Genomic DNA, 115,343 nt, shown 5'->3' with positions numbered 1-115,343 from the left:
TTCCCAAGGATGCTCTGCAGCACGAAGTAGCTACTGGTCCCGATCTCGAAGGGGACTAAGGAGAGGTAGGCGGTGGCTTCGATCCCGCTCAAGTCGCCGTTCTTGACGTAGCTGTTGTAGTAGGCCGTCATCGTGGAGTCGAGCGTGCCCGTGGAACTGCCCGAAGCCGATCCCGAGGTAGGGTGCAGGAAGCCGTTGGCGCCGTTATGGACGTTGCCGGTATGACAGTTCCGGCACCAGTCAGACATCCCGGAGCCGTAAGCCACGCGGGTCTGGGATGTCGCTTCTGAGCGGTTGGCGTTCAGCGGCGCCAGCGCCACCGGCGGAGGATAGATGAAGGCTAAGGCGCCGCCGACACCTTTCGGGGCGTATCCGGAACCGCCCAACATGCGATAGGAGCCGACCGAAGTCTGGGCGTCAGGCGCGGGGCTCACGTCGAACGACCCGGAGGCCTTTATGGGATGTCCATCCGTGGTGACGCTCCCGTCCAGGTTCCGGCGGTACTTCCCGTGCGGATCGTGGCAACTGATGCAGGAGAGCGACTGGGATGGGTACCCCCCGCCGGGAGCGGTGAGGTGGGTACCGTCCGGCTGGTATCCGAAGTCCAGCGAAACCACGTTGTGGCCGTGGCGTTCGCCGGGGCTGGTTTTGAGCGGTGACACCATGTCCGGATACCAGGTGAAGGTCTTCTTGAGCCAGGCGAAGTCACCTCCGGGGCTTAGCTGTTTGGGCGGGCTCCCCGCCAGGATCTCGCCGTCGGGGGTGCTGACGTGGAAGGTAGTAGGGCCGGGGAGGTTGCTAGCCTGGTGGCATAGAAGACATGTGGAGGTCGCATCGCTTCCCTTGAGCAGCGCAGCGCCGCCGGCACCTACGTTGGTCCCTTCCTTGGAGTTGTGCATGGTATGGCACCCTTCGCACTCACCCACCCCGCCGGAATGAAACCCCAGAGCCGGGTGGGAAGACATAAGAGCGCCGCAGACCGCACCGAAGAGAAACAAGGCGGAAAGTTTGGATATCCTCAAGAGTGACCTCAGGTTGAAAAGCATGGATCAAGCCTCCCCACGCAACAGCCTTACGTCTTTTGACGGCATGTCGCTCCGCCGCCTCCGCCATAAGACCAAGGTCGCATGAGGGAATGGTGAGATGCCGCTCCAGGTGGCTCCCCAGCCCCCCTTGCCGCAACACGGGAAAGTAGCGATTTTGCGATTTTTGCAAGGCAGCCAGGGCTGAAAAGAAAGACCAGCTGACCCGGCCGGCCGGCAAAGGTGCGGCGCGGCGACTTGGGGGAGTGTTTACCGTTTTGCAATTAGCATTCCATCTGCACAAACAGTCCATTTGCCGTCACCGACAGGCGGACCGAAACCAAGACGCGGCGCCATGTTAGCGGCAACGCGCCACAAAGTCAAAGGATTATGGTAAAGAAAAGACAAAAAAAGGGCCGGCATTAAGCCGGCCCTTCATGACATGACACAGTATCAGGCTGTCGTACTAGTCTTTAGCGTGGCACTTGTTGCAGTAGTCACGTGCGTACGGTCCGAAGAGGGAAGCCGGACGACCGTTGTAAGCGTTCTGCTGCTGGGTGACGCTGTAGCCGGTGTTGATCTTGTTCTCGGTGGTGCTGGAGTCGTAAGCGGCTGCGTTGCTTGCGTCAGCTACGGTCATGAACTCGTTGCCCAGGTAGTAGCGGGCCATGCTCTCAAAGCCGGAAGCGTGAGCGCGGTGGCAGGAGAGGCAGAGCACGTTGTTGCTGGTGCTGGCGGCAGCCGGAGCAGCCTGGAAGGTTTTGATGGCGGCGTAGTCGCCAGAACCGAGTTCGAACGGAGCCAGGGCGCTGTAGCCGTTGGAAGCCGGGGTGCCGTTGATGCCGGAGGAAACATAGGCGTTGTAGTTGCCGGCGATGGCGCCGGTCAGCTTGCCGCCGTTACCTGCCGGGTGAACCAGGCTTTTGGTGCCGGAGGTGTAGGTGTCATTGTGCATTGCGGTGTGGCAGTTAGCACACCACTCGGACATACCCTGGCCGTAAGCAACGCGGTCTTTACCGCCTGCGATGGTGTCGTTGAGACCGTTGTAGCTGGCCGGAGCAACTGCGTCCGGAGACGGGTTAGCGAAGGCGTAGGAGCCGGTAAGGGACTTCGGCTGGTAGCCCACGCCTGCGAGGAGGCGGTACACGCCGACGGCGGAAACACTGGCGATCGGGTCTTTGCTGTTGACGTAGGAACCGGAGTTGAAAATCGGCAGACCGGTAGTGGCCTTGGTGCCGTCGGCAAGACGACGGTACTTGCCATGGGGATCGTGGCAGGAGGAGCAGGCCAGGTTGGCTGCCGGGTAGGTGCCACCAGGGGCAGCAGTCAGAACCTTGTCCTGGGTGTAGCCGAAGTCGACAGCGATCACGTTGTGGCCGTGACGATCGCCTTCCCAAGAGGTAGCCGTGCCGCGGATGGAGCCGCTCATGGTCTTCTTGAGCCAAGCGAAGTCGCCGCCCGGGGTCAGCTCGACCGGGGTGGTGCTGTCAGCTGCAACAACGTTTGCGGTGGAGATGTGGTAGCCATTGTCCTTACCGGTAACGGGGCCCGGGGTGGTGTCGGCAGCCTGGTGGCAGTTGAGGCAAGCACCGGACTGGTCCTGAGCTTTCAGGAGGTACGGGCCGGACTGATACTGGGCCATGCCGGTCACATTGGCTGCACCTTCATACGAGTTGTGCATGGAGTGGCAACCTTCGCACTCGGCGACGCCGCCGGAGTGGAAAGCAAGGGCGCTACCAGCGGTAGCAAGACTGAGGACTGCGGTTGTTGCGAGAATCTTGGTCAGTTTCATTTGTTCTCTCCTTTTTAGTTTGTACTGCCAGTGGATTTCAACTGCATTACACGGTGCTACTCGAAATTTTGCTACTTGACCGTTCTTGTCATCCATATAGCACGTCACATGCCAAGCGCAAAAAAAAATGGCATTCCGTTTGTTTTCGACCACTTACGACGATGAAGCATTTCCTCCTCCCAGTTAGCCCCGCGTTTTACCCGTGCTTTGGCCGGAAGTCACCAGCTATTTCGCCGAACCCCTGTCATACCACCGGGCAGCGCCCCACGCCGCCGGGACGGAACCGACCGAGGCCATCCCCAAACAGAAAAAGCCCCGCCTTCTGGGGCGGGGCTTTTCCGTGTTGAAGCGGCGAAAAGTCCGGGATATCAGTCGCTGTAGCTCAACTGGTATATATTCACGCCACGGCGCCGCATTTGGCTCACGTAGACTCGGTTGCGCAGAGGGTCCACGCTGATCTCGTTGGGCACGATCACGTTGCCGGGCCTGGTGCCGCGGAAACCGAACTCTTTGATGAACCTGAAATCCTTGTCGTAGATCATGGTCACGCCACGCAGCTTGTCGGTTATGAGGAGGTTGCCGTTCCGGTCCGAGGCAATCCCGCCGGGCACGCCGAACTTGCCCGCGGAACTCCCCCTCCTGCCAAACGCAGAGATCACGCCGTCCATGGTGCCCCGGTATGCCTTGCCGAAGGAAGAAGAGACGAAGAGCATGTGCCCCTCACGGTCGATAGTGAACCCCTCCACTCCTGCATCGGCCCGGTGGTCGTCGGAAACCAGCATCAATGCCCCAAGGTCGTACGCCCGGACGAACTCCCCGTCTGTATTCACGACGACGACCAACATGCCACCCTGGTCTATGAGGTAGATTTCACCGTGGCGCACGATCATCCGACCGGGGCGCACCTCGGTAAACTCAGGCGGAACATGCCGCAAGGCCACTGAAGAAAGGGGTTCGCCGCGGTAATTGCAGGTTACGATGCCATAGTCCCCTTTCTTGTTGGTCAGCAGCAGGATGTTGCCACTGTCGTCGACTGCGGCATCATACACCCCACCAAGTTCGCGGTCATAGTCGACGTGGAAGGTCAGCATGCCGCTGGGGTTGTAGATATCCAGCCCGCCGCTGGTGGCGACGTAGACCTCGCCCCGCACCTCATCCACAAAAGTCCTGGCGGCGTTGTAAGGGATGATCCCGTCGAAGTCGGACAGGTTGAAAAGATAGGAGGCGTTTATGTCTCCAGCCATTGACGGCGCTGCGCCAAGTAATAGCAGTGACACCGCCGTCCTTAAGGACCGTGCTAAACGAGATATTGTGTAATCCATAACCGTTCCCTTTTCAGGTGAAATCTCCGCGCACTGATGCGGAGTCTAAGCCGACATCCTCCCCTGTGTCAATCACAGAGCTGTCTTAGCCCAACTATTACTTCCTGCCGATCTTCTCCAGCCAGTTGCGGGCCGCTACGGTATCGGGTCGGATGGCGAGAACACGGTTGAATTCCAGGGCCGCCTCGTCAGGACGGCCCAACCCCGCCAGGGCGACCCCTCTGTTGAAATGGGCCTCCACCGAGGCCGGATCGATGGCGACGGCACGGGTGAATGAATCGAGCGCCTCCGCCAGGCGTCCCTGTTTCGCGAGCGCCACTCCCAGGTTGATCGCCGTCTGGGGCGAAAGGGGCTCCAACTGCCGGGCAGCCTCCTCGTGCTCCAGCGCCTCTTCCGGCCTGCCTGCCTTGGTAAGCTCGGTGGCGAGCGCCAGGTGGACCTCGGGAAGCCTCGGGTCGACGGCAAGGGCCTGCCTGAACTTGGTAATGGCCTCTTCGCCGCGGCCAAGCCCAGCCAGGGCCTTTCCCATCCCTTCCAGGGCGACGGCGCTGTTGGGTGTGATGCCCAGGGCTTTGTCGTAATACATCAGTCCGTTCTCGTACTGCCCCCAGCGGATGCTGAGCGCACCCAGGTTGCTGTAGGCAATGGTGGAGCGAGGATTGATGCGCAGGGTTTCCTGGAACTGCCGGTAGGCCCCGGCGAGATCCCCCCTCGCATCCAGGGCAATGCCGTAGTTGTTGGTGATGAGGTAGTTGTCATGGGTGACCGCGAGGGCATGACGGCAGATGGCAATGCTGTCCTTCCAGTAGTCCAGTTGCCGAATGGTCACCGTGGTCAGCGCGGTGAGGGACACGGCTCCAACGGCGAAAAGAAACGTTCGCTGCGCGTGCCACCCTTTAGTCAGGTCGGCGACGAGACAGCAGATGGCGAGGAAAATCCCGATCAGTGGGATGTAGGTGTACCGGTCCGCCGTGGACTGTCCACCGACCTGGATCAGGCCGATTACGGGGAGCAGGGTCACCAAGTACCACAGCCAGCCGGTGACTAGGTAGGGGTAGCGGCGGCGCAAAATGAAAACGGCCGCGGTGAGCACCGCAAGGATGAGTACCGCTGCGGCCGGCTGCCACAATGGTACCGACTGCGGGAAGGGGTACAGGATGGCGAGCCCCCGGGGCCAGAGCATGAGCCCGAGGTACTTCGCGTAGGCGACCAGCGAATTCTCCACGCGCAGGTAAATGGGCGCCTTGGCCAGGGTCGCCATCGCCCCGCCATGTTGCTGCCCGTAGATGGTGATGATGGAGGAGAGCGCGGAGAAAAGGAAAAAGGGGATCTTCTCCTTCATCAGCACAAAAAGCGGGGTCGCCCTTGCGCTGCCGACGCCCGCCCCGCCCGCATCCACCTCGGAGAAGAGGCGGCGAAAGGGCCAGTAGTCGAGCAGAAGGAGCACCACGGGAAGGGTCACCAGCATCGGCTTCGCCATCAGCCCCGCCACGAAGGCGAGCAGGGCGCCGAGGTACGGACGCGGCCCCGGTCTTTTCACGTAGCTCACCCAAAAATGAAGCGACACAAGCATGAGGAGGCAGCTCAGCACGTCCTTGCGCTCGGCGACCCATGCGACCGACTCCACGTGAAGCGGATGGAGGGCGAAGAGCGCGGCAACGGAGAAGCCGAGCCAGACCCCTCCGACGGTCCGGACCAGGAACAGGAACAAAAGGAGCGCCGCCGCGGCATGGATCACGACGTTCATCAGGTGATGCCCGGCGGGGTGCAAGCCGAAAAGTTGCACGTCGAGCATGTGGGACAGCCAGGTCAAAGGGTGCCAGTTCGACATGGCGGTAGCGGTGAACGCCCAGGAGATGCCGGCGGCGCTGAGCCCTTGCTGCACCACAGGGTTCTTGGTGACGTAGCCCGGGTCGTCGAAGTTTATGAAATCGTTGCCGGCGGTCTTGGCGAAGACCGCGAGGGTGACGACGACGAGGATAAATGCCAGAAGGATCTTTTTGTTCGCATCGTTTTTCAGCATAGGTGCGTCTCCATCAGGGAGCGAGAGTCCGCTTGATCCATGTGCGGTAGGGTTTAAGACTCGTGTAAAGGCCGATATCTTCGCAAATGCCGTATTCGAATCGGCCGTCGGCTGCACGCTGGACCGCCTGGGACTGAACGCCCATGACCAGGTAGCGTTCTTTTCCCGAAGCATCCGGCGTGGTCTTGAAGAGAGGGCTCCCCGAGTCGCCGCTGCAGGGGCCTGCTCCCAGGTGCTGCAGCTCAATCACCCGCCCGTCTTCCTTTAAGACGAGTTTCGCCCAGGGGAGCACCAGTTTGCGCAGCACCCCCGGGTCGTTGCGAAGAAACTTCGAGACCCCGTAGCCCGCGGCTAGGAAGCTGTCCCCTTCGGAAATGGCGAAGTCGCTTTCTTCTGCGAACTCCGCGGGGAGGTAACCCGGAGGGGCGGGTTCCGCGAGCCGCACGATGGCAATGTCGAAGTTACTCTGCTCCCGGTTCAGCTCGGGGACGTACTGCTCAGGAATCTTGATTGAGGAAACGTGCAAGACGCGGTCGCCGTGTCCGGGCAGCAGGTTTGTGCCGAAAACCGCAAGGTACTTTTCGGGGTTACGGGAACCGTCGAAGCAGTGGGCGGCGGTGAGGACCGCATCCTTGCGCACGAGGATGCCAGTACAGACCCCATCGGCGGCCGGATTCACGATGCCGACCATGCTTTTCCGGAAGGGCTCGTCGCTGCCGACGAGAGTCCCCCCCACTATGGCGTGGCAGGCACCCGGCCGGATGAGGGCCAGCGCCGCCAATGATGCTATGAGGATCGCTGCACGCTTCATGTGCTTCACCCTGCTGCTTATAGAGATTCGATGTCGGGACCGACCGCCGACCCCGGCGGTCTAGGGCCGGGGCCGACCGCCGCGATTAGCTTTGCTCCAGAAGCTTGATCCTGCGTTCGGTATCGCCTTTGTACTCCATATAGGTAACGGGAACTGTCTTCATGAACAGTCGGTAGTGCTGCAGCGCCTGCTTCAGGTCGCCCCGTTTCTCGCAGATTTTGCCCAGATTCAGGTGGGCCATGGATTTGTTCGGGTCGGTCTGGCCTGGAGGCGTCTGCAGGGCGGCCCGGTAGTAGGCCTCGGCGGTGCGGAGGTCCCCGCCGGTGGCAGCCAGCGTCCCCATCTGCATCATCGCCTCGCCATGCCTGGCGTTGAGCGCGAGGGTCCGCTCCCATTCGCGCCGGGCGGCGGCCAGGTCGCCGTTCTCCATGTAGGCGGTCCCAAGGTTGTAGTGGGCGCCCGGGGACTCGGGATCGTTGCGCACGCCGCTGGTGAAAAGCGACAGGGCGTTGCGCCAGTCGAGATTGCGGTGCACGGTGACCGCCGAGGCGGCGACGAGGAGAACCACGACCGCCGCCTTGGCAAAGCGCAGATTGGTCCGCGCCAAAATCCAGGAGAGCACGGCGCCGAGACCGAAGAAAAACCCGACGGCGGGCATATATAGATACCGCTCGGTGATCTGGTCGCTCGGGATGGGTACGATATTGGAGATGGGAGCGTAGTTGATCACGAACCAGACAAGTCCGAAAAGCGCAACCCGGTTGCGGCTGCTAAGCGCGAGCCAGACCATCCAGGTCAGGAAAAGCACCGCGGCGAGGTGCCAGGGAGGGGAGAAAAGCCCGCCCTGCGGCACCTTGTGGAACAGGGTGAGATCCGCCGGGTAGAGAAGCAGGGCCAGATACTGCGGGATGATGTGGTAATTCTGGGCCACTCTCTCCAGCAACCCCGAAGCCGGGACCGGGGTGCCTACGACCCCCTGCAGTGAATAAAAGCGCATCCCGAAGTACACCAAGGTGAGGATGAAGTACGGGGAAAGCAGGATGATGCGGTCCTTCCAGGAAAGTCGCGCCTCCCCCTCCTGCATGGGGAAAAAGGTGAGCACGAAGAACACGGCGGACATCATGAGCCCCGTCTCCTTGCTGAGCAGACCGCAGAAGTAAAGCAAAGGGGAGACGACCAGCAGCGTCTTCCCCTTCATCCTCCCCTCCAGGTAGGCCAAGAGGGAAGCGAGGCTGAAGAAGAGCGCCATGAGGGTGTTGCGTGCGGAGACCCAGTTCACCGCCTCGCTGTTGGCGGGGTGCACCGCGAAGAGCAGCCCCACAGCCAGGGCTGCCCAGCGGTCCGACAAAAGGCGTCGGCAGATCAGATAAAGAAGCAGCGCGTTGCCGAGGTGTATGACGATGTTCACGCCGTGATACCAGGCGGGGTTCATACCGGCGACCTGGTAGTCGAACAGGTAGGTGGCCCGGTTCAGCGGACGATAGTAGGGCTTGATCAGGTCGGGCGCGAACAGCACGTCGGGTACATTGCTCAGGCTGAGCGTCTGCGGGTTGTTCACGATGATCATCTCGTCGTCGAGAACGAAACCGTTGAAGAAGCTGACTGAGTAGACCAGCAGCGTCGCCGCCGCCAAGATCAGGATAGGGAGCCAAAACCGCCTGCTTGGACGGCGGGTGCCGACAGTTGCCTCGGTCATTTTGTTTGTTCCTGTGGTGATGGGGTCCGGCCGGCTACTACGATCAAGGTGCCGCCGCGCCCGAGCATTGTGCTCACGGCAAGAGCCGGAAGAGACAAGAAGGTGAGGACGATGCCGGCGGCCATGGCAAAGAAGCGGCTCCCCGGTCCCGCGTCGCACCGCTTGCCGGTGAGCAGGTAAAAGAAGAGGTTTGGTTGCTTCTGCAGCCGGTTCAGCGCGCTCTGCGACCATCCGAGCAGGTCGTACTCGAACTCCTGGTGACGCCAGACGTGCGGAGTCAGGCCGGCAACGGTAAGGCTGTACTCCAGCGCCTTTCGGTTGAAATGGTAGAGGTGCCTCGGGACGTCGGCATGGAGCCAGGCAGGACCGAAGAGCCGGGCCTGCAGTCCCCCGAAATCGGGAACCGCGACGATCAGTCGTCCTTTGGGTTTGAGCAGTCCCGCCACCTGCGCCAGCATGGAGGGAATGTCGCGCATGTGCTCCAGCGTGTGCCACATGGTTATGCAGTCAAACTGCGCGGCGCCGCCGTACTCCTCAACCGCTTCGCGTACATCGAGCCCGGCGGCGCGGGCGGGAGTCGGGTTGAGCTCGGTGCCGGCCACCTGCCAGCCGGCGGCACGGGCCGCCACCAGAAAAGAGCCGTCGCCGCAGCCGATATCCAGCAGTATGCCAGGGCTGCCGGGAATGGCCTCCCGTACGAGCCTCAGACGGCGCGCCGTGCAATAGCCGCCGGAAGCCCCGTGCCTTTTGCCGTAATACTGCGCTGTGTAATAGGGAGCCAAGTCCTGGGGTTGCGGCAGGGTATGCCCCAGTTCGCAGCGGGGACAGGTCGCGATGGCAAACCGTTCACCGGTCATCGGATCCGGCACTTGGGGCATCAGGGGATGCAGAGTTTCGCCGCAGGCATTGCATGTGTCCGGCATGTTCATCTCGCTTTTCCTAAAAAGTCATCTCATCGGCGGCAGCGCTCACAAGAGGGGCAGAAACATCTGGCAATGTACCTCAAGACGCCAGAAACAGGCAAGTGTTTACAGCCTCTGGAACCAGCCGGGCTCCAATGAAAAGTGCTTCCCTTGCTGGACGCTTATGCAGTATGATGCATCCCGCGCCGGCCGCGCCACCTATTAGACACTTCCAAACCCGCATCCACGAGGCGCAACCGGACATAAACCAGCAAGGAGCCTTTCGCATGAAACTGTCGGTCGTCATTCCGATTTACAACGAAAAGGAAACCATCAGAGCCATTCATGCCGCCGTACAGGCTGTGCCTATAGACAAGGAGATCATCCTTGTAGACGACTATTCAACCGACGGCACCCGCGAAATCCTGAACGAACTCGCCAGCCCCTCCACCCGGGTGCTGCTGCACGAGCGGAATATGGGGAAGGGAGCGGCGCTCAGGACCGGATTCGGGAATGTGCTCGGAGACATCGTGATAATCCAGGATGCGGACCTGGAATACGACCCCCAGGAATACGCCAAGCTGACACGGCCGATACTGGAGGGGAAAGCCGACGTCGTGTACGGTTCCAGGTTCGTCACTGGCGAGTACCGCAGAGTCCTGTTCTTCTGGCACATGCTGGGCAACAAGTTCCTCACCCTTCTCTCCAACATGATGACCAATATGAACCTCACCGACATGGAAACCTGCTACAAGGTGTTCCGGCGAGAGGTCTTGGAAAACATCACTATCGAGGAAAATCGTTTCGGCTTTGAGCCGGAAATCACCGCGAAGATCGCCAAGATGAACGTGCGCATCTACGAAGTCGGCATCTCCTACTCCGGCAGAACCTACAAGGAAGGGAAGAAAATCGGTTGGAAGGACGGGGTTGCCGCTCTCAAATGCATCCTGAAGTACAACCTGCTGCGCTAACGGCTCGCGTTAGCCTGCTCCGACCGCTGCGCCATTCCCGAAAAAGCAGCGCGAACATAGCCGCCCAAGCCGCAAAAAAAAGAGCGCTCCCCCCAACCTCACTTCGGGAGGCGAACCGCCTCCCCCCCCTTTTTAAGCTAAGCCAAAGGCGCCCCGTCGCATGCATCGGTTGCAGATCTCTGGGTTTAGGGTTCGACGTCCAGGACTTCGACGTCAAAGACCAACGTGGCTTTTGGTGGGATCTTGCTGCCGCTCCCCTTGTCTCCGTAGGCGAGCACCGGGGGGATGATGAGCCTGCGCTTGCCGCCCGCCCTCATCGTCTTTATGCCCTCATCCCAGCCGCGGATCACCTCCCCCTTGCCGAGCGTGAAGGTGATGGGTTTGTTGCGGTCCAGGGAACTGTCGAACTTGGTGCCGTCTTGAAGCCACCCGGTATACTGCACCAGGACTTTTTTGCCGTTTACGACCTTCGCCCCGTGCCCCTCCTTCAGATCCTGGTAGGAAAGGCCCGAAGCCGTCTTGACCGTCCTGATCGTCTTGCTGCTGCGCATCTCCGCGAGGAAGGCCTCTTTTTCCTTTGTCTTGCCGGTGTCGTTGAAGGCCTTGAAATCGATGGTCGTCTTGTCGAGGATGCGATACAGCAACGAGGACGGGAGGATTTTTTTCCGCGAGAGCTCTGTCTTCGCGCTGTAAGGCCGCCCATCGATGATCTTGCCGGCCTCCTCCTCGCCGATCCCAGGAAGGGTCATCAACTGCTCCTTGCTCGCCAGGTTGAGATCAACCAGCCCGGATGCGGCAGCAGCAGCCGGCGCAGTGCCCGCAGTCGACGCCCAAACGGCCCCGCAGGAAAGACAAACAGCTATAATTGCAACGATACATGCTCTCTTCATCAATTCCCCCGTCAAATTACTTAAGCTTCACCAAAGCCTCGCGCGCCTCGGGAACTCCGTTGGCAGCGGCTTTTTCCATGAACTCCAGCCCCATGTTCCGATCGGTGCGGCCTAACTCCCCATTCAGGTACATGACCGCGATGTTGTACTGTGCTTGGCCGTTTCCGCCACGAGCCGCGGCAAGATACCACATGGCGGCAGCGAACTTGTCACGCGGAACGCACCAGCCGTTGTCGTAAAGAAAGCCCAGCAAACCTTGAGCGGCCGAATCTCCGCGCCGCGCCGTGAAGTCGAACAAGCGCGCGGCTTTGCAGTAATCCTGGCCGACCCCGTCGCCGTGGTAGTACATGACGCCTAGACTGTAGGCGGCATTGACGTCTCCCTGCGCCGCAGCCCTTGTATAGAGCCTTGCCGCCTCGGCCTTGTCCTGAGTGACTCCTTCGCCCCTGTAGTTCAGGACGGCGAGGGTGGTCAGGGCCCTCACATAGTCGCCGTCGGCAGCCCGGTGCAGCCAGGACAGCGCCAGGCCGGGGTCCTTCTCCCCCCCGACCCCGTTGGAGTAAAACTCATACAGACTGCACTGGGCTGGAGCATAATCGTTCTGTGCAGCCTCCAGCAGCCACTGTTCCGCCTGTTGGGCGTCCTTTTTGACTCCATCTCCCTCAAGGTACATTTCAGCAATCCGGGCCTGGCTCGATGCGTCACCCCGCTCAGCGGCGGATAGGTACCACCGAAACTTCACCCCTTGGCTCCCGGAAACGGTAAAGCCTCCGCCCCTGGCGATGCCGTAGTAGCGAGCCGCCAGGTCCGGGTCCCGTGGCCCCCCCTGTCCCAGATCGAAGATACGGCCGAGGTAGAAGGAAGCCTCGGGGCTGTCGTCCGCGGCGAACTCACGCCGCGCCGCTTCGAAGTCCCCCCTGTCGTACGCCGCCACGCCTGCTTCAAAGTCGGCCGCCGCCGGCGACACCCCATAAAGCGGGAAGGTGAGTAAAAAGAGGAGCCACACAGGCAGAACAAGGCCCCACGCGGCTCCCCCACTTCTCATTTTCCCACCTCTTTCAATGCAGCCACCGCTGTCGGCTCTCCCTGTGCCGCGGCTTTTCGCAGCCACAGGACGGCCTCCTCACTGTCGCGTCGCACTCCAATCCCCTGCAGCAAGCATCGGCCCATCTGGTACTGGGCTTCCCGATGACCGGAGGAGGCGGCTTTTCGCAGCCAGGCGACTCCTTCAGCCGAAGCGTTTTGCACGCCGTCTCCTTGCAACAGCATGAGCCCCAGCATGTACTGCGCCGGAACGTTCCCCTGCTCCGCAGCCTTCAGGTACCACTTCGCCGCCTCGCGCTTGTCCTGAGGCACTTCTTCGCCATGATAGTAGGCGTCGGCAAGGTTATACTGGGCCGTGACATGACCGAGTAGGGCATCCCTGCGGTACCAGCGGATCCTTCTCGGCTCACTCTCCGCGCGCAGACGGTCAAAATCGTGCTGGGCGTCGGGGTCCCCGCCAGCGGCAGCTTTGCCGTACCACTTCATAGCTTCCGCAAGGTCCATGGTGACGCCATCGCCGGTTTCGTACAGTTGGCCGAGATTGGCCTGGGCTTCCGCACTCCCCAGATCCGCCGCCCGGCGAAACCAATGCAGCGCCTCACTGACATTCCTGCCGACGCCGAGGCCATTGTAGTAAAGCACGCCTAGTTTGTTAAACGACTCTGGTGTCTTATCGGCCCGGTATAAGGCGAGAGCGGAGGGGTAATCACCCTTGTCGAATGCCCTCTCGGCCTCCTGAAAATCCGCGTAGCACGAGCCGCTCCAGCAGACCAATAATGCGATGATGATTGCCGGTAATCGTCTTTTCATTGGCAGCTCCCGTTTTATTTACCGACGCTTCCCCGCAGGGGTTCGGGCGCCAAATCTTACGCCATAAGCGGAACTTTTACAATTCAAACTTTATATGATACATTGGGCGCCCTGTCGGCCCTTGGCTGATTTCGTCTCAGCTAACAACCACTTCCTCACGACAAAGGTACCTACCAGCATGACGTACACGCGCTCTACCCAAAAGCACCTCCTGGTGTTTCTGATTTTGGCCCTCGTGGGCCTCGCGGCCTACGGCAATACCTTCTCCGTCCCGTTCCAGTTCGACGACGACGCCTACATCGTTAACAACCCCGCCATCAAGGATTTCAACGCCTTCATATCACCGGGCACCGTCACTGGAGGAGCAGAGCTCTCACCGACCGCCATCCCGCCTGCACTGCGGGTCGCTTTCATGACGCGCATCGTGGGTTACCTTTCGCTCGCAGTCGACTACCACATACACGGCCTGCAGGTCGCCGGGTACCATATCGTCAATCTTGCACTGCATATCATTAACGCATGGCTCGTGTACCTGGTGCTGGGGCACCTGTTCGGGGTCAGGGGGAAGGACGAGCTCGAAGAAGGGTCCGCCGGGATAAGGCCACTGCCACTGATCGGGGCACTACTGTTTCTTTGCCATCCGATCCAAACCCACGCGGTCACCTACGTCACGTCGCGCTTCGTCCTCCTGGCCTCATTCTTCTCATTGCTCGCCTTGACCTCCTACCTCGGCTTTCGCGAGGCCCACAATGGCTCCCGAGCGAAGTTCTACCTCGCCCTTTGCGTCGTCTCCGCCTCGCTGGGCATGCTGACCAAGGAATTCACCTTCACCCTCCCCTTCGTCATCGCGCTTTACGAGTTCTCCTTCTTCCCCGGCACCTTTCGCGACCATCTGCGGAAGGTCTGGCCGGTTGCGCTTGCCGTTCCCATCATCCCCGGTCTCATCTTCCTCCAGAAAGGGCAACTCACCGCCCTCGGCGGCACCATGCGCACCCTCACCGCCGCGGACTCGTCCGGCATCGGAAGGCTCGACTACCTGCTGACCCAGTTCAACGTGGTGGCAGGCTACCTGCGCTTGCTGCTCTTCCCTTTGGGGCAGAACGTCGACCACGACTTCGCGGTGCAGCACAACCTTGCCGCTCCAGCCGTCCTCCTCCCGCTTTTGCTGCTGCTATGCCTGTTCGGCTGGGCTGCCGTCGGGTACGTCCGTTCCCTGCGCGCCGGGGACGCCGCAGCGAGGGTGATCCCTTTCGGCATCCTCTGGTTTTTCATGACCTTATCGGTCGAGTCAAGCATCATCCCTCTCGGAGAGTTGTCCGCGGAGTACCGGCTTTACCTCCCCTCCCTTGGGGTAATCATCGTGCTGTGTTGGCTCGCTGACCGGGCATGCCTGCGTCTGTCGGCGGGAAGAAGGGCTCGGTTCGCGGCTGCCCTTGTCGTCATCGGGATGCTCGGTACGCTGACCATCCTGCGCAACAGCGTGTGGCAAAGCGAAATTTCATTGTGGCGGGACGCGGTGAAAAAGAGTCCGGCGAAGCTGAGGCCCCATCAAAACCTGGCGCTCTATTACGGGAAGGCAGGACGGTTGGAAGAAGCGAGACAGGAACTGCAGCAGGCGATCGCCATCAAACCGGACGACTTCGAACTGCACAACAACCTGGGCATCGTCTATCGGCAACAGGGGAACCTCGATGCCGCGATCCTGGAGTACGAGCGCGCCCTGCAGCTCGAACCCGCCGATGCGATGGCGCGCTACAACCTTGGCAACGCCTACCTGGGACGGGGAAGGTACCAGGAGGCGCTTGAACAGTACCAGTCATGCCTCAAACTGATCCCGGATTACGACGATCTCCACAACAACATGGGCATCGTCTACAACAAAGCCGGACAAAGCGACGCCGCGATCAAGGAGTTCCAGGAGGCCCTGCGCCTCAATCCGGCAAACGCACATGCCAGGAGGAACCTGGAAAGCAGCATGAACCGGGCGACGAGGTGAAGCGGGCCTGGCCGCTTGGGGAGATACCCCATTGAGCGGCCGGCTGCACATCGTTGTCCTTGCCGTCCGCGTTACCGGAAAATCCCGCTCTTCACGAGCCCAATTTTCTGCAGCCGAAATTGGAGCGAGGTCTTCAGGACGCCTAGGCCGTAAGTCACGCTGCGGCGGAAATTGATTGACGACGCATCCTCGAAATACTTGGTGGGACAGGTCAGTTCACCGATACGGTAGCCGTACCAGATGATCTGTGCCAGCATCTGGTTGTCGAAAACGAAGTCGTCGGAGTTTTCGTCAAGCGGCAATTGCGCGAGGATGTCCTTGGAGAAGGCACGATAGCCGGTGTGGTACTCGGAGAGCTTGTGCCCCAGCATCAAGTTTTCAAAGAGGGTGAGAAAACGGTTGGCGACGTACTTGTACAGCGGCATGCCCCCCTTCAGCGCCCCGATCCCTAGAATGCGGGAGGCAAGGACTGCGTCGAACTCGTCATAGGCTATGAGTGAGGCCATGGCGGGGATGAGCTTGGGGGTGTACTGGTAATCGGGATGGACCATGATGACGATGTCGGCGCCGAGCCCGAGGGCCGCGCGGTAACAGCTCTTCTGGTTTCCCCCGTACCCCTTGTTGTCGGTGTGAACTATGGTGTGGATGCCGAGACGCTTAGCTACGTCCGAGGTCCGGTCGCGACTTGCATCATCGACGAGCACCACTTCGTCCACGATCTCGAAGGGGATCTCGTTGTAGGTCATCTCGAGGGTTTTTTCGGCGTTGTACGCCGGCATCACAACGACAATTTTTTTTCCATTTAACATATCAAGTCCTCGTCAGCATTGGTATGACCAGCCGTAGCAAGCTGCGGGCGATGATAGCAAGATCAGCCCTTGAATGCATAGTAAAAAGATCAACATGTTTCTTCCCAACTCCGGGTCGCGCCGGGGCTCAACAATATCGTTGAAATAGCAGCGCGCCGAGGCTATAGCACCTCGACACTTTATCCTTATGCCACCGAGGGGTTTGCGATGACCACTTTGACGCGAAACGTGATCTTCTTTCTCATCACCTGCTTCCTGCTGGGCCCGTTCACCGCCTGGGCGGCGGAGCCCCACAAAGAGATTCCGCCCATCGTAGACATGCTTCAGGGGGGAGGCGCCAAACTCAGCTCCGACAAGAAGTACATCGTCAACGACAAAGGGGAGATCATCGCGAAGGAAACTGCGAACAGTTACAAGAAGGAGAGCGCCTCCGAGACGGCGGTGACGCTCGCTTCCGAGCCGGGAAAGGAAGGCGTACCGGCCGCACCCAAGGTGGTTTTCTGTAATAAGAAATGCGGCCTGATTCAAAAGCGCTGCTACACGGACAACGACGGCAACATCGTCTGCATCAACAACTGCGAGAAAGAGCTGATGATCTGCGATTGACGTATCCCCCCTCCAGTGCCCGACCGGTTTTTGGGCGATCAAACATAACAGAAGGAGAAATGCATGAATGCTTACGTGAAAATTCTGGTTGCGGTCCTTGCCCTTTCACTCCCAGCCGTCGGCCAATGCGCCGACAAAGGCGCAGCAAACGACAAAGCGGCCGCAGGCAAGGTATATCGCGTCAGTGATGTATTCAAGAACAAGGCGCAGCTGAACAAGCAGTCCGTCACCGTTAAAGGGAAGATCGTCAAGATCTCCGCCGGTATCATGGGCAAAACCTGGATTCACCTGCAAGACGGCAGCGGCAGCGCAGCCGCCAAGGACAACGACCTGACCGTAACCACAACGCAGGACGCGCCGTCGACAGGTAAGACCATTACCGTCACGGGCACCGTGGCGAAGGACAAGGACTTCGGCAGCGGGTACTTCTACCCCGTCATCCTCGAAAACGCCACCATCAAGTAACACTCATCACCGTTGCCCCGAGCCCCCTGCCCCGCAGGGGGCTTTTTCATGTCGCAAAGGCGATAAGCAAAAGTAGGCTTCGTTTACTTCCGCGTTCGATTTCGGATCAACTGCCGCAAGTAGTTACGGCCTGGCACCAAATGATCGGCTCCCCTGGTTTCTCTACGCAGTTGCGATCTCAAGCGGCCCGGATGCGCCGTGCCGATGTCATGGGGCGGCGGCTGCGAGTTTGCGCGCGAAGACGGCAGGCCCGGCAGGTTGCTCACGAGCTAACCATCAGACAAAGCTAACGATGTTCTTGACAAAGAAAGTTTCGTTGGGTTATAGATTTAAGCCATTCTTTTCGCCGTGCGGCATGTTATCGGGAACCCTGTTATGTCTTTTATGCGTATTCCAATGCTGGTTATTGCTGTGGTAATGCTCTGGGCTGCTGCGCAAGCCTCCGATGTGTTCGATATCGTGTTCAAGCCGCGCTACGGCGGCGAAGTCGTCTTCAGCCACGACATCCACACCAGCAACCCCAAAATCGCGGACAACTGTCCGACCTGCCACGAGAAAACCTACAAGACCAAGAGCAAGAAACCGGTCACCATGGCGCAGATGGAGAAGGGAAAGTCCTGCGGCGCCTGCCATGGCCGGATCGCCTTTCCTCTCGCAGCCTGCGGGCGGTGTCACGGTATCAGGACCATAACCTTCGACGTGCCCTACGTGGGTAATGTCAACTTCCTCCATAAGCCGCACACCGACAAGTTCCCGTGCGGCGAATGCCACAACAAACTGTTTTTTCCGGGCAGAAATCCCCATGCCACAATGGCCGAGATGGAAAAGGGAAAGTCATGCGGTGCATGCCACCGCGGCAAAAAGGCCTTCGCCCTCAGGGATTGCTCCCGGTGTCATTTGGCGGGAAACCTACTCATGAAGTGTGTAAACGCCGGCCCCGTGACCTTCAGCCACGGCTATCACACCAAGCTCTACCGCTGTACCGATTGCCATCAAAAGATTTTCCCTCTCGACTACAGCACTCCGAGGGTGAGCATGCATGAGATGGAAAGTGGGAAGTCATGCGGAGCATGTCACGACGACTACACGGCATTCACCATCAGGGAAAACTGCGTCAGATGTCATGACATGTGAGCCGTCGGCGGAGCTTGACCGACGCCCTTGTAACCGGAGATACCCTTGAAATACCGTAACGCAGCTCCAGCCCTTATCATCCTGGCGGCCCTATCGGCAGTAGGCGCCGCAGCACAGGACAATGCCTGTTCATCCCTGGAGGGGATGGGGTTGGCAGATCTGCGCAAATCGAAGATAGTCGACGAAGCCCATCCGGCCGGCGCACCCCAAAACGACCGTTTCTTCTCAGAGCTGGCCGGGGACGGAAACGCCGCCGTCACCAACAACACCGGTGTCGACCGCGCCACAGGCAACAACATAGAGAGAAACGTTGCCGAAGCGTTGAACTGCTTCTCCATTTCGGCACGGCAATCCCAACTGGAGGCTGCTTACAACCTGGGGGTCATGTACGCATCCGGTCTGGGCGGAAAGCGTGATTACGCACAGGCAGCGGCATGGTTCAAGGAGGCTGCCGATCAAGGCGACTCCCAATCCCAGTACTTCCTGGGGAACATGTATCGTGAAGGATGCGGCGCACCACGCAGCATCGCCGAGGCACTGAAATGGTACCGGCTCGCGGCAGAGAAATGGCACATTGGGGCACAGGAAGGTATCGCCCAGATCTACCTCGCCGAAAATAGCCTTCCGGACTCCGGGCAGAAGTGGCACGCTCTTGCCGGCGTGCCCCCTGCCGAGGCGGCCTACCAAGTGGCGCTGCACTGCGGCAAAGGCCCCGGAAACGCGTGCCGGCCGGCCGATATTGCCGTTTGGCTGCGCATTGCAGCGAATAGCGGCAACATTGCGGCAGCTCACGACCTAGCGCAACTATACGAGCAACATGCCGCGAAGTTCGCCACAGGCTCCGAGGCGGTGAAATGGTACCTCGTCGCGGCCACGCACGGCCATGCGAACTCCCAGTTGCATGTAGGCCTTTCGTACAACACTCAGGGGCCCTCCCGCGACATGGTTCAGGCCTGGGTGTGGCTAGATTTCGCGGCCCGGCAGGGCGTGGAAAAGGCTGCCGAAGTAAGGGATGCCTTGGTAGGGGAAATGACACGTAGGGAGTTTTACGCCGCACAAAGGCTTAGAAGGGACATGGAGCAGGTTGCGGGGATCCTTCCCCGCGAGTCGCGCTAGTAGTGCCCAATTACCTTAGTAACTATAACTACTTTCCTTTGAAATTGCGTGGCTTCAACTGCTCACTTTGGAGCAAAAAGTGAGTGTTCAAGTTGCCGGCCCCAGTTCATGGAGCATTCCCAGTAGCTAGCTTACTCCGTATACATGGGCCGTTTGCCCATAGCACATTTCATAATTTTTCAGATACAGCCTAAAACACACCAGCAAGCAACTTTTGTAGTAGGTTTATAATGGAAGAAGGGCAGCCCGGAAAAGGCTGCCCTTCTTTGTTTCAAGACGGGACGGCGTGAGTTTTTAATGGCAACCGAAGCACCACGTTTTGAAGGTTGCCTGCACCTGGACCGAGCCGTTCGCATGGAGGCTGGGGTTGGTGATAGTGTCGCCGATACCGTTGCCCGGACTGGACGCGTCCGGGTGGCAGAACTGGCATTGGTTAGCCTCTCCTGTTGGCCCTTGGTTGGCATGCTTGCCGCTATGCCAGATATTGCTCCCATTGGAGCCGTTACGAGGAGGGTCGTCGTGGCAGGCGGAGCAACCGGCGGGACCGGTCGTGTACCAGGAGGGGGTGGCTCGCGGCACCCCGCCGCCGTAAGTCAAGGTGCTGAGGACCACAGCATCCATACCCCAGTCATAGGTGTAGTAGCTGAAGGTACCGGATATGTTGTGGCACGCCACGTTGAGGCAGGTCTTAGCGCTGGCGTCAAAAGTTGGAGCAGGCTTGCCCGCCGCATAGGCAGGCCCATTTTTATCGAAGACAAGCCGGCCGCCGACCTTGTGGCACACAGCGCAGTCAAATGTGTAATGACCAGCTACTGCCATGCCTGGCGCACCGTGGGCACCGGTCGGTGTACATGAAGGATCCCCGTCCACGCAGACTTCATCCTGCGTCATCAGGGCAGCAGTCTTAGACAGGGTAATGCCTTTCTTCACGTAATAGCTTTCGACGGTGCTGTCATGTGGCACCCACATCTTGCCGTCGTAGATGAACTCCTTCCCGATCGTGGTATCGAAATAAGTCATGCCGAACACAGCAACCGGGGGGGGAGCAGAAAGCCTCTGTCGCGCTTGCATGGGAAGCTTACTGACATCCACGGTGGAGGCAGCCGATATCGTCTGTTTACTTTCGGATGCGCCGGTTTGGGACGCCTCCTGGGTAACAGTGGAGACGTCGCCGCAGCCGGACACCAGTAACAGCACCAACGCAAAAGCATACCGGCTAAAATCCAGGCTCTTCAGGTTTATATATCTCCCAGCAGACATGAGTCCTCCTTTTGCAGAGAATTCTGCAGGATACGGCTGCCACGTCGAGGGATCGCCCCTCATTGCACTCCAAGCAGGTCCTACTACAGATCCACGGCAGTTGTTCCGCGATCAATTCCAAGTTCACCTGTCGTTGTGATCAAAGCAATCTCAATGACAGCCGTAGCAGGCAGATGTGAAGACAGCAGACACATTGGCCGTCCCGTTTGCGTGCAAAGCCTTGTTGGTAATGGTGTCACCGATGCCGTTCCCGGGGCTGGAAGCATCAGGGTGGCAGAGCTGGCATTGGTTGAGCGCACCGGTTGGCCCTTGGCCGCCATGGTTGCCGCTATGCCAGACGTTGCTTCCGGTAGAACCGTTGCGAGGCGGATCATCGTGGCAGGCGGTGCATCCGGCAGCCCCGGTGGAAAACCACGACGCCGTGGGGCGGGGCGTCGAGCTACCGTAGGTAATCGTTGTCAGGACCGTAGTGTCGAGCCCCCAATCGTAGGTGTAGTAACTAAACGAGCCGCTCACGACGTGACACGCCACATTGGAACAGGTCTGAGTGGTAGTGTTGTAGGTGGGAGCCGCGAGCCCAGACGCATATGCCGGACCGGTTTTTAAAAAGGACACACGCCCGCCAACCTTGTGGCAGACCGCGCACCCATAGGCGTAATGTCCAGCAGGAGTTGAGCCGGGACCTCCGTGGGCACCGGAAGGGGTGGCGGCAGGGTCTCCATCGGTGTAAACGTCAGACTGGACCATGGATGCCGTGGTTTTCGCACCAGTCTTTGCAGCGCTTTCCGCCTTGCGCGCGGCATAGAAACTGTCCACGGTATTGTCGTGTGGAACCCAGGAATTGCCATCAAAGATGTATTCCTTGCCTGTGTTGGCCTCGATGTAAATCATCCCGAAAACAGCTACGGCGGGAGAAGCGGAAAGCTTCTGTTTCCCGCGGGCGGGAAGGGCGCTCACTTCAGCGCTTGTGGCCACCCTGGTGGTCACTTTGCCTAACGTGGTTGCAGATTGACCGTCAGCCGGTCCGGCAGAAGATGAAGTATCCTGGTTGCATCCAGCGACCAGTAGCACAGGCAAAGCAAAAGTGCCAAAAACAAGCCCCAAGTGAAGACGCCTGACGGACATGATGTCACTCCTTTGCATATCAACGATATTTGTTCATTTTTAGGCGAACAGTTCACCCTGTCGCACACTTGAAACAGGAGTTCCACTATACCACTACGTCACTTACTGACTGTAACGTTGATGCACCCAAGATAAAAAAAGCTAGTCAGCCTATACCATAGCCGCACTTAGGTGTCAAAAAACATTTGGAATTTTATAAATTAATTTTAAAACATTAGCAATAAAAAATTTAATTAGAGCGCAACCGACTACTGAGCTTGTTTGTTAGGGCTTTTAATGGTGAGAGCCTTATTGAATCCGTCCTGTTATCCCGATAGGGTAAAGGGAAGGTTCAGTAGGGAAGATGTTGAAGCCCGGATGCAGGCGGGGCAGGAGCTATGTTGGGACACATGCAGACTGAGCGGGTAGGAGGCGGGGTTCCCCCCGCCATCTTCCCATTCCGGTGCAGCCACCGGTAGAGTCCCTCAAACCGGCCTATTTGACAGCCCTTCGGCCGCCGAGCGGCATATAGATGACCCGATAACCTAAGAAGCCTATTCCTTTCATTTATCACTAGTCACTAACGCTAACTGGTTCGTCTCCAACAGTTCCAACTTTTTTGCACGGCGTAAAAAGCCCACCGACTCTTCTTTATTTTGAGCTACCCCCCACCCCATTCCGTACATAAGACTAAGGTAAAAGTTGGCTTTCGCGCTATCACACTTTTTGAATTCTGCGGCTGCCTCGGCATAGCGCTGCTGACGGAAGGCGTTCAAGGCAGAATCGAAATCAGCCAGAACCGGTTGAATAGAAGTCAATAAAAGAAATATCGCTAGGAAGAGCCTGCACAGTCCTTTCATAGTTACCCTCCAACTCAAATTTCACTTCGTTGTTGCATGCTCTGGAGTTCAGCAACGGGCGTGCCAAGACATGCCTCAGCATAACCGCCTGATTTACCGTCGATTGGCGTGCTATCCCCCGGGAGCGGCAGTACATCAACAATTGAACACCTGGACGAGCATTCAATGGAAAGCACCGGTTTAACTGAAGAAAAATTCGAACAGGAGGGGTGAGCAGAACTAGAACAGCAGAAGTAAAATCACTTCCCCGGCCATTCGGAAAGGGCGAGGAAGGTGTCCTTAAGTCAGAAGGAGAAGATGGAGAACATACACGCAAGGTGAAGGTACTCCCCCCGACTGAATACGGAAAGAGATCTTCCACCGTTCTGGCGGAAACATGGCGAGGGGTGTGGATGGACGTGCGAGGCGAGGAGGGCTGTGCGTTATCCCTCCGGATAGTCGGAAAGCGCCAGGAAGGTTTCCTTCAGTTCAAAGGAGAATATGGAGAACATCCTCTCGGCGAGGCGAGTGGTGAGAAGGGGGGGGAACAGCGGAACGGCCAGCCGGTAGATCAGGTCCAGCATGCCGTCGTGGGGGTTTTCCTCGAGGAACAGCGCGCCGTACTGCAGGACCGGCGCGAACAAAAGCGCCTCTTCCATGACCGCGTCGTCCTCACTGAAGTAAGGGAGGATCATTTCCAGGGAAAAGCAAAGGCCGGAACCGCCCGCATCCTCTGAGATGCTGAGCAGCAGCTCGTCCTGCGGCGAACCGAACTCCAGTGATTCAGGGGAAACGTTGCCGGCGGGAAGCACCAGTACCTTGCCGTGGATGGGATCGATCCCGTAGGGCGCACCCCTTCCGGCCAGGAAACGCTCCAATGTCTGGTATCCCTTGGTCTGCAGTCTCCCCATACCGCGGTAGAAAGCGGGCCGGAACAGGTCGCGATTGGCGATCAGTTCCTCCAGCGGCACGAATTCCTGCTCGGCAGCGGAAGGTCTGGCGCTCCTGATCTCCTGGTTGTTCACTACGAGCTTGAGGTGAGACCTCTTGCGTTCGTCTTTGTCCTTGGTCATCGATTCTCCCCTGGTGCTGCTCGCCTATGTTTAATACACCGCGGGAAGGACGGGTGTCAAGAAATGCCTCGAAAGGGATGCCGACGGCGCAAAGGAGGGGAAAGGATGGCGGGTGGGGAGGTAATTGCTCCCCCCCAACCGGCGGTGGCCGGAGCGGAGGGGGCAATTGCCAAGCATGTGGAAGGCTCTTAGAAGAAGCGGGCCCCGGCCTTGAGGTCGTCAACCGTGATGCTGACGTTGGCCGCGTCTATCTTCGCCGGGAGATGGGATGGGTTGCAACCGCCGCTGCTGGCCGCGCCGATGCGTACCGACGCGAACTTCATGCCGCAGTTCTTGCAGACCATCTTGTCCCCAAGTTGCTCATACCCTTTTTTCTCGCGATAGCAGACGTCGCAGGCGTCAAAGGCGGTGTGGAGTATTCCGTCGCTCCCCTTCACTACGAAGAAGTTGATCTCCTTCCCTCCTTCTACGATCTTGAAAAAATGGGCCTTGCCGTCGCTTACCTTGGATACCGGGATGGTTACGCTGCCGTTTACCGGCTTCACCTTGTCGTATTTCCCCATTCCGGGGAGGTTGAAGGCGAAGGCAACCGTGGCCGCCAGGAGCAGCGACAGGGATACGAGCAAGAGGTACTTGAGGCCTGTTCTGCATTTACAAACCATGAATTACTCCTTTTCACCCGGTCGAGCCGGGGCTTTTGTGCTGAAGCACTCTCAGCAAGGCTCTACCAAAAGTAGCTACCGGCGGATCACTGAGCGCTGCCGCAACCGCGCGGACCGCAGCAGCCTCCCGCGGCCTGCCCCCCCAGGTCCCGCCCAACAATCGACTTGAACTGTTGAGGGGTCAGCACCTGTGCGACCTCGGATTTGAACCCCGCTGCGGCGACGGTCCGCGCCAAACTATCGGGCGCCACCTGCTTGGAATCGTAACCGGCGAGGACCAGCCCGCCGGCCAGATCGATCTCGGTGGCGGCCACTCCGCGCTGGGACTGCAGCACTTTGGTTATCTTGCTGACGCAACTGCTGCAGGTCATCCCGGAGGTGCGCAGCACCACCACCTGGTCGGCGGTCGCGCCAACCCGCACGTAAAAGGCCGAGACAACGAGGATGACCACCACGGCAACAACCAGCGAGCAGTTGACGGCTGTGAACTTTATGTTTTTCATGCGATTGCTCCATTCGCCCGGGCACCCGAAAGGGTGCGTGACCACAGTGAACGGTCAAGGCAAATACAAGGAGCGTGCCACCCTAGGTGCGGATCGCAACTGCAAGGTATCATTAGCGGCGCTAGCGGCCTCGTCGGCAGCTGACGGCGCAGCCTGTAGAATATCCAACAACCCCGTAGAATTTTCCACAGCCCGCCACTTAGGTTTCCGTCGGCAGCCGGGCCCGGAAGCAGGCCCCCTCGCCCGGCGTGCTTTCCACTTCCAGCGTCCCGCCGTGTCCCTCCAGTATCTTTTTGGTGATGGAGAGCCCGAGGCCGGTGCCGCTTCCCTTGGTGGTGAAGAAGGGTTCGAAGATCTTGCCGATCGCCTCGCGCGCGATGCCGGGGCCGTTGTCGCTGAAGCGGATCTCGATGCTGCGACTTTGGCGGTCGTAGCTCGTCGTCACCAGGACCCGCCCCCCTGGAGCGGAAGCCTGGATCCCGTTGAGGATGACGTTCATGAATGCTTGGCGCAGCTTTTCCGGATCGGCGGAAAGCGTCGGAACCTCCCCGGGAGTAAACCGCAGTTCCACCTCCTCGCCTCGGGCCTGGGCAGAGAGGAGCGTTACCATGTTGGCAAGCTCGTAGTTGATGTCGCACTCTTTCTTGATCGCCGGCTCGGAGCGCGCCATGCGCAGGAAATCCTCCACCACGTGGTTCAGGCGGTCAGATTCCTTCACCAGTATCCCCAGGAACTCGTCGCGGTTGGCGGCCGCCCCATCCTCCCTGAGGATCTCGGCGGTACCGCGTATCGAGGCCAGCGGGTTGCGTATCTCGTGGGCCAGGATGGCGGAAAGCTCACCAAGAGCCGACAGGCGCTCCGCCCGGCGCAACTGCTCCTCAATCCTGATGATGAGTTCGGACTGGGTCCTCAACTGCCGGTAGGAATCTTCCAGCCCCTTCGCCGTCTCCTCAAGCTGCTCCCTGCGGGACCGTTCCTGCTGCGAGAGCATCCCGGTGATCCCCCCTACCACGTTGTAGAGGATCACCTCGAGGTACTTCTCCATTTCCATGGCGATGTGCCCCCCCCACTGGAACAGGATGTGCGGGGCGTAACAGAAGGTGACCAGCAGGGCGCAGCCGATGCCGCCGCGAAAGCCGAACCAGTAGGCGGCGAGGATGATGGGAATGTAGTAGAGGCGCTGGAAGATGTCGTGCAGCATGGCAAGCCGCAGCGGGGTGAGGTAATGCAAAAGGCTGATCCCTATGACGCAGGCAACGAGCACCGTACCTCGGGCAAGGTCAGTTCTCTTCATGGCGCTCCCCGTCATTCCACCCACACGATGCAGGAGACCGGGCAGAGCTCCACGGCCTGCGACTGGATGGTCTCGGTATCCGCTCCTTCCGGGTCGTAGCACTCTGACTTGCCGTGCGAGTCGAAGCGGAATACCTGCGGCAGGTTGCCGATGCAGATACCGCAGCTTATGCATTGATCCTTGTCCACCCATGGTTTGCCTGCCACCGTATCCCCCTTCAACCCCTTGTTACTGCAGGATCTTACGCCTGACAGCGGACACTATATATCAGAAGCCAGCCATCTCCCAATGAAAAATCGCGCTTGACTTTTAATCGCGGCCCAAGAGAATAAATTGGTGTTTTCTAATCGACCATAAAAAAGGGGCCGCGGATGCAGCTGGAAGCAGAAAGGAGCGTCAACCTCGGATGTCTCACATCCTGAGAGGTTTCGTACGGGGGTGCCTATGAACAGACATGGATGCACAGTAGTCGCCGCCTTGCTGGTTCTCTCCAGCAGCGGCCCGGCCCGGGGGGCCTTCTATACCTATTACCCTTACCAGATGTACGAGGAATACCACCGGCGCTACACCGAGCCCCGCCAGCCGGAGCCGCAGGTAAACGGCCGCAGGGATGCAGAGGGGGTAAAGCAGCCGCAGCCGGTGAAGCCGGCGGCGAAGCCTGCGCCGGAGTTCCTGTTTCCGGAGCGGCTGGGGGTCGGGGTCGCGGTGGGGGTGCCGCAGGACTTGTTCTACCTGCCCCAGGGATACTACCTGTGGCGCCAGGGAGGCTGGTACCACTCCAGCTCCTACGACGGCCCCTGGGGGATGGTCCGGAAGGGGGAGGTTCCCGCGCAGCTAGTGAAATACGACTTGGCCACTATGAGGGAACTCAGAAACCAGGAGTACCGGCGCTACTGGGAGGAGAGGGAAAAGTATCGGGGAAAACGGTTCCGGCCGGCCAGGAAGCCGTCGCTATTATCCAAGGAGCCGGGGAAGCGGCCTAACTAGGCCACGATATTCCCCCCTCAGGTGAAGCCGGCGCCTACGGTGCAGGCGAAACAATGGTCGGCGGTCGGGATCATCGTCCCCGGCGCCGGCAGCTCGGCGAGCGTCGAGATATGGGTCTCCTCCCCCCCGTACCACCCCCCCTGCGCCAGATGGAAATCACAATCGAAAAGCCTGCCGCGCCAGTCGACGGAGAGCTGGTAGCGGCACATGAGCCCGGCGACGCTGCAGGGGTTGAAACCGTCGGCAAGCTGCGCCAGGTAACCCTCCAGATTCCCTGAACGCTCAAGAAAAGAGCGGAATCGCCCCAGCGGCACGTTGGCGAAGGTGTAAAGGGAGTTGAAGCTGATGCCGTGCCTGCGGGAAAGGTCGCTTCTGAACTTCTGCTCGGCCTGCTGCTGGGGGGGAGGAAGAAAGGCCCCGGAAGGGTTTGAGACCAGGTCGAGCCTAAGTGGGCTATCCGGCATCCCGTAACCCAGCGTGTTCAGCCTCTTCAGGGCGTCGACGCTCCGCCCCCAGACCCCTTCACCGCGCTGCGCCTCGGTCTGCGCGGCGTTACTGGCCGGCAGGGAAGCCACCAAAGCTACGCCGAGTTCGCGGTAGAGCTCACACAAGGCAGATCCCTCTCCGCTATTCAGCGCCACCAGGTTGGTCCGGACCATGAGCCGGTCGGTAAGCGGGGCGAGCGAGCGGACCAGGCGGTCGAGGTCCGGGACCAGCTCAGGAGCTCCGCCGGTCAGGTCAATACTCTGGAACCGGAAGCGGCGGGCACAGTCGATCACCGCGTCCATGGTGTCTCGGTCCATCATCTCGACCCGCTGCGGCCCCGCCTCCAGATGGCAGTGGCGGCAGCTTAGGTCGCAGGCAAGTCCCACATTCACCTGCAGCACGCGGGTCTCCTCGCGGGTCAACTGCAGGCCGTGCTTCGCCAGCGCCTCGCCAAAGCTTCCTCCTCCCAACGGATTTGCAGCCATCGGCATCCCCTCTCCTCTACAGCGAGAGCTTCTCGGCGATCTTGCGCATCTGCACCGCATGCACCAGGGATGCTCCCCCCCTGATGGCAGTCGCCACATGGACCGCCTCGGTCATCTCGCCCAGATGGGACCCCTTCTCCAGGCAGGCTCGGGTGTAGGCGTCAATGCAGTAAGGGCACTGGACGGTGTGGGCTACGGCGAGCGCTATCAGTGCCTTCTCCCGCTCGGTCAGCTCCCCCTCGGTGAAGACCTCGTTGTAGTAGGCGAAGAACTTCCCGGCCAGTTCCGGCGCGTCCTTTCCTATTTCGGCGAAATTCCCGAGATCCTTTGGGGCGTAATAGGTTTCCATCCTCTCTCCTTTTTCTTTCGCGTCGCTTGTCGACACCGGGCGTCCGGCGGCGCGAGCCGCGAAAGAATACCCAAATTTCGGCACCCGGTAAAGCACAATCCAGCAATCCCCCCGGCCGCAGAGAGGCATCAGATTCATTTTCATTAGAAATGTCGCAACCTTCTGTCCCCCGTCACCCACGCGTGGCGCGACTCCAACGGGTCAAAGCCGGAGGTGAGACTGTGGCAAAAGCCATTTTCATGAACCTTACGCACTTGAAATGGCAGGGGCAGTCATTATACTTGAGCCGGGCCAGAAAAGGCCGACCGGGGGAGGGTGCATGGATAGTGACGGCAGGAGGAAGTTTCTAGGGGTATGTCTGGCCGGGACAGCGGCGGCGGCAGCAGTTGCCGCGGGCTACCCGGTCTTTCGGTTTATGGCTCCGAGGTCCGGCGCGACCGGGCTGCAGAAGCTGGTCATCTCCGCCGCGGATCTGCAGGAGGGTGAGGCAAAGTTTTTCGAGTACGGCGGATCTTCCGCGGTACTGGTAAAAACCAAGGGGGGGAAATGATCGCCCTTTCCGCGGTCTGCACCCACCTAGGCTGCATCGTGCAGTGGGTAAAGGAGCAGCAGCACTTCCTCTGCCCCTGCCATGGCGGGCAGTTCGCCACCGACGGAACCGTTCTCGGCGGCCCCCCTCCCAGGCCGCTGGCGAAAATCCCCGTGACGGTCACCGGCGGGAACATCACCATAGGGTAGTCCTTTGCCGCACATGGAGGTGCAATGTCCTTGTTTAAACGTCTGTACCGTTGGGTCGACCTGCGGGTAGGCATCGGCGAGATCGCGGATAAGGAGCTCACGGGCTACCTGCTCCCCCGCAACATAAACGCGTGGTATTCCCTGGGAAGCGTACTCATGGTCGCCTTCGCCATCCAGGTGGTGACCGGGATGCTGCTCCTGGTCTACTACGTGCCGGACGCGGAGAAGGCCTTCAAGAGCGTCAACTTCATCATGAACGAGGTTCCCTTCGGCTGGCTGATCCGGCTCTGCCATGCGGTCGGGTCCAACACCATGATCGCCGCGCTCATCTTGCACATGCTCTCCACCCTGGTGATGGGAAGCTACAAGAGCCCCCGGGAGCTGAACTGGCTCAGCGGTTTCCTGCTCTTCACCCTGGTGCAGGGGATCTCGCTCACAGGCTATCTCGCCCCCTGGAGCCAGCTCTCCTTCTGGGCCACCACCGTCGCCACGAACTCGGTGAGCGCACTTCCGGTGGCGGGCCCCGGCATGGTGGAATTCCTGCGCGGCGGGAAGCTGGTCGGGCCTGCGACCCTGGGGCGCTTCTTCGCGCTGCACGTAGCCTTCCTGCCGCTGGTGATCAGCGTCGTGATCGTGGTGCACATCTTCCTCCTGAAGCGCACCGGCATCTCGGCCCCGCCATTTGGCAGAAGCGACACCAAAACGCCCTGGCAGGCCGAGCGCTACCGCTACCAAAGCCACCCGGGCGGCATCCCCTTTTTCCCCAACTACATGCTGGAGGACACCACCTCGATCTGCATCTACCTCGCCATTTTCCTGGGCGTTGTCTTCTTCTGGCCCTCGATGCCTTTCACCCCGGACGCCTTCGTACCGGCGGACCCCTTCAAGACGCCGGCGCACATCAAGCCTGAGTGGTACTTCCTGGCCAACTACCAGACCCTGAAGATCTTCCCCAACGAGCTTCTGGGGCTCACCGTGCAGGGAGCGGCCATGACCCTTTTGGCCCTGCTCCCCTTTGCCGACCGCTCACCGGAGCGGCACCCCCTGAAGCGCCCGCTTTTCCTGGCGCTGGTGGTCGGTGGAATCCTGCTCTGGATCGCTCTTTCCGTATGGGGGCACCTGTCATGACCCGGACTTTAACAAGCCTCCTCATCCTGATTCCCCTGGCCCTCGTCCTCGCCTCATCCGCCTGGAGCGCGGAGGCGCCGGAGAGCGTCTGCCTGCAGTGCCACGCCTCCCTCCCGGACCGGCTGGGTGCGCCGGTGAACCTCTGGCAAAAGAGCGTCCACGCCCAAAACGGCATTTCCTGCAACAGCTGCCATGGCGGCGATCCGAAGGACGCCCCCACAGCCATGACCCCCGCCAAGGGTTTCCTGGGAGCGCCGAAGGAGGGGGCCATCCCCGCCTTTTGCGGTCGCTGCCATCCCGGCGTGCTCAAGGATTACCTCTCCAGCGCCCATGGCAGGGCTCTGGGCAAGGGAGGGCCCACCTGTGTCACCTGCCATGGCAACCACGAGGTGCTCAAGGCCTCACTCACGCTTATAAACGAGAAGAGCTGCAGCCGCTGCCACAGCTTCGAGAGGGCGAGGATCATCAGGGACGGCATGCAGCAGACCGAGGCGCACATCCAGGGTATCGAGCTTAGGCTCGGCGGATACGGCTCCATCGGGGTGGACACCGAAAGGCTCGGTAAGGAGCTCTTCTCGGTCCGCAACAGCTTCCACTCGCTCTTTCACGAGGTGAACACGGCGCGGGTGAAGTCGGAATCGGGGAGGATCAACGCGGAACTGTCCAAGCTGGACAGGGAACTGCAGCTCATTGATGAAGAGCAGGTAAGGCGGAGGATCATGGGGGGGATCGCCGTAGCGGCCCTGCTGTCGATAGCGCTTCTGGCCTACCTATTGAGGAGAACCTTCCGGGACTAGAGTTTTTTGAGGCCGAAGACGAACCGGTCGTAGTCTACCCGCCCGTCACTGGTGAGAGGATGGGTGATGCGTGCCAGCGGCGCGGCAGGGGTGTGTCCAAAGAGGACCCCCGGGGGGACCGACTTGGTCACCACGCTCCCCGCCACGACCACCGATCCAGCTCCGATGGTGACGCCGTTGAGGATAGTGCAGTTGGGGCCGATAAAGGCGTCCTGCTCTATCACCACCCTCCCCGTCCCGGTGTCCAGCGACCGCTCGCCCAGGTAGAAATGGGCGAAAATGGTGCACCTAAGGCCGATGGTAACGTTGTCCCCGATGGTTATCTGCTCGGGGTGTATCTCGTCGATGTAAACCAACTGGCTGATCCAGACGTTTTTGCCGATCTGGACGCCCCGCATCCTGTGCAGCCATGGCCTCAGGGAGAACCCCCCTGGGGCCACCATGGCCATTTTGCCCAACATTCTTTGCAGCGTTTTCCTGACCATCGTCCGCTCCCGCTCAGACCGCGCCGTCGGCGCCGCCTACCGCCACCTCGAGCTCTTCGCCCACGAAAGCCGCCATCTTCATCTTGTTCTCGATGAAAGCCGCCACCTTGCTCACCGAATCGAGGTTCTCCGGGATAAGCTCCTCGTCCTCCACAACCACCCGGTACTGTTCCTGAATGAACGCCACCAGTTGCAGTATGCCGGTGGAATCCACGATCCCTTCTTTGATGAAGGAGCTGTCGTTGTTAAGCGTTCCGGCGTCCCCGAAGAGGAAATTGTCGACGATGAAGCTTCTGATATCTTCTTGCAGGCTCATGTGCGTCTCCTTTTTGGTCTCGATATGCCGGCCTCACTGCCAGTCGACCGCCTCCACCAGCAAGGGAGGCAGGTGCAGGTACCGGGTGCTGCTCCTTTTTACTTCGATGTCCTGGAATACCAGCCGGACCTGCTCTGGGGTGAGCCCGAGGGCTGCCGCCACGCTTTCTGGCGCGACTCCATTGTTTTTGGCGAAAAGGCAGAGATCCATCTCCGGGTAGGGAAGCGAGAAGTAGAACTCGTCCTGCCCTTGCGCCAGGGAATAGGTGTCCGTGGTGGGCGTTCTGCGGCGGATCTCCTCAGGCACCCCCAGGTATTCGGCCAACTGGTACACCTGCGACTTGTACAGGTGCGCGATCGGCTTGATGTCGGCCGCTCCGTCCCCGAGTTTCACAAAAAACCCCTGGTCGTACTCCAGTCGGTTGGGGGTGCCTGCCACGGCGAAGTTGAGCCGATCGGCGTGGTAGTACTCCAGCATCTTGCGGATGCGCTGTTTGAAGTTGGTGGCGGCAACGATCTGCAGGTAGGGCTTGAAGGGGAGGCGGACCCGGGTGGTGCCCTGGGCCCCGTCCTGGGCCACCAGGTAAAAGGAGGTGAAGCCGGGATGCTCCATGTTGTTGGAGATCACGATCTTGGACTTCCACCCCTCCCCGTAGCCGGGGACGACCATCCTGACCGCCTCATCGTACTTGCGATAGCACCCCACCGCTTCCAGGGCTGCAGAGATCTCCTCCAGGACCGTCTCGATGCCGAGGGCGGCGGCCAGCTTGCCGCTTAGCTTCTGGCTCTCGCCGGACGAGTGCCGCTCGGGCATCTCGAGGCCGATCACCCGCTCCTTACCGATCGCCCGCACTGCCAGGGCCGCAGTAACGCTGCTGTCGATCCCTCCCGAAAGCGCCACCACCAACCCGCGCCGCTTTACCTGGGTCAGCATCAGCTCTTTCACCCTGGCGCAAATACGCTCCACTTCCCGTTCCGGGTCCAGGCGGAGCACTTCTTTGGAAAATATCCCACCATTCATATGTTCACCCTTTTCACCCTTTCTTCAGTCTCCCTGGCGGCCGCTACAACATGGGCCGGCCAGGGGTGGCGCCTCTAAACAGGCGGCGCGGTCAATCTTGCCGCTGGCGTATTTGGGCAGCGCCGCGACGAACCTGATCTCGGAGGGGATCTTGTGCCGTGGGAGCCTGGACAGACAGCGGGAGAGGAGCACCTTGTCGCTTGGGTTTTCCTGGAGCGACACCGCGATCGCCACGAGTTTTTTCCCCAACAGGTGGTCGTCCACGCCCAGTACCGCCACCTCAAGGAGCTCCCCCGTCGCCATCAGCGCGTCCTCAATCTCCTGGGGGTCGAGGCGGTGCCCTCCCACCTTGAGCAGATGGTCCTTTCTGCCGGTCACGTAGAGGTAGCCGTCCCCGTCGCGGTACCCCATGTCGCCGGTGTGGTAGCCGTTGGCGTCAAGAACCCTCCCGGTGGCAATCTCGTCCCTCCAGTACCCCAGCATGATGTTCGCCCCGGAGGCCACCAGTTCGCCGATCTCCCCCTCGGCGACTTCTTCCCCCTTCTCGTCCAGGACCCGGACGGTTACTCCTGGAATAGCCCTGCCGATGGAATCGATTTTCTCAACAAGCATTTCCGGCTCGACATAGGTGAGCCGGGCAGCCGCCTCGGTGGCGCCGTACATGATGTAGAGCCTTGTGTGCGGCGGGAGCACCTCCATAAGCCTCTGCTTGATCTCACGCGCCATGTGCCCTCCGGCCTGGGTGCAGTAGCGCAGCGCCGGAAGCTTGTCCCGGAAAGCCGCCAATGGCGACCGGTGCAACAGGTAAGCGTAGGTGGAAGGGACCCCCGAAAAGCCGGTGACTCCCTCCTGCGCCATCTGCCTTATCACCGGCGCGCTGTAGGCGAACGCGTTGTTGACGACCACGGTTCCGCCCACCGCCACGTGCGTGTTCAGAAGCGATTTCCCCATCACGTAGAAAAAGGGGAGCACCACCATCTGGACGTCGTTCTCGTTCAACCCGAGGTACTGGATGATGGAGCAGGTGTTGCTCACGATGTTGCGGTGGGAGAGCATGACCCCTTTCGGGGCGCCGGTCGACCCGGAGGTGTAGATGATCCCGGCGAGGGCGGAGGCGTTGGTGGCTAGGCCGTGATCGGGAAGATCGGCGTCGGTCACTACCTCGTCCCAGGCAAACACCCTGGCGCCTCGGGGTGTACGGGAGCCGCTCGCGTCCTTGATCAGCAGGAGGCGAATCCCGAAGAGGTCGCTGTCGATCCCATTCAAGAGTTGTTCGCCTTCACTGCCGCAGATCACGGCTACGGCGTGCAGGTCGGCCAGGAGCTCACGAAGCGCATCAACCCGCAGATCGCAGTTGAGCGGCACCGCGACTGCCCCTGCCTTGAGAATCCCGTAGTAACCCGCAAGGTACTCGATGCCGTTTTTAAGCAGCAGCACCACTCGCTCGCCGGGAAGTACACCTTCATCTATGAGCCAGCCGGCAACCCGGTTGGCACGGGTGTTCGCCTGGCGGTAGGTTATGCGCAGGTCCCCTTGCACCAGTGCGACCTTGTCGGGGCGAATTCTTGCGCTGTTTTCCAAGAGGTTGTGTACCGCGGGCTCCATAACAGACTCCTTTTTCAGAGGCTCCCGTACCGTACCAAGTCCGGTTGCAGCAAGGAGCTCCGCCGCAAGGGAAACCCGGCAATGAACTGCCGATGCAGTATCTCGGTTGAAAGTGCGCCGATGAGCGCCATGTTCTCGAATTCGCCGATGGCGCCGGGTTGCGCACCCTTGACCTTCAAGTAGAGGCGGCCGATCTTTTCAGCATTGAAATAACCGCTTTGCTTCAGGCTCTGCTGCGACAGCAACTCGTCCACGTAATCGAGAGGAACCGTGCCTTGGAAGAGCTCGCTGATCGGGGCCCGGTACGGGTGCTTCGCCCTGCTGGCGATTCCTTCTGGCAACATTCCCCGGAAGGCGTGCCTTAGCAGGAACTTCTCAGTCAGGCCCCGCACCTTCCATTTGGCCGGCAGACGGAAAGCGAAATCCACCACCCGGTAATCCAGAAAGGGGTGACGCATCTCGACCGAGTGGGCCATGGCGACCCGGTCTCCTTGTGAGGAGAGAAGGAAGTTGGAGAGAAAGATCTCCATCTCCAGCACTTGGGCCCGGGACAAAAGGTCCCGGTGCAGGAAATTGTCCGGGAGCCACCGGGCCAGTTCCTCCATGGGCCGGTATTGCGACAGGGCGGCCAGGCAGTCCGGCGCCAAGAACGCGAGGTTGCGCTCCCCGGCGTGCCAACGCACCGCATGGGAAAAAAACGGGTCGTGCATCTGCTCCCGCGACACAGCGAAAAACCCCTGCAGGAAGCTACGGCCGCGCCCGGGGTTCCTGAAGATGTAAGGGTAGAGCCTCTCCAAAAGCAGCGGGCGCCGGGAAGAGTCCGGGCATTTCGCCCAGTACTGGCGGATTTTCGCTTCCTTGAAGATGTTGTACCCCCCGAGGATCTCGTCCGCCCCCTCGCCGGAGAGCACCACCTTGTAACCCTCCTCACGCACCAGCCTCGACAGCAGGAACATAGGCACCGGCGAGGTTCGCAGCGTCGGCTTTTCACAGTGCCATACCGTCTCCGGAAAGAAGCGGCGGATGTCGCCGTTCTCCACCATAACCTGCCGGTTGTCGCTCCCCAGGAAACGCACCATCTCCCGCTGCGCAGCGCTCTCGTCAAAAATGCCGTCCTGGAAGGCAAGCGAGAAGGTCTTGAGATGGCTGTCGCAATGGCGCTGAATGAGCGTTGTAATCACGGAAGAATCGAGCCCGCCGCTTAGGTACGCCCCCACCGGGACGTCTGAGCGCAGCCTGAGGCGCACCGCGTCGCTGAGAAGCTCCCGCAGCGCTTCAGCCGTCTCCGCAAGGCCGAAAGCGCAGCACTCCTCGGGAGCATGGAACGGAATGCGCCAGTAGGGGCGCGGCACCGACTCACCTTTGCCGACGACAAGGTAATGCCCCGGGGGAACTTCCTGAATCCCCCGGAAGAAGGTCCTTCCCGGCAGCGTGGTCCAGAAGACGAAGAGCTGTCCAAGAGCCTCGAGGTCCAACTCCCGGCTACCGTCTACTGCCAAAATGGCTTTCACCTCAGAGGCGAACAAGAAGCTCCCTTCGCGAGACCAACCGTAGTAAAGGGGCCTGATGCCGACCCGGTCCCTGGCGAGGAAGAGTTCCTCTTTCGCGCTGTCCCATATGGCGAGTGCGAACTGGCCGTTGATCCTGGACAGGAAGTCGGCGCCATACTCTTCGTAGAGGTGCAGCAGCACTTCAGTGTCGGTCCGGGTGGTGAAGCGATGCCCTTTCGCCTCCAGCTCTTCCCGAAGTTCCAGGTAGTTGTATGCTTCGCCGTTGTAGACGATCCAGAGCTTGCCCGTTTCATTGCCGATGGGCTGGATCCCGCCGTCTATGCCGATAATGCTCAGGCGCAGGTGCCCCAGCGCGGCGCGGCGGTCCAGATAGACACCGGACTCGTCCGGGCCGCGATAACGCAACGGCGAGATCATGGCGACGATCCGCTCCAGGTCCGGTGCCGCTTTACCCGCCCCAGCAACAATTCCGGCGATACCGCACAAAATCGACCTCCGAAGCTGCCGGGAGCAGCGAACAGCAGGCGAATCCTGCCAGGGAAATCAGCAACTTCCGTCTCCCGAAAAAACGAACGTTAAACTATACCAATGCAGATTCCAGAATCAACCCGAAGCTGCATTTATCACCCTGCGGTATCCTGCCCCTCTCGGTGACCTGCACGCGGTAACCTCCGCTACTGTGACGGACGTCACAAAGCTTTCGCAACCGCTGTGTTACCGTCTCCCAGACAGAACGAATAGCGATACACGACAATACTAAAACTTTCGCGAGAAAGTGACGGAAAGCCTATTGGGTCTCACGAAGACAGCCGGGTCGCCGAAATATCGAAACCAACGATATCGGACCCGGCTTTTTTGCGTCCTGCCGGGATGAGCGCATGGCTAGGCACGCTCCTGAAAGCGTTGAAGGCTTTGGGAGCAGAACAAACCAAGAAGGCGTCGGCAAGAAGGCAAAACGCGGAAAGGACGCGTTAACCGGAAGCGGCAGCAGATGGCGCCCAAATCAAGGAGGCAGCAAAGCTTTATGAAGATAAGACCCTGTAGCAGCATTTTTACCCGCATCGCGCTCGGCGCGCTGCTCGTCATGACCGTCATGGCGTCGGCGCAGTTGGCACCGAGCGCGGCCCAGGCAGCCCAGGCGACTCTGACTTGGTCAGCCCCCACCACCTACACGGACGGCAGCAGCCTGACCAGCCTCAACGGCTACACCGTTCACACCGGGACCGCCCCCGGCAGTTACACGCAGCACTTCACCGTCGGCAACCTGACCTCGTACACGGTGAGCAACCTCAACGACGCGACCAAGTACTACTTCTCTGTGTCGGCAAACGATGTGGCTGGCAACGCCAGCGCCCCCTCCAACGAAGTCGCCTTCACGACGCCGGCGCCCCCGCCGCCCGCAGCACTTTACACCCTCACGGCCTCTGCCGGCACCGGGGGAACCATCAGCCCCACCGGTTCCATCGTCGTATCCCAGGGAACCAGCCAGACCTTCAAGATCGCCCCTGCCACTGGGTACCAGATCGCCGCCGTGACGGTTGACGGCGTCTCGGTCGGGGCCGTCGCCAGCTACACCTTCAATAACGTCGCGGCCAACCACAAAATCGCCGCAACTTTCGCTGCGGCACCGGCACCGGCACCGGCACCGACACCAGGCACCACCACTGCAACCTGGCAGAATCAGACGATCGCGCCCCAGACAGGCAGCTTCTCAGCGATCTTCGACCTCACCCCGAGCGTCCTCAACATCAACGCGATCGCCGGCTTCTCAGCGGTACAGGCCGCGGGCTACACCGACGTCGCCGCGCTGGTCCGCTTCAACCCGACGGGCACCATCGACGTGCGCAACGGGAGCACCTATACGGCCAAAGTCGCGCTCCCTTATTCCGCAGGAAAGAGTTACCGGCTCAGGATGCAGGTCGATGTCCCGAACCACCGCTACGACGTCTACGTAACCCCGGCCGGCGGGACCGAGACCCAGATCGCAGCAGCCTACGCCTTCAGGACGGAACAGGCGGCGGTGACGGCGCTCAATACCTTCACCCGGAACACCAGCACCGGGACGCTGCAACTGCAGAACCTATCCGTAACCTCCGCCAGCGCCCCGATGATGAGTTCCGCGCTCTGGCAGAACCGGGCGATCGCTCCCAAGACCGGGACCTTCACCGCGACCTTCGACACCATCCCCAACGCCGCGAAGATCGACGCCATAACCGGGTTCTCCGCAGTGGCCGCAACCAGCTACTCCGACGTAGCCGCCGTGGTCCGCTTCAACAACAGCGGTACCATCGACGTTCGTAACGGGAGCACCTATGCCGCCAAGGTAGCTCTCCCCTACTCTGCCGGCAAGAGTTACCGCGTGCGGATGGTGATCAACATCCCCTACCACCGCTACGACGTCTACGTCACCCCTGCAGGCGGGACCGAGACTCAGATCGCCGCTGGCTACGCCTTTAGGACCGAGCAGGCAGCCGCCACCGCGCTGAACAACATCAGCCTCTTCGCCGGCACCGGCAGCCATCAGGTGTTGAACCTGTCACTGCTGTAACCACTGGTCCCCCGGCTGTGACAGGGGGGGCCGTAGCGCCGCAGGCGCAGCAAGAGCGCGCCTCGCTGAAAGATACCTAAGCAGCACGGCAACCACCGCGACGTCTCAACATGCGGAGGGCCGACTGCGCAATCAACCTGCTTATCCGGGCGAAGTTACGCTATATTGTTTAACGGAAGGCAGAGGAATGAGGACCATACATGACTCAAGCAAAGCTTACCGATAACCTGTTCAAACACCTGACCACCAGCCTGGCCCTCGTGCTGGCAGTGGCAGGGTTCACACAGGTGGCACACGCCACCTACGCCATCCCGGCCAACCGCGCCATCACCTGGGCGGGAAACGCGGGCGTGCAGGGGGACATACCTGTGCGCAGCACCGTTTACACGACTTTAAAGCCCTCGGGCGGAGACGATGCAGCCGCCATCAAGACCGCCCTTGCGAACTGCCCGGCCGGCCAAGTAGTGCAGTTAGGCGCGGGCACATTCAACGTAAGCAGCCCGATCATGGTTAAATCCAACGTCACCCTGAGGGGGAACGGGATGGGGAGCACAATCATCAAGGGGATGACCGGGATGTCCGGGAACACTGTGGCCGGCATCGGGGCACGCCCCAGCGTCGGGGCCGGGATTGGGCTCACCGGGGGCCTCAGCAAAGGCTCCACGACCATCACCACGGCGACAGCCCACGGCTGGACCCCTGGGACCGTGATCCTTATCGACCAACTTAACAACGGCAGCGACGACCCTCCGGTTACTAACGTCGGCAACAACGGTTCCTGCACCTGGTGCGGCAGAGCATCAGGGACGAGGTCCCTCGGGCAGACAGCGAAGGTGATAGCAGTCCCCTCTCCCACCACGGCGACACTGGAGATCCCCCTCTACTGGAGCTACGACCCTTCCCTCTCTCCCCAGGCGGTCAAGCTGGGCGGCATGACCACCATGGCAGGCATCGAGAAACTCACCGTCGACAACAGCCTGAGTGGTGGCAGCGCGCAGAAAAGCAGCGGTACCCTCGTCCTGCTGGGCTCCTCCAACTGCTGGGTCCAAGACACCGAGGTCATCGGCGCCTACGAAGCGATATTACTGGTAAACTACGGCGCCTACCGCAATACCATCCGGGGGAACAAACTGCACGAAGGGTTCCCCACCACGGCAGGAGACGGCACCGCGTCGTTTGCCACCAGCCGCGCCTACGGCATCAACGCGCAGATGTACTCATCCGCGAATCTCTTCGAGAACAACCAGATCTACCACCTCTCGACCGGTTTGATAACGGCAGGACCTTTCTCCGGCAACGTATTCGCCTACAACTACATCACGTCGCTGTACCTGAACGTCCTCAATTTCAACCCCTATGCGATCTCGTTCCATGGTAGCCACGCTTTCATGAACCTGATAGAGGGTAACTACATCGACAGCAGGGTCGCCTCCGACTTCGTTTGGGGGACCAAGAGCCACAACACCTTCTTCCGCAACAAGATCGCGCTGGCCCCCAACCGGACCAGCGGCGCCTGGGACGTGGATCTGCAGTACCAAAGCCGTTACTACAACGTCATCGGCAACGTACTGGGGAGAAGCACCGAAAGCCTGTACACCCTGGAAGCGATGAACGCCGCGACTTCCGCAATCTACCGACTGGGCTACAACGGCGACGGCGACAACAGCGCGTCCGGCAACGACATCAATGTCGGCAACACGGCGGTGCGCCACGGCAACTGGGACACCTACAGCAACGCGGTGACATGGAACCGCACCGACGATCAGACACTCCCCCAGTCTCTCTACCTGACCGCGAAGCCGGTCTGGTGGGGCGGGCTGCAGTGGCCCTGTATCGGCCCTGACGTGTCGCCGAAGTATCCGACGGCACCCGGCGCCGGCAAGGGGACCCCGTGGGCCAACGGCACGGTAAAGGTGGTTTCCTCCCCTTACCTGAGCTCAATCAAGTAATTCACAAAGAAAACACTGTACAAAGAAAGCCCTGCAGTAACACCTGCAGGGCTTTCTTTGTACCCAGAAGCTGACGGCGCCATTAACTACCGGCAGATGGGCGGCTACTTTTCCTGGTTCGCAAGCGCCACTGATTGGCAAGAACGGAGCTTCCATACGGCCGCTCCCCAAATAATGACCGCGTAAAGCCCGTCGGAAATCAGGCTGGCCCAGGCTGACCCTTTCCATGAGTAAATTGGAATCAGCCAGAGGTTGAGACATATGTTGAAAAGCGCAGTGCCCACGAGCAGGGAACTCCTGAGCCCCTGGAATCCGGCACCGGTCAGGGCATTGGCAGGAAAGTAGTGAAGCACCTTAAGGAAAGGGAGGAGCGATAACCAGCGCAGAGCGACGGTCGCCTCCTTAAAGTCAGCGCCGAAGACGTAGGGCAGCAACGGCGCACAGATATATAGCAGTAACGACGAGGCAAGGCCGTAGCCTGCGGCATAAGGTATGAGCTTCCCGACCAGTCCCAAAGTGCCCCGTATTCCCTGCTCTCCGCTGCGAAAAAAACGTGCATAAGAGGCGGCTATCAGGGAACGCACCGGTATGAAGGCGACATCGACCAAGCGGTATGCAGCGGCATAGATGCCGGCAGCCTGCAGCGTTGCCAGACGGGTCAGCATGGTCTTGTCAATGTCGTTGAATATGCTGTGGGAGCAAAGGGCAACCGAGAAATACAGCCCCTCCCTGACCTCGCCGTCGAACAACCTCCCGTTGTAAACCGGCTTGCCGAGTTCCCGCGATACCAGGTAGCCACCGATCATAAATGCAGCCCCGGTGCTCACCAGATAAAGGTAACCCAGGTCGAGCGGTGTAGGCTTTTTCAGCAGGATCAGGAGCACCAAGGCAATTAGACGCGTGGCATTGGGCAGGATTAGTAAGAACGACGTCATGGACAGGCGCTCGACCCCCTGGAACGCCTGCGCGCAAACATTCAGGATGGAGAGAAAGAGCAGATCCGCTATTGATACGGTGACCACCAGCATCAACGGGATGCTCTTTGGCAAGATGAAGTGCGAAAGGACCACGGTAGCCAAGGTGAGCACTATGCCGCTGAACCAGGTGAGAAGCAGGGTCCTCCCCCAATACCGGGAAAATTCAGATCGGTCTCGGGCCACATGCTTGATGAGAATGTTGCCGAACCCCATGCTGGCGAAGGGTGCAAGAATGCTGACCAACGACGTCACGCCGATGAAGGCGCCGTAGCCTTCAGCACCGAGCCATCTGGCAATGAGGATGAAATAGACCGCACGGATCGGAAGCTGCGCCCCATACCCGATCAGCATCCAGAGCGTATCCCGCGAAAGCTCGCTTTTTTTGATCTTGGCCCAGAACACTTGCCTCTCCTCGTGGAAGAGCGGTGACTATCCCGCCTGTTGCAGGTCTGCTTCGGCGGGGTGGTATAACGCGGCTACGCTCAATAGGATCCAGATCAGATTTGGCCCTACGAACCGCGATTCCGTAAAATTGTAGAATAACGACGCGACCCAGAAGGAAAAGAGGAGCACGGTGAACCTGTTGCCGGCGAGGAGCCCAGTCTTCAAGCGCTTTCCTATCGAGGCGATGAGTGCGAGTAGCAGGAGCAGGCCAAGCAACCCGCCGTTCAGGTAGGTTTCCAGGTAGCCGTTGTGGGATTGCCGCGGGTGGAAAAGATAACGCTCCCAGAGGTCGTCGGCGCGTGCCCCGAGCCAGAAACTCTGGTAGCCAGTCCCAAGCAGGGGGTTGATAGGTTCTCTAAGGACGTCCCCCCATAACTCCGTGCGACCGGTGAAGGTGAGATCCCGCCCCACCGCCCCCGTCATTATCTCCAGCGTTCCTTGGAGAGAGAAGAGTCCCAACAAGAGCAGGGCGCCAAGCAGTGTGTAGGTCCCCAGATGGCGGACCTGCCTCTGGGCTAAAGTGAGTTTCATCAGCAGCAGAACAGCGGACCCCATCGCCAGACAGATAAGGGCGGTAGAACTGCTGGAGATAACAAGGAGCCACACGGCCATCCCCCATAGGGCGGCCAATGGGGCTAGATCTGAAACCTTGGTGTCCTTCCCGTCAGGCACGTAGAGTAACTCCCAGGCGAGATAGACCCCAGAGATGAACATGATGCTGCCGAGCATGTTCTTATAGGTCGCAACGCCACAGTAGGAGATACCCTCAAGATCGCTGTAGTAGGTGCCGAGGGCGGGAAAGTAGAGTATCAGGACCGCAGAAAGCGGGATGACTAGATAAGCGAACCTTGCCAACAATGCACGGGTGGTCTTGCCTGCATCATCCTGGGTGAGGATTACCAGGACCATCACTACATTACCGAGCTCCCGGACCCATCTTTTGAAACTGACAAAGGGGTAATCGGACCAGACAACGCTGACAGCGCAGTAGGCGATGAAGGCCATGAACCAGAAGTTGCTACGAAGGACCCCAAACCATTGCGGTCGCTTGCGCAGCAGGACCACGCATGCGATCAGGATCAACGCCATCAAAGAGTATCGGTCCAGCGGACTTCCCTCCAGGAAAGCGTCAGCGGAATCCTCCTCCTGGACCGAAAACCAGGCGGAGAGCGGTCTGGTCCCGACGATCACGAACCACGCAAAGGGTAGCCACGACTCGGGGGAGGGCATCGGGCGCACCCGCTGATCCCGAACAAAGAGCCAAGTGACTAAGGCAAAACAGGCAAGTAATGCCAACATCCCTAACATCGCGGTGCCCCCTTTCCTTGACGGCAGTCTGAGCCGTCAAAGGAGCTACTGGTCGTCCTTTAGAGCTATCTGAACGTGACCGAAAAACCCCGAAAGCCATGCCAAGTGATAAGCCGTTTTCACCAAGCATTTGATGCAGAAGTGCTTTCCAGCCAGGACGGCGAAGGGCAAGGTTGTGGCATAGACGCAGAAAGCTGCGAGAGCGAAAGCAAGGTGCCGAAAGGAGAATCCCCTTTTCCTGATCACGGAGCCGCTCACCCCCCCCTTCCGTACCGCCCTTCGTAGATAAAAGGATGCACTCCAGCGCTCGTGTGGGACAGTTTCATAGACCAAGGCCTCGTTGCTCCAGAGGAAAGTATGCCCCTTCTGCATAACGTACTCGAAGAATCTGACATCCTCGCCGCCACTTCTGCCAAAGGCAGGATCGAACCTGTTACGCGTATCTTTGAAGATCTCCCTGCTGATCAGAACGTTTCCTGTGCGGGTATCGGCGGAACGCATAATGGTTCCGGTGGCGTGGCTTTTCCGATCACACAGGCCGCTCTTGATGATCCACTTGGGACACCCCTTTTCAAAATGGGGGCGCACCGGCCCCAGCACCCCGGCTGCACCGGATCCCTCTAAGATATTCACCATCTGCAGCAGCCACCGGTTTTCCGGGAACTCGTCATCGTCTATGAAGGCGATGAAGTCACCAGTCGCATTATCGACTGCCTTATTCCTGGCGCGGGCGATGTTCTGCTCCGGTTCCACCAGGTAGGTCACTGGCAGGGTGTGATACTTCTGGAACAGCGCAATAGTTTCCAACGCTGAGCGGTTGGCATCATTATCGACGACCACCGCCGAATAGCTGAACTTCCCGTCGGTTTGCTGCCCCTCAAGCGTGATCAGCAGGCGCTGCAACATTTCTGGTCTCTTGAAGGTGCAAATACAGACGGTTATGTGCATGGGCGATAGACTCATCCCGCGTTCTCCTTGTGAACCTCCATTGGGGGGCGTTACGACGATTCCTGCCAAATGACTTTTTTTCAGGGCCTACGGTTCGCTGGCGGGAAGGAGTTTGCGACGAGCAATCTGCTTTAAACGTTCCATCTGTTCCTTGCGCCGAAATGCTACCAACTGGTCCGAAATCGGGCGCTTCGTGCCGCTCAACCACCCCCATACGTACCCGCTGAGTAGAAATGCTCCACCTACCAGGTACGGCTCCTTTGTCATCTGGTATAAACCGCGGAAGATTTCCCAAACGGGGTGCCCTCCGAGGTAGTAGTCCTGTTTGCCGAACCTGAAACGGGAGCCAAGCACGCTCCCCTTCCCTGTCCCCATCGTCCGATGGTGGAGGAAGCTGTTTTCGGGGAAGGTCCTGGTCTGCCACCCCATCATGCGTGCAGTGGTCACAGCGGTCCAGTCGATCCCGCCCCCCTTGATGCTTTGATACCCGCCGATCTGCTCATAGCAGCTACGCCGAAAGAGTTGACACGCCCCGGAGACGTGCTCAACGTTGACGATATCGTAATCGTAGACAACGGACCCTTTTTCCATAAGAGCGGCACCGGCAACACCCAACTTTGGGTTGTCGGCGAACTTGCCTAATAAGAATTCGAAGAGATCGGGACTGAAAGAGATGTCGGCGTCTAGGTTACCGACGAACTCAAAGGGAAGGGACCTGACGCTTTCATAGCCGGCGTTAAAGGCTCGCACCTTCCCTCCGAAATTACGGCTCTCCCTTTCCGGTGTTCGGATCAGTTCCATCCATGGGTGCTCAGGCAGGTACTTTCCTGCTATTTCATCCGTCCTGTCGGTGGATCCGTCGCTCACGATAACCCATTTCATCGGCCTAACGGTCTGGCGAATCATGGACTGGATCGTCAATTCGATGTACTTCTCCTCATTGCGGGCAGGCGTGATGAGAACATAGCGGCAGCGACTGTCAGGCTTCAAGGTATCCGATAGCGGCAGTTGAGTATTCCGTTTCATTAGACACCTCTTTTCAGTTCACTCCTGAACGTGCTCGGCAAAAGTAGCAAGAGCCAAGAGCATCCAAGCCTGGGACCACCTCATGTAAGAGATCTTGTTTTTGAACAACGGATAGAGTTGGTAATAGAAGTACCCGTTGTCATCCCACATATTATCCAGCGCCCAGGTGAGGACCGACCGGGCCTGGGGAAGGTTCTGCTCACTCAGTTCCTTCAACTCGAGCATGGTGATGATGCTCTGGGCCACGCTATGGATGTCGATTGGATAGATCCTATTATGGTAGTACTTCGGGGCGCCGTCCTGCCTGAAAAAGTTTTTCCGGTAAAAATCGAAGCCTAGCCGCAGTACCCCCTGGAACTCCCCGGTTTCCGCGCAGTGGCCGATGGTGTGAAGCGCGCAGAGATTGTACCCGGTGTGGAAGTTGTCGACCCAGCCCTGGCTGGGTGATTCGCCGTACCCCCAGGCCCCGTCCGGTTGCTGCCTGGCGGCCGAGTACCGCGCCACCTTCAGGGCCGAATCGCGGTATCTCTTGCCACCACAGTATTTCGCCAACCGGCACAGCAAGGCAGCCCCCATAAAGTTGGCGTTGTGGATGGGAACGTGCGTAGTGGGAAGGGGATAGCTGAAGCAGGCTAGTTCCCCCCCTTGGGTCCAATACAGTTCGTCCAGAAGATAGTCAGCCGCGCTGCCGGCCATCTCGATGCAGCGGGGATCGCTGGTCAAGTAGAAGGCATCTAGAAGTGCGTTGGCGACGAACACGGTGCACACAAGATTGGCACCCCCCTGCGGCACCAACTCTCCCCGCGTCTGCCAAGGAAAGCTGTATCCCCAGTTCCAGTACCGGTTTCCCGGCGAGCGCAGAGCCGCCAGAAGTTCTGTCATCGCCTGAATGAGTCCTTCATCCTTCAGCAAGCCTAGCTTAGACAACTTCACGAACGCGCTCAGGAAAAGGGCAAGGGCCTTGGGATTCTGTAGGCGTGGCACCATTAGTAGCGGTCTAAGGTTCACCGGCAGGCGTTTCAGTGCCTGGATCAGCGCAATCCTGCAGAGCTTGCTGTTTTTGAGAGGTGTAGCCTGATATACAAGACTGTTCAGCCCATCGTAGGGGTCGAACCCCGCCCAGTCGTTCTCCTTGCAGTAGCGGAAAAGTTCGTCAAGGGGCCCCTTCAGTATCGCCATCAGATCGGCGCCTTTCTTGGTGTCATCCATCATGACTCCCTCCGGCTCCAGGTGGCAGTGAGGCAGAACCTCTCTTCCGGAGTCAGCAGTTGAAATGTGTTGTTGCAAAAGTTACCCACCGGAAACAACGGGGAAGTGAGGCAGGTCAGCGACAGCGAAGAAGATTGGTGCAGCTTATGTCGCCTTTTCTCGGCGCACGGACTTACTGTCCAAGCAGTGGTCTCCTGGCGGCGCGCCGTCTTTTAAACCTGGTTCAGGATGACGTGCAGGATGTCGACAATCTGTTTCAACGCAGGGCGGTTCGGCGGTTGGTAAGCCTGCGAGCGCTTTCTTTTCTTGAGTTCCACCTTGGTCCGCAGTTCCTCAGCGCTCCCGATCATGGTCAAGCGCCCGGTATCGGATAGGTGCCTGTCGATGGAACCTATTTCTCCTCGGAAGATACTGTAGACCGGCACCCCCAACGCCGCTGCCTCACGGTTCATGGTACCCCCGCCGCTTATCACCAGATCCGAGTACCAGATCAGGTTGAGCCCGGGGATCACCTGATCGGGGATTTTCACCTTCCCGCTCTGCAGCAGTTGCGGCCATTTACTTGTAACGAAGTCCGCCTGCCCGCTGTTGCGCGGCAGTAGGATGACGCTCACCTGTTCCACTGTCCCGAGCCAGGACATTGCCTCCTCGAACAGTCGCAGGCTTTCCTCCTTGAAATAATGCGCCTCTGTGGCAGGAGGGCGAACAATAACGATGACTTTGGTCGGGTCAAGGCGCAGTTGGTCCAGGACTCCCTGCTCGGGCTGGAACCCCGGCACGTAGACATCCTCCTTCAACCCGGAGTAGCGCAGGATTTTGCCGGGGCGGTCGCACACACTGCTGTCCGGGATCATCTCCGGAATGATCAGCCAGTCAGGGCGAAAAAAGGGAATACTCTTGGCATATTCATAGTCTGTCATCATCACGGTGGGAATGTGCAGCACCGAGGAAAGGATCATCTGCGAGCGCGACCCGTGGGAAAGTGCAAGGTCCGGACTCCTTTTTAAAACGTATGAAGCAAGCTGCGCCGACCTCAGCAGCAGCCCAATCCCCTTCATGATCTTGTTCTTGCCGTAGTGGACTCCGACTTTTCGGTAATCCATCTTGTATAAGTCGGCCAATTTACAGACCTGGAAGCAATCCCGAGCCGTCAACATCACCTCGTACCCCCGTGCCTCGAGTTCGCCGATGATCGGCCTGAAGAAAGGTACATGCGGCGAATTATCCATGTCTATCCAGATGGTCTTTTTATCCTTTCGCATTGCGACCTCTTACTGTGTAATTCTCATGGGGGCATCCAGGAAGCTCCTGCCGCCCAGCGGAGTAGTTAAAGCTTTTTGTAGATGAAGTCCGGAATGTAGTACTGCCTCTTGTTGAATACTGCACCAAGGATCACACCACCGGCGGCCTGTATCTTTTTCTTCACACCTTCGGCGCTTTCACGGCGCGTTTTGCCAGCTTCAAGGACCAGGATGATCCCGTCCACATTGTGAAAGGAATCCACTGCCTCCTGTCTTTTGGGACCGGAGGAAGAATCGATTAGGATGAGATCGAACCTCTCCCTGAGCTTCGCCCAAAGGTCCAGGTTCCTGTCTATGTTTTTGGAAGGGGCCACCAACGAGGCATGAACGGATATGGGCGCGAAGTAGAGATTGGAGTCGCCGAACCGGAAAAAAGCCTTGTCGGGGAGTTCGTCCTTGTCCGTATCGAACCAGCCGAATTCGCAGGTGACGTTGAAATTTATCCTCCGCTCCAGTTCCTGGCATGAGGGATCAAGGATGAGCACGGATTTCCCGTAGTGGTTAACGGCCGCCGAGGCAAACTCGCGCACTATAGTGGAGACACCCGCACGATGGCTGCAGCCAACGAACTGAAGCACTTTATAGGAGCCGTCAGCCAATATGAGTCCAATCTGGTGGTGCAGTTTGGACATTTCATCCGCTAAAGAGAAACCACGGACCACTTGGGCCTCTAAGGCTATTTGCGAGGATACTGTGGAGCAGCTCTTCTCTCGGCGCGCCTGCTCCAAAGCTTCATGAATATTGCTCATGGCACTCCCCTGTCACGTGAGTCTGTGGATCAGCGGTTGCGGTATGGGAATGAGATAATTCCCCCTTCCACGATTACGTTTTCATCCACAATGCTCGGGTTGGCTTCTTTAACTCGCCTGATTTTGTCAGCGTCGACCTCGCCGTAAACCTCTTTTATCATCTTCGCCAAAGTGTCTCCCCGTTGGACCACCCTCCTGAGTGCCCGTTTGTCCCCGGCAGTTCGTTCAGAAATAGGCACCAATCGGGCCTGCGGAGCCGCCGTCGTCGCTTGCGCGCCAACAGGAGCTTTCGCAGCCATCAAGGACGTCATTTGACGCATTCCGAAGAAAGCTGCGGCCATGAGCAGCAGCATCATCAAAAAGACGCCACACCTGAAATACAGAGGATTCTCCAGCCCGAAATCCCGGGTAATCTCCCGCACGATGCCGCTGCCCACCCTCTTCTTGCCGTAACCGAAGGCGGTAATCAGGCTGTTGTCGCAGAGTACGTTGATGACCCGGGGAATTCCGCGCGAGGCCTGCACGATCTGGTTCAAAGCTCCGTTGGTGAAAATGATGCAATCCTTGTCGCCAGCCGTTTTCAACCGATGATGGATGTAGGTGATACCTTCCTCCCTGGTGAGAGGGGAGATGGTAGCCTTCACCGCGATGCGTTGCTTGAGTTGCTTCAGTTCCCCCAAACTCAGAGTCTTCTCGAATTCCGATTGCGCGCAGAACACGATCTGGATGAGCTTGTCCGTATCCGTCTCGAAGTTCGATAACATGCGGAGGTTTTCGAGTGTGTCGACGGGCATGTTCTGGGCCTCGTCTATGACCAGCAGGATGTTGCGCCCTTCACGGTAGTAGTAGAGTAGCCTCTGGTGCAGTTGGTTCACCAAGTCGGAAACTTCGTTGGATTGGGGCGTCATGTTGAGCTCAGCGAAAATGTACTTCAGCAGGTTAAGGTAGGAGATGTTCGCGTTAAACAAGTAGATGGTCTTGAGATGTTGGGCCTCGGCCTTTTCCAGATAAGCCCTTAGAATGGTTGTCTTCCCCACTCCTACCGCACCCGTAATCAGTATGAACCCCTTTCTTTTTTCGACTCCGTAGATGATGGAAGCAAGCGCCTCCTTATGCACGCTGCTCAGGTACAGGAACGCGGGGTCCGGAGTTATCTGGAAAGGTTCTTTATCGAGGTTGTAGAAGTTGAGATACATGGCTTAATCCTTTTTTAGCGGGACTGTCACGAGAACCGGCAGTTCGAGGTACTTTTCCACACCTTTGGGATCCGTGAATGTCTGGCTGAGTCTTTCCGCAGCATAGGCATACAGGAGTCCCGCGGCCATACCGAAGACCATACCCAAGGCAAGTGTCAATGATATATTGGGCTTGATCGGCTTTGCCGGTGCCACTGCCTGCTGGATTACGCTGATATTCGACAACTTCAGACGGTTCATCGCATCCGAGATGCGTGCATCCTCGTTCCTCTCCATGTAAGCCATGTAATTTTTTTCGTTCAACACTATCTGCCGCTTCAGGTCCTGAATCTGGTTCTGGCTCCGATCAAGTGTAGCTATTTCCCCATCAAGCTGCCTCAACTGGGACTTAAGCGCGTCGGCCCTTGCCGTTTGCGACTTCAGGTCAGCCTGCACGCGGAACAGGTCCGTCTCCATGCTCTGGTAAACCGGATTCGCCGTCTTCACCTTCCCTATGATGATCTCTTCCTGGTCCTTCAGGAACTTGCTGACAACCTCCAACTCCTTCCTTGTGTCGGCAAGCAGCTTGTTTTTGTCGGTGTACTTCATCTTGAGCTCTTGTTCCTTGAGCTGCAGTTCTAATAACTTTGATTTTGCCTCGATGATGATACGGTCCCTTTCGGTTTGGGTGTACCTGTCCTTGTTATCGGTGATGTACTTCATCTGCAGCTTCAAGGAAGCAATCTTGTCCTGGTTTTCCCGAACGTTCGTGACCGCCTGCCGGTAGGCTGAGTCCAATTCGGTGTGCTGCCTCAACAGTAGGGTTTTTTGCTCGTCGATCGAATAGACCCCAGTTCGTTGCTGGTAATCCTGCAATTGCTTCTCCGATTCCTTAAGCTTCACCTCAAATGAGGCCAATTGGCTCGCAATGAAAGATGATTGCGGGTCGCTGTGCACAGCAAGATGCTTCTCCTTAAAGGCCTCGATCAACAGGTTCACAGCCTTGGCGGCCATTTCGGGGTCGTTGTGCTGAAAAGAGACAGCGATTACGTTGGATTTCCTGACCCCCTGCACTTGCAGGCTCTGGGCAAAGGTTTGCACGGCCTGGTCCATACGGGCGGCCGGCAGCAGTTCCCCTGAGGCAAGGTGGGGATAGATTCCCTCCATCTTCAGCGTCCCTATCACCTTTTCCGCCAATTCACGACCGGTCAGGATCTGTATCTCCGCATTGACAACCTCGTCTTGGCTCACTATACGAGGCAGGTTGTTCGCGTCAGCTTCCATCCCAGGTCTGGAAGGGTCCTCACGAAACATCTTCACTAAGATGCTGGCTTTGGCTTCATAGGTCGGATCCTGGGCCAGCGTATAAGCCGCGGCAGAGGCAAAAAGCAGCAGAAAAATCCCGATGATTGCTTTTTTCCGCTTGAACAGCAGTGTCAATATCTCTAGCAGACTCATGTTAAGTCACCCGAATGTTCTCTGTGTGTTACCTACTTAGGTCGTACCCTATGCCAACCGGCAGCGGGACGTTCTTCCTGATGTACATGTCGATCCAGGTGTTGATGTTAGCGATGGTGGATTTGGGAACATACACAATATCGTTAGAGCGCAGCAGAATGTCCTGCGACGCAACTCCCTCCCTAAGCTTTTTGACGTCAAGCCGCATCACCTGTGTCGAGTTATCTGCCGCCTTGCGGACCAGAAGCACCTCACCGGACTTGGCAGAGTCCTTCATGCCGCCGGCCTGGGAGATAGCCTGCAGCACCGTCGTCGGGCCTACCAAATTAACTAGGCCCGCCTTGAACACTTCACCGTCAACAAAAACCCGCTCCAGCACAGAGGTCTTCACGATGACCGCGATCCTGGGGCTGGTGAGTTCCGGGGCGTAAGCTTTGGTCAGGTTCATCGTGAGTTCGGCAGGCGTTAGCCCCGCAGCCACGACATCATTTACCAACTGCAGCGTAATGCGGCCATCCGGGCGAACGGTGAGGGATTCGTTGAGCTCTGGGTTGTAGAAAAACTTCACGTCCAGCAGGTCCCCTGGCTGAATACGATATTCGCTCATGGCATATGCAGGCGGCTGCGGGGTCACTGCAGGGACCGCTGTCCGGGAAACGCAGCCGGTGGTTATGGTCAAGATAGCAAAAAAGGCAATCGTTACCGCTCTCATTAGTACCCCCCCTCTTTCTCCCAGCATGGGAGTCCTGCCAGCTCTCAGCCAAGATGGCGGTAAGCCAGCGTCCCGAGTGCCCGGAGCAGTGGCACGGGCAACTTCCTGAGCAACTGCCGGTACGGCTCCAGGTTCGTTACTTCACCGGCTACGAATGAGCCGGAAGTGAAATCGTACCGGTAGTAATTGAGATCGCTCATGTTCCCGCCCCAGCCGTTTTTGAAGTTCAACAGCCCTTCGTTTTTGGGATCGGTCCTGCCCAGGCTCAGGAAACGGAAACCGTCGCGACCGCACTTCTTGATCAACTCCCAAAACAGCAGGTTGTTGGCGCGCAATTGCTGCTGCTCGATGTCGGAGGCGCCGTATTTATAAATGGCGTTCATACCGAAGTGGAGGCAGACAACACCCGCCACCGTGGCGTCACCTTGCCGGGCAATAGCAGTGAATCCGAGCCCTCTCCCGATAAGGTGGTGGTGCAGGTTAACAAAGAACCGCCTAGGCTGCGGCGGGAGCCCCTGGCGCCTGCGGGTCAGGCAATGCAGCCGGTAGTATTCTAGTGTTTCCTGGAGCGAGGTTCCGATAGCGACAGTGACCCCCTCTTTGACCGCCTTGTGAATGCTCCTCGCAGTGCTTTTTCTCAGCCGCGACAACATCAGCTCCTCATCCGGCGAGAGTTCAATCAGGTGGTGCGCATACACCTCGCTCGCCCTCTCGTTTACCAGGCGCGCCTCTCCCCTGAACTCGGCGTAGCGCCATCTCCTGGAGCGGCCGTAATCCAGTACCGCTTGCAGCAGCAGCGCAAAATCGTCCACGCCCTCCACAATGGCGCCACAGTAGTCGGCAAAACTAAGGCAGACGCCGCGCTTGCCGGTGAATACACTGTCGACCTCCATCACGGGGAGACAGCCACGGCAGGTACCCGAGTCGTACAACATAAAGTAGAGGGGATGATAACCATAGCTGTCGACCATAAGCCTGGCCCAGCTGGCACTGTGAAAGATCGTCGTCTCCCGGCAGCGTTCCAGCCAGTGGCTCACCCCCGCATCCTTCAGGGGGTCTATCAGCTTCACTGTGAGATTGGCCATATGAACTAGTGGAACCGCTTGATTTGGTCACAGATGTAGCTGACCTGCTCCGTCGTTAACTCCGGGAACATTGGGAGAGACAGTAGCTCCTTCGCGACGCGTTCAGCCACGGGAAAGCTTCCCTCGCCTTCGCCGCGGCCGGCATAAGCCTGCTGAAGGTGGATCGGAACGGGATAATGCACCCCGCACTCAACACCGCTGGCGTTAAGCGCCTGTTTCAGCCCCTCCCTGTCCGGCGAGCGCACCGCGAATACATGGTAGACATGCTTGGCATAAGGCATCTCCTTGGGAATCCTTAGCGCCCGAACTTCGGCCAGCGCCTCCTGATAGAAAGAGGCATGCGTGCGCCGGAACGCATTCCAGGAATCGAGGTATTTCAACTTCGCGCTGAGGACCGCGCCTTGGATGCCGTCCATACGACCATTGATCCCCACCAGTTGGTGATAGTACTTTTGGGACTGTCCGTGATCGCGCAGCATCCTTAGCTTCTTAGCCAGGTCCTCGTCCTTAGTGACCACACAGCCGGCTTCGCCGTAGGCGCCCAGGTTTTTGCCGGGGTAAAAGCTGAAGCACCCTGCAATCCCCATCGAGCCAGCCCTGCGCCCCTTGTACTCCGCTCCGTGAGCCTGGCAGGCGTCCTCCACAACAGGGATGCCATGCCTGTCGGCGATCGCAAGAATGGCATCCATGTCCGCCGCCTGCCCGTAGAGGTGCACCGGGATGATGGCCCGGGTGCGCGGTGAGATCGCCTGCTCCAGAAGGGCCGGATTCATGGTGAAGCTATCCTCGCCAACATCTATGAAGACCGGTTGCGCGCCGCAAAGGGAGATCGCCTCCGCTGTCGCTATGAAGCTGTTGGGGACGGTTATGACTTCGTCACCAGGTTGCACCCCCAATCCCAGCAGGGCGAGCCAAAGCGCGTCGGTCCCGCTGCCTACCCCGACCGCCCACTTACATCCGCAAAAGGAAGCGAACTCCTCCTCGAACTTCTGCACGTAGGGTCCGCCGGAAAAGGCACAGGTGGAGAGCACCTCCCGGATCGACTGTTCCACCTCATGTGCTATGGAGTCATATTGTGCTTTGAGGTTGAGAAATGGCACTTTCATCATCAGTCTCCTTGGGGATGGTACGCAGCAGTCTTGCGGGATTGCCAGCCACGATGCTGTAGGGTTGAACGTCCTTGGTGACGACGCTTCCGGCACCGACAATGGCGTGTTCGCCGACAGTGACACCGCAAAGGATGGTGGAACTGGAGCCTATGGAGGCATTTCTCTTTATGGTGGTCCTGATGCAGGCCCAGTCCGCCTCAACCTGCAGTTCGCCGGAGGAGGTGGTGGCCCTCGGATACAGGTCGTTGATGAAGGTCACGTTGTGACCGACGAAGACATTGTCTTCGATCACCACACCATCACAGATGAAGCTGTGACTGGAGATCTTGCAGTTCTTCCCGATCTCCGCATTCTTCTGGATTTCTACGAAGGGGCCGATCTTGGTGTGGTCACCAATACTGCACCCGTACAGGTTGATGAATTTCCCTAGTTTTACGTTCGCCCCGAGCTTCACGTCGTCGGCAACAGCAACAAGATTCTCGTTCATTCCTTTCTCCTTTTCCCCTCTCAGTTCAGGCGGACTAGTGCTCCTCCCTTGGCCAGAGACTTCTTGATCGCCTCCAGTATCCTGACCACCCTTAGTCCCGCGCTACCGTCGTTTTTCGGGGTGATGTTGTTGTTGATGCAATCGATGAAGTAGGCCGTTTCCCCCTGAAGCGCCTCGACCTGGTTGACCCTCGGGGCCCACATGTCCCCGCTACGGTAACTCAACCTCAGTCCGTATGCCTTTTCCTTGGAGTCGGTACCCAGGCAGTCCAGTCCCTCGACCCCCTTGTCGTAGACACGTATCTTTTCATCGCTTACTAGGTCGTTCCAGACCAGCATCTTTTTCTGTCCTCCGATCAGGGTGGTCCTTATCTTGACCGGAGAGAGCCAGTTGACATTCAGGTGAGCGATGACGTTGCCTGGGAAATAAATGGTGATGTAGGCGACGTCCTCGAGCTGGTTTTGGAAGTGCGCCACTCCCGTTGCCATGACCGCAGAAGGCTCCAGGCGCAGCAGATGGTCCATGATGGAGAGATCGTGCGGCGCCAGGTCCCAAACCACGTTCACGTCTTTTTGGAACAAGCCTAGGTTGACCCTGATCGAGTCGAAATAGTAAAGATCCCCCAACGTCCCGTCGTCGATCAGTTCCTTTATCTTCTTGACCGCGCCGGTGAAGAGGAAGGTGTGATCGACCATGATCTTAAGCTTCTTGCGATCGGCCAGCTCGATCAGTTGCTCCGCCTGGGAGGTGGACGCCGTGAATGGTTTCTCGATGAAGATGTGCTTCCCATTGGAGAGCGCCATATGGGCGATCTCGAAATGCGAAGAGACCGGCGTGACGATGGCGACCACGTCGACATCCGGCGCGGTCAGCAGTTCCCGGAAGTCCTTCACCATCCTCACCCCGGGATAGCTCTGGGCAGCGCGCGCCAGCGACCGGTCGTCCGCGTCACTGACGGCTACCACCCTGGCACCCGGGGTAGTGTGGAAGTTTCTGGCGACGTTGGGTCCCCAGTAGCCGAACCCGACAATACCGACGTTGATCATAATTTCACCTTAGCGCCCGATACTCAGTAGGCGCCCTTGCACTTGAGAACGGCCAGCGGTGTCTTCAGCAGGATCTTGAAGTCCAGCGCGAGGCTCCACCCCTTCAAATACCTGAGGTCGAGCCGTACCATTTCGTCAAAGGTCGTGCTGCTGCGACCGCTCACCTGCCACGCACCGGTTATGCCGGGCCTTTTGCCGATCAGCCGGTTGCGCTGCCACCCGCTGTAATGCTCCAGTTCATAGCTGATCGGGGGTCGCGGTCCCACCAGGGCCATCTCCCCTTTCAGCACGTTGAAAAGCTGCGGCAGCTCATCCAGGCTGTACTTCCTCAACACCTTCCCGATCGGGGTAACCCTGGGGTCCACGGTGATCTTGAAGACCCCTCCCTGCTCCTCGGCGACCTTACCCTGGATCAGCAGCTTGACGTAGTCACGGTGGATCTGGTCATCGTTGCCGATATACATGGTGCGGAACTTCAAAAGCTTGAACTTCCTGCCGTTGCAACCGATCCGTTGCTGTTGGAAAAAGACCGGCCCGTCTGAGGTTAACTTGATGGCCGATGCGATCAGTGCGAAAGCGGGGGCGAGCAGCACCAGCCCCGTTGCGCTCCCAAGGAGGTCCAGCCCACGCTTGGCTATTTCACCTGCCGTCCCTTCGATACTCTTCTCCACCTGCTCGGGATAAAAGATCATGTCGAAGGCGCCGCTTTTGCCACCGCTTTCCGGATAGATGCGGAAACTGATGGTTACGCGCCGCGCTACCTCGTCTTCGAATAGCTGGCTCAGCTTCTCCCGCGCCTTTCTGGCCACCGCTTTCTTCACCTTGTCGAGGTCGTCAACCCAGATCTCCGTCAGGATCACCCCAACCAGGGCTCCGTCGTTAAGCACTCCACAGATATCCGTTTCGCGCAGGCAGCTTTGGAGCCCCCTCCCCACGCAGCCGACAACCGAATCCGCTTCCCCGCGGGCTGCGACACAGTCAGGGTTGACGAGCATGACCAAAAGCGGCTTGTTCGCCCTCTCGGCCCGCTTCCGCTCCTGGATGAGTTGCTGCCGGAAGCGGGTTTCCGGTTGCAACCCCTTTGGCAACGTTTCCCTTGCCTTTCTGCGCCATGGCAAGAAACGCCACAACACCTGTTGTATCCATCTTTCACGAGCCATGCTTTGCCTCGCTCGGGCATCTAAATGCCGGTCCGCTTCGTCTGTTTTACTCTCTTGAACGATTTTGTCAGGATTGCGACCGGCGACATATGGATGAACTAAGACGGCAATTGTCTTAGTTTTTTTTAACAATCGAAAGTATAATTACCCCCCTGGCCATGTCAAGGCACAGCAGTTGTGACTTCAATCACCGAACTGGCAGTATTCCGCCCAACTAAAGCAGCTGCGCTTTCTGCCTGAATCCCGGTTTGAGTAGAATGGTTCGGTTCTGCAGCATCTCCAGATCGCCTTCCAGGACCATCCGGTGCAACAGCCTGGTCACTGTCTCCCGCGAAACCGAGGTGTATCCCGCGAGTTCCTTGTGAGTGAGCCTCAAGGCGATCACAATCCCTCGGGCATCACGCACCCCGTGCAACTGGCTCAAATGGTTCAGAATCGAGCGCAGCCTTTGTTCCGCATCGGGTAGGGTGATCGCTTTGAGCACTAGTTGGGCCTCTCTTAGCCTGCGGCAAAGGATCGCGACCAGTTGCAACAGCACCCTATGATTGCCGAGGAAGAAGGTATCGAAGGTTTCCTTGGAAAGGAGCCCGATTTCGGCGTCCTCCATGGCGATGACCGTTGCCGGGGCCGTCTTGGCATCGAGCAGCGCCATCTCGCCAAAGACGTCCCCGCGTTTATGGACGGCAAGGATCCTCTCGCTCCCCTCGCTTCCCAGGTGAACTACACGGACCTTGCCTCCATAAACTATGTACATGTAGTTTGCAGTGTCCTCCTCGAGAAGCACAACCTGGTTCTTGTGAAAGCGCTTCTCCATTATCCTGCGCTGGACCTCCGAGAACTCCAGTGGGTCCAGGCAAGAAAAGAGCGGGATCGCCCGCAAAAGCCTTGTTCGGCCGGATTCCTCTATGCCCTTTTCGCCCTCTGCTTGCACACGCCCCCCCGCCGGTGCAGCCTCGCCGCACCTTGCTTCCTCGCCAGCTTACTGCTCGATGCTCACGGTCATGCCGTTGGCGATCTTTTCCAGGCACAGCTCCAACTGCTGCAGGTCGGTCGCTGCGCAGTACGAGCCGGTTGGTTCTTCCTTTTCGTGGGCTCCGGAGTCCCTGCTGTTGGCGAGCCGCTTCATGTTCTCGCCTCCGCTCCGACCGTTAGCGGCCCCGGCCGGTGTGCTTGCCTTCAGGGATCCCGCGATTTCCACCGCATGGATGAATACCTTCTCCTTGCGAGCCGTAGCGGCGGTCTCTTCTTTAATGTTGCTTGCAGCTACATCGCTTGCCAAAAGCACTATCGCCCTCTTCTTCGCCCGCAGGTCGCTCCTCAGGCCGTCCAGTTGGGCCTGCGCCTGCTTCATCGCATCCTCGGGGGCCGCTGCGGCGGCAGCCATCTGCGGACTCAGCTCCAGAAAGGCTTTGGCGAAATTGCTTTTCTGATACCCACTGCCGCAGTTGAAAGTTCCCGCTCCGGGGCGGTCTTTTGCGGGGTTATAGACGCCGCAGATGGAAATTACCGGGTCGGCTCCCGCGGCAAAAGTCACCAGCGACATCCGGTCATCGTGTTGGCTGAAGCGGTCGCTGAAGGTGGCAACCCGCTGCTTCACCTGGGGGAACGAGTCCCTAAGCGCGTCCGAGGACTCCAGCACCAGCACCACGTCGGCATCTTTCCTGACCGCGCGCGACCGGGCGGGAAGATCGATGCTTTTCCAGCCGAGGATCCCGGCAAAGATGTTTGGGAGCCTCGCTGTGGCGGAAACGGAGAGGGCGCGCATCTTTTGTTCAGACTTCCGTTCGCTCAGCTCCAATTCCGGTCCGCTGCACTGCGCTCCGAAATAGTCAGATGGGAAGTTCGCCCTGAAGTAGTCGAACGCAGCCTCGCTCGCCTTTTCCTTCATGTCGTCCTCATCTTCCCCCTGTGCCAGGGCCTTGGCCGCCTCATAGCTTGCGGCGTCGACCGCAGCATGGAGCTTCGCCTTCACCCCGTATGCCCTGCCGGCATCGACTGCCAAGGCGGCGAGGAGCAGTATCTGCCCCTTGGGTTGCCCCTGAAGGATCTTCATTTCCCGCCCCTGCTAAAAGATGGTTTGTGAGTGAAGCACCGGCGCAAATCCACCGGCGCCCGACTTGAAGAAGCTGTCATACCGGTACAGCACCTCGAAGACCAAAACCTTTTGCCCGGGTTCCAGTTCGATGCCGCTCAAAGCGTCGGCGACCGAGTGGCCATTAATCCGGCTCCGCAAGCCGCTCCCCCCCTTCCACCCCAGCTGCGACCTGATGGTAGTGGAGCCGGAAACCTCTTCCACCTCGGTCAGGTACATCATCCCCTGTTTATCGAGCGCCAGCGGGAGAGCGCCTGCCGCCAGCGTGTTCATGATGGTCGCTGCATCCATGGTGGTGCGCGCAGCGAGGTTGGCCCCCTCCCTGCTCAGGTTGACGATGGCGCTGTAGGCGTGAATGGCGCGGGATAGGTCGGCGACGCCGAGGATGAACAGAATCAAAAGCGGCAGCACGAAAGCCAGTTCCACCACGCTCTGGCCCGCCTGGTTTCGCCTGGCGTCGGCACGCAGTTCCATGTCTGCTCCTAGGGTTCCTTCTTCATGGTGCAGCGTACGGTGAACTCGTAAGCGCCCCCGGGGAAAAAGGATCTGAACAAAGGGGTAAGCAGCGGCCTGGAATACTTAAGCGAAACGGTAATCAGCTCTCCCGGCTCCCCGGTATCCGCGGCTGTGACTCCGGCAGGAGGCTCCGTAGCCGAAGGCGTTACCACCGTCACTATCGGCTTCTGGTCCGCGAGGGCGTTTTTTTCATAGAGCCCGTTCGAGTCCTCCTGGATATCGCGGATCAGTTCCTCCTTGCTATAACCTTCGTGAGTCACTGCCAGCCGCGTCGCCTGCCGGACCGCGTGTTGCATGGTGAGGTTCACGTAGAGCATCACGCTCAAGTCGACCAGCACGATGAGCAGGAACAACAAAATCCCTGCCGTCAATGCGAACTCAACCGTGCTCTGCCCTTTCCTGTCCATGCCGCCACCTTATTAAAATTTACTAATTGAGGAAGTATATGGGGGCACCTGCAAATGTCAATTGGAACCGATGTCGGAAACGATTATTAGAAATGACACGGACGGCACCTCCCTGTGGCACCAGTCGGGACTGATGGCAAGCGACATCCTACCTGGGGCGGAGCGGTCTCCTAACATGTTAATTTCACGAAGAGACACCGACAATCTTCGCCAATGGTTTTGCAGTAGTGGCAATAAAAAAATGTGCTTGCAGATTCCATGCGGCACCGTAGTACTGCAAATCGATAAATTAGTTATCTTGCATTAATTAGTTTTTGGCCGGTTTCCGGAGTCCCCAAGAGGGCCGCATTTTAATGCTAGAAGAGGTTCTTTTGGTCCAGGTGGCACAGGTAAGCGGTGGCAAGCGCGGGTGAAAACATCCAGCTGTCGGCAGGAAGAAGCAGTTGTCCATCAACCCAAAAAGGAGGTCCCAACATGTCGAGAAAACTACAAAGGATGTGCAGCAAGGCGAAACAGGTCCTGAAGAATACCAACGGTCAGGGGTTGGTCGAGTACGCTTTGATACTCGTTCTAATGTCGATAGTGGTCATAGCGGCGCTAAAAAACCTTGGTGACGAAACCAACAAGGTGTTCTGCAATGTCAGCGACCGCCTAGAGTCTGGCAAATAGGCTCCAGTTCGTAACACATCATCATCTGCAAGGGGAGGGTAACCTCCCTTGCAGATGATCTTTTTCCACCCATGTCACAAACGGGAGCAGAAGCGATGAGACCGCCTGTTCCCCATAGCTTGTCCCTCACGAGAAAAAGTCTTTCAGTGGCAACTGCCACGGAAATTTCCATACGACGTCATGAAGGATCTGCCCCGGGGGCCCGGAAATGCGTGCCGCGCACCCACGCTGCCGCTCCGGGCACCCTTTCGCTGCATGTAAAGAGGAGAAAAGGACATGACTCGCCCTAAAGCGGTAATTCTCGTCTCGGTGTTCGCGCTGTTCTTCGCGGCGATGGCCGCTTGGCTTGCCTACAGTTTCCTGCAGCAGGAGGTCAAAAGCGCCAAGGCGGCCCAGCCCCAAAGGATAGTGGTCGCCGCAGTCGACATCCCCATCGGGACCGCGATCACCCCAGCGCAGCTCAAGGTCGCCTCCTGGCCCAAGGACAGCATCCCCCCGGGGAGCGCCCGGGGTATCGAAGCGGTGGCGAACCGCGTTGCCATCCGCCCCATAACCGGCGGCGACGCGGTCACCGAGGCAAAGCTAAAGCCCAGGTCCGGCGCACCGGGAGCCGGCTTCATGACCTACGTCGTGCCGCAGGGGCACCGTGCGGTGACGGTGGCAGTGAACGAGGTGGCGGGAGTGGCAGGTTTTCTAACCCCGAGCGACCGCGTGGATGTGATCGTTACCACGCCGGTTCCAGGCAACGAGAAGGAGAACATCAGCAAGATCGTACTGGAAAACGTCCCCATCCTGGCCACCGGGCAGGTGACGGACCAGAAGGAGGGAAAACCGGTCGTGGTCCCGACGGTCACCCTCGACCTCGTCCCGGACGATGCGGAAAAGCTGGTCCTCTCCGCCAGCAAGGGTTCGCTGCAGCTTTTGCTGCGCAACATTTCCGACAGCTCCCATGTCGACTCCAAGGGAGCCACCATAGGAAAGGTGCTCTACGGCAGCGCGCTTCCCGTGAAGGTCGCCACGCTGCACCCCCCTCCCCCGGCAAAGAGGGAGCCCAGGTCCGCCGCCGCGATGAGGACTCCCCCGCCGCGCCCAAGCTACACCCTGGACATCGTCCGGGGAACCGAGAAGGTTTCCAAGCAGTACGCCGAATAATCCCGATGCCCAAACAATCCCGCAGCGAGCGAGGTAGCCCATGAGATGCATCCCCTCAAAACCGTGCCTGGCCTTCCTGCTTTTCTGCCTCGGCCTTCTCGTCGAGGCGGCGACCGCAACAGCCGGCGTCCCGACCACCGTGATCGTCAACCGGGGGGTGGTTCTCAACCTGAAGAACCCGGCCCGCTACGTCAACATTACCGACAAGGACGTGATCGACGTCCCCGATCCCCTGCGCCGCAACCAGCTTCTCATCAACGGCAAGAAAATCGGCTCCACCAACCTGATCGTGTGGGAGGAGAACAACGACAAGCCCACCTTTTTCGATGTCCGGGTGGTGGGGGACCGGGAGGCGATCGAGTCCCAGATCAGGGACTACGCACCCAAAGACGACATCAGCGTCCAGTACGCCCAGGACACGGTGATCCTCTCCGGCAAGGTCGCCAACGAGATGACCGGCAAGAAGGCCGAGGAGATCGCCAAGGCGTACTCCGCGAAGGTGTTGAACCACATCACCGTCGACGAGCCGCAACAGGTGCTGCTGCAGGTCAAGGTGGCGCAGGTGGACCGGACCTCGCTGAAAAGGCTCGGCCTCAGCGCCATCGTGAAGGGTAGGACGGCCGAGGGGTTCACGAACCTGGTGGGAGCCCCCAGCGGCACCAGCCGCAACACCGAATCGACGCCCACAAGGTTCACCTCCACCGAGGGGAACGGGATCGTTGGGAACATCCCCGGCATTGGGGGGTTCGACCCGCTGAACGCCTTCAACGTCGGGGTCTCCTACTTCCCAGCGGGGATCGGCGCCGTGCTCCAGGCCTTGAGCAGCAAGGGGCTCGCGAAGATCCTCGCCGAGCCCAACCTGCTGGTGAAAAGCGGCGAAGAGGGGAATTTCCTCGCCGGGAGCAGGATCCCCTACAGCGTGCTGATCTCGACCGGCGGGGCGTCCACCTCGTCCATCGTCTTCGAGACGGTTGGGGTGAAGCTCAAGTTCAAGCCGCAGGTGCTGCAAAATGGCCTGATCAACCTGAAGATCGACCCGGCTGAGGTAAGCAGCATCGCCGGGACCCTAGCGGTCAACGGCTACCCCATCATCGACACCAGGGACGTCCGCACCGACGTGGAACTGCGGGACGGCGAGAGCCTGGTTCTGGCGGGCCTGCTCCAGGAAGAGCAGATCAAGAACATGTCCAAGATCCCCCTTTTGGGGGACATACCGATCCTCGGTGCGCTGTTTCGCTCCTCGCAGAAAGACATCCGGGAAAAGGACCTGGTCTTTTTCATCACGCCGAAGATAGTGAAGCCCACTCCCGCAGGGGTCGCGACCAAGCTCCCCACCGACGCCGTTACTCCCGAGGAGGAGAAGGGATACGACTGGATCCCGCGGGGAGGAAAGTGAGGGTCCACGCATGACCGCCGAAGCGTTCAAGGCAGCGGCGCTTCGGCCAAGGGGCTAACGTTATGACTTCCGAATTTTCCATAGCCGTCATCGAGCGGGACCAGGAATCGCGCAGCGCCATCCTCTCTTCCCTGAAGAGCTTCTCGGAGAGCATTACCATGGCCGGATCGGTCGAGCACCTGGCCGAAGAGCGCAAGTCGCAAAAAGGAGCGCTGCAGGTGGTCTTCCTCGGCGTCGACGAGATGGAGCGCGGCATCAAGGACATCAAGGCGCTCACGGCGCAGTATCCCCGCGCCTCGGTGATCGCCTGCGCCTCGGAGAAGAACGTGGAGTGGTTCCTGGCGCTGATGCGGGCCGGCGCGGTCGAATACCTGCTGCGCCCTATAGCGCATGAGGAACTCATCCAGTCGCTGCAGAAGGTGAGCAGGCTTCTCTTCGCCGGCACCCCGGAAGAGCGCCCCCACGGCGAGATCATCGCCGTCTACAACCCCATCGGCGGCATGGGTACCACCACCGTCGCCGTTAACCTGGCCGCGGCCCTCGCCAGCGACGACACCAAGGTGGCGCTCGTCGACCTGAACCTGGACGCCGGCGACGTCAACACCTTCCTCAACGTGAATCCCGCCTACACGCTCTCCAGCGTCACCACCAACGTGGACCGGCTGGACGCGAACTTCCTGATGGGCGTCATGACCAGGCACGCCTCCGGCCCCTTCATCCTCACCGAGCCTGCCGATGTCGACGAGGCGGTCTGCATCACGGCCGAGCAGGTCCAACGCGTCATGGAGATGCTCAGGGGGATCTTCAGGTACGTGGTGGTCGATTGCGTGGGGCAGTTGGCCGGCTGCAACATGGCCATCTTCCAGAATGCGAGTCTGATCCTGTTCACCACCACGCTGAGCCTCCCCGGCCTCAAGAACACCAAGAGGTACCTGAGCGCCCTGGAGAGAAAGGGGCTCGGGGGAGAAAGGGTGAAGCTCGTCATCAACAGGTACCTCCCCAAGTCGGACATCCAGCTCAAGGACGCCGAGAAGGTGCTGGGGATGCCGGTATTCCAGGCCATCCCCAATGAATACGCGGACGTCGTCGATTCCATCAACAAGGGTATGCCGGTCGTGAAGCTTCAGCCGAAGTCCCCGGTGAGCAAGGCAATCCAGGGGCTGGCGGAGCGGGTGAAGCGCTGACCGGGAGACGCCCGGCGCCGCACACTTTTTGCGGCGCTCCGGGCAAGGGGGAGAGATCATGCTGCTCGATGGTATCAAGCCTCAGGCGGTGCAGGGTCCGGCAGCGACGGAATCGGAACTCTTCAAGGAGATGAAGACCCGGATCCACCGCCGCCTGATCGACAGCATCGACCTCGCCAAGATGGACCTGATGCGCAACAACGAGATGGTGAGCCAGATCCGCGGCGTAATAGAGAACCTCATCGTCGGCGAGGGGGTCCCGCTGAACCAGATGGAGAGGGACCGGCTGGTGCTGGAGATCCAGCACGAGACCTTCGGCCTCGGGCCGCTCGAGCCTCTTCTGGCCGACGACCAGATCTCCGACATCCTGGTGAACGACAGCTCCAACGTCTACATCGAAAAGGGGGGGAAGCTGCAAAAGACCGAGGTCTGCTTCCGGGACAACGCGCACCTGATGCAAATAATCGAGCGCATCGTCTCCAAGATCGGGAGAAGGATCGACGAGTCCTCCCCCTACGTCGACGCGAGGCTTCCCGACGGCTCCCGCGTGAACGCCATCATCCCCCCCCTGGCGCTGAACGGCCCTGTGCTCTCCATCAGGCGCTTCGGGCTGGAGCCGCTGGTCATGAGGGACCTGATCAAGCTGCAGGCCCTGGACCAGAGGATGGCGGAGCTTTTGGAGGCGGCGGTGCAGACGAGGCTCAACATCCTGATCTCCGGGGGTACCGGCACCGGCAAGACCACCCTCCTGAACGTCCTCTCCGCCTTCATCCCCGGGGGGGAGCGGCTCATCACCATCGAGGATTCGGCCGAGCTGAACCTGAAGCAGGAGCACGTGGTGCGGCTGGAAACCAGGCCCCCCAACCTTGAGGGGCGCGGCGAGGTGACCTCGCGTGACCTGCTGAAAAACGCGCTGAGGATGCGGCCGGATCGAATCATCATCGGCGAGGTGCGCGGCGGCGAGGCGCTCGACCTGCTGCAGGCGATGAACACCGGCCACGACGGCTCGCTCTCCACGGTCCACGCCAACACCACCCGCGACGCCCTCTCACGCATGGAAACCATGGTCCTTATGGCCGGGCTGGACCTTCCGGAGAGGGCCATCAAGGAACAGATGGCCTCGGCCCTAGACCTGGTGGTGCAACTGGTCCGCTTCTCCGACGGGACCCGGAAGGTGGTGAAACTCTCCGAGATCACCGGGATGGAGGGGAACACCATCGTCATGCACGACATCATCGTGTTCCTGCAAAAGGGGATCGACCGGCAAGGGAACGTGATCGGCGAATTCCGCGCCACCGGGGTGAGGCCGCGCTTTGCCGAGCGCTTCAAGCTCTACGGGTTCGAGCTCCCCGCCATCATGTTCGAGAACTAGGAGCCCCGCATGCTTTATCCCATCGTGGCGCTTATATTCCTGGCGGCCTTCGGCGTCTTCCTGGCGGCCTTTCTCTACCTCGCGCAACGGCAGACGTCCGGCAGGACGGTGCTGAAAAGACGGCTGCAGACCATGGCAGGCGAGAGGCAGGGGGAGATCCCGGAGGAGTTCCTTTCGGTGATCAGCAGGGAAGCGGAACGAGCCTCGGAGCTCCTCACCCGGGCGCCTCAGATGCGCACCCTGGGGAAGCGTCTGGAGCAGGCGGGCATCCAGCTTTCCGCCTCATTGCTTCTTGGATCCACCATGGCGGCGGCGCTCGGTCTGGCCATCCTCTTGGGGTTGAAGACGCAATCTCCCCTGGTCGGGTTCCTCGCCGCGGTGGTCGTACTGCTCGTCGCTGAACTGATGCTCCGGGTGAAGACGGAGCGACGCAGCATCAAGTTCACCGAGCAGTTTCCCGACGCCCTGAGCATCGCCGCCCGTTCGCTGAGGGCCGGGCATTCCTTCCCGACCGCCATCCAACTGGTCGGGCAGGAGGTCCCCTCCCCGGTAGGCCCCTTGTTCAAGACAGCCTACGAGCAACAGCAACTGGGTCTCAGGATGGTGGACGCCCTGATGAGGATGAACGAGAGGATCGACAGCCTCGACCTCAGGTTCTTCACCACCCTGGTCGCCATCAACAGCGACATAGGCGGGAACCTCTCCGAGCTTTTGGACAAGCTGGCGATGACCATCAGGGAGCGGCTCAAGATACGGCGCCAGGTACAGGTCTACACGGCACAGGGGCGGCTCTCCGGCTACGTGCTGGCGGCGCTCCCTATAGCCACCTTCGGCATCTTCAGCGTGTTGAACCCAAACTACGAGCGGGCACTCATCCGCGAACCGCTGGGGCTGTATGTCCTGGCCGGCGCCGCCGCCATGCAGATAATCGGGTTTCTCGTGATACGCAAGATCGTCAGAATCAGGATATAGGTGGCTGCCATGCTCTACCTGGTCGTTTTCTCGGTGTTCGCGTCGGTCCTGCTCGTGTCGGCGATCCTTTGCCACTACGCCTTCTTCAGCAAGAGCGCCGTGGCCCAAAGGTTGGAAGAATTCTTCCCTCGCCCCCAAAGCGCCAAGACAGGCATGGTGCCGTCGGGAACCTGGGCCTACAAGCTCGCGAAGATCGGCGAGAAGGTGAAGCTCCCCCAAAAGGAGGAGTCGAAGTACGTGAAAGCCCTCGTTGCCGCCGGCTTTCGCAAGGATGCCGTCTACCGCTTCCTCGGGGCCAAGCTCCTACTGGCTGGGGTGCTCCCCCTAATCTGCCTCCTCGCGGTCGCGACTACGAGCCGTACCTTCTTCACCACCCAGACCCTCCTGGCGACGGCCTTCTTCAGCATCATCGGCTACCTCGCTCCCACCTATTGGCTCCACCTTAAGGTGAAGGCGCGCCAGTTAGAGATCTTTCACCCCCTGCCGGACATCCTCGACCTGGTCACCCTCTGTGTCGAGGCGGGGCTCAGCATCGATGCGGCGTTGATTCGAACCACCGAGACCCCGCAATTCCGGGACAACCCACTGGCGATCGAGATCAGGCAGGTGACAATGGAGGTCAGGGCAGGCAAGCCGCGCGTGGAGTCGTTGAAGGACATGGCGGTGCGCACCAGGGTCGAGGACATCGGCTCCTTCACCACCATGGTCGCCCAGGCCGAGCGTTTCGGGACCAGCCTAAGCCATGCCCTGCGCACCTTCTCCGACGAACTCAGGACCAAGAGAAGGCAGATGGCAGAGGAGGCCGCCGCGAAGACCACCATCAAGCTGATCTTCCCACTGATCATGTTCATCTTCCCCGCACTGCTCGTGGTCATTCTCGGACCGGCGGTGGTCAAGTTGGGCAAGATTTTCCAGTAAGGCGCGGGAACCGTAGGCCCAGGAGCTAAATCGAACAGCCAAGGAGGTGATCCCATGAAAATCGACTTCAACACTTTCATACTGCTCATCATTTCCGTCCAGTTGGCACTGAGCTACGTGCAACAGGCCAAGAAGAAGTGATCCCCCACCCCTTGCCGGCGCTTTTGCCTGGCCGGCAAGGGCAATCCCGCGCAGGATTTCTGGCAGTTCCCGGAGGCCCGGATGAGGGCGATCAACAAGAGCACCGGCCGCACCCTGGCCGGCAGGGTCGTCGCGGCGGAGACGCTGCTTTCGCGCAGCAGAGGGCTTTTGGAGCGCGACGAGCTGCCGATGGGGGAAGGGCTCCTGATCCGCCCCTGCCGCGGCGTGCACACCTTCTTCATGAGATTCCCGATCGATGTTGTATTCCTGGACCGCTCGCAGCGCGTGGTCGCGACGGTGGGGCAGCTGAAACCGGGGCGGATGACCCGGATCTTCCCGAAAGCGTGGAGCGCCCTGGAGCTTCCGGCAGGTACCATCGCCCTTTCCCGGACCAGTTGCGGCGACGAGGTGGACGTCGGCTGAGGTTAACCGCGTCACGGGCGATCTTCCCATGCGACCTGCTGCGCCCCCCCGCCCACGGTAAAGACAAAGGACCCAGCTGACATGGAAAGAAAGCCCTCACTCGCACATAGGCTGATCCCATCGGTGGGCGACCTGTTCTTCATCACGGTCCTCTGTTCCCTGTATTTCACCGCAAAATCCTCGCTATTAAGCGACGGCGACACCGGCTATCACATCCGGGCCGGCGAACTGATCCTCGCTACCGGCGCAGTTCCCCGCTTCGACAGCTTCTCTTTGCATTCTCCCCCCATACCCTGGATCGCGCACGAGTGGCTCTCGGAGGTACTGATGGCCGCGACGCACCGGATGCTCGGGATGAGCGGGATCGTCGCGGGGTCGGCCCTGCTCCTGGCGCTGACCGGCTACCTCCTCTTCTGGTCGCTGCGGAACTCCAACGCCGGCGTCCTTCTCGCCAGCGCCGTCACCCTTTTGGCCCTCGCCTCCTCCCAGCTGCACTGGCTGGCGCGGCCGCATCTTTTCTCGCTGCTATTGCTGGTGATCTTCCACCACCTGATAGAGTCCTGGCACCGGGAGCGCGGCAACGACCTCTATCTGCTCCCCCCCTCATGCTCCTTTGGGCCAACCTGCACGGCGGGTTCATGGCGGGGTTCATCCTCCTCGGGGCCTACCTCGCCGGGAACATGGCGTCCCTGGCGCTGGCCCCCGATCCCGAGCGGGGGGCGTTGCGCCGGAAGCTGACGCAGCTTTCCATCGCGACCGGCGCTTGCCTGGCCGCTGCCCTCATCAACCCCTACGGGTACCGCCTGCTCCTCTTCCCGTTCCGGCTGGCCACGGAAACCTACCTGATGAACAACGTCTCCGAGTTCCTTACCCCGGACTTCCACGACCAGCTCCCGTTCAAGTACCTGCTGCTTTTGGCCGTCGGCGTGCTGGCGCTTTGGCGCAAGGGGCCGGAGCCGACCGAGCTGATGCTGATGCTTGGCTTCGGCTATATGGCGCTCTACGCGGTGCGCTACATTCCGCTCTTCGCGCTGGTGAGCGCCCCCATCATCGCCAGGGGGGTGACCGAGATCGCGCAGCGCGGGGGGACCGCGGCGCGCGTTTTGCGGGAGCGCTCGGAGCGCCTGTCCCGCATCGACGAGCGCGCCGGCGGCTTCTGGCCCTGGGCCGCCGCCTTCGCTGTCGCCGTCTCGCTTATCTACGGCCGCCCCTCCCACGCCTTCGACGCCGCCGAGAAACCGGTCGCCGCCTGCGAGTTCCTGATGCGGCAAAAGATAAGCGGCAACATGTTCAACAGCGACGAGTTCGGGGATTACCTCATATACCGCGGCTTTCCTAGCTACAGGGTCTTCATCGACGGTCGGCTGGACATGTACGGCTCGGACCGGCTCAGAGAGTACAACCAGGTGATCCGCTTCGAAAACGGGTGGGAATCGGTGCTGGAGAAGTACCGGGTGACCTGGATCCTGTTCGAGACCGACTCCAGGCTCACCAGGTTCCTGCTCAAGGAAAAGGACTGGGCGCTCATCTATGCGGACCCGGTCGCCACCATCTTCGTCAAGAAGGCCCCCGGGAACGAACGACTGAGGGTGCAGTACCAGGCACTGCAACTCAAAGGGGGGCAGGCAACTTTTTGATTTCAAAAAGTAGCCTGTCCCCCCCGGAGCCGCCACCATGACCGAGAGCTCCCACAAAAAGCGCTGCTGCGACGAAACCGGCTCCCTGTGCGCGTCGCTCTTCCTGCACGGGGTGCTTTTCCTCGTCCTTAGTTCCAGCTCCCATATCGAGCCTCCCCTCGGGGCGCAGACCCGGCTGGACATCCTGTGGTTCACTCCGATAGCAGTTCCCCCCCCGCTCCAGGCGACACCGCAGGCCGCACCTGCCGCAACAGTCAAACCGCGCCCCCAGCGGCAGCGGCCCCTTGGGGCAAAGCGCCCCGAAGCCCCCCCCGAGGCCTTACCCGCCAAGGCTGTACCGGCCGCGCCGATGGTATTGCGCATCGCGGCTCCAAGCTCGCCGCACCCGGCTCCAGAGCACGGAACACGCCCGGAACAAAGAGCGTCGCTTGCCGTCAAGGCCCCGGCGTCGCCTCCGCCCAAACCGCCCACCGCCCCCACGCGGGCAGCGGCACCCGCCGCTCGAACAGCCCCCCCGGCGGAGGCGCCGCCGGTTGCGCCCGAAAGAAAAGACGCCGAGCCGGCGCAAGTAGCGACGGAGGCTCATCCGCAGATGCAGGCAGCGCAAGAGAGCCCCCCGCAGATGCAGGCCTCGCGGGAGCGGCCCCAGCCGGCAGCGCTCGGCTTGGAGCGGGCGGCGCCGCGGCCGCGGCCGGAACCAGCCGTGAAGCGGCAGCCGGACAAGGCGCAGCAACAGCGCGCCCACGAACGCGGCACCAGCTTCGCCGCGCTGCAGGGAGACCTGAAGCTGACGGTCGCGGGGGGCGGGGTGAAGCTCTCGATCGCCTTCAGGGAATTCCCCCGCTCCCGGCGCGACCGGACTCCCACCAAGGCGGAGGCGCGGCGCCTGCAGCAGGTGGCGCCGGTCACCGCCAAGAGGGACGAACGGACCAGGGAAGCTGTGATCGAAAGGGCGGGTGAAGGGGTCTACATCTTCAGCGCCGAGCCGGAGACGGCAAGTGCTGCGCAAGCGAGCTTCACCCTCACCATCTACGAGGCCGGCAAACGGGAAAAAAAGGCCGCCATCGGGACACGCACCCTGCAAAAGAAGACGGTAGTGGCGCGGATACTGATGCCGGAGGGGGTGCTCTGGGACGACGACAGCGCCTTCACCGGGAGCTTAGAGGACTCTGACAGCACCACCAAGTTCAACGCCCAGACCGGGCTGTACTGGAAGGAGTATGCCGACTAGACCACGTGGCCCAGCGTACGAAGGAGGTTGCCATGCTTCCGGAAACGACCATTGTCATCGCCGCCTACAACGAACAACAGAGACTGCCGGCAACGCTTAGGAAGATCCAGGCCTACCTCGCCGCCAAGCAACTGGAGGCGGAGGTCGTGGTGGTCGACGACGGCAGCACGGACGGCACGGCGTCGCTGGTGCGGGAATTGGCCCAGCGGATGCCGGGGCTCAGGCTGATCAGCTATCCCCGGAACCGGGGCAAAGGGTATGCCCTCAGGCAGGGGGTGCAGGCGTCCCGGGGGAAGCTGGTGCTGGTGAGCGACGCCGACCTTTCCACCCCGATCGAGGAACTGGAGACCCTGAAAAGGCTCCTCGCCGCACGCAGCCACCACATCGCCATCGGCTCGCGCGCGCTGCCGCAAAGCGACGTGGTCGAGGCGCAGCCCCCCTGGCGCCGCAGGATGGGGCGGCTGTTCAACAAAGCGGTCCGGCTCCTGATCACCGACGAGTTCGCCGACACCCAGTGCGGGTTCAAGCTGTTCCACGGCGAGGTCGCCCGCCGGCTCTTCCGGCAGGCCCGCATAGACCGGTTCGCCTACGACGTCGAGATCCTGGCGCTCGCCAGGCGCTACGGCTACAGCGTCGCCGAGGTCCCGATCCGGTGGAGAAACTGCACCGCCTCAAAAGTGAACCCCGCGCTGGACTCGCTGCAGATGCTGGGCGATCTGGTCAAGATCAGGCTCAACGTAGGCCGCCAGCAGGACACCCTGGTTCAGCTCGAAAAGCTGCGCTCCAGGTCCCTCAACTCCTGACCTCCCCGACCGGCGCCGGGGCTTGATCCTGCGCCGGCTGCCCCTGCCCCTTCCCTTTCCCAACCAGTCTCACTGCCTCTTTCCCGTCCATGTTCCTCCCATCTCCCCCCCGTGTTTCGATCCAGCGGAAAAAGCCCCCCCACCCCCCTGGCCCCTCCCGCCTTCGCGGACCGAAACGCTGCGGCGCGCAGGCCAGCCAAGGGAGGGGAAGGCTTCATTTAGGTAGTACATATCTCTAATGGTTACATTGGTGTTACGAATGTGGGAGAAAACGAAAATGGGTTAAAGTTCTCGCCCCCTTTGCCGATGAAGAAGCCATAAAACAACGGTTGCTTATAATGACTTACAATACGGCCAAGAAAAGCCATACGGCCGTAACTCCAATGGAGACCGGATAAATTGACTGAAATAGTATTTGTTAATGACAACCACATCACATTCCAGGGGAGCTGCTCCCGTGAAGAGGCAGCGGAGCTCCACCGGGCGCTGGTTTGCCGGCTGACCGAGCTTGTGGAGCGGAAAGCGGAACAGGCAGAGTTGGACCTCCGCCAGGTGGACCGGATCGACGCCTGCGGCTGCCAGTTGCTGGCCCTTTTCCTGGAGGACCTCAGGCGGCACGGCATCACACCCGCAGCCTGCCAGCTGGGGCCGGAACTAGCGGCCCAGGTATCCCTTCTTGGTTTTTCCGAAACGTTCTCCGTATTGCCATCCCTTTGACGAAACGCCGGGGACTCCCGGTCGAGATAACGAGGCAGGTAAGGAATCAAGCATGACCACTCCCAATGGAGAACAAGACGGCATCGATCTCAAACGCTTCAACCAGGTCTTCTTCGAGGAATGCGCCGAGAACTTGGCCGAGATGGAGCAGATCCTCATAGCGCTTGGAGACTGCGAGCCGGACCACGAGCAGTTGAACGCCATCTTCCGCGCCGCCCACTCCATCAAGGGTGGGGCAGGCATCTTCGGCTTCGACGACATGACGGTGGTGACCCATGTCATGGAGTCGCTGCTCGACCTTTTGAGAAACCACGAGATCCCCTTCCGGCCGGAGATGATCGACCTGTTCCTGGAGGCGGGCGACGCCATATCCATGCAGCTTGCCGGCCACCGGGAAGGAAAGCCGGTGTGCCAGGAGGCTATCGACCAGGTGCGCGCCAAGCTGCAGCAACTGGCGAAACCAGGCGCAAACGACAGCGGCGCTTTGCAACCCGCAACGGAGCAGGCTCCGCAGCAGGAGGCCTCCCCCCTCCCCGTCCGCTACCGGCTCACCTTCTCCCCGGATCCGGAGATCTTCCACCGCGGCATCCGCATCGAGAGCATCGTCTCCGAGCTCTCCGAACTTGCGCTTGAAGGGGAATTCCACTGCCGGGCGTACCTCGCCGAAACGCCGGAGCTGGAAGATCTCGATCCCTTGCGCTGCGTCACGCGCTGGGAATTTACCCTCGCCTCGCCGGCCGGCAGAGAAAAGCTGGTTGAGGCGTTCATGTTTGTCGCCGAAGAGGAACAGCTGCAGGTCGAGGAGCTGCCGTGGCAGGAGCGGCGCGCAGAGGCCGCGAAGACTGACGGCGCTCCCGAAGCCGTCCCCCCCGCCCACCCCGGCCGGCGCGCCTACGACGCTAACGAGTTGGCGCCGGGCGCCTTCGGGCGGCGCGGGGCGGAGGCCGAGTCCTCCATCCGGGTCAACGTGGGGAAGGTGGACCAGCTGGTCAACCAGGTAGGGGAGCTGCTGATTACCCAGGCCATGCTGGCGCAGACAGCCGCGGGCCTCGATCCCATCCTGCACCAGGCGCTGCAGCAGGGGCTGGCCCAGTTGGAGCGCAACACCCGCGACCTGCAGGGGAGCGTGATGTCGATCCGGCTAGTCCCCATCAGCATGGTCTTCAGCCGTTTTCCCCGCCTGGTGCGCGAACTGGCCGGAAAGCTCGGCAAGCAGGTGGAGTTCAGGACCACAGGAGAGGGGACCGAGCTGGACCGGGGGCTCATCGAGAAGATCGCCGACCCGCTCACCCACCTGGTAAGAAACGCCCTGGACCACGGGCTGGAGACCCCGCAGGCGCGCCTTGCCAACGGCAAGGAGCCTGGCGGGACCCTGCAGCTTCGGGCTTCGCAGGTGGGGGGGAGGATCGTCATCGACGTGATCGACGACGGCGCGGGGCTGAACCGCGGGCGCATACTCGCCAAGGCGCAGGAGCGCGGCATCCCCTGCTCCGACTCCATGACCGACGACGACGTTTGGCAGCTCATCTTCGCCCCGGGGTTCTCCACCGCCGAGGAGGTGACCGACGTCTCCGGGCGCGGCGTGGGGATGGACGTGGTGCTGAAGAACGTGCAGTCCATAGGCGGCAGGGTCCAGATCGCCTCCGAAGCGGGGATGGGCTCGCGCTTCACCATCAGCCTCCCGCTCACCCTCGCCATCCTGGAGGGGCTCACCGTCGCCGTGGGGGGGGAGAAATTCATCATCCCCATCAACGTGGTGATCGAGTCGCTGCAGCCCAAGCCGGACCAGCTGAAAACGGTGAACGGCAGGCAGGTGGTCCAGGTGCGGGGAGAATACCTCCCCATCATCAGGCTGCACCGGATCTTCAACCTGGAGTCCCAAGTGGTCGAGCCCGAACACGGGATACTGATAATGGTGGAGGGGGACGGGGAGCGCGGGGCCATCCTCGTGGACGCGCTTTTGGACGAGCAGCAGGTGGTGGTGAAGAGCATAGAAACGAACTACCGGCGGGTCGAGGGGAGCGCGGGAGCGACCATCCTCGGGGACGGGCGCGTCGCGCTCATCCTCGACCTGACCGAGTTGTTCCTGATGCACAAGAAGCTTTAAGGAGAAAGGAGGCAGAAAAACTATGCAGACAGCTCACGGCAGCGTCGAGCAAGAGACACGGTTGGAGGGGGCGGAGGAGTACCTCACCTTCACGCTGGGAAGCGAGAGCTACGGGATCGACATCCTGAAGGTCCAGGAGATCAGGGGGTACGACTGCGTCACCCGCATCGCCAACACCCCCGCCTTCATCAAGGGGGTGATCAACCTGCGCGGGGTGATCGTGCCGATCGTGGACCTGCGCATCAAGTTCAACGTCGGGGAGGCCACCTACCACGAGTTCACAGTGGTGATCATCATCAACGTGCTGGGTAAGGTGGTGGGGATCGTGGTGGACGGAGTCTCGGACGTGGTAGCGCTCCCGGCGCAGAGCATCAAGCCGCCGCCGGAGCTCGGCGCCGCCCTCGACACCCGCTACATCACGGGGCTCGGGACCTTGAACGACGAGATGCTCATCCTGGTGGATATCGAGAAGCTGATCGGCAGCGAGGAGCTGCAGATCGTGGACCATAGCACGGAAAACATTCAAAAAGAGGTGGTGAACATATGAAAGCGACCGCGTTCAGGGACTGGAAAATTTTGACCAAGATTCTCAGCATTTCCGTGGCGACCATCGTGATGATGGTGCTGGGGGTGATGTTCTACGTGCTCCCCTTCGTGCAGAACAAGCTGATGAACGAGAAGATCGGCGCCACGAAGGCCGTGGTGGACGTAGCCTACGACGTCCTGACCGAAAACTACAACTCCTACAAGGCGGGGGCCAAGACCCTGCAGCAGGCGCAGGCCGACGCCCTGAAGCAGATCGCCGAGATGCGCTATCAGGGGAACGAGTACTTCTGGGTCAACGACCTCGACACCAAGGTGCTGATGCACCCCATCAAGCCGGAGATGGTCGGCAAGACCCAGTACGACAACAAGGACCCCAACGGCAAGAAGCTCTACGTCGAGTTCGTCAACGTCTGCAAGGAGAAGGGCGAAGGGGTGGTGGACTACATGTGGGCCAAGCCCGGCTCCACGGTCCCGGTCCCGAAGATCTCCTACGTGATGCTGATGAAGGAGTGGGGCTGGATCGTGGGAAGCGGCATCTACGTCGACAACGTGACCGCCGAGATGAACAAGATGAAGTGGCAGATCATCGGCGCGACCTTCGGGCTGTCGCTCGTCATCTTCGCCTTCGCCTGGTTCGTGGCGAGGAAGATCAAGGAGGCGCTGGACCTGGCCATCGCCGCTTCGAAGCGGATCGCCGCGGGCGACCTCACCGCCCACATCGAGGTGAAGAGCAAGGACGAGACCGGGGAACTTCTCGGTTCGCTCGCCGAGATGAACGAGGGTCTCGCCCGCATCGTGGGTGAGGTGAGAAACGGCGCCGAATCGATCGCCACTGCGACCGAGGAGATAGCGGCAGGCAACGCCGACCTCTCTCAACGCACCGAGGAGCAGGCAAGCGCCCTGGAGGAGACCGCCTCCAGCATGGAAGAGCTCACCTCCACGGTGAAGCAGAACGCTGACAACGCCCAGGCCGCGAACCAGCTCGCCATCAACGCCAGCGGCGTCGCGGTCAAGGGGGGCGAGGTGATCAACCGGGTGGTCACCACCATGGAGTCGATCACGGACAGCTCCAAGAAGATCTCCGACATCATAGGGGTCATCGACGGCATCGCCTTCCAGACCAACATCCTGGCCTTGAACGCCGCCGTCGAGGCGGCGCGCGCGGGAGAGCAGGGGAGAGGCTTCGCCGTGGTCGCGGCCGAGGTGAGGAGCCTGGCGCAGCGAAGCGCCGCTGCGGCCAAGGAGATCAAGGCCCTGATCGAGGACTCGGTGGGGAAGGTCCAGGACGGCAGCCGCCTGGTCGAGGAGGCCGGGCGCACCACCCAGGACATCGTCACCAGCATCAAGCGGGTGACCGACATCATGGCGGAGATCTCCGCCGCCTCGCTGGAGCAGTCCAGCGGCATCGAGCAGGTGAACACGGCCATCACCCAGATGGACGACGTGACCCAGCAGAACGCGGCGCTGGTCGAGGAGGCCGCTGCCGCCGCGGAATCGCTCGAAGAGCAGGCCCAGCAGCTGGTGCAGGTGGTGGCCCGCTTCACCCTGGAAAGCTCGCCCAAGGCCCAGGCGCCCGCGGAGAAGCGCAAGGCCGCTGCCGGCCTTGCGGCCAGGCAGAAGGCCCCCGAGAAAAAAGGAAGGGCGCTCACCGCGGCGGGGGTAAAGCCGCGGGAACAGCGGCCGGTCAAGGCGGCTGCGGCTGCCGCGACGGCCGAGGTAGCCGAGCTTGACGACGATTGGAAGGAATTCTGAGAACGCAGCAGGAAAAAAGCGTGGAGCGGCGCTTTTCGGGAGGGGGGTTCGCCTCCCTCCCGGATGCGTTCCACTACACGCTTACCGATGACGACTTCGCGCGCGTGCGAGGGCTCATCTACCGCATGGCCGGGATATCCCTGGCGCCGGGGAAGTTCGACATGGTCTACAGCCGTCTGGCGCGCAGGCTGCGCGTGCGGGGGCTGGAATCCTTCGCCCAGTACCTGAGGCTGGTAGAGCTGGGGGACGAGGAGGAGTCGGAGGCGTTCATCAACGCCCTCACCACCAACATGACCTCGTTCTTCCGGGAGCCGCACCACTTCCGGATGCTGGCGGAGCGCCTGGCAAAACGCGGCGGCCGCCCGGTCTCCATCTGGAGTTGCGCCTCATCCAGCGGCGAGGAACCCTACTCCATCGCCATGACGGCGCTGGAGGCGCTCGACGACTCGTCGGGGCTCGACATCCTGGCCAGCGACATCGACACCGCAGTGCTCGCCAAGGCGAGGCAGGGGATCTACCCCATCGACCAGCTGGCCAAGGTCCCGCTGCACCTGCGCAAGCGCTTCTTTATGAGGGGCGAGGGGAAAAACGACGGGTTCGCCCGGGTGAAGGAAGAGCTGCGGCGGCCGGTCACTTTCCGGCGCCTGAACCTTCTGGACGAGAAGTGGCCCATCCACGGCAAGTTCGACTTCGTCTTCTGCCGCAACGTGATGATCTACTTCGACCGGGAGACCCAGCACGCCATCCTGAAGAGGATCGCGCGGGTGCTGAACCCCGACGGGCTGCTCTTCGTCGGGCATTCGGAAAGCTTTCATCACACCCAGGAGCTGTTCAAGCTCTGCGGCACCACGGCTTACACGCTTAGAGGCTGAAGGGAGAAGCGATGCTGCTAGCGGAGCGGCAATCCGGCAGGGGTAGCTATTTCGAACCGGAATTCGGCACGGTGGCCGTCAAGATCGTCGCCGGGGAATGCTTAGCCACGGCCGACCCCATCGCCATCACCACCGTGCTCGGCTCCTGCGTCTCGGTATGCCTCTACGACATAGAGCTCGGGGTGGGAGGGATGAACCACTTCATGCTCCCGGAACTTCTGCAGGGAAGAAGCGCCTCCCCTTGCTCCCGCGCCTGCAGCAGCAACTGCTGCGCGCGCTACGGCAGCTGCGCCATGAGGCTGCTTTTGCAGCAACTGGAGCAGTTGGGGAGCAACCGGAGCCGGCTGGCCGCCAAGGTCTTCGGAGCCGGGCGCGTGATGGCTATGGCCACGGACATAGGCGCCAGCAACGCCTCCTTCGCCCTGGAGTACCTGAGGCAGGAGGGAATACCGGTAGTCGCGTCGGACCTGGGGGATTGCTGCCCCCGCAAACTGGTGTTTTTCCCCCGGACCGGAAAGGCCTGGGTGAAAAGGATGCGGGATCTTCCCGCTGCAAGAGGATAGATGGCAATAAAGGTTCTCATAGTAGACGATTCCGCACTGATACGCTCGCTGCTCACCGAGATCATCAACGCCGAGCCGGACCTGCAGGTGGTCGGCACGGCGCCCGACCCGCTGGCGGCGCGGCAGCGGATCAAGGAGCTGAACCCGGACGTACTGACCCTGGACGTGGAGATGCCGAAGATGGACGGGCTCGTCTTCCTGGAAAAGCTGATGCGGCTGCGCCCCATGCCGGTGGTCATGGTCTCCTCGCTCACCGAAAAGAGCTCGGCGGTGACGCTCAAGGCGCTGGAGATGGGAGCCTTCGATTTCGTGACCAAGCCGAAGATCGACATCCGCAGCGGGATCATGGAGTACGCCGGCGAGCTGACCGAGAAGATCCGCTGCGCCTATCTCTCCGGGCGCAGGAGGAAAGGGGCGCGGGGAGGAGAGCTCCAACCCGTCACCGGGAAGCTTTCCGCCGACGCGATCCTCCCCAACCGGCGGGACCACTTCTCCTCCACGGAGAAGGTGATCGCGGTCGGAGCCTCCACCGGCGGGACCGAGGCGCTGAAGACCTTCCTCGCCGCGCTCCCCCCAGACTGCCCGGGGATACTGGTGACCCAGCACATGCCGGAGACCTTCACCAAGACCTTTGCGGCGCGCCTGAACGGGCTTTGCCAACTGGCGGTGAAGGAGGCGGAGCACGGGGAGCGTGTGCTGCCGGGGCATGCCTACGTGGCACCCGGCAACCGCCACCTGATGCTGGCCAGAAGCGGCGCCAACTACACCGTGGCGCTGGGGGACGGCCCTGCGGTCTCCCGGCACCGCCCCTCGGTGGACGTGCTCTTTCGCTCCGCGGCCAACTGCGCCGGCGCCAACAGCCTGGGAATAATCATGACCGGCATGGGGGACGACGGCGCCGCCGGGATGCTGGAGATGCACGCGGCGGGGGCGAGAACCATCGCCCAGGACGAAGAGAGCTGCGTCGTCTTCGGTATGCCGAAGGAGGCGATCGCCCGCGGCGGCGTCGACGAAGTGGTGCCGCTTGAGGAGATCGCGGGGCGGCTCATCGCCTGGCTTGCCTCGCACGGCAGGAGAAGTTTCAGGGTGTAGCTGCCGGCAAGAAAAAGGCGCCCTCACCCCGCCCCTCTCCCAGAGGGAGAGGGGGAATGGACAGAGGCATCGGTATGAAGCGGCATGGCCGGTTGAGCTGAGGAAAGACTTGAGGATACCAACAAGCAAAATACCGGTCGTCGTCCTTCTCAGCGCGGTGAGCATCGCGCTGGTGATGATGGCGTCAAGCCACCTCATGCTCGGGCAGATCCGGGAGGAGGCCGTGCGCCAGGCCACCAGGCAGCAGGAAAGCAGCATGTCGGCCCTGTGGGAGCAGATGGCGCGCCGCGGCAGGAACTTCCGCATCGAGGACGGCAAGCTCTACGTCGGGGACTACTACGTCCTGAACGACAACAACGAGATTCCGGACCGCATCTTCGCCATCACCGGGAGCAGGGCCACCATCTTCATGGGAGACATCCGGGTCGCCACCAACATCATGCGGTCCGACGGCACCCGCGCGATAGGGACAAAGATGATCGGCCCCGCCTATCAGGCCATCTTCGGCGAGGGAACCAGCTACCGCGGCGAGGCCGATATCCTCGGCATCCCCTACTTCACCGCCTACGACCCGGTGCGGGACATGCACGGCAAGACCATCGGCGCCCTCTTCGTGGGGGTGAAGCAGAGCGAGTACCTGGCCCGCTACGACAGCATCAACCTGAAAATCCGCGCCATCAGCGTGATGCTGGCAGCGATCTTCGTCCTTATGGCTGTGCTTTTGATCCAGGTCCGCAAGAAAAGCGAGATCGCGGCACAGCAGCAGCTCGCCTTCCAGCAGCTGCTTTTGGACACCATACCCAGCCCGATCTTTTCCAAGGACGCCCAAGGGCGCTACAACCTCTGCAACAAGGCCTTCCAGGAGTACGTGGGGGTGCCGAGCGAGGAGCTTTTGGGGAAGACGGTTTTTGACCTTTGGCCCAGGGAGCTGGCGGAGCAGTACCAGCGCATGGACCAGGTCATCATGGAAAGCTCCGGAACGCAGATCTACGAGTCGCAGGTCAAGTATGCGGACGGCACCCTGCACGACGTGCTCTTCCACAAGGCGGCTTTCCGGGACGAGAAGGGGACCCCCGCCGGGCTGGTCGGCGTCATCCTGGACATCACGGAGCGCAAGGAGGCCGAGATGGAGAACAGCAGACTCGCGGCGCAGATGCACCAATCCCGGATGGTAGAGTCGCTGATGATCCAGCTGAACCACGACCTGAACACCCCGCTTACCCCCCTGTTCGCCCTGCTCCCCATGATTGAGAAACAGGTGGACGACCCGGGGCTTAGGAGAATGCTGGAGATCTGCCAGCAGTGCGCAAACCAGATCAAGGGGCTGGCCGAGAAGTCCCTGGACCTGGTCCGGATCTCGTCCGGCCGCCCGCAGCTGATCCCGGTCAGGCTCGCCGGCACGGCGGAGTTCGCGTGCGGCGAAGTCGCGGACTCCCTGGCGCTGCGCGGCGTGACCTGCCACAACGACATCCCCGCCGACCTGTGGGTCTTGGGAAGCGCGGAACAGCTCTCACTGCTCTTCAGGAACCTGCTCACCAATGCCGCGCGCTACGCCCGTGCCAACGGGCACATCGTGCTGGGGGCCGCGCCCATGGACGGCATGGTGCAGGTCTGCGTCCAGGACGACGGCGAGGGGCTGGACCAGGAGCACTTGGCCCTGGTCTTCAACGAGTTCTTCAAGGCCGATCCGGCCCGCCAGGACGTGAACACGCAAGGGCTGGGGCTGGCCATCTGCAAGCGGATCATCGCCAACCACGACGGCAGGATCTGGGCCGAGAGCCCCGGCAAGGGGCAAGGGACCACCATCTTCTTTACGCTTAACCCCGCCGGCGATGCGCCGGAGGAAGCCAAACCCGATCATCCGGAGAGTTACGACATATGAGCCGCCTTTCCATCGGACAACTCAAGGCGCGCATTGGCATCACCGTCGGGATCATCGTCGTCGCGGTATTGTGCATCTCCGGCCTGGGGGACACCGCGAAGATGTCGGTAGCTGCGGATGGCGGCGCGCAACTGCTGCTCGGCCACCCGTTGCAGCATTCGCTGCTGACGCTGGTTTTGTGCCTGCTGATCCTGGCCCTCACCACCCTTTTGTTCCGGCACCTGGACCGCTTGAAGCAGGCGCAGCTCATGGTGGAGGGGCAGAAGGCGGAACTGGCGATAAAGGCCGCCCAGATCGACGCCGCCAACGACAGCATCCTGCAGGTCGACGAGGAGGGGCGGCTGCTCCATTTCAACCAGGCGCTCTGCCGGCTCACGGAGTACGATTGCGAAGAACTGGCGGGGATGCGGCTGCAGGAGATCGAACCGCCGGAATACGGCGGCCGGTTCGAGGCTATCGTCAACGGGCTGAGGGAATCGAAAGAGGCGACCTTCGAAAGCGTCTACCTCACCAAAGGTGGGGCTGCCGTTCCGGTCGAGGTTCATTCCCGCCTGCTGGAGGGCGAGATGAAGACCCAGATACTCGCCATCGCCCGGGACATAACCGAGAGAAAGCGCAGCGAGCAAAGGGAGCGCTGCCGGCTGAACACCCTGGAGCGGATAGCGACGGACGCCTCGCTCGACGAGCTTTTGGGGTGCGTGGTGAGGTACGTAGAGCAGGAGATCCCGGGTGCGCTCTGCTCGGTCCTTTTGGTGGACGAATCCGGCACCAGGCTGCGCCACGGCGCCGCCCCATCGCTTCCCGAGGCCTACAACCAGGCGGTGCACGGCCTGCGGATCGGCCAGGGGAAAGGGTCCTGCGGGACCGCCGCGTTCCTCAGGCAGCGGGTAGTGGTGGAGGATCTGGAGTCGCACCCGTACTGGAACGGGTTCCAGCCCGCCCGGGATGCGGGGCTTTCCGCCTGCTGGTCCGAGCCGGTCTTCGCCTCCAACGGCATCCTGCTCGGAACCCTGGCGGTCTATCACCGCGAGCCCCGCGCCCCCGGCAACGACGACCTGCGCCTCATGGAGTCGGCGGCCCACCTGGCCGGGATTGCCATAGGAAGGGTCAGGGCCGACGACGGCAGGCGGGTTTTGGAGGATCAACTGCGCCACAGCCAGAAGATCGAGGCCGTGGGGCAACTGGCGGCGGGGGTGGCACACGACTTCAACAACCTGCTGACGCCGATCATAGTCTACGCCGACATGCTGCAGCAGTACTGCCCCGCGGGAAGCACCCAGGCGCGCATGGTGGACGCCATGAGCCAGGCGGCCCAGAAGGCGGGGGATCTGACCCAGAAGCTCCTCTCCTTCGGGCGCAAACAGGCGCTCCACGTGGAGCTATTGGACCTGAACGAGGTGATTGCCTCCTTCAGGGACATCCTGCGTGCCACCGCGCGGGACAACGTCACCATCGACCTGCGGCTTTCCCCGGGGGCCGCCAAGGTGCAGGCGGACCGGGGGCAACTGGAGCAGGTGCTTTTGAACCTCCTTTTGAACGCCCAGGACGCCATCGACGGGACCGGCTCGATCTGCGTCGAAACCGGGCACCTGATACTGGACGATGAGTTCCACAGGCAGCACCCGGTAGCGAAGCCCGGGCACTACATACTGCTTGCCTTTTCCGACGACGGCTGCGGCATGGCGGAGGAGACGCTCAGGCACATGTACGAGCCGTTCTTCACCACCAAGGAGACCGGGCGCGGCACCGGCCTCGGGCTCGCCACTGTGTACGGCATCGTCAAGCGCCATGGCGGCTGCATCGACGTCAAGAGCCGCCCCGGAGAGGGGACCAGGTTCGGGATCTATCTCCCCGCCAGTTCCAGCAGCGCCGACCCCGTCACGGCCTCCCCCTCGCGCGCCGCGATCCCGCCCGCCGCGGGAAAGGGGAAGACCATCCTCCTGGTCGAGGACAACGTCATGATCCGCGAGGTGGCAGAGGAGCTTCTCTCCTCCTTCGGCTACGCGGTCCTGGCGGCCGAAAGCCCGGCCCGGGCGCTGGAACTTGCCAAGGAGCAGCAGAGGATAGACCTTTTGGCGACCGACGTGGTCATGCCCGAGATGACCGGACCGGAGCTCTACGAAAAACTGCTTGAAAATTACCCGGGGCTGCCGGTACTGTACATCTCCGGCTACAGCGCGGGGCTCCTGCCGCTTGACGAGAGCCAGCGGCAGGACGCCATCTTCCTGGCCAAGCCCTTCACCCTGGAACAGTTCATGGGCAAGATCGGGGAGATGCTCGGCTCGGACCTCCTCCTGGCGGTGCAGGCGCCGCTGGACGAGGCGATGGCCAGGCTGGTAACGAGAAGCTCGCGGCGAGTCAAGGACCCAGCGGATATATCCGCCACAGCATAAAGGAAGGTGAACATGAATAACCGGATAATGATCGTGGACGACAACGAGTACGTACGGGCATCGGTCGAGATAATCTGCAACTCGGCGCAACTCGACCTGGCCATGGCGGCCAGCGGCCCCGAGTGCCTGAAGCACCTGGAATCTGGATTCAAGGGGATCATCCTGATGGACATCATGATGCCCGGCATGGACGGCTGGGACACCATCAGGGAGATGGTGGACCGGGGGCTCTACGACGGGAACATCGTCGTGATGCTCACCGGGATGGGGGAGCCGGACAGCAAGATGGACGGTCTGCAGGAATACGTCTCGGACTACATGACCAAGCCCTTCGGCCCGGACCAGCTGATCGAATCGCTTGAGTACTACCTTACCCTTTTGAACACCCCGGTGGACTATGAGCGCTAGAAACCTGGTGGTCATCGGAGTTTCCACCGGTGGGCCGCTGACCCTCAAGGCCTTGTTCCGGGAGCTGCCGGCGCTCGATGCGGCCTTCGTCGTGGTGCTCCACATCACGCCGCAGATGGACTACCGCATAGCCCAGGGGCTAGACGCGGTCGCCTCCATGCCGGTAACGCTCGCCGAGGACCAGGAGTTCCTGAGAAGCGGCAGGATCTACCTGGCCCCCGGCGGGTTTCACCTGAGGCTGAACGGCAACCAGCGGGTCGTGCTCTGCGAGGGGCCGCGCGTCAACTACGTCCAGCCGGCCGCCGACGTCGCCATGCTCTCGCTCACCCGGCAGCTCAAAGGGAAGCTGGTCGGCATCGTCCTGACCGGCATGGGAAAGGACGGCGCCGAGGGGATCCGGCACATCAAGCGGCTAGGAGGGGTCACCATGGCGCAGGACCAGCAATCCTCCACCATCTACGGCATGCCGAAAGCGGCCGCCGACACAGGCGCCGTCGACTTCGTGCTCCCCCCGCAAAAGATCGCCGCCAAATTAAAGGAGATCCTGGACCCGCTTTAGCCGCTCAGCCGGTTTCCGCCTGGCTGCGCCACTCCTCCGCCGCATGCTGCAGCAGGAAGTCGACGAAGGCGCGGTTGGCAAGGGAGAGATAGGTATCCTTCTTCCAGGCGATCAGGAGGTCCAGGTGCAGCGGCGGGTCGAAGGGGACCGCGACCAGGTCGGTGTCGGCCGCCACCACCATCCTGAGGAAGATGGAGATCCCGGTGCCGTTTCGCACCAGCGACTTCACCAGAGAGAATAGGTTGGTCTCGAAGACGATATTGGGCGCGCTCCCGGCCCCTTTCAGCACCTCCAGGAAGAACTCCCGAATGTAGTACCCCTCCTTGTAGAAGACCAACGGCTCCCGGATGAACTCCACGAGGCTCACCGACTTACGCTGGGCGAAGGGGTGATCCGGCGGCACGCAGATCACGATCTCCTCCCGCAGGAAGCGGCGCACCTCCAGCGTCTCAGGGAAGTTCCCCCCCGCCACCACCCCCATGTCCAGCTCCCCTTGACCGATCATCTTCTGGATGCGCCAGGCCCCCTCGCCCAAGACCGAAAGGTGCAGCTGCGGGTAGCTTTTCTTGAAGTCCCGGATGATGTCGGGGAAGAAATAGGCGCTGATCATGGGGGGGATGCCGAGCCTCACCTCCCCCTTGCTGAGCCCTTTCAGCTCCGCCATCTCCAGTTCGGCCGCCCTCAGATCGTCGAGGATGCGTTTTGCATGCGGAAGGAAGATCTCCCCCTCCGCGGTGAGCGAGACCTTCTTGTCCTGCCGGTTGAAGAGGGAGAGCTCCAGCTCCTGCTCCAGCTTCTTCACCGCCATGCTTACCGCCGGCTGCGCTATGTGCAGCGCCTCCGCGGCTTTGGTGAAATTCTTCACCTTGGCCACCTCGATGAAATACCTCAATTGCCTGACGTCCATCCGATCCTCCATAAGCGTTAGCTATCAAAGCGATAAATATTATATATTTTTCTTATTGTGAAGCAACCGATATAGTCGTTCCAATGAGAGCGATCGTCCGGCGGAGGGTGAAGCGCGGAAGCGCCGAGAGCAAGTCCCCCGGAGAGCTAGAACAGCTTGATTTGAAAGATGGTGAGCGAACACTGCGCAGGAAGGGTGGTACAGGACCATGGGATCGATAAAAAGCGGAACCAAGAGATACCGGCAGATCAACCTCGCTTTCTTCATGGCCGGCTTCGTCACCTTCATCACGCTCTACGACGTGCAGCCGCTGCTGCCCGAGTTCTCCCGGGAATTCGGGGTCGCCGCCGCCTGGGGGAGCCTGCCGCTCTCGATAACCACCTGCGCCCTCGCCGTCGCCATGCTCTTCGCCGGTACCATCTCGGAAACCATGGGTAGAAAGAAGGTGATGGTGGCCTCGCTGGTCGCCACCTCCCTCCTGGCGTTCGTCACCTCGCAGACCTCCACCCTCCCCGAACTGGTCGCGGTGAGGCTGGTCCAGGGGGTGGTGCTCGCGGGGCTTCCGGCGGTGGCGATGGCATACCTGAGCGAAGAGATCGCCCCTGCGTCCCTTACCTCCGCCATCGGCCTCTACATAAGCGGCAACGCCATCGGCGGCATGACCGGAAGGATCTTCACCGCCACCATGACCGAGTTGGTCTCCTGGCGCTCCGCCCTGGCCGTGATCGGGGTAGCGTGCTTGCTGCTGAGCCTGTACTTTGCCAAGTCGCTCCCCCCTTCGGAGAATTTCAAGCAAAGGCCCTTCGCCGCGCGCTACTTCTTCACCTCGCTCTTCAAGCAGTTGCAGGACCCGGGGCTTCTCTGCCTCTACGGCATTTCCTTCCTCATCATGGGGAGCTTCGTTACGCTCTACAACTACATCACCTTCAGGCTCCTGGGCTCACCCTATTACCTGAGCCAGTCGCTGGTGAGCCTCATCTTCCTGGTCTACATGCTCGGCTCCTTCAGTTCGTCCATGGTGGGGGGGCAGGTGGAGCGCTTCGGAAGGAGCCGCATGCTCTTTCTCACCATCGCCACCATGGTTGCCGGGGCGCTGATCACGCTGGCCCATGACGTCCCCACCGTCGTTGCCGGAATCGGCGTTTTCACCTGCGGCTTCTTCGGCGCCCACACCATCGCTTCGGCATGGGTCGGGAGCAGGGCGAAAAGCGCCCGGGCACAGGCGGCGTCTCTCTACCTCTTCTTCTATTACCTGGGATCGAGCGTCTCCGGCACCGTAGGCGGGCTCTTCTGGGCCCGGCACGGCTGGGTCGGGGTGGTGCTGTTGATCATGGGGCTTCTCTGCCTGGGGCTGTTCCTTTTGAAGGCGCTAACGCTTTGTGCTGAGGGAACCTGCAACGCAAAAAACGCCGTAGCAAGGTTGGACGCGCTGCGCAGCTGAGCCCTCAAGTTCCGGACATGGCCGCCGATATGTCCCCTATCAGCAGGGACAAGGAGCAAGCCATGTCGGACTTAATACGTGTAGCAAACGGGGTAGCCATACCCCTGGAAATGCTGGGAACCTGGGATCGAGTAGCCGAGCTGGCCGCCAAATACGGGCCGGTGTTCGAGGCGGACCTGGTACGCCTGGGTTTCAATCTGCGCCCGATCTACAACCTCAACAACTCCATCGGAGGCGAGCAGGCCATCGCCTTCGGCACCGCCACCTCTTCGAGCCTGCAGTTCGTCGTGCGCCCAGACATCTACCATGCGATGGTGGGCAGCATCGTCCACTGAAACACCCTTCCCCCACCCCAACCCTTCCCCGCTGGGGAGGGAGCTTAGCCCCCCAACCAAAACAACATAAATAGACTTATTTTTCTCGTTCCCAAGCTCCAGCTTGGGAACGCAAGGCAACGGGAAGCTCCGCTTCCTCTCCCCCTCCCCCTCTCCGCCCAGCCAAAAGACAAAAAAGATCCCGATAGCCAGAATCTTAGTTTTATGACTTAGGTCAAGGTCCGGCTCCACATTTGCCGTTAATGTGGGTCCATCGAAAGACGGCACCCGTCACCCGGGCAACCAGGTACGGCCGAAGATAAAACGCCCAGGGAGAATGGATGAAGAACTTGATCAAAAACTTATTTGGATTTTCGACCTCAACCAACAACAATGAGAAAAAGGGGGAAACGATGGAAAACATGTTCTGCTTTCAGTGCGAACAGGCTGCAAACGGTGGTTGCTCCAAGGTAGGCGTCTGCGGCAAACAGCCGGACGTAGCGGCACTGCAGGACCTGCTGGTCTACACCATGAAAGGGATCGCCTTCTGGGCGGACAAGGCCCGCGGCAAAGGCGTGAAGAACGCCGAGATCGACCACTTCATGATTGACGGCCTCTTCACCACGGTCACCAACGTAGACTTCAGCGCTGAGGAAGTCGCCAAGCTGGTGCGCAAAGGCGCCACGCTGCTCGAGAAAGCACAGACCCTCTTCGAGCAGGCCAACGGCGGCGCCTACGCCGGCGCGGTCCCCGAAGCCGCCAAGGGATTCACCGCAACCTCAACCGCCGAGCTGGTCGCCCTGGGCGCCGCCCACGGGGTCAAGTCTGACGCAATCGATGCGGACGTGAAATCGGTCCAGGAAATCATCGTCTACGGGATGAAAGGCTACGCAGCCTACGCCCACCACGCGCTGGTGATCGGCCGCGAGAACGACGAGATCTACGCCTTCACCCACAAGGCGCTGGCAGCCACCCTTGACCTGACCCTCGGCCTTATGGACTTCGTCGGCCTCGCCATGGAGTGCGGCCGCATCAACCTGGTGACCATGGAGCTCCTCGACAAAGCCAACACCGACAGCTTCGGCCACCCGGTACCGACCCCGGTACAGCTCGGCACCAAGGCGGGCAAGGCGATCCTCGTTTCCGGCCACGACCTCCGTATGCTGGAAGAGCTCCTGAAGCAGACCGAAGGCAAAGGGATCAACATCTACACCCACGGCGAGATGCTCCCGGCGCACGGCTACCCCGGCCTCAAGAAGTACGCGCACCTGGCAGGCAACTTCGGCGGCGCATGGCAGGACCAGGCCAAGGAATTCGTCAACTTCCCCGGCGCCATCATCTTCAACACCAACTGCATCCAGCGCCCGGCCGAAAGCTACAAAGACCGCCTCTTCACCTGGGGCCTGGTACAGTGGCCGGACGTCAAGAACATCAACGGCATGGACTTCGCCCCGGTCATCGAGAAGGCGCTCGCGCTTCCCGGCTTCGAAGAGAACCTCGGCCAGGAGATACTCACCGGCTTCGGACACAACGCGGTGCTCGGCGTGGCCGACAAGGTCATCGCGGCGGTCAAGGCAGGCGACATCCGTCACTTCTTCCTGATCGGCGGCTGCGACGGCGCGAAGAGCGGCCGTAACTACTACACCGAGTTCGCCGAGAATGTTCCGAAGGACTGCGTCATCCTGACTCTTGCCTGCGGCAAGTACCGCTTCAACAAGCTCGACTTCGGCGACATCGGCGGCATCCCGCGCCTTCTGGACATCGGCCAGTGCAACGACGCCTACTCCGCGATCCAGATCGCCGTGGCTCTCGCCGGCGCCTTCAACTGCGGCGTCAACGAGCTGCCGCTCTCCTTCATCCTCTCCTGGTACGAGCAGAAGGCGGTGGCGATCCTCCTCACCTTGCTCCACCTGGGCGTGAAGAACATCAAGCTCGGACCGAGCCTGCCGGCCTTCATCACCCCGAACGTCCTCAACTTCCTGGTTGAGAACTTCAACATCGGGCCGATCGGGACCGCCGAAGGCGACCTGAAGCAGATCCTCGGCTAGAACCAACGGCCCTCACCACAGAGGGACACAGAGGTTCACAGAGGAAAACCAAGAACCATGACGTAAGAAGGCGGCCCCGGATTCGGGGCCGCCTTTTCTATTAGAGGTGCAAAACAAAGGCCGCAGGTGACTGCGGCCTTTGTGCGCGAGCTATGATCATGAAAGGTGGAAGTTCTATTCTTCCTTCTTTTTCCCGGCCCCTGTGTCAGGGACGATACTTTCGCAGATGATCTTCTTGCTGTACTGCATGTGTGAGTACTGGAACCCTCCTCCCAGCGTAGTGGGCGAGCAGACGTTGTCAGGCGAGTTGGCGTTCACCAGACAAATAGAGCAGGTCACCGTCGGGTTGTCAGTCAGTTTCTCCACCTCTTCAACTTTTCCCTTACTGTGCAGGTAGCAGATGTGATGCTCGTGATCGCCTGCGCAGACATTTGTTTCTTTCGGCCCCATCTGAGTCTCCCCTGTTTTGTGTTGAGCACCACAACATGCTAGCTCTTTTCGCTTCCGCTGTCACCCATGAGCCGCCGTGAGGTGCTCTCCGTGGCTAGCGGTTTACCGTTGCTGCAAAGACTTTTTCTTCTGCTTCAGCGATTCCTTCAACCTTTTCTGTGCCTGCGTTATCAGCATCTGGTGCGTCCCCTCGCCGCTTTCCTCTTCTGCGGGGTTGCGCTGCAGATAGCTGCCGTCGGGCTGCATGTCCCAGGCGGAGCGGTGGTCGGCGTCGTAACAGTCGAAGACCGCACGCAGTTCGGCGATAAGTTCGGGAGCCGTGACCGGGCAAAGGATCTCGACCCTCGCCTCCAGGTTCCTTTTCATGGCGTCCGCCGAGGCGATGAAATATTCCTCCGCTCCACCGTTGCGGAAATAGTAAAGCCTGGCGTGTTCCAGGAAGCGCCCGACGATGCTGACCACGCGGATATGATCCGAAAGCCTGGGGATGCCGGGTCTCAGCCTGCAGGTATCCCGCACGTAGAGATCGACCTTCACCCCCGCCATGGAGGCCCGGTAGAGGGCCTTCACTATGTCGCCGTCCTCCAGCGCGTTCATCTTGAACTGGATCACCCCGCCGCCGCTCTCCAGGTGCAGCGCCACCTCCCGTTCAATCCGCGCCAAGAGCGCCTTCTTGAGCAGTTTGGGAGCGGGCATGACGGCGCGGTAGTTGCGCTTGGCCGAGAACCCGGTGGTTAAGTAGTTGAACAGCTCGGTGACGTCCTGGGCGATCACCTCATCGCAGGTGATGAGCCCTATGTCGCTGTAGATGCGCGCGGTCTCGGTGTGGTAGTTGCCGGTGCCGACGTGGACGTAGCGGCGCAGCCCCTGGTAGTCCTGCCGCACCACGAGGATCACCTTGCAGTGGGTCTTAAGCCCCACCACTCCGTAGGTCACGTGGATCCCCGCCTCCTCCATCAGCTCGGCAAAGCGGATGTTGGCCGCCTCGTCGAAGCGCGCCTTCAGCTCCACTACCACGGCCACCTGCTTGCCGTTTTGTGCCGCCAGGATCAGGGCGTCGATGATCCGGCTTTGGCTGGAGGTGCGATACAGGGTCATCTTGATGGCGCGCACCTTGGGGTCGGTCCCCGCCTCGCGCAGGAACCTCTCTACCGAGGTGGAAAAGGAGACGTAGGGGTGCTGCAAGAGGATCGCCCCCGCGTCCCGGATGGTGTGGAAGATGTTGCGCGAGGCCAGAAGCTGCGGGTGGTCGATGGGATGATGCGGCGGGTCGTGCAGGCGCGGGTAGTCCAGCTTCGAGATCTCGAACAGGTCCCTGAGCGCGAGCATCCCCTGCACCTCGAAGACGTCGTTTGCCTCGTCCAGCTCCAGCTCCGCCGCCAGCCGTCCGCGGTGCAGCGGCTCCATCCCGGCCCCCACCTCCAGCCGCACGATCGGCGCGAACTTCCGCTCCTTCAGCTCCGACTCGATCATCGCCATCAGGTCGTCCGCCTCTTCCTCGTCCTTCTCGGTGTTGGCGTTGCGGGTGACCCGGAAGATCTCGCAGGAGACGATGAGCATGCCGGGAAAGAGCATGTCCAGGTTGTTCATCATCACCTGTTCGAGCGGGATGAAGTGATCCCCCTTTCCTACCCTGATGAAGCGCGGCGTCCCGAGGCCTACCGGGACCTTGACCCGCGCCAGGGACGTCTCGCGCGCCTTTGGGTAACGCAGGGCGACCAGCAGGTTGAGCGAGAGGTTGGAGATGAAGGGAAACGGGTGCGCCGGGTCGATGGATTGAGGGGTCAAAAGTGGATAGATGTTGGCGTAGTAATGCTCGCGCAGTTGCTTCTTTTCCTTGACGGAGAGGGTGGCGTAGCTCTCGATGACGATCCCTTTCGTCTCCAGGAGCTGCAGCGCCGCCTTGAAGGCGTCCCTTTTCTGCGCCTCGATCTCGCGGATCATGCTGCGGCACTCGGTCACCTGCTGCAGAGGGGTGCGGCCGTCCAGGGTGAGCTCGTGCAGCCCAGCCCCGATCTGCTGCTTAAGGCCGCCGATCCTTTTCATGTAAAACTCGTCCAGGTTGCCGCTCACGATGGCGACGAACTTCAGCCGTTCTAAAAGCGGCGTCCGCTCGTCGATCGCCTCGTGCAGCACGCGCCGGTTGAATTCAAGCCAGGTCAGCTCGCGGTTCAGATACCATTGGCTGTCGCCCAAGTCGAACTCGGCTTCGGGCTCGCTCGGCTTTGGAGCGACGGCTCCTTTTGCCGCGCCCTTCGCCTTGGCCGTTTTTTGCTTGTTCGCCTTGGACTTGGCACTCTTCGCCTTGCCGCCCCGCCCGCCGGCCGAATCCGATTTCGGGGCCTTTGCCTTGGGAGCTTTCTTCTTGGTGCCGCTATTTTTGGCAGGGGTTTCGGCCGATGCAACAGTCAGGGCGTCCACTATCGCTTCTGCGGGGGCATCCTGTTCACTGGCGGGGGGCGTAATGGCAGGAAATTCGAGAGTACTGACAGGAGTCTTTTCAGCTTCCTCTGCTAACTGCAGGAGTTCCACTTCGGGCTCATCTTTGGGAACGACGCTTTTGGTCTCCATTGCCTTTGATCTCCGGGGTTCTAGGAATGAAATATTCTTACATACTATCAAGCAATGACAACCTCTCAGGCTGATACAATGGCTGCGGCTCCTCGAATAAAAACAAAGCCCCCGCACCATCTGTTCTTTTACAGTGGCACGGGGGTCCATTGTTAGCTGCTCTTTAATTGTCTTAGTGGTGAGATTTCCTTCAGCTCTCTTCGGGGTTCCTCCTGCCTCCTTTGAGTGACCTTTTCCTGAGGATCTTCATGATTTCTGCGGAGCTCAGTTCCACCTGTCTTTGCCGGCGCCGCTCTACAATCATGACGACCGGAGCTTCCTCTTTTCTAGCATCGCCTTCTCCCATGATCCACCTCCCGACCGCGACGGCGTCCTCTGCTCCACGGTTTGGTTCTGGCGGAAATTTTACTGTAGATCAAATACCTGCACAATTCAGAGCTGTCCTGCAAGGGCAATTGCGTTGCCAACGGCTATCAACCCATTACAATGTTTAGGTTTTAAAATCCCCCCCCCTGTCAAGGACGCACATGAAGATTCTTCTGCTGGCCATGCCCGACGCGGCAAACAACTTCCACCGCATCATCAAGGTTCCGAACCTGGGGCTATGCTCGCTCGCGGCGGAGCTTTCCGAACACGAGGTGAAGATCGTCGACCTGGTGCTGGTGCACCGGAACATCCGCCCCTGGCTGGAGGCGTTCCTTGCCGAATTCCAGCCGCAGGTAATTGGCATCAGCAGCATGAGCTTCCAGTACCGGAGCGCTTTGACCGTGATGGAGATCTGCCGCAACACTGTGCCGCGCGCGAAGCTGGTGCTGGGGGGGTACCACGCCACCTTGTCCTATCTCGAACTCACCTCGGGTCCGGCCGTACCCCCTTTCGATTACCTGATACGAGGCGAAGGAGAGCAGGCGTTCGCGGCGCTCGTCGACGCGCTTGAAGGGGATTTGAGCCTGGCGGCGGTGCCGGCTCTTTCCTGGTCCGACGAGGGGACCTTCCGCCACAACCCGACCAACCAACTGCTCGATCTGCAACGGGTGCCGCTGCCGGCACGGGACGCGCGCGTTCTCGACAGCTTCACCTATTTCGACCGCAAACTCGACTGCGTGGAAACCTCGCGCGGATGCACCATGACCTGCACCTTCTGCTCCATAACCGGCATGTATGGCGCGAACTTTCGCTGCCATGCGCAGGAGCGGGTGATCGCCGACCTGAAGGAGCTTAAGCGGCGGGGAACGCAAAGTGTGCTGATCGTCGACGACAACATCACACTCGACCCGCCCCGGTTCACCCGTCTCGCCCGCGCGATCGTGGAGCATGGGCTCAACGGCATGGAGTACCTGGTGCAGACATCCGTGGCCGGCATCGTCGCCGACCCAGAGTTGATACCGGCGCTGGCCGAGGCCAACTTCGCCATGGTGTTCTTGGGGATCGAGTCGGTGTTGCCGGAAACACTCGCCATGTTTCAGAAGGGGGATATCAGGGAGAAAACGGATCAGGCCGTGCGCCGTCTGCGCGAGCACGGCATCGGCGTCATGGGGGGCTTCATCGTCGGGAACCCGGGCGACGGACGGGAGGAGATCCGGGAGGTCTTTCGCGCCTCGCGGCGGTTGCACGTCGATCTCCCCTACGTGCAGTGCGTCACGCCGTACCCCGGCACGCGGATCCGGCAGGAATTGCTGGAACAGGGGCTGGTCACGAACCCCGACCGGCTGGAGCGCTACACAGGATTCATGTGCAACGTGAGGACCAGGCACCTCACCAACCGGCAGTTGAACCGCATCATGAACTGGGAGAACATGAAGGCATTTTTCAGTCCGCAGATGTTCGTCGGCAACTATTTCGTCAGGAGAAGAGAAAAGGGAGCGCTGAAGGTGCTGCTCAACAACCTGGACCTGGTACGCGGCTGGTTCCTAGGCGACCAGTTCCGCTCCCGCCACCGTTTTTGAAGGTTCTGCCTATCCCCCAGCCCCTAGCCCCCAGCCCCTGCCTTTAGCCTCTCAGCAAATAGGCATGCGCGGAAAGACCGGCGCCGTAGGCGAGCATCACGCACCACTCCCCCTTGCGCAATCCGCTCTGCAGCAGTTCATCCACCACGAACCAGACGGTGGGCGAGGACATGTTGCCGTACTGTTCCAGCACCTTCCGGGTCGCCCATAGTTTCGATTCGTCGATCCCGATCTCGTCCCGCACCGCGTTCACGATCTTTTCACCGCCGGTATGGAGCGCCCAGCCGCCGATGTCGCCGATGGAGAGGGAATGTCTTCCCAGAAGATCGCCTACCACCTCAGCCGCGGCCTTTCTTACCAGCTCCGGGAGGTCGGTGGAGAGCTGGTTGTGGAGCTGTCCCTGCCGGTGCACGAAGCGGATTGCTTCGCGCTCTTCCGGCACGTAGCGTCCGGCGGAGGCGACCAACTCGAAACCGGCCGGTTTCTCCCAGAGAACAGCTGCCGCGGCGCCGTCGCCGAAGAGCGCATTGGAGAGTATGAGGCTTAAGTCGTTCCCCATCTGGAAGGCGGCGCTGCAGATCTCGACCGAGACGCTCACCACGATGCCCCCGGTCGTCCTCAAGATGGACTCGGCCACCTGCAGGTTGGGGACCGCTCCGCCGCAGCCGCTTCCGACCAGATCGTACAGCCTCGCGTCGCAGCGAAGCCCCAGGCGCTCGGCGACATAGCTGGAAAGGCCGGGGCAGATGTAGCCGGTGCAGGTGTTCAGCACCAGCCCGTTCACCTCCCTCACCCCCACCCCCACCTTATCAAGCGCCCGCAGCACCGCCTGCTCTGCCAGCCGGACCGCCTGCTCCGTGAAACGCTCTACCCGCTCATCGGGAGTCTCGGTGAAGATCTGCGCCGGGGTGTCGACGGCGAAATGCCTTTTCTTGATGCTGGGATGGTTGAAGGTGGCGCGAATCAGCCCAAGGCCGCGCGCGGTCAGGCTTTCCTTGAAATGCGACTTGATCAGCGCCGCCGCCGCCTGCTGGTCCACCGAAAACGGCGGGACGACGGTGGCGATGGAGCCCACGAAGACATTGCTGTTCATGACAGATCCCCCCTCAGTCCCACAATTCACCGGAATACATTTCGTCGAAAGCGTCGCGGTACAGTCGCAGCATCTCGTCGCGGTAGAGAGGGTCCACCCGCACCGCCTTCTCGGTCCAGGCGGCGCAGTAGCCGCAGCGCGCGCAATCCGTCTTCCGGCAGTCGATCCCCCGGAAGCCCGCCAGGAACCCATCCAGCTTCCCGTTATCCAGATAGACCGGCGTACCTTCCAGCTCCTCGATGAGCCCCCGCTTCTCCGCCAGCCGTTTCAGCCGGACCAACCCGGCGAAATTGATCACGCCGGGGCGCAGGAAGTACCGGGCGAACCTGCGCAGGCCGCTCAGCCGCTCCTTCCCCTTGCCCGGTTCTCTCTTGTATCCGTAAGGCTGGATCAGGTCCAGCAGGTTTCCGGAGAACCGTCCTTCGCTGTAGGCGCGGACCCGCTCGACAAGGACCGGGGTCGGTGCGCCGCGCTCCAGTATCTTGAAAGAGTTAAAGCCAAGTTCGGTGTAGCTCCCCAGATCTTCCGGCCGGATGAACTCGGAACGAAGGTACAGGGAAGGGTCGGCCAGTTTCTGCGCCGAGCACCTGAGCGCGCAGTAATCGATCATGAAGCCGCGGCTGGCGTGCCCCTTCTGCGAGGCGTGCGAGAGGTTCACCATGTGCTGCCCCGACAGCGGGCAGAAGATCATGCAGTTGGAGTTGGCGATGAGCTGCAGCTCCAGTTGCACCGCCTGTCGTATCGCCTGCAGCATGCCGAAGTCGCGGTTGATGGCGATGGATTCCAGCGTGATGCAGTCCGCCCCGAGATCCTCCCAGAAGCGGGCCTTGGCGACGCAGTCGACGCGGGCGTAGACGCCGACACGCACCTTGAGCCGCGGATGCCGTTTCTTGATGATCGGCAGCAGGAAAGGAAGCGAAACCGTGACCGCGGTGACGCCGCAGCCGTCCACGAAATCCAGGAGCTGGTCGAGAGCCGCCTGCCCTTGCCGGGTGAACTCGCGGTTGTCCATACAGGCGGGGTTGATCAGGTAGTTGAAGCCGATCCCGTTCTTCCCCGCTTCCCTCACGTGGGCCCGGAACTGCTCCTGTCCCAGGGGGGCCAGCATGAACGAGGCGCGGCCGCCCCCCACGCTGTCGGAGGGGAGTTTGCCGAAGAGTTCGGAGACCGGATACCCCTTGATCGCGGTAATCAGGTCGGGCTGGAAGTTTGTGGCGACGGAAAATTTCATCCGATTTCCCCCGAGAGGACCAGCAGCCAGAACGGCTCCCGCCTGATGGTGAAAGAGCCGGCTCCCGCTTTGGAGGCCAGGTCGGCAAGCTCAGCCGCGGTGAACGATTTCAGCACGGAGAGCGGGCCGTCGTAGCGGGTGATGCGGTTTCTGGTGAAGATCCGGGTCAAAAGGTAGATCAACCCGTAGGCTATCCAGCTTCTTCTCAGGTCGATGACGAGGTAGCCACGCCTTGCCACCCTGAGCATCTCCCTGATCAGTGAGACCGCCTCCTGGTCTTTCATGTGGTGCAGCGTTTTGCTGCAGACGACGTAATCGAAGCTTCGGTCCGGGAAGGGAAGCGCTAGCGCGTCGGCTACCTTGAGCGTGATCTCCGGGTAACCGGCCGTCACCTTGCGGGCTATGTCTATGCTGCGGAGGTTGATGTCCACCCCGGTCATGGAGATCCCGATTCCCCTCTTCCTCGCCCAGTCGGCAACGGCAACCGGGAGATCGGCCGACCCGGTGGCGACATCCAGCAGGCTCACCGCCTCGTTACCGTCTATCTGCGCGGAGAGGTGCTTCAAGAGCGCCCTGGTGTCCCCGAGGTAGCGGTTCACCACCCTCAGGTCCGCCAGGGTCCCCTCCAGTTCCTCCTCGCTGCAGACGTCGGCGGGGAGATCCAGAAACTCCAGCCCGGTTCGTTTTCGCGGCGTAAATGGCATGCCCGGGTTCCTCGTACGGTTTGCTATTTGGGCCAGCGCGGGCTGGCGAGTTCGATGCGCCAGATCGGGCCACCGAACGCCAGCGGTCCCATGAACCTGACGAAGGCGGGGACGTCTTTGGTGATGGTCCAGATGTGGTTGTCCGGCGGGGTGCGCCCCAGAAGCGCCGCGGGGAGCTTCAACAGGCCGAGTTTTGGCTTGAGCACGTAGTGGTCGGCGCTCTTCTCCAGGTCGCCGACCAGCACCCGATCCTCCCCGTCCGGTACCATGTCGAGCTCGATCACCCTGGGGGCGGGGGTGAAGGCAACCATGTGGATCTTCTCCCTGGCCCCTTTGGGGAGGTTCTTCAGCACCGTCGGGACCATCCCGTTGTACACGTCGAGCGGCAGGTCAAGCGTTCCTTCCAGCACCTTCTCGTGCCCCTGTTTCCCAACGCTCACCCGGTACTTGCCGCCGCCGGCACGGTCGAGGGAGACCTCCATTTCCTCCGCGAAAGCCTTTCCCTTCTGGATCAGGTGATAGCTCTTCATCAGGAAGTTCCGCTCCTGGGTGAAGACTGCAGACTCGTCGTGCAGCGACCCGTCCTTGAAATAGAGCACGGTGCGGCACTTGAGCTCCCCCCCACGGGGAACCTGCAGGAAATCACCGGAGGCGATGCGCTTGCCGTCGGCATCCGACAGCTCCAGGAACCCGCGCACCATCCCCTCGGCGAAACGGACCGGTACGGGAGCCCCCTGCGCGGGGAGGGGGTCCATGAAGAACGTGGTGATGGCCAGCAGCAAAAGCGGCAAAAGCCAGCCGGCAGGAAGGGAAGCGGCATGGCGAGACGTAGGTTCAGGTGTGGTTTCAGCGAGGTTCCGACGGTGGATTGAATGCAAGGAAGGGCCCCCTGGAGGTCATTTTGTCGTCCGGCATCCCGGGCGAACCATGCAGGATTGTAACATACAAATTTTTTTCTGCCGGAGGTCCGACGGCTGACAGTCACCGCCTGCTGCCGGGGGAAATCCTTTTGGCGTACCCCGCGTAGCGCCAAAAGGGGGTGGGCAAACGGAGCAGGGTCCCTAGCCGGCGCAGCATGCCAAGCGATTTCTCGTTGGCCTCCGAAGGGAAGATGCACCGGGAGAGATCGGACACCCCCCGTTGCAGCATCTCCATGGTCTTTTGCGGGGTCAGTTCCCTGGTGAAATAAAAGGCTGGGTGCAGCAGATTCTGTTCCGGCTCGACCATCCCCTCCTCCAGCGCCAGGCGGTGCACGCCGGTGCCGGGGTAGATCCTGATCCCGGTGGTGATGTAGGCGCTCTCCTTGCGAGGGAGCCGGTTCACGAAGCGGACCGTCTTAGCCACGCTCTCCCCGTTCTCCGAGGGGCCGCCCACGAGAAAGCACCAGAGGGCGCGGATGCTGGAGCCGGAGAGAATCTCTGCCGCACGATGCACATCCGCCTCGCCAAACCCTTTTCCCAAGCCAGCGAGCGTGGCGTCGGCAGCGCTTTCCGGGGTGATGACCAGCGAGGTCATCCCCGCCCTTTCCATGAGCCTCACCTGGTCGCGGGTAAGCCCCTTGGGAGATAGCGATGAGACGCTGAGGCGCGCCCGCACCCCCCTCCTGAGGATCTCTTCCAGCAGTAGTTCGAGGTACCCCGGCGGCTCGTTGAAGACGCTGTCGACGAACTCGAATTCCCTGGCGCCGGTGTGCCGCATCGCGCTTAACATCTCCTCGACCACGGCCGCGGGTTCCCTGATGCGCCAGGCCTCTCCCTCCACGTTGTGATAGGTGCAGTAGAGGCAGCGGTTGGCGCACCCTCTTTTCCCCTGGACCGGGAGCACCGGCTCCATCCCCAGGTAACGCCGCGTGTCCACCCAGCTGTGGGGCCGCGGCGGCACGAACTCGTTCGACAGCTGCGGCGGCTTCGGCATGCTCCCATGCGTGGATACCACCCCCGGTACCCGGCAGGCGTCGGCGACGCTCGCGGCACGAAAAAAGGCGGGCGCTGCGTGCTCCCCCTCCCCCACCACGGCATGATCCAGTCCCAGGTACTCCAGCACCTGCAGCGGCATCAGGCTTACCCCAGCCCCCCCCACCAGCGTCCTCGCGCGGCTGACGGTCTTGATGAAATCGACCATCTCCTTGACTGCGGGAAGGTACGACTGGGGAGAGAGGAAGTCGCAGTTGTCGAGGTTGCGGATGGAGAGCCCGATCCCGTCGGGGCGAAAGGCGCGGAGGGAGTCCTCGACAGCGGCAAGGGGCTTCTTCTGGAAACAGAGGTCGAGGAATTGCACCTCGAACCCCGACAGGCGCAACGCCTCGGCCACCCAGGCTGCCCCGATTGGGACCGTCGGCTGGGGAACGGTTTCGCTGTTGGTGCTGATCATCAGTACGCGTTGCACATCCATCTCCTTTTACAACTCATTAAGTGCGGCAAGCGTTAGGTCTAACAAAGGTGTTGATCCTCGAAAACGCAAGGAGTAAAATGTTTCTTATGGAGGGAAGCAACAACCTCAACAACGAAACACGAAACAACTCCTGATACATGAAGCGGCATCAGGGGTTGGTAACTGGCGCTCAAGAGGCCAAGCCGAACAGGCTCTTAAATCTCATCCGTTAGGGCATAAAAAGACCTGAAAAAGGTGTTAGCAGTAGCAGCAAACAAAAACACCTCCACGGATTGAGCAGGGTCCTCACTGAACGCCAGTTATTTTTTCTCGAAAAGCCCGGTGAACTCTCATCGGGCTTTTTTATGCCTTAATTCTTTCACTTTAGACTGCCGCCTTCGGAAAGATTCTGCTACACTTGCCTGCCATGAACTCGCCGCTCGGGGCATGCCCCGTCTCCCCCAGTGAAACCCTCCGCTACCGCAGCTACGGCACCGGTCCCCGCAAGATCGTCCTGGTTCACGGGCTTGCAGCCCGTTCCGAAACCTGGAAGGACCTGGTTCCGCTGTTCCCTGCCGACAGGTACACGGTCTACCTCCTGGATCTTTTAGGATCCGGGGAATCCGCCAAGCCACGGGAAGCGGACTACTCCATCAGGGGACACAGCCGGAGGCTTCTTTGCTTCATCGATCGCGCGGGACTCCGGGGGGCGACGCTCGTGGGTCACTCTCTCGGTGGTGCGGTGGTACTGGTCGCAGCCGTCGAGGCCATGATCAAGGGGGATGCCGACGCCATCTCGGCCCTCGTGATAATGGGCGGTCCGGGGTACCTCCAACGGCTGCCGCTCATGGCCGAGATCTTCGAGAACCGTCTCGCCGCCGCACTTTTCATCGCACTGTACGCGCCGGATATCTGGATCAAGGTGGGTTTGAAGATGGCCTACTACGACCAACGCCTCATCGACCGTGAGCACATCGCGCGCTACGCCCCCTGCTATCGCAACCGGGACGCCAAGCGCGCCCTGGTCGAAACCTGCCGCTCGCTGGTTCCGGTGGACCAGGAAGAGATAACGGCCCGGTACGGGGACCTCGCGCTCCCGGTGTTGCTCCTTTGGGGGCGTCACGACCAGATCGTACCCCTGTCCCAGGGATCCAGGCTGGAAGCCGCCATACCCGGGTCGAAGCTGCAGGTGATCGAGGAATGTGGTCATAACCCTCAGGAAGAAAAGCCGCAAGTCACATTCAGCATCATCGAGAAGTTTCTGTTGCAAACCGCCGGCTAGCCCACTGTCTGAGCGGAAGTAGAGTTAGCTGCGGCATTCTATGTCAGGGTTGATCTTGGGCTTGGCAGTGATATGTTTTTCCAGTCCGAGCCCACATTACACTACACAAGGAGAGAACAATGAGAGCACGTTGGATCGTAAAACTGATTGTTGGAATGTCAGCGGTTGCCCTGTTAGCAACCGGTTGCGCTACGAACCCGGATGGAAGCTACGAGTTCAAGAGGACCGGTATCGGCGCATTGGGCGGAGCGGCACTGGGCGCCGGTGCAGGCGCTCTCCTCGGGGGCAAGTCGCACCGCGGCAGGAATGCAGCCATCGGTGGCCTTACCGGCGCAGTGGTCGGCGGCGCGGTCGGCCAGTACATGGACCGCCAGGCAGTGGCGCTCAAAAAGAGCATGCCCGAAGCCGAGGTGGTTCGCGACGGCGACAAGGTGTACGTCGCGCTGCCGTCCGGCATCCTGTTCGACTTGGGGAAGGACGCCCTGAAACCGGAAGCGAAGGACGCTTTGAGCCGGGCCGCCGGCACTCTTAAGGACTCCCAGACCACCATCACCATTGAAGGGCACACCGACTCGACCGGCAGCAACGCCGTCAACCAGCCGTTAAGCGAAAGGCGCGCCAACCGTGTCCGCGACTACCTGGTTTCCCAAGGCGTCCCGGGTGCCAAGATGGCAGCCATAGGGTACGGCTCCAGCCGTCCGGCCGTTCCCAACGATTCCGACGCCAACCGGGCCCTGAACCGCCGGGTGCAGATCGAGCTGACCCCGAACGAGAAGCTCAAGGCGCAGGAAAGCGGCAACAACTAGTCCCCGAAAAAAAGCGGGACACCCTACAGGGTGTCCCGCTTTTCGCTCCCCTTTTTCACGAAGGTCCCCTTCTCCAACTCCTCGAAAGCAAGCTGCAGTTCCTCCTGGCTGTTCATCACTATCGGGCCGTACCACGCCACCGGCTCCCCGATCGGCTTGCCGCTGATCAGAAGGAAGCGGACCGGCTTCGACTGCGTGGTCACCGACACCAGATCGCCGTCGCTGAAAAGGATGAGGTTTTCCGGTCCGCACTCGCAGCGCCTCTCCAGATCGAAGTAGTTGACCCCCACCACGTCGTGCCCGAAGGCGTTTCTTTCCCCGTCGAAGTACGCCTCTCCGTCGATGACGTAGGCGAGCGCTGTGTAGCCGCGCTTGATGGTGTGGGTGAAAATGGCCTGTTCGGGGACGGTGACGTCCAGGTACTCGGGGTCGGCTATCACGTCCCGCACCGGCCCCTCGACCCCGCCGGCGTGGCCGCAGATCACCTTCACCTTGATGCCGTTCATGGTGACTTCGGGGATTTCTGAGGCCAGGATCCCCTGGTAACGCGGCGTCATCATCTTGTGCGAGGCAGGGAGGTTGGCCCAGAGCTGGAATCCCCACAGGCGGTTGTCGCTGTCGCCTTTAGGCATCTCCTGGTGGATGATGCCGCTCCCCGCAGTCATCCACTGCAGGTCGCCCGGCTCGATCACCCCTTTGTTCCCCATGCTGTCGCCATGCTCCACCCTCCCCTGCAGCACATAGGTAATGGTCTCGATGCCGCGGTGCGGGTGCCAGGGGAACCCCTTCAGATAATGCGCCGGGTCATCCGAGTGAAAATCGTCCAGCAGCAGGAAGGGGTCGAACATCGGGACCTGGTAATTGCCGAAAGCGCGTTTCAGATGCACCCCGGCCCCCTCGATGGTGGGCTCGCTCTTCCAGACCTTCCTGATCTTGCGTATGGATTCAGTCATTAGTTCCTCCGTTTACCGCAACGCTCACGGTTCAGCTCTGCAACAGTTGGAGCAGGGCCTGGGCTGCGGGCGCGGACGATGCCGGATTCTGTCCGGTGACCAACTTGCCGTCCACCTGCACATACGGCTGCCAATCCGCGCCGCTGCCAAAGAGGGCCCCCCGATCCTTCAGCCGGTCCTCCAGGAGAAAGGGGACCACCTCGGTCAGTCCGACCGCCCGTTCCTCGGAGTTGGTGAACCCGGTCACCCGTTTGTTCTTCACCAGGTACTCGCCATCCCCACCCCTTACATCCGCCAGCACAGCCGGGGCATGGCAGACCGCGGCCACCGGTTTCCCGGATCTGGCAAATTTCTCGATCAAGGAGATCGAGGTGGGGTTGACGGCGAGATCCCACAGGGGACCGTGCCCGCCGGGATAAAATACGGCGTCGTACTCTTCGGCGGAAACGGCGCTAAGACTGATACTGTTGGCAAGTTCAGCCTGAGCGGCCTGATCCTTGGCAAAGCGCCTGGTCCCCTCTGTCTGGTTTTCTGGGAGATCACTCTTAGGATCGATGGGAGGCTTCCCTCCTTTTGTCGAAGCAATGGTCAATCTGGCTCCAGCATCCCTAAAGACATAGTAAGGAGCGACGAACTCTTCGAGCCAGAAACCTGTCTGCTCACCGGTATTGCCGAGCTTGTCATGCGAGGTCAGTACCATCAGTATTTTCATCTTCTCTCCTTCCCTGCTGTGAGCAGATGTCGTTTTGTTGTCAGTGCCGGCGAGACACCTGTATTGGTGTACAGCATCGAATGAAAATATCAACCGGCGCCGCGCCGTTATCTTCACTGGCTCTTATTCTTTACCGTCGGCTATGTCACCTTTACGTTGCCTTACTTCTCTAAGCGGCCTATTGCACCCGCCATTCAAAACCGGCGGCGGCATTCTCCGCAGTTGGGACGGCAGCCGCAATTTGTAGCGGCAGCACGGTTGACAGCTCGTGCCGCGATGCTTAGCTTTTAATAAATCATCCGCTAGGAGTGTCATCATGAGCCAGAAAAATATAGAGGTACTGGAAGCAGAAACCGACGACAACACCGAAAGCAGCGGGCTGGTGCTTGCCTCAGAAGTACTCCCGGCCGGGCTGCCGATCATACCGCTGCGGCCGCGGCCGGCATTCCCGAACATGCTGATCCCGATGGCCGTTCAAGACCCGCAACAGGTGCAGGCAGTGAAGCGGACCATGGAGACCCCGGCGCGCGCCATAGGCCTTGCGCTGGTGAAAGACCCGGAGAAGCCGGATGGGCCGGCCAACCTGCACGGCGTGGGGGTGGCGGGAAAGATCGTGAAGATCATGCAGGCCGACGAAGACGGCGTGCAGTTCCTCGTCAACACGCTGGACCGCTTTTCCATCCGGGAGTTGGACGACAACTCCGGCGTTCTCTTTGCCAACGTAGCCTACCAGTACGGCACGGAGCTATCGGTGAACCCCGAGCTCAAGGCGTACTCGATGGCGGTCATCAGCACCCTGAAGGAACTGGTCCAGATCAACCCGCTCTACTCGGAGGAGATCAAGCTGTTCCTGGGGCGCTCCAGCCTGGACGACCCCGGCAGGCTGTCCGATTTCGCCGCCAGCCTCACCTCGGCCGACGGGCAGGAACTGCAGCAGGTGCTGGAGACCTTCGACGTCCGCAAACGGATCGACATGGTGCTGAACCTGCTCAAGAAGGAGTTGGAGGTCTCCAGGCTGCAGACCAAGATCACCAAGCAGATCGAGGAGAAGATCAGCCAGCAGCAGCGGGAGTTCTTCCTTAGGGAGCAGTTGAAGGCGATCAAGAAGGAACTGGGGCTGGAAAAGGAAGGAAAGACCGCGGAGGTCGAGAAATTCGAGGAGCGGCTCAAGCAGTTGAAGCTGAACCCCGAGGCGCAGCGGGCGGTGACCGACGAGCTGGAAAAATTCAAGCTGCTGGAGCCCGCCTCCGCCGAATACCACGTGACGCGGAACTACCTCGACTGGCTGACCATCCTTCCCTGGGGGAAGTACAGCAAGGATTCCTACAATATCGACAAGGCCCGCAGGATTCTGGACCGCGATCATCACGGGTTGAACGACGTGAAGGACCGCATCACCGAGTTCATCGCGGTGGGAAAGATGAAGGGGGACATCTCCGGCTCCATCCTCTGCCTGGTCGGCCCCCCGGGGGTCGGCAAGACCTCCATCGGCAAGAGCATCGCCGATGCCCTGGGGCGGACCTTCTACCGCTTCTCCCTGGGAGGGATGCGTGACGAGGCGGAGATCAAGGGGCACCGCCGTACCTACATCGGCGCCATGCCCGGCAAGTTCGTGCAGGCGATGAAGAGCGCCGGGTCGTCCAACCCCGTGCTGATGCTGGACGAGATCGACAAGATCGGGGCCTCCTTCCAGGGGGATCCCGCGTCCGCCCTCCTAGAGGTGCTGGACCCCGAGCAAAACGGATCCTTCCGCGACCACTACCTGGACGTCCCCTTCGACCTTTCCAACGTCCTTTTCATCGCCACGGCCAACCAGTTGGACACCATCCCGGCGCCGCTTCTGGACCGGATGGAGGTGATCCGGCTCTCCGGCTACGTGCTGGAGGAGAAGATGGAGATAGCCAGGCGCTACCTGATCCCCAAGGCGCTCAAGAACCACGGGCTCAAGAACGGGCAGGTGACCATCAGGAAGGAGGCGCTGGCGGCGCTCATCGACGGTTGGGCGCGCGAGGCGGGCGTGCGCACACTGGAAAACCGCATCAAGAAGCTGATGCGCAAGGCAGCCAAGGAGTTCGCGACCGGGCGCAGCGAGCCAGTCGTCGTCACCGGGAAAGACCTTCCGGGATACCTGGGTCAGCCGGTGTTCAGCACCGAAGAGATCTTCGAGGGGGTCCCGGGGGTCGTCACCGGGCTCGCCTGGACCAGCATGGGAGGGGCCACCCTCCCCATCGAGGCGACGGCGATGGCGAGCAAGAGCAAGGGGTTCAGGCAGACGGGGCAGTTGGGCAACGTCATGATCGAGAGCTCCGAGATCGCTTATTCTTTCGTCATGGCGCATCTCAAGGAGTACGGTGCGGCGGAGGATTACTTCGATACGCACTTCGTGCATCTGCACGTCCCCGCCGGCGCCACCCCCAAGGACGGCCCTTCCGCAGGGGTCACCATGGCGACGGCGCTGATATCCATGATGCAGGGAAGGCCAGTAAGGAAGAAGCTCGGCATGACGGGAGAGCTGACCCTGACCGGGCGGGTGCTCCCCATCGGCGGGGTGAAGGAAAAGACCATAGCGGCGCGGCGCGCCGGGCTGAAGGTGCTGATCTTCCCGGAAGCGAACAAGAAGGATTTCGCGGAACTTCCCGACTACCTCAAGGAGGGGTTGGAGGTCCACTTCGCCAGGGAGTATAAGGACGTGTACAAGGTCGCCTTCGCTTCGAAGTAACCGCCCTTTTCTACCCCGCACTAAAAACCCCGCCTCCTTGCCGGATGCGGGGTTTTTCTTTGCCACAAGCATTGCCGCCATTAAACGCGCGGGTGCTTTCAGCTGTCCGGTAATGGAAGTTCGATGGTGAACTCGGCTCCTGCCTGTGTGTTGCGTGCGGAAAGTCTGCCCCCCATGTTCTTTTCGATGATCATTTTGGCCATGTAAAGCCCTAAGCCGGTCCCTTGTGCTTTGAACTTGGTGGTGAAATAAGGATCGAAAATCTTTCCAATTATCTTTTCGTCGATCCCGCCGCCGTTGTCGCTGATCGTGACGATATTTTTGCCGTCTCGGTACAGGCACTCCACCTCGATCAACCGTTGCGGCGTGCCGCGTTCCAGCAACACCTGCTGGGCGTTGTTGAGTATGCTCAAAACAGCCTGAGAAAATGCGTTGCGAAACCCCATCATCGGCACTGACCCATTGTTCATGATCCTGACGGAGATGCCATTTTCCTCGTAGCTGCTCCGGACTAATGCCAGCGACTTCTCCACTGTTTCACAAGGGTCGAATTTACCAGGCTCACCCTCAGGCATGAAGAAGCTTTGGAATGAGTTGATGGTATTCGACAGATAGGTGATATGCTCCATGCATCTATTCACACAGCTTTTAAAAGATTCGTGTTCCAGTTTCCCTTCATTGGACTCATACAGGCAGCCCTGGATCAATAACGCGATCTTGTTAAGCGGCTGGCGCCACTGATGTGCAATGTTGTTCAAGAGCTCACCCATCGCTGCCAACCGCGTATTCTGGAACAACAGACGGTCCTTCTGAAGATTTTTTTCCACTTCCTCAATCACTCGTTGCTCCAGACTCAGGTTCAATGCCTCCAACTGCTCCTGCTTAATGGCAAGTGCCTCTTCTGCCAGCTTCCTTTCCGCGATTTCCTTCTGCAACTCATCGTTTGTGCTGGCAAGGCTCGCCGTGCGGTCCTCAACCCGCTTCTCAAGCGACGCGTTGGTTTCCTGCAGTTCCTTTGCCAGGTGACGAAGGTGGATATGCACCCCCACGCGGGCCAGGACTTCCTCGCGCTGAAGAGGCTTGATTATGTAGTCCACAGCCCCGGCGTCGAATCCCCTTACCTTCTGGTCCATCTCCGCCAGCGCAGTCATGAAGATAACCGGGATGTCGCGAGTCGCTTCCACGGCCTTGAGCCTCTGGCAGGTTTCGAAACCGTCGATGCCAGGCATGAGCACATCCAGCAGGATCAGATCGGGCCGGGTTAAAAGCGCCCGCCTGATGCCGCTCTCGCCATCCTCCGCCACATAGATGGTATAGCTGTACTCCTGCAACAAAGAGGAAACGATGGCGAGGTTGTTGGCGTCGTCGTCTATAACCAGGATGGCGGCCGCGTGATCTTTTGGCTGTGCGATGATGGCGTTCATATCTTTTCTCCGGCAAAGGTTTTCGCCGATATCCCCGGGGACTGGCTCCGCAGGTGCCTGTCCCCCTTTCTCCGCAGGTGCCTGTCCCCTTTTTGCGGGCTCACGACGACTCTCTCATCTGCTGCTCCACCAGCGCAAGTATGGCCTTTACCCTGAACTCGCCGGCAAGGCCACGCAACATGTCGGCAAAACGGCTGTATTTTGGCTCCTGCTCCTCAAGACGGTCGGCCCAGGATCGGACTCCCTGCATGTCCCCCATCAACGCCAGTTTGTGAAGCTGCTTCAGCTCTGCAAAAGGAGGAGCCTCGACCGCTTCCTCCCGTTCCTGTTTCTCGCCGTGCTCTGTCGCCGCTATTTTGGCCGCAGCCACCTCCCATCTCACATTCAAATGGAAAGCGATCCTGTCCAGGAGCAGTTCAAGTGGAACCGGTTTGCCGATAAAGTCGTCGCACTGCCGCAAAAACATGTTCCTGCGGACGCTATCGGTCACCGTCGCCGAGGTCCCGATGATCCTGGTCAAGTCCAGTTCCCGGTGCCGCCTCATTTCCCGGACAGCATCCAGCCCGTCCATCTCCGGCATGACCAAGTCCAGCAGCACGAGATCGGGCTTTTGCTCCATTGCCTTACTCAGTGCTTCCCGCCCGTTCTCCGCGGTATTGATCTGAAAGCCCAAGGGTTCCAGCAGGGCTACCAGCATCGAGACATTGGTGACATTGTCATCGACGATGAGGATACTCCTGCGCTCCCCCTGGTAGCCGGAGATTGCCTGCCCGGCCGCCGCTCGGGAGATCTCGCCTTCCGTCACCGTCGGCAGCGGCAGTTCCACCCTGAAGGTGCTTCCTGCACCGGGTTCGCTCTCCACCGTGACCTGTCCATGCATCAGGCTCACCAGGCGCCGGGTGATCGAGAGCCCCAAGCCGGTTCCCTCCCGGATCTGTCCCCCATCCGCCAACTGTACGAACGGCTCGAAAATGATACCGAGCTTGTCCCTGGGGATCCCGGTGCCGGTATCCGTTATCTCGCATGCGAATACGCCGGTGCTCGAGTGGTAACGCACACGAACAGTTACACAGCCGCGGTGCGTGTATTTCACCGCGTTGGAAAGCAGGTTCAGCAAGATCTGCTTGAGTTTACGCTGGTCCCCCCGCACGGCCCGCGGCAAACGATTCAGTTCCTCGTACTTGAATCCCAGATCCTTCTCATCCGCCTTCACCTTGGCGATGCTGAACACCTGTCCCAGTAGGGCGGAGAGATCAAAGGAGAGTTCTGCAAGTTCCATTTTCTGGGCCTCGATCTTACCCATATCCAGGACGTCGTTTATGAGCGAAAGCAGATGCTCGCCGCAGCCGCGCACGATTTCGAGCTGTTGCCGTTGTGCATCCGTCAGGTTGTCCTGCCGCTTCAGGATCTGGGCGTACCCCAGTATGGCGTTTAGGGGAGTGCGCAGCTCGTGGCTCATGCTGGAGAGGAAGGCGCTTTTCGCCTGGTTTGCCACCTCGGCCCGCTCCTTGGCTACCAACAGCTCCATTGTCCGCTCACGAACCAACTCCTCTAGGTGGGCGCGGTGCCTCTTCAGCTCGTCTTCTCCCTCCTTCAGTTCGGTGATATCCCGTACCGATTCGATCACCGCAATCACCTCCCCCTCAGAGTCATACAAAGGTGCTGCCATTGCCATGGTATAAGCGTGGGGGCGAGAGGCGCTTTTTACCGGGCCCTCGCCGATTATTTTGCCCCCTTCGACGACGAGCCGCACATACAGCGGCTTGATCTCTTCAGCCCGCCACGGGGCCAGCACCATGTCGAGTAGCAGCGGTCGTCTCATTCCATAGAAGGGGATGGCGCACTCGTTACCGGCTTTACCCAGCATAGCTTCGGCCTTGGCACCGGTGAACTCCTCTGCGGCGCGGTTCCAAATGACGACCGCTCCTTGTGCATTGACGACAAAGGTCGGATCGGGAAGGAAATCGATTATGTCAGCCAAGCGCCGCTCCGAATCTCTGAGTGCCTGTTCGGCAATCCGCCGCTGCATTATTTCCTGGTCCCGCTCCCTTACCTTCTCTTCCAGCTCTTGTGCTTGCAGGCTCAGCAGTTGCTCCCGTTCCCGGTGGTAGTCGATCCTTCTCTTAAGATCGGAGGGGGCCATTTTCAGCTCGGCAATCATGTCGGCATAGACCTGCTTCAAGGTGCTTTGCTCTTGCTCGGAAATGACACGGCTCTTTATGAAAGCCCTGTGTGCTGCCGCAGCGCCTATTGCACTCGCCAGTATGATCTGCGCCTCGTTGTACAATTCGGCCAGCTCGGCCACGGAGATCCTGCTCTTTCGTTCCATCCTCAAGGTCGAAAGACACGCTCCGGCCATCGCGGATGATTTCTCCGGAGGAAAGTATTGACTGTAAAGCTCTTCTATCTCCTTCATCTTGGCTGCCAGATCGATTCCGGCCTCCATGCCTGAAGGTCCGGGCGTGGGGCCTATGTCTAGCGCACCAACAAACTTCTCGGCTGTGTTGCGCTCCTGAAGGTCCTGTGCAAAGAACAACGATCCGAAGATGTACAGGGTAACGTTTACGAACATGCTCCAAAATACGGAATGGCTTGCCGCGTCCAACCCGGTTACATAGAAAAGATGCTCCGGACGGAGCCATCCTATTCCCCATAGGCCGTCACCCAATATGGCGTGGTTTAGCAACCCGCCTTGCACCAAGGCCGGCAATATCAATGTGTACATCCAGAGCAGGAAACCTGCTGCCATACCGAGAAATGCTCCGGCCAGGTTCCCTTTTCTCCAGTACAGCCCGCCGATTATTGCAGGAGCCAATTGCAGCACAGCGGCAAAGGAAGGGACGCCGATGTCGACCAAGATGAAGAATTCCCCCACCACTCCCTGGAACCAATATCCGGCGAAGACCAGCAGGGCGACGGTGAGCCAACGGCACTGAAGCAGATACTGCTTGAGACCGCGCAAGAATGTCACCGACTCGATGACCGGTAACAGCAGATGATTGGTGGCCATGGTAGCAATAGTCATAGATCCGATGATGATCAATCCGGTCGCTGCCGAGAATCCGCCCAGGAACACAAGCAGCGACAACACCCCTTGCCCATTGGCAAGCGGCAGCATGAGTATGAAATTGTCTGCCTGCTGCGCCGGGTACCCAGCCAGAAGGCCGGCCAACGTTACCGGCATGACGAAGAGGTTGATTAGCAGCATATACAGTGGGAAGAGCCACATGGCGGTCAGGATGTGCTTCTCGTCGACGTTCTCAACTACCGCCATGTGAAATTGTCGCGGCAGGAACATCACGCTCGACGTGGAAAGCAGCATGTAAGTAGTCCAGGAGGCGTAAAAGGAGGGAGTACACTGTGTTGAGGTAAGGGTGGTGCTGGCCGGTATTTGAGCAAAACGACTGAATACATCGTCGAAGCCTCCGTACATGCTGTAGGTTACGTAGGCTCCGACTGCGAGGAACGGAACCAGCTTCACTATACTTGCAGCAGTCATCGCAACCACCATTCCCTGGTGGCGTTCGGTAGGCACAAGCTTTCTCACGCCGACCAGTATGGTGAACAAGATGACGAAAGCGCAGATAAAGAGCCCGATGTTAAGGTGCTTCCAGAAGGCGCCGGAGGAACCGGTGATAAGGTCGAAGGTCGCCAGTATAGCTTTGAGCTGAAGGGAGAAATACGGGACTGCTCCGAAGATGCAGATGATAGTCACCAAGGCAGCTAGAGCAGTTGACTTGCTGTAACGAAGAGAGATGAAATCTGCGATGCTGGTGATCCGGTAGATATTCTTTATCCTCACCATCTTCCGCAGGATCAGCCACCACAACATGACAGAAAGCGTGGCCCCGACATATACGGTGAGAAAGATCATGCCCATGGAAGCAGCTTTTCCGACGCTGCCATAGAAAGTCCAGGCGGTGTGGAACACGGTCAGTGACAGCGCGTAGACGAGGGGGTTGTTGCAGAGGTCTTTGCCGGCGGCGGCCCTACGTTCGCCCCAGAGGGCGACAACGACCAAGGCGACCATATAGAGGCTGCACACGACGATGAGGCTAAAGGGAGTAAGCATACTAGCCACCTCCCTTGCGAGTGTCAGCACCTTTGGTATTTTTGGCGCGGATACTCTTTTGCAGGAAAAACAACGAGAGTATCAAAAGAGACCAGAGCCCATAGAGATAGATAAACAGTCTCTTAAAGCCACTGTTGCTGGCCACTGCCAGGAATGGCCAGTTGAACAGAGAGAATATGAGACAGAAGAGAAATATCTGAAACTCTGGCTGTCGGAAGAATCCTGGGGCTCTCCTCATAGTGCATACCTGCCTTTAGCTTAGAATGGGCAGATTCAATTATAAGTGGAAACCAATCTTCAGACCAGGGCAATTATGTGAAAGTTGCAATGCTAAACAGAGAGGCTTGTGCTGTTCCGAGACTTGCTGGGGAGGGATCGGCGGTGAGTAGTGTCATGGCATTGCGGGAGTTGACAGCAAAAAGCCCCGTCAGGATATTCTGACGGGGCTTTTTTATTAAATTCCCTGCGGCGACCTACTCTCCCACACCGTTACCAGTGCAGTACCATCGGCCCAGAGAGGCTTAACTTCCGTGTTCGGGATGGGAACGGGTGTGACCCTCTCGGCATAGCCACAGAGAAACTCTTAGCTCAAACCTTTACGGCTCTCGCAATATATTTCTCCACAATTGCATCTTCGTGATTTGTAGGTTTTGGTTGCTAGCAGTTTATGATCGGGGGGTGGGAGTCCCACCCCCCTCTCTAAGAATTTTTTATGGTCAAGCCTCACGGCCGATTAGTACCGGTAAGCTGAATGCATTACTGCACTTACACACCCGGCCTATCAACGTTGTGGTCTACAACGGGCCTTTAGGGGATTGCTCCCAGGGATACCTAATCTTGAAGGAGGCTTCCCGCTTAGATGCTTTCAGCGGTTATCCTTTCCGTACATAGCTACCCAGCGACTGCTCCTGGCGGAACAACTGGAACACCAGAGGTACGTTCAACCCGGTCCTCTCGTACTAAGGTCAACTCTTCTCAAGTATCCTACGCCCACAGAAGATAGGGACCAAACTGTCTCACGACGTTTTAAACCCAGCTCGCGTACCGCTTTAATTGGCGAACAGCCAAACCCTTGGGACCTACTTCAGCCCCAGGATGCGATGAGCCGACATCGAGGTGCCAAACCTCCCCGTCGATGTGAACTCTTGGGGGAGATCAGCCTGTTATCCCCGGCGTACCTTTTATCCGTTGAGCGACGGCCCTTCCATACAGAACCGCCGGATCACTAAGACCTACTTTCGTACCTGCTCGACTTGTTGGTCTCGCAGTCAAGCTCCCTTATGCCTTTACACTCTACGGCTGGTTTCCAATCAGCCTGAGGGAACCTTCGCGCGCCTCCGTTACTCTTTGGGAGGCGACCGCCCCAGTCAAACTACCCATCAGACAGTGTCCCCGATCCGGATGACGGACCTGGGTTAGACATCCAAACAAACCAGGGTGGTATTTCAAGGATGACTCCACCGAGACTAGCGTCCCAGCTTCAAAGTCTCCCACCTATCCTACACAAGCTTATTCGAATGTCACTGTCAAACTGTAGTAAAGGTGCACGGGGTCTTTCCGTCTTTCTGCGGGTACTCGGCATCTTCACCGAGAATTCAATTTCGCTGAGCCACTGGTTGAGACAGCGCGGAAATCGTTACGCCATTCGTGCAGGTCGGAACTTACCCGACAAGGAATTTCGCTACCTTAGGACCGTTATAGTTACGGCCGCCGTTTACCGGGGCTTCGGTTCAAAGCTTCACCTTGCGGCTAACAAATCCCCTTAACCTTCCGGCACCGGGCAGGCGTCAGACCCTATACGTCGTCTTGCGACTTTGCAGAGTCCTATGTTTTTAGTAAACAGTCGCTACCGCCATTTCTCTGCGACCCTCCCAAGCTAAGAGAGCAAGTCTCTTCACCCAAAAGGGCATACCTTCTCCCGAAGTTACGGTATCATTTTGCCGAGTTCCTTAACCAGTGTTCTCTCAAGCACCTTAGGACATTTATCCTCACCCACCTGAGTCGGTTTACGGTACGGTCACCTGCTGTCTGAAGCTTAGAGGCTTTTCTTGGAAGCATGGGATCAACGACTTTATGGGGATACCCCCTCGTCATCAGCTCTCAGCGTTGAATGGAGAAAGGGATTTGCCTCCTTCTCCCGCCTACGACCTTAAACCAGGACTACCAGCGCCTGGATCGTCTACCCTACTCCGTCCCCCCATCGCAACAACAGGTGGTACGGGAATATTAACCCGTTTCCCATCAACTACGCCTTTCGGCCTCGCCTTAGGGACCGACTAACCCTACGCAGATTACCTTTACGTAGGAAACCTTGGGTTTTCGGTGACAAGGTTTCTCACCTTGTTTTTCGCTACTCATGTCAGCATAATCTCTTGTGATACCTCCAGCCGTCCTCACGGTCGACCTTCGCAGGCTTACACAATGCTCCCCTACCACTGGATCCTTAAGGATCCAATCCGCAGCTTCGGTACTACGCTTAGCCCCGTTACATTTTCCGCGCAGACCCACTCGACCAGTGAGCTATTACGCTTTCTTTAAAGGGTGGCTGCTTCTAAGCCAACCTCCTGGTTGTCTGGGCATTTCCACATCGTTTTCCACTTAGCGTAGATTTTGGGACCTTAGCTGGCGGTCTGGGCTCTTTCCCTTTCGACCGCGGATCTTATCACCCGCAGTCTGACTCCCGCAATAACAGTTAACGGTATTCGGAGTTTGGTTAGGTTTGGTAATCCGGTAAGACCCCTAGCCCATCCAGTGCTCTACCCCCGTTACTTACTTTGCGAGGCTATACCTAAATATATTTCGGGGAGAACCAGCTATCTCCGAGTTTGATTAGCCTTTCACTCCTATCCACACCTCATCCCCTGGCTTTTCAACGCCAGTGGGTTCGGGCCTCCACGAAGTGTTACCTTCCTTTCACCCTGGACATGGATAGATCACCCGGTTTCGGGTCTACCCCCAGCAACTAATTCGCCCTATTAAGACTCGCTTTCGCTGCGGCTCCGTTCTATGAACTTAACCTCGCTGCTGAGGGTAACTCGCTGACTCATTATGCAAAAGGCACGCGGTCACACTGGATTGCTCCATAGTGCTCCCACTGCTTGTAGGCATACGGTTTCAGGTTCTATTTCACCCTCCTCATTGGAGTACTTTTCACCTTTCCCTCACGGTACTGGTTCACTATCGGTCAGAGAGTAGTATTTAGCCTTGGGAGATGGTCCTCCCGGATTCCCACGAGGTTTCACGTGCCTCGCGGTACTCGGGGACACCCTAGGGTGAATCATGGTTTCGGATAAGGGGCTATCACCCACTATGGCCGGCCTTTCCAGACCGTTCTCCTACCAATCATCAATCCCACGTCGGGGCCCCACAACCCCCGCACCATCGAAATGGTACAGGTTTGGGCTGTTCCGCTTTCGCTCGCCGCTACTGACGGAATCACTATTGTTTTCTTTTCCTGAGGGTACTTAGATGTTTCAGTTCCCCTCGTTCGCCACGCATGGCTATGTATTCACCATGCGTTACTGAAGCATTACCTCCAGTAGGTTTCCCCATTCGGAAATCTCCGGGTCAAAGCCTGTTTAGCGGCTCACCGAAGCTTATCGCAGCTTACCACGTCCTTCATCGCCTCTCTCTGCCTAGGCATCCACCGTACGCCCTTAGTAGCTTGACCATAAAAAAACTGTAAATCGATCAATGCTGCTATGCATACCCCAGAAGCAATCGACAACTGACAAGTCAATTGACAACTAACTCC

Annotated in this window: 101 protein-coding genes, 2 rRNA genes and 1 riboswitch (1 of these 104 running past the window's edge); of the genes, 43 read left to right on the top strand and 60 right to left on the bottom strand. The window is 60.0% G+C overall.

Features of this window, described 5'->3' with window-relative positions:
* The 7 genes from GBEM_RS05605 to GBEM_RS05575 all read right to left on the bottom strand — a co-directional run.
* Positions 1–1,046: the 5' portion of a hypothetical protein gene (locus tag GBEM_RS05605; protein ID WP_012529550.1), read on the bottom strand. 289 nt of this gene lie to the left of the window's left edge; only the first 1,046 of its 1,335 coding nucleotides appear in the window; the start codon lies at positions 1,044–1,046; its stop codon lies off the left edge, out of view.
* A gap of 442 nt (positions 1,047–1,488) precedes the next feature.
* Positions 1,489–2,814, bottom strand: coding sequence for a hypothetical protein (locus tag GBEM_RS05600; RefSeq protein ID WP_012529549.1), 1,326 nt, complete (start codon positions 2,812–2,814; stop codon positions 1,489–1,491).
* A 368-nt stretch (positions 2,815–3,182) separates the two neighbouring features.
* Positions 3,183–4,058 (bottom strand): NHL repeat-containing protein, encoded by an 876-nt coding sequence (locus tag GBEM_RS05595; RefSeq protein WP_049762620.1) that lies wholly within the window; start codon positions 4,056–4,058, stop codon positions 3,183–3,185.
* A 175-nt stretch (positions 4,059–4,233) separates the two neighbouring features.
* On the bottom strand, positions 4,234–6,159 hold the full coding sequence (locus GBEM_RS05590; protein ID WP_012529547.1) for a tetratricopeptide repeat protein: 1,926 nt from the start codon (positions 6,157–6,159) through the stop codon (positions 4,234–4,236).
* Positions 6,160–6,172: 13 nt separating this feature from the next.
* Positions 6,173–6,970, bottom strand: coding sequence for a S1 family peptidase (locus GBEM_RS05585; RefSeq protein ID WP_012529546.1), 798 nt, complete (start codon positions 6,968–6,970; stop codon positions 6,173–6,175).
* An 85-nt stretch (positions 6,971–7,055) separates the two neighbouring features.
* Positions 7,056–8,666, bottom strand: a complete 1,611-nt coding sequence (locus GBEM_RS05580; RefSeq protein WP_012529545.1) for a tetratricopeptide repeat protein — start codon at positions 8,664–8,666, stop codon at positions 7,056–7,058.
* Entirely contained in the window at positions 8,663–9,589 is a 927-nt protein-coding gene (locus tag GBEM_RS05575; protein WP_169308684.1) for a class I SAM-dependent methyltransferase, read from the bottom strand. Before GBEM_RS05575 ends, GBEM_RS05580 begins: the two co-directional genes overlap by 4 nt.
* A gap of 266 nt (positions 9,590–9,855) precedes the next feature.
* Between GBEM_RS05575 and GBEM_RS05570 the strand changes: the two genes are divergently transcribed.
* Positions 9,856–10,539, top strand: coding sequence for a glycosyltransferase family 2 protein (locus GBEM_RS05570; protein ID WP_012529543.1), 684 nt, complete (start codon positions 9,856–9,858; stop codon positions 10,537–10,539).
* Positions 10,540–10,724: 185 nt separating this feature from the next.
* Here GBEM_RS05570 and GBEM_RS20620 read toward each other — a convergent pair whose 3' ends face one another.
* The 3 genes from GBEM_RS20620 to GBEM_RS05555 are packed head-to-tail and all read right to left on the bottom strand — an operon-like array spanning position 10,725 to position 13,283.
* Complete coding sequence (locus tag GBEM_RS20620) at positions 10,725–11,429, bottom strand: FKBP-type peptidyl-prolyl cis-trans isomerase (RefSeq protein ID WP_083770210.1); 705 nt, start codon at positions 11,427–11,429, stop codon at positions 10,725–10,727.
* A 16-nt stretch (positions 11,430–11,445) separates the two neighbouring features.
* Positions 11,446–12,474, bottom strand: coding sequence for an SEL1-like repeat protein (locus GBEM_RS05560; RefSeq protein WP_012529541.1), 1,029 nt, complete (start codon positions 12,472–12,474; stop codon positions 11,446–11,448).
* The gene (locus tag GBEM_RS05555; protein ID WP_012529540.1) at positions 12,471–13,283 is read right to left on the bottom strand and encodes a tetratricopeptide repeat protein; all 813 of its coding nucleotides are present in this window, start codon (positions 13,281–13,283) and stop codon (positions 12,471–12,473) included. Before GBEM_RS05555 ends, GBEM_RS05560 begins: the two co-directional genes overlap by 4 nt.
* A 178-nt stretch (positions 13,284–13,461) precedes the next feature.
* Here GBEM_RS05555 and GBEM_RS05550 point away from each other — a divergent pair, with 178 nt between their 5' ends.
* Positions 13,462–15,279 carry a tetratricopeptide repeat protein gene (locus GBEM_RS05550; protein ID WP_012529539.1) on the top strand — a complete coding sequence of 606 codons (1,818 nt, stop codon included), beginning with the start codon at positions 13,462–13,464 and terminating at the stop codon, positions 15,277–15,279.
* Between the two features lie 71 nt (positions 15,280–15,350).
* Here the strand turns inward: GBEM_RS05550 and GBEM_RS05545 are convergent, their stop codons facing one another.
* Positions 15,351–16,088, bottom strand: a complete 738-nt coding sequence (locus tag GBEM_RS05545) for a glycosyltransferase family 2 protein (protein WP_012529538.1) — start codon at positions 16,086–16,088, stop codon at positions 15,351–15,353.
* 207 nt (positions 16,089–16,295) lie between these two features.
* Between GBEM_RS05545 and GBEM_RS05540 the strand changes: the two genes are divergently transcribed.
* The 4 genes from GBEM_RS05540 (at position 16,296) to GBEM_RS05525 (ending at position 19,409) form a co-directional block, all read left to right on the top strand.
* Positions 16,296–16,694 carry a hypothetical protein gene (locus GBEM_RS05540; RefSeq protein ID WP_012529537.1) on the top strand — a complete coding sequence of 133 codons (399 nt, stop codon included), beginning with the start codon at positions 16,296–16,298 and terminating at the stop codon, positions 16,692–16,694.
* Between the two features lie 63 nt (positions 16,695–16,757).
* Positions 16,758–17,159, top strand: a complete 402-nt coding sequence (locus GBEM_RS05535; protein WP_012529536.1) for an OB-fold nucleic acid binding domain-containing protein — start codon at positions 16,758–16,760, stop codon at positions 17,157–17,159.
* Between the two features lie 396 nt (positions 17,160–17,555).
* A complete protein-coding gene (locus GBEM_RS05530) occupies positions 17,556–18,293 on the top strand; it encodes a cytochrome c3 family protein (RefSeq protein ID WP_049762619.1) in 738 nt (245 codons plus the stop codon).
* 45 nt (positions 18,294–18,338) lie between these two features.
* Positions 18,339–19,409 (top strand): tetratricopeptide repeat protein, encoded by a 1,071-nt coding sequence (locus GBEM_RS05525; protein WP_012529534.1) that lies wholly within the window; start codon positions 18,339–18,341, stop codon positions 19,407–19,409.
* Between the two features lie 294 nt (positions 19,410–19,703).
* Here GBEM_RS05525 and GBEM_RS05520 read toward each other — a convergent pair whose 3' ends face one another.
* The 8 genes from GBEM_RS05520 to GBEM_RS05485 all read right to left on the bottom strand — a co-directional run bounded on the left by GBEM_RS05520 (position 19,704) and on the right by GBEM_RS05485 (position 26,350).
* Positions 19,704–20,669 carry a CxxxxCH/CxxCH domain-containing protein gene (locus tag GBEM_RS05520; protein WP_012529533.1) on the bottom strand — a complete coding sequence of 322 codons (966 nt, stop codon included), beginning with the start codon at positions 20,667–20,669 and terminating at the stop codon, positions 19,704–19,706.
* 150 nt (positions 20,670–20,819) lie between these two features.
* On the bottom strand, positions 20,820–21,794 hold the full coding sequence (locus tag GBEM_RS05515) for a hypothetical protein (protein ID WP_012529532.1): 975 nt from the start codon (positions 21,792–21,794) through the stop codon (positions 20,820–20,822).
* 542 nt (positions 21,795–22,336) lie between these two features.
* Positions 22,337–22,633, bottom strand: coding sequence for a hypothetical protein (locus tag GBEM_RS05510; RefSeq protein ID WP_041262679.1), 297 nt, complete (start codon positions 22,631–22,633; stop codon positions 22,337–22,339).
* A 422-nt stretch (positions 22,634–23,055) separates the two neighbouring features.
* Positions 23,056–23,685 (bottom strand): hypothetical protein, encoded by a 630-nt coding sequence (locus GBEM_RS05505; RefSeq protein WP_012529530.1) that lies wholly within the window; start codon positions 23,683–23,685, stop codon positions 23,056–23,058.
* Between the two features lie 188 nt (positions 23,686–23,873).
* On the bottom strand, positions 23,874–24,347 hold the full coding sequence (locus GBEM_RS05500) for a DUF2318 domain-containing protein (RefSeq protein WP_012529529.1): 474 nt from the start codon (positions 24,345–24,347) through the stop codon (positions 23,874–23,876).
* An 86-nt stretch (positions 24,348–24,433) separates the two neighbouring features.
* Positions 24,434–24,850, bottom strand: a complete 417-nt coding sequence (locus tag GBEM_RS05495; protein ID WP_012529528.1) for a heavy-metal-associated domain-containing protein — start codon at positions 24,848–24,850, stop codon at positions 24,434–24,436.
* Between the two features lie 199 nt (positions 24,851–25,049).
* Positions 25,050–26,144, bottom strand: coding sequence for a two-component system sensor histidine kinase NtrB (locus tag GBEM_RS05490; protein WP_012529527.1), 1,095 nt, complete (start codon positions 26,142–26,144; stop codon positions 25,050–25,052).
* Positions 26,145–26,155: 11 nt separating this feature from the next.
* On the bottom strand, positions 26,156–26,350 hold the full coding sequence (locus GBEM_RS05485; protein WP_012529526.1) for a ferredoxin: 195 nt from the start codon (positions 26,348–26,350) through the stop codon (positions 26,156–26,158).
* Positions 26,351–26,588: 238 nt separating this feature from the next.
* On the opposite strand from GBEM_RS05485, the gene GBEM_RS05480 reads away from it, so the two are divergent.
* Positions 26,589–27,131, top strand: coding sequence for a hypothetical protein (locus GBEM_RS05480; protein ID WP_012529525.1), 543 nt, complete (start codon positions 26,589–26,591; stop codon positions 27,129–27,131).
* A gap of 17 nt (positions 27,132–27,148) precedes the next feature.
* Here the strand turns inward: GBEM_RS05480 and arsS are convergent, their stop codons facing one another.
* On the bottom strand, positions 27,149–28,108 hold the full coding sequence (gene arsS / locus GBEM_RS05475) for an arsenosugar biosynthesis radical SAM (seleno)protein ArsS (protein WP_041262677.1): 960 nt from the start codon (positions 28,106–28,108) through the stop codon (positions 27,149–27,151).
* Between the two features lie 10 nt (positions 28,109–28,118).
* Positions 28,119–28,451, bottom strand: coding sequence for an arsenosugar biosynthesis-associated peroxidase-like protein (locus GBEM_RS05470; protein ID WP_012529523.1), 333 nt, complete (start codon positions 28,449–28,451; stop codon positions 28,119–28,121).
* Between the two features lie 319 nt (positions 28,452–28,770).
* On the opposite strand from GBEM_RS05470, the gene GBEM_RS21705 reads away from it, so the two are divergent.
* The 4 genes from GBEM_RS21705 to GBEM_RS05455 are packed head-to-tail and all read left to right on the top strand — an operon-like array spanning position 28,771 to position 31,114.
* On the top strand, positions 28,771–29,001 hold the full coding sequence (locus GBEM_RS21705) for a hypothetical protein (RefSeq protein WP_226373931.1): 231 nt from the start codon (positions 28,771–28,773) through the stop codon (positions 28,999–29,001).
* Positions 28,998–29,189: a QcrA and Rieske domain-containing protein gene (locus GBEM_RS21700; protein ID WP_226373930.1), complete on the top strand. Its 192-nt coding sequence runs from the start codon at positions 28,998–29,000 to the stop codon at positions 29,187–29,189. Before GBEM_RS21705 ends, GBEM_RS21700 begins: the two co-directional genes overlap by 4 nt.
* Positions 29,190–29,213: 24 nt before the next feature.
* On the top strand, positions 29,214–30,317 hold the full coding sequence (locus tag GBEM_RS05460) for a cytochrome b (RefSeq protein WP_012529521.1): 1,104 nt from the start codon (positions 29,214–29,216) through the stop codon (positions 30,315–30,317).
* Entirely contained in the window at positions 30,314–31,114 is an 801-nt protein-coding gene (locus GBEM_RS05455; protein ID WP_012529520.1) for a cytochrome c3 family protein, read from the top strand. The genes GBEM_RS05460 and GBEM_RS05455 overlap by 4 nt, the downstream gene beginning before the upstream one ends.
* On the opposite strand, the gene GBEM_RS05450 is transcribed toward GBEM_RS05455, so the two are convergent.
* From GBEM_RS05450 to asnB, 5 genes are read right to left on the bottom strand one after another with little or no spacing between them, the layout of a single operon-like run.
* The gene (locus GBEM_RS05450; RefSeq protein WP_012529519.1) at positions 31,111–31,599 is read right to left on the bottom strand and encodes an acyltransferase; all 489 of its coding nucleotides are present in this window, start codon (positions 31,597–31,599) and stop codon (positions 31,111–31,113) included. The genes GBEM_RS05455 and GBEM_RS05450 overlap by 4 nt on opposite strands.
* Positions 31,600–31,612: 13 nt before the next feature.
* Complete coding sequence (locus GBEM_RS05445) at positions 31,613–31,915, bottom strand: acyl carrier protein (RefSeq protein ID WP_012529518.1); 303 nt, start codon at positions 31,913–31,915, stop codon at positions 31,613–31,615.
* A 33-nt stretch (positions 31,916–31,948) separates the two neighbouring features.
* Positions 31,949–32,935, bottom strand: a complete 987-nt coding sequence (gene nadE, locus GBEM_RS05440) for an NAD(+) synthase (protein ID WP_012529517.1) — start codon at positions 32,933–32,935, stop codon at positions 31,949–31,951.
* Between the two features lie 24 nt (positions 32,936–32,959).
* A complete protein-coding gene (locus tag GBEM_RS05435) occupies positions 32,960–34,540 on the bottom strand; it encodes a class I adenylate-forming enzyme family protein (RefSeq protein ID WP_012529516.1) in 1,581 nt (526 codons plus the stop codon).
* Between the two features lie 14 nt (positions 34,541–34,554).
* On the bottom strand, positions 34,555–36,537 hold the full coding sequence (gene asnB, locus GBEM_RS05430) for an asparagine synthase (glutamine-hydrolyzing) (protein WP_012529515.1): 1,983 nt from the start codon (positions 36,535–36,537) through the stop codon (positions 34,555–34,557).
* A gap of 259 nt (positions 36,538–36,796) precedes the next feature.
* Positions 36,797–36,873: riboswitch (cyclic di-GMP riboswitch) on the top strand.
* Between the two features lie 202 nt (positions 36,874–37,075).
* On the opposite strand from asnB, the gene GBEM_RS05425 reads away from it, so the two are divergent.
* Positions 37,076–38,599 carry a fibronectin type III domain-containing protein gene (locus GBEM_RS05425; protein WP_226373929.1) on the top strand — a complete coding sequence of 508 codons (1,524 nt, stop codon included), beginning with the start codon at positions 37,076–37,078 and terminating at the stop codon, positions 38,597–38,599.
* Between the two features lie 200 nt (positions 38,600–38,799).
* Positions 38,800–40,548: a right-handed parallel beta-helix repeat-containing protein gene (locus GBEM_RS05420; protein ID WP_012529513.1), complete on the top strand. Its 1,749-nt coding sequence runs from the start codon at positions 38,800–38,802 to the stop codon at positions 40,546–40,548.
* Between the two features lie 104 nt (positions 40,549–40,652).
* Here the strand turns inward: GBEM_RS05420 and GBEM_RS05415 are convergent, their stop codons facing one another.
* The 19 genes from GBEM_RS05415 to GBEM_RS05325 all read right to left on the bottom strand — a co-directional run bounded on the left by GBEM_RS05415 (position 40,653) and on the right by GBEM_RS05325 (position 59,757).
* The gene (locus tag GBEM_RS05415) at positions 40,653–41,927 is read right to left on the bottom strand and encodes an oligosaccharide flippase family protein (RefSeq protein WP_012529512.1); all 1,275 of its coding nucleotides are present in this window, start codon (positions 41,925–41,927) and stop codon (positions 40,653–40,655) included.
* A gap of 27 nt (positions 41,928–41,954) precedes the next feature.
* A complete protein-coding gene (locus GBEM_RS05410; protein WP_226373928.1) occupies positions 41,955–43,199 on the bottom strand; it encodes an O-antigen ligase family protein in 1,245 nt (414 codons plus the stop codon).
* 123 nt (positions 43,200–43,322) lie between these two features.
* On the bottom strand, positions 43,323–44,240 hold the full coding sequence (locus GBEM_RS05405; protein ID WP_012529510.1) for a glycosyltransferase family 2 protein: 918 nt from the start codon (positions 44,238–44,240) through the stop codon (positions 43,323–43,325).
* A gap of 72 nt (positions 44,241–44,312) precedes the next feature.
* Positions 44,313–45,251, bottom strand: coding sequence for a glycosyltransferase (locus GBEM_RS05400; protein WP_012529509.1), 939 nt, complete (start codon positions 45,249–45,251; stop codon positions 44,313–44,315).
* Positions 45,252–45,269: 18 nt separating this feature from the next.
* On the bottom strand, positions 45,270–46,463 hold the full coding sequence (locus GBEM_RS05395) for a hypothetical protein (RefSeq protein WP_012529508.1): 1,194 nt from the start codon (positions 46,461–46,463) through the stop codon (positions 45,270–45,272).
* A 209-nt stretch (positions 46,464–46,672) separates the two neighbouring features.
* Positions 46,673–47,722: a DUF354 domain-containing protein gene (locus GBEM_RS05390; RefSeq protein WP_012529507.1), complete on the bottom strand. Its 1,050-nt coding sequence runs from the start codon at positions 47,720–47,722 to the stop codon at positions 46,673–46,675.
* 65 nt (positions 47,723–47,787) lie between these two features.
* Positions 47,788–48,510 carry a P-loop NTPase family protein gene (locus GBEM_RS05385; RefSeq protein ID WP_012529506.1) on the bottom strand — a complete coding sequence of 241 codons (723 nt, stop codon included), beginning with the start codon at positions 48,508–48,510 and terminating at the stop codon, positions 47,788–47,790.
* Positions 48,511–48,539: 29 nt separating this feature from the next.
* Positions 48,540–49,706, bottom strand: a complete 1,167-nt coding sequence (locus GBEM_RS05380; RefSeq protein ID WP_012529505.1) for an AAA family ATPase — start codon at positions 49,704–49,706, stop codon at positions 48,540–48,542.
* A gap of 3 nt (positions 49,707–49,709) precedes the next feature.
* Complete coding sequence (locus tag GBEM_RS05375) at positions 49,710–51,143, bottom strand: GumC family protein (RefSeq protein ID WP_012529504.1); 1,434 nt, start codon at positions 51,141–51,143, stop codon at positions 49,710–49,712.
* A gap of 28 nt (positions 51,144–51,171) precedes the next feature.
* Positions 51,172–51,855, bottom strand: coding sequence for a polysaccharide biosynthesis/export family protein (locus GBEM_RS05370; protein ID WP_012529503.1), 684 nt, complete (start codon positions 51,853–51,855; stop codon positions 51,172–51,174).
* 44 nt (positions 51,856–51,899) lie between these two features.
* Positions 51,900–52,940, bottom strand: a complete 1,041-nt coding sequence (locus GBEM_RS05365; RefSeq protein ID WP_012529502.1) for a lipid II:glycine glycyltransferase FemX — start codon at positions 52,938–52,940, stop codon at positions 51,900–51,902.
* A gap of 5 nt (positions 52,941–52,945) precedes the next feature.
* Entirely contained in the window at positions 52,946–54,046 is a 1,101-nt protein-coding gene (locus GBEM_RS05360; RefSeq protein ID WP_012529501.1) for a DegT/DnrJ/EryC1/StrS family aminotransferase, read from the bottom strand.
* Positions 54,009–54,536 carry an acyltransferase gene (locus GBEM_RS05355; RefSeq protein WP_012529500.1) on the bottom strand — a complete coding sequence of 176 codons (528 nt, stop codon included), beginning with the start codon at positions 54,534–54,536 and terminating at the stop codon, positions 54,009–54,011. Before GBEM_RS05355 ends, GBEM_RS05360 begins: the two co-directional genes overlap by 38 nt.
* Positions 54,537–54,556: 20 nt before the next feature.
* Positions 54,557–55,582 (bottom strand): Gfo/Idh/MocA family protein, encoded by a 1,026-nt coding sequence (locus tag GBEM_RS05350; RefSeq protein ID WP_012529499.1) that lies wholly within the window; start codon positions 55,580–55,582, stop codon positions 54,557–54,559.
* 23 nt (positions 55,583–55,605) lie between these two features.
* Positions 55,606–56,742 carry a sugar transferase gene (locus GBEM_RS05345; RefSeq protein WP_012529498.1) on the bottom strand — a complete coding sequence of 379 codons (1,137 nt, stop codon included), beginning with the start codon at positions 56,740–56,742 and terminating at the stop codon, positions 55,606–55,608.
* Between the two features lie 214 nt (positions 56,743–56,956).
* Positions 56,957–57,673, bottom strand: a complete 717-nt coding sequence (locus tag GBEM_RS05340; RefSeq protein ID WP_012529497.1) for a Crp/Fnr family transcriptional regulator — start codon at positions 57,671–57,673, stop codon at positions 56,957–56,959.
* Between the two features lie 48 nt (positions 57,674–57,721).
* Positions 57,722–58,795 (bottom strand): vWA domain-containing protein, encoded by a 1,074-nt coding sequence (locus GBEM_RS05335; protein WP_012529496.1) that lies wholly within the window; start codon positions 58,793–58,795, stop codon positions 57,722–57,724.
* 12 nt (positions 58,796–58,807) lie between these two features.
* Positions 58,808–59,308: a TadE family protein gene (locus GBEM_RS05330; protein WP_012529495.1), complete on the bottom strand. Its 501-nt coding sequence runs from the start codon at positions 59,306–59,308 to the stop codon at positions 58,808–58,810.
* Between the two features lie 8 nt (positions 59,309–59,316).
* Positions 59,317–59,757: a TadE/TadG family type IV pilus assembly protein gene (locus GBEM_RS05325; protein WP_012529494.1), complete on the bottom strand. Its 441-nt coding sequence runs from the start codon at positions 59,755–59,757 to the stop codon at positions 59,317–59,319.
* 474 nt (positions 59,758–60,231) lie between these two features.
* Between GBEM_RS05325 and GBEM_RS05320 the strand changes: the two genes are divergently transcribed.
* The 23 genes from GBEM_RS05320 (at position 60,232) to GBEM_RS05215 (ending at position 84,546) form a co-directional block, all read left to right on the top strand.
* Positions 60,232–60,426, top strand: coding sequence for a Flp family type IVb pilin (locus tag GBEM_RS05320; RefSeq protein ID WP_012529493.1), 195 nt, complete (start codon positions 60,232–60,234; stop codon positions 60,424–60,426).
* Between the two features lie 276 nt (positions 60,427–60,702).
* Positions 60,703–61,578, top strand: a complete 876-nt coding sequence (cpaB, locus tag GBEM_RS05315; protein WP_012529492.1) for a Flp pilus assembly protein CpaB — start codon at positions 60,703–60,705, stop codon at positions 61,576–61,578.
* A gap of 40 nt (positions 61,579–61,618) precedes the next feature.
* Positions 61,619–62,974, top strand: a complete 1,356-nt coding sequence (locus GBEM_RS05310) for a type II and III secretion system protein family protein (RefSeq protein ID WP_012529491.1) — start codon at positions 61,619–61,621, stop codon at positions 62,972–62,974.
* A 62-nt stretch (positions 62,975–63,036) separates the two neighbouring features.
* Complete coding sequence (locus GBEM_RS05305) at positions 63,037–64,158, top strand: AAA family ATPase (RefSeq protein ID WP_012529490.1); 1,122 nt, start codon at positions 63,037–63,039, stop codon at positions 64,156–64,158.
* A gap of 58 nt (positions 64,159–64,216) precedes the next feature.
* Positions 64,217–65,530, top strand: coding sequence for a CpaF family protein (locus tag GBEM_RS05300; protein WP_012529489.1), 1,314 nt, complete (start codon positions 64,217–64,219; stop codon positions 65,528–65,530).
* 9 nt (positions 65,531–65,539) lie between these two features.
* Complete coding sequence (locus tag GBEM_RS05295; protein ID WP_012529488.1) at positions 65,540–66,502, top strand: type II secretion system F family protein; 963 nt, start codon at positions 65,540–65,542, stop codon at positions 66,500–66,502.
* A gap of 9 nt (positions 66,503–66,511) precedes the next feature.
* Positions 66,512–67,420: a type II secretion system F family protein gene (locus tag GBEM_RS05290; protein WP_012529487.1), complete on the top strand. Its 909-nt coding sequence runs from the start codon at positions 66,512–66,514 to the stop codon at positions 67,418–67,420.
* A gap of 222 nt (positions 67,421–67,642) precedes the next feature.
* Entirely contained in the window at positions 67,643–67,984 is a 342-nt protein-coding gene (locus GBEM_RS05285; protein ID WP_012529486.1) for a DUF192 domain-containing protein, read from the top strand.
* An 81-nt stretch (positions 67,985–68,065) separates the two neighbouring features.
* Positions 68,066–68,722, top strand: coding sequence for a hypothetical protein (locus GBEM_RS21695; RefSeq protein WP_226373927.1), 657 nt, complete (start codon positions 68,066–68,068; stop codon positions 68,720–68,722).
* On the top strand, positions 68,623–69,621 hold the full coding sequence (locus tag GBEM_RS21690; RefSeq protein ID WP_226373926.1) for a hypothetical protein: 999 nt from the start codon (positions 68,623–68,625) through the stop codon (positions 69,619–69,621). Before GBEM_RS21695 ends, GBEM_RS21690 begins: the two co-directional genes overlap by 100 nt.
* Before the next feature lie 37 nt (positions 69,622–69,658).
* Complete coding sequence (locus GBEM_RS05275; RefSeq protein ID WP_012529484.1) at positions 69,659–70,852, top strand: hypothetical protein; 1,194 nt, start codon at positions 69,659–69,661, stop codon at positions 70,850–70,852.
* 32 nt (positions 70,853–70,884) lie between these two features.
* Complete coding sequence (locus GBEM_RS05270; protein WP_012529483.1) at positions 70,885–71,655, top strand: dolichyl-phosphate beta-glucosyltransferase; 771 nt, start codon at positions 70,885–70,887, stop codon at positions 71,653–71,655.
* 399 nt (positions 71,656–72,054) lie between these two features.
* Complete coding sequence (locus GBEM_RS05265) at positions 72,055–72,372, top strand: STAS domain-containing protein (RefSeq protein WP_012529482.1); 318 nt, start codon at positions 72,055–72,057, stop codon at positions 72,370–72,372.
* 52 nt (positions 72,373–72,424) lie between these two features.
* Positions 72,425–74,479, top strand: coding sequence for a chemotaxis protein CheW (locus GBEM_RS05260; RefSeq protein ID WP_012529481.1), 2,055 nt, complete (start codon positions 72,425–72,427; stop codon positions 74,477–74,479).
* A 22-nt stretch (positions 74,480–74,501) separates the two neighbouring features.
* Positions 74,502–75,026 carry a chemotaxis protein CheW gene (locus tag GBEM_RS05255; RefSeq protein WP_012529480.1) on the top strand — a complete coding sequence of 175 codons (525 nt, stop codon included), beginning with the start codon at positions 74,502–74,504 and terminating at the stop codon, positions 75,024–75,026.
* On the top strand, positions 75,023–76,777 hold the full coding sequence (locus GBEM_RS05250; RefSeq protein WP_012529479.1) for a methyl-accepting chemotaxis protein: 1,755 nt from the start codon (positions 75,023–75,025) through the stop codon (positions 76,775–76,777). The genes GBEM_RS05255 and GBEM_RS05250 overlap by 4 nt, the downstream gene beginning before the upstream one ends.
* Positions 76,762–77,649 carry a CheR family methyltransferase gene (locus tag GBEM_RS05245; protein WP_148212893.1) on the top strand — a complete coding sequence of 296 codons (888 nt, stop codon included), beginning with the start codon at positions 76,762–76,764 and terminating at the stop codon, positions 77,647–77,649. The genes GBEM_RS05250 and GBEM_RS05245 overlap by 16 nt, the downstream gene beginning before the upstream one ends.
* Positions 77,650–77,660: 11 nt before the next feature.
* Positions 77,661–78,212 carry a histidine kinase gene (locus tag GBEM_RS05240; RefSeq protein ID WP_012529477.1) on the top strand — a complete coding sequence of 184 codons (552 nt, stop codon included), beginning with the start codon at positions 77,661–77,663 and terminating at the stop codon, positions 78,210–78,212.
* Positions 78,213–79,304: a protein-glutamate methylesterase/protein-glutamine glutaminase gene (locus GBEM_RS05235; RefSeq protein ID WP_012529476.1), complete on the top strand. Its 1,092-nt coding sequence runs from the start codon at positions 78,213–78,215 to the stop codon at positions 79,302–79,304.
* A 109-nt stretch (positions 79,305–79,413) separates the two neighbouring features.
* Positions 79,414–81,186, top strand: a complete 1,773-nt coding sequence (locus tag GBEM_RS05230; RefSeq protein ID WP_012529475.1) for a cache domain-containing protein — start codon at positions 79,414–79,416, stop codon at positions 81,184–81,186.
* Positions 81,183–83,579 (top strand): ATP-binding protein, encoded by a 2,397-nt coding sequence (locus GBEM_RS05225; RefSeq protein ID WP_012529474.1) that lies wholly within the window; start codon positions 81,183–81,185, stop codon positions 83,577–83,579. Before GBEM_RS05230 ends, GBEM_RS05225 begins: the two co-directional genes overlap by 4 nt.
* Before the next feature lie 12 nt (positions 83,580–83,591).
* Positions 83,592–83,987, top strand: a complete 396-nt coding sequence (locus GBEM_RS05220; protein ID WP_012529473.1) for a response regulator — start codon at positions 83,592–83,594, stop codon at positions 83,985–83,987.
* Complete coding sequence (locus tag GBEM_RS05215; protein WP_012529472.1) at positions 83,977–84,546, top strand: CheB methylesterase domain-containing protein; 570 nt, start codon at positions 83,977–83,979, stop codon at positions 84,544–84,546. The genes GBEM_RS05220 and GBEM_RS05215 overlap by 11 nt, the downstream gene beginning before the upstream one ends.
* A 4-nt stretch (positions 84,547–84,550) precedes the next feature.
* On the opposite strand, the gene GBEM_RS05210 is transcribed toward GBEM_RS05215, so the two are convergent.
* The gene (locus tag GBEM_RS05210; RefSeq protein WP_012529471.1) at positions 84,551–85,453 is read right to left on the bottom strand and encodes a LysR family transcriptional regulator; all 903 of its coding nucleotides are present in this window, start codon (positions 85,451–85,453) and stop codon (positions 84,551–84,553) included.
* 208 nt (positions 85,454–85,661) lie between these two features.
* On the opposite strand from GBEM_RS05210, the gene GBEM_RS05205 reads away from it, so the two are divergent.
* From GBEM_RS05205 to hcp, 3 genes are all read left to right on the top strand, one after another.
* Entirely contained in the window at positions 85,662–86,894 is a 1,233-nt protein-coding gene (locus tag GBEM_RS05205; RefSeq protein ID WP_012529470.1) for an MFS transporter, read from the top strand.
* Between the two features lie 62 nt (positions 86,895–86,956).
* The gene (locus GBEM_RS05200) at positions 86,957–87,229 is read left to right on the top strand and encodes a hypothetical protein (RefSeq protein ID WP_012529469.1); all 273 of its coding nucleotides are present in this window, start codon (positions 86,957–86,959) and stop codon (positions 87,227–87,229) included.
* 392 nt (positions 87,230–87,621) lie between these two features.
* The gene (gene hcp, locus GBEM_RS05195) at positions 87,622–89,256 is read left to right on the top strand and encodes a hydroxylamine reductase (protein WP_318842308.1); all 1,635 of its coding nucleotides are present in this window, start codon (positions 87,622–87,624) and stop codon (positions 89,254–89,256) included.
* Between the two features lie 174 nt (positions 89,257–89,430).
* Here the strand turns inward: hcp and GBEM_RS05190 are convergent, their stop codons facing one another.
* The 3 genes from GBEM_RS05190 to GBEM_RS21420 form a co-directional block, all read right to left on the bottom strand.
* Complete coding sequence (locus GBEM_RS05190) at positions 89,431–89,706, bottom strand: hypothetical protein (RefSeq protein ID WP_012529467.1); 276 nt, start codon at positions 89,704–89,706, stop codon at positions 89,431–89,433.
* Between the two features lie 102 nt (positions 89,707–89,808).
* Positions 89,809–92,277, bottom strand: coding sequence for a polyphosphate kinase 1 (gene ppk1, locus GBEM_RS05185; RefSeq protein ID WP_012529466.1), 2,469 nt, complete (start codon positions 92,275–92,277; stop codon positions 89,809–89,811).
* A gap of 190 nt (positions 92,278–92,467) precedes the next feature.
* Positions 92,468–92,623 (bottom strand): hypothetical protein, encoded by a 156-nt coding sequence (locus GBEM_RS21420; protein WP_012529465.1) that lies wholly within the window; start codon positions 92,621–92,623, stop codon positions 92,468–92,470.
* Positions 92,624–92,804: 181 nt separating this feature from the next.
* On the opposite strand from GBEM_RS21420, the gene GBEM_RS05180 reads away from it, so the two are divergent.
* A complete protein-coding gene (locus GBEM_RS05180) occupies positions 92,805–94,223 on the top strand; it encodes a B12-binding domain-containing radical SAM protein (RefSeq protein ID WP_012529464.1) in 1,419 nt (472 codons plus the stop codon).
* A 43-nt stretch (positions 94,224–94,266) separates the two neighbouring features.
* Here GBEM_RS05180 and GBEM_RS05175 read toward each other — a convergent pair whose 3' ends face one another.
* The 5 genes from GBEM_RS05175 to GBEM_RS05155 form a co-directional block, all read right to left on the bottom strand.
* Positions 94,267–95,316: a type III polyketide synthase gene (locus tag GBEM_RS05175; protein WP_012529463.1), complete on the bottom strand. Its 1,050-nt coding sequence runs from the start codon at positions 95,314–95,316 to the stop codon at positions 94,267–94,269.
* A 13-nt stretch (positions 95,317–95,329) separates the two neighbouring features.
* Entirely contained in the window at positions 95,330–96,547 is a 1,218-nt protein-coding gene (locus tag GBEM_RS05170) for a U32 family peptidase (protein WP_012529462.1), read from the bottom strand.
* Entirely contained in the window at positions 96,544–97,251 is a 708-nt protein-coding gene (locus GBEM_RS05165) for a methyltransferase domain-containing protein (protein WP_012529461.1), read from the bottom strand. The genes GBEM_RS05170 and GBEM_RS05165 overlap by 4 nt, the downstream gene beginning before the upstream one ends.
* Positions 97,252–97,274: 23 nt before the next feature.
* Positions 97,275–98,129, bottom strand: coding sequence for a hypothetical protein (locus GBEM_RS05160; RefSeq protein ID WP_012529460.1), 855 nt, complete (start codon positions 98,127–98,129; stop codon positions 97,275–97,277).
* Positions 98,130–98,232: 103 nt separating this feature from the next.
* Positions 98,233–99,642 carry a B12-binding domain-containing radical SAM protein gene (locus tag GBEM_RS05155; protein ID WP_404813036.1) on the bottom strand — a complete coding sequence of 470 codons (1,410 nt, stop codon included), beginning with the start codon at positions 99,640–99,642 and terminating at the stop codon, positions 98,233–98,235.
* 406 nt (positions 99,643–100,048) lie between these two features.
* On the opposite strand from GBEM_RS05155, the gene GBEM_RS05150 reads away from it, so the two are divergent.
* A complete protein-coding gene (locus GBEM_RS05150; RefSeq protein ID WP_012529458.1) occupies positions 100,049–100,903 on the top strand; it encodes an alpha/beta fold hydrolase in 855 nt (284 codons plus the stop codon).
* A 119-nt stretch (positions 100,904–101,022) separates the two neighbouring features.
* Complete coding sequence (locus tag GBEM_RS05145; RefSeq protein ID WP_012529457.1) at positions 101,023–101,709, top strand: OmpA family protein; 687 nt, start codon at positions 101,023–101,025, stop codon at positions 101,707–101,709.
* Between the two features lie 23 nt (positions 101,710–101,732).
* Here GBEM_RS05145 and GBEM_RS05140 read toward each other — a convergent pair whose 3' ends face one another.
* Positions 101,733–102,662 carry a pirin family protein gene (locus GBEM_RS05140; protein WP_012529456.1) on the bottom strand — a complete coding sequence of 310 codons (930 nt, stop codon included), beginning with the start codon at positions 102,660–102,662 and terminating at the stop codon, positions 101,733–101,735.
* 31 nt (positions 102,663–102,693) lie between these two features.
* A complete protein-coding gene (locus GBEM_RS05135) occupies positions 102,694–103,374 on the bottom strand; it encodes a type 1 glutamine amidotransferase domain-containing protein (RefSeq protein ID WP_012529455.1) in 681 nt (226 codons plus the stop codon).
* 316 nt (positions 103,375–103,690) lie between these two features.
* On the opposite strand from GBEM_RS05135, the gene lon reads away from it, so the two are divergent.
* Positions 103,691–106,093, top strand: a complete 2,403-nt coding sequence (gene lon, locus GBEM_RS05130; RefSeq protein WP_012529454.1) for an endopeptidase La — start codon at positions 103,691–103,693, stop codon at positions 106,091–106,093.
* Positions 106,094–106,191: 98 nt separating this feature from the next.
* Here lon and GBEM_RS05125 read toward each other — a convergent pair whose 3' ends face one another.
* The 4 genes from GBEM_RS05125 to GBEM_RS05105 all read right to left on the bottom strand — a co-directional run bounded on the left by GBEM_RS05125 (position 106,192) and on the right by GBEM_RS05105 (position 115,259).
* The gene (locus GBEM_RS05125) at positions 106,192–107,517 is read right to left on the bottom strand and encodes a hybrid sensor histidine kinase/response regulator (protein WP_012529453.1); all 1,326 of its coding nucleotides are present in this window, start codon (positions 107,515–107,517) and stop codon (positions 106,192–106,194) included.
* A gap of 100 nt (positions 107,518–107,617) precedes the next feature.
* Entirely contained in the window at positions 107,618–111,589 is a 3,972-nt protein-coding gene (locus GBEM_RS05120) for an ATP-binding protein (protein WP_012529452.1), read from the bottom strand.
* Positions 111,590–112,049: 460 nt separating this feature from the next.
* Positions 112,050–112,166 (bottom strand): 5S ribosomal RNA (rrf, locus tag GBEM_RS05110).
* Between the two features lie 135 nt (positions 112,167–112,301).
* Positions 112,302–115,259, bottom strand: a 23S ribosomal RNA gene (locus tag GBEM_RS05105).
* Positions 115,260–115,343 lie beyond the last annotated feature (84 nt).

The sequence above is a fragment of the Citrifermentans bemidjiense Bem genome (assembly GCF_000020725.1).
GTDB lineage: Bacteria > Desulfobacterota > Desulfuromonadia > Geobacterales > Geobacteraceae > Geomonas > Geomonas bemidjiensis.
This window is presented reverse-complemented; position numbering and strand designations above follow the sequence as displayed.

Excerpts from the sequence above, each read along its gene's own strand:
- GBEM_RS05515 (WP_012529532.1), bottom strand. The coding sequence starts at position 21,794 with ATGTCCGTCAGGCGTCTTCACTTGGGGCTTGTTTTTGGCACTTTTGCT.
- GBEM_RS21420 (WP_012529465.1), bottom strand. The coding sequence starts at position 92,623 with ATGGGAGAAGGCGATGCTAGAAAAGAGGAAGCTCCGGTCGTCATGATT.
- hcp (WP_318842308.1), top strand. The coding sequence starts at position 87,622 with ATGGAAAACATGTTCTGCTTTCAGTGCGAACAGGCTGCAAACGGTGGT.
- GBEM_RS21695 (WP_226373927.1), top strand. The coding sequence starts at position 68,066 with ATGGAAAGAAAGCCCTCACTCGCACATAGGCTGATCCCATCGGTGGGC.
- GBEM_RS05590 (WP_012529547.1), bottom strand. The coding sequence starts at position 6,159 with ATGCTGAAAAACGATGCGAACAAAAAGATCCTTCTGGCATTTATCCTC.
- GBEM_RS05140 (WP_012529456.1), bottom strand. The coding sequence starts at position 102,662 with ATGACTGAATCCATACGCAAGATCAGGAAGGTCTGGAAGAGCGAGCCC.
- GBEM_RS05260 (WP_012529481.1), top strand. The coding sequence starts at position 72,425 with ATGACCACTCCCAATGGAGAACAAGACGGCATCGATCTCAAACGCTTC.
- GBEM_RS05345 (WP_012529498.1), bottom strand. The coding sequence starts at position 56,742 with ATGGCTCGTGAAAGATGGATACAACAGGTGTTGTGGCGTTTCTTGCCA.
- lon (WP_012529454.1), top strand. The coding sequence starts at position 103,691 with ATGAGCCAGAAAAATATAGAGGTACTGGAAGCAGAAACCGACGACAAC.
- GBEM_RS05365 (WP_012529502.1), bottom strand. The coding sequence starts at position 52,940 with ATGGCCAATCTCACAGTGAAGCTGATAGACCCCCTGAAGGATGCGGGG.
- GBEM_RS05450 (WP_012529519.1), bottom strand. The coding sequence starts at position 31,599 with ATGGTCAGGAAAACGCTGCAAAGAATGTTGGGCAAAATGGCCATGGTG.
- GBEM_RS05380 (WP_012529505.1), bottom strand. The coding sequence starts at position 49,706 with ATGTATCTCAACTTCTACAACCTCGATAAAGAACCTTTCCAGATAACT.
- GBEM_RS05270 (WP_012529483.1), top strand. The coding sequence starts at position 70,885 with ATGCTTCCGGAAACGACCATTGTCATCGCCGCCTACAACGAACAACAG.
- GBEM_RS05190 (WP_012529467.1), bottom strand. The coding sequence starts at position 89,706 with ATGGGGCCGAAAGAAACAAATGTCTGCGCAGGCGATCACGAGCATCAC.
- GBEM_RS05420 (WP_012529513.1), top strand. The coding sequence starts at position 38,800 with ATGACTCAAGCAAAGCTTACCGATAACCTGTTCAAACACCTGACCACC.
- GBEM_RS05520 (WP_012529533.1), bottom strand. The coding sequence starts at position 20,669 with ATGTCTGCTGGGAGATATATAAACCTGAAGAGCCTGGATTTTAGCCGG.
- GBEM_RS05470 (WP_012529523.1), bottom strand. The coding sequence starts at position 28,451 with ATGGAAACCTATTACGCCCCAAAGGATCTCGGGAATTTCGCCGAAATA.
- GBEM_RS05500 (WP_012529529.1), bottom strand. The coding sequence starts at position 24,347 with ATGGTTTGTAAATGCAGAACAGGCCTCAAGTACCTCTTGCTCGTATCC.
- GBEM_RS05390 (WP_012529507.1), bottom strand. The coding sequence starts at position 47,722 with ATGCGAAAGGATAAAAAGACCATCTGGATAGACATGGATAATTCGCCG.
- GBEM_RS05530 (WP_049762619.1), top strand. The coding sequence starts at position 17,556 with ATGCTGGTTATTGCTGTGGTAATGCTCTGGGCTGCTGCGCAAGCCTCC.
- GBEM_RS05180 (WP_012529464.1), top strand. The coding sequence starts at position 92,805 with ATGAAGATTCTTCTGCTGGCCATGCCCGACGCGGCAAACAACTTCCAC.
- GBEM_RS05210 (WP_012529471.1), bottom strand. The coding sequence starts at position 85,453 with ATGGACGTCAGGCAATTGAGGTATTTCATCGAGGTGGCCAAGGTGAAG.
- GBEM_RS05200 (WP_012529469.1), top strand. The coding sequence starts at position 86,957 with ATGTCGGACTTAATACGTGTAGCAAACGGGGTAGCCATACCCCTGGAA.
- GBEM_RS05120 (WP_012529452.1), bottom strand. The coding sequence starts at position 111,589 with ATGCTTACTCCCTTTAGCCTCATCGTCGTGTGCAGCCTCTATATGGTC.
- cpaB (WP_012529492.1), top strand. The coding sequence starts at position 60,703 with ATGACTCGCCCTAAAGCGGTAATTCTCGTCTCGGTGTTCGCGCTGTTC.
- GBEM_RS05145 (WP_012529457.1), top strand. The coding sequence starts at position 101,023 with ATGAGAGCACGTTGGATCGTAAAACTGATTGTTGGAATGTCAGCGGTT.
- GBEM_RS05240 (WP_012529477.1), top strand. The coding sequence starts at position 77,661 with ATGCTGCTAGCGGAGCGGCAATCCGGCAGGGGTAGCTATTTCGAACCG.
- GBEM_RS20620 (WP_083770210.1), bottom strand. The coding sequence starts at position 11,429 with ATGAAGAGAGCATGTATCGTTGCAATTATAGCTGTTTGTCTTTCCTGC.
- GBEM_RS05205 (WP_012529470.1), top strand. The coding sequence starts at position 85,662 with ATGGGATCGATAAAAAGCGGAACCAAGAGATACCGGCAGATCAACCTC.
- GBEM_RS05125 (WP_012529453.1), bottom strand. The coding sequence starts at position 107,517 with ATGAACGCCATCATCGCACAGCCAAAAGATCACGCGGCCGCCATCCTG.
- GBEM_RS05350 (WP_012529499.1), bottom strand. The coding sequence starts at position 55,582 with ATGATCAACGTCGGTATTGTCGGGTTCGGCTACTGGGGACCCAACGTC.
- GBEM_RS05165 (WP_012529461.1), bottom strand. The coding sequence starts at position 97,251 with ATGCCATTTACGCCGCGAAAACGAACCGGGCTGGAGTTTCTGGATCTC.
- GBEM_RS05215 (WP_012529472.1), top strand. The coding sequence starts at position 83,977 with ATGAGCGCTAGAAACCTGGTGGTCATCGGAGTTTCCACCGGTGGGCCG.
- GBEM_RS05335 (WP_012529496.1), bottom strand. The coding sequence starts at position 58,795 with ATGAAGATCCTTCAGGGGCAACCCAAGGGGCAGATACTGCTCCTCGCC.
- arsS (WP_041262677.1), bottom strand. The coding sequence starts at position 28,108 with ATGCCGATGGCTGCAAATCCGTTGGGAGGAGGAAGCTTTGGCGAGGCG.
- GBEM_RS05385 (WP_012529506.1), bottom strand. The coding sequence starts at position 48,510 with ATGAGCAATATTCATGAAGCTTTGGAGCAGGCGCGCCGAGAGAAGAGC.
- GBEM_RS05580 (WP_012529545.1), bottom strand. The coding sequence starts at position 8,666 with ATGACCGAGGCAACTGTCGGCACCCGCCGTCCAAGCAGGCGGTTTTGG.
- GBEM_RS05495 (WP_012529528.1), bottom strand. The coding sequence starts at position 24,850 with ATGAAAAACATAAAGTTCACAGCCGTCAACTGCTCGCTGGTTGTTGCC.
- GBEM_RS05455 (WP_012529520.1), top strand. The coding sequence starts at position 30,314 with ATGACCCGGACTTTAACAAGCCTCCTCATCCTGATTCCCCTGGCCCTC.
- GBEM_RS05400 (WP_012529509.1), bottom strand. The coding sequence starts at position 45,251 with ATGAAACGGAATACTCAACTGCCGCTATCGGATACCTTGAAGCCTGAC.
- GBEM_RS05445 (WP_012529518.1), bottom strand. The coding sequence starts at position 31,915 with ATGAGCCTGCAAGAAGATATCAGAAGCTTCATCGTCGACAATTTCCTC.
- GBEM_RS05235 (WP_012529476.1), top strand. The coding sequence starts at position 78,213 with ATGGCAATAAAGGTTCTCATAGTAGACGATTCCGCACTGATACGCTCG.
- GBEM_RS05305 (WP_012529490.1), top strand. The coding sequence starts at position 63,037 with ATGACTTCCGAATTTTCCATAGCCGTCATCGAGCGGGACCAGGAATCG.
- GBEM_RS05505 (WP_012529530.1), bottom strand. The coding sequence starts at position 23,685 with ATGACCAAGGACAAAGACGAACGCAAGAGGTCTCACCTCAAGCTCGTA.
- GBEM_RS05310 (WP_012529491.1), top strand. The coding sequence starts at position 61,619 with ATGAGATGCATCCCCTCAAAACCGTGCCTGGCCTTCCTGCTTTTCTGC.
- GBEM_RS05295 (WP_012529488.1), top strand. The coding sequence starts at position 65,540 with ATGCTTTATCCCATCGTGGCGCTTATATTCCTGGCGGCCTTCGGCGTC.
- GBEM_RS05410 (WP_226373928.1), bottom strand. The coding sequence starts at position 43,199 with ATGCCCTCCCCCGAGTCGTGGCTACCCTTTGCGTGGTTCGTGATCGTC.
- GBEM_RS05540 (WP_012529537.1), top strand. The coding sequence starts at position 16,296 with ATGACCACTTTGACGCGAAACGTGATCTTCTTTCTCATCACCTGCTTC.
- GBEM_RS05405 (WP_012529510.1), bottom strand. The coding sequence starts at position 44,240 with ATGAGTCTATCGCCCATGCACATAACCGTCTGTATTTGCACCTTCAAG.
- GBEM_RS05355 (WP_012529500.1), bottom strand. The coding sequence starts at position 54,536 with ATGAACGAGAATCTTGTTGCTGTTGCCGACGACGTGAAGCTCGGGGCG.
- GBEM_RS05330 (WP_012529495.1), bottom strand. The coding sequence starts at position 59,308 with ATGGAACTGCGTGCCGACGCCAGGCGAAACCAGGCGGGCCAGAGCGTG.
- GBEM_RS05425 (WP_226373929.1), top strand. The coding sequence starts at position 37,076 with ATGAAGATAAGACCCTGTAGCAGCATTTTTACCCGCATCGCGCTCGGC.
- GBEM_RS05460 (WP_012529521.1), top strand. The coding sequence starts at position 29,214 with ATGTCCTTGTTTAAACGTCTGTACCGTTGGGTCGACCTGCGGGTAGGC.
- GBEM_RS05360 (WP_012529501.1), bottom strand. The coding sequence starts at position 54,046 with ATGAAAGTGCCATTTCTCAACCTCAAAGCACAATATGACTCCATAGCA.
- ppk1 (WP_012529466.1), bottom strand. The coding sequence starts at position 92,277 with ATGGAGACCAAAAGCGTCGTTCCCAAAGATGAGCCCGAAGTGGAACTC.
- GBEM_RS05370 (WP_012529503.1), bottom strand. The coding sequence starts at position 51,855 with ATGAGAGCGGTAACGATTGCCTTTTTTGCTATCTTGACCATAACCACC.
- GBEM_RS05490 (WP_012529527.1), bottom strand. The coding sequence starts at position 26,144 with ATGAAGAGAACTGACCTTGCCCGAGGTACGGTGCTCGTTGCCTGCGTC.
- GBEM_RS05255 (WP_012529480.1), top strand. The coding sequence starts at position 74,502 with ATGCAGACAGCTCACGGCAGCGTCGAGCAAGAGACACGGTTGGAGGGG.
- GBEM_RS05560 (WP_012529541.1), bottom strand. The coding sequence starts at position 12,474 with ATGAGAAGTGGGGGAGCCGCGTGGGGCCTTGTTCTGCCTGTGTGGCTC.
- GBEM_RS05175 (WP_012529463.1), bottom strand. The coding sequence starts at position 95,316 with ATGAACAGCAATGTCTTCGTGGGCTCCATCGCCACCGTCGTCCCGCCG.
- GBEM_RS21690 (WP_226373926.1), top strand. The coding sequence starts at position 68,623 with ATGGCGGGGTTCATCCTCCTCGGGGCCTACCTCGCCGGGAACATGGCG.
- GBEM_RS05285 (WP_012529486.1), top strand. The coding sequence starts at position 67,643 with ATGAGGGCGATCAACAAGAGCACCGGCCGCACCCTGGCCGGCAGGGTC.
- GBEM_RS05135 (WP_012529455.1), bottom strand. The coding sequence starts at position 103,374 with ATGAAAATACTGATGGTACTGACCTCGCATGACAAGCTCGGCAATACC.
- GBEM_RS05480 (WP_012529525.1), top strand. The coding sequence starts at position 26,589 with ATGAACAGACATGGATGCACAGTAGTCGCCGCCTTGCTGGTTCTCTCC.
- GBEM_RS05320 (WP_012529493.1), top strand. The coding sequence starts at position 60,232 with ATGTCGAGAAAACTACAAAGGATGTGCAGCAAGGCGAAACAGGTCCTG.
- GBEM_RS05170 (WP_012529462.1), bottom strand. The coding sequence starts at position 96,547 with ATGAAATTTTCCGTCGCCACAAACTTCCAGCCCGACCTGATTACCGCG.
- GBEM_RS05555 (WP_012529540.1), bottom strand. The coding sequence starts at position 13,283 with ATGAAAAGACGATTACCGGCAATCATCATCGCATTATTGGTCTGCTGG.
- GBEM_RS05570 (WP_012529543.1), top strand. The coding sequence starts at position 9,856 with ATGAAACTGTCGGTCGTCATTCCGATTTACAACGAAAAGGAAACCATC.
- GBEM_RS05435 (WP_012529516.1), bottom strand. The coding sequence starts at position 34,540 with ATGGAGCCCGCGGTACACAACCTCTTGGAAAACAGCGCAAGAATTCGC.
- GBEM_RS05275 (WP_012529484.1), top strand. The coding sequence starts at position 69,659 with ATGACCGAGAGCTCCCACAAAAAGCGCTGCTGCGACGAAACCGGCTCC.
- GBEM_RS05575 (WP_169308684.1), bottom strand. The coding sequence starts at position 9,589 with ATGCCGGACACATGCAATGCCTGCGGCGAAACTCTGCATCCCCTGATG.
- GBEM_RS05225 (WP_012529474.1), top strand. The coding sequence starts at position 81,183 with ATGAGCCGCCTTTCCATCGGACAACTCAAGGCGCGCATTGGCATCACC.
- GBEM_RS05550 (WP_012529539.1), top strand. The coding sequence starts at position 13,462 with ATGACGTACACGCGCTCTACCCAAAAGCACCTCCTGGTGTTTCTGATT.
- GBEM_RS05545 (WP_012529538.1), bottom strand. The coding sequence starts at position 16,088 with ATGTTAAATGGAAAAAAAATTGTCGTTGTGATGCCGGCGTACAACGCC.
- GBEM_RS05220 (WP_012529473.1), top strand. The coding sequence starts at position 83,592 with ATGAATAACCGGATAATGATCGTGGACGACAACGAGTACGTACGGGCA.
- GBEM_RS05535 (WP_012529536.1), top strand. The coding sequence starts at position 16,758 with ATGAATGCTTACGTGAAAATTCTGGTTGCGGTCCTTGCCCTTTCACTC.
- GBEM_RS05585 (WP_012529546.1), bottom strand. The coding sequence starts at position 6,970 with ATGAAGCGTGCAGCGATCCTCATAGCATCATTGGCGGCGCTGGCCCTC.
- GBEM_RS05300 (WP_012529489.1), top strand. The coding sequence starts at position 64,217 with ATGCTGCTCGATGGTATCAAGCCTCAGGCGGTGCAGGGTCCGGCAGCG.
- GBEM_RS05325 (WP_012529494.1), bottom strand. The coding sequence starts at position 59,757 with ATGGACAGGAAAGGGCAGAGCACGGTTGAGTTCGCATTGACGGCAGGG.
- GBEM_RS05600 (WP_012529549.1), bottom strand. The coding sequence starts at position 2,814 with ATGAAACTGACCAAGATTCTCGCAACAACCGCAGTCCTCAGTCTTGCT.
- GBEM_RS05510 (WP_041262679.1), bottom strand. The coding sequence starts at position 22,633 with ATGAAAGGACTGTGCAGGCTCTTCCTAGCGATATTTCTTTTATTGACT.
- GBEM_RS21705 (WP_226373931.1), top strand. The coding sequence starts at position 28,771 with ATGGATAGTGACGGCAGGAGGAAGTTTCTAGGGGTATGTCTGGCCGGG.
- GBEM_RS05290 (WP_012529487.1), top strand. The coding sequence starts at position 66,512 with ATGCTCTACCTGGTCGTTTTCTCGGTGTTCGCGTCGGTCCTGCTCGTG.
- GBEM_RS05150 (WP_012529458.1), top strand. The coding sequence starts at position 100,049 with ATGAACTCGCCGCTCGGGGCATGCCCCGTCTCCCCCAGTGAAACCCTC.
- nadE (WP_012529517.1), bottom strand. The coding sequence starts at position 32,935 with ATGAATGGTGGGATATTTTCCAAAGAAGTGCTCCGCCTGGACCCGGAA.
- GBEM_RS05375 (WP_012529504.1), bottom strand. The coding sequence starts at position 51,143 with ATGAGTCTGCTAGAGATATTGACACTGCTGTTCAAGCGGAAAAAAGCA.
- GBEM_RS05250 (WP_012529479.1), top strand. The coding sequence starts at position 75,023 with ATGAAAGCGACCGCGTTCAGGGACTGGAAAATTTTGACCAAGATTCTC.
- GBEM_RS05395 (WP_012529508.1), bottom strand. The coding sequence starts at position 46,463 with ATGATGGATGACACCAAGAAAGGCGCCGATCTGATGGCGATACTGAAG.
- GBEM_RS05155 (WP_404813036.1), bottom strand. The coding sequence starts at position 99,642 with ATGGATGTGCAACGCGTACTGATGATCAGCACCAACAGCGAAACCGTT.
- GBEM_RS05595 (WP_049762620.1), bottom strand. The coding sequence starts at position 4,058 with ATGGCTGGAGACATAAACGCCTCCTATCTTTTCAACCTGTCCGACTTC.
- GBEM_RS21700 (WP_226373930.1), top strand. The coding sequence starts at position 28,998 with ATGATCGCCCTTTCCGCGGTCTGCACCCACCTAGGCTGCATCGTGCAG.